General features: G+C 69.2%; 81 protein-coding genes and 13 pseudogenes. 43 read left to right on the top strand and 51 right to left on the bottom strand.

Going from position 1 to position 85,835, the window contains the following annotated elements:
• Window positions 1-645: 645 nt before the first annotated feature.
• Both C3492_RS37125 and C3492_RS37120 read right to left on the bottom strand, forming a co-directional pair.
• Window positions 646-1,944: a hypothetical protein gene (locus C3492_RS37125; RefSeq protein ID WP_308461179.1), complete on the bottom strand. Its 1,299-nt coding sequence runs from the start codon at window positions 1,942-1,944 to the stop codon at window positions 646-648.
• Window positions 1,945-3,079: 1,135 nt separating this feature from the next.
• Complete coding sequence (locus C3492_RS37120) at window positions 3,080-3,490, bottom strand: Imm10 family immunity protein (protein WP_103817008.1); 411 nt, start codon at window positions 3,488-3,490, stop codon at window positions 3,080-3,082.
• A gap of 218 nt (window positions 3,491-3,708) precedes the next feature.
• On the opposite strand from C3492_RS37120, the gene C3492_RS46350 reads away from it, so the two are divergent.
• Window positions 3,709-4,035: a DUF6233 domain-containing protein gene (locus tag C3492_RS46350; RefSeq protein ID WP_258056128.1), complete on the top strand. Its 327-nt coding sequence runs from the start codon at window positions 3,709-3,711 to the stop codon at window positions 4,033-4,035.
• Between the two features lie 290 nt (window positions 4,036-4,325).
• Here C3492_RS46350 and C3492_RS37110 read toward each other — a convergent pair whose 3' ends face one another.
• The 3 genes from C3492_RS37110 to C3492_RS37100 form a co-directional block, all read right to left on the bottom strand.
• Window positions 4,326-4,682: a nuclear transport factor 2 family protein gene (locus C3492_RS37110; RefSeq protein ID WP_103817007.1), complete on the bottom strand. Its 357-nt coding sequence runs from the start codon at window positions 4,680-4,682 to the stop codon at window positions 4,326-4,328.
• 250 nt (window positions 4,683-4,932) lie between these two features.
• Window positions 4,933-5,289 carry a hypothetical protein gene (locus C3492_RS37105; RefSeq protein ID WP_030658765.1) on the bottom strand — a complete coding sequence of 119 codons (357 nt, stop codon included), beginning with the start codon at window positions 5,287-5,289 and terminating at the stop codon, window positions 4,933-4,935.
• A 49-nt stretch (window positions 5,290-5,338) separates the two neighbouring features.
• Window positions 5,339-6,310 carry a hypothetical protein gene (locus C3492_RS37100; RefSeq protein WP_258056127.1) on the bottom strand — a complete coding sequence of 324 codons (972 nt, stop codon included), beginning with the start codon at window positions 6,308-6,310 and terminating at the stop codon, window positions 5,339-5,341.
• Between the two features lie 187 nt (window positions 6,311-6,497).
• Here C3492_RS37100 and C3492_RS37095 point away from each other — a divergent pair, with 187 nt between their 5' ends.
• The 3 genes from C3492_RS37095 (at window position 6,498) to C3492_RS44975 (ending at window position 10,800) form a co-directional block, all read left to right on the top strand.
• On the top strand, window positions 6,498-9,323 hold the full coding sequence (locus C3492_RS37095) for a BTAD domain-containing putative transcriptional regulator (RefSeq protein ID WP_103817019.1): 2,826 nt from the start codon (window positions 6,498-6,500) through the stop codon (window positions 9,321-9,323).
• Window positions 9,324-9,499: 176 nt separating this feature from the next.
• On the top strand, window positions 9,500-9,925 hold the full coding sequence (locus C3492_RS37090) for an RICIN domain-containing protein (RefSeq protein WP_103817005.1): 426 nt from the start codon (window positions 9,500-9,502) through the stop codon (window positions 9,923-9,925).
• A gap of 431 nt (window positions 9,926-10,356) precedes the next feature.
• Window positions 10,357-10,800 (top strand): hypothetical protein, encoded by a 444-nt coding sequence (locus C3492_RS44975; protein WP_181140745.1) that lies wholly within the window; start codon window positions 10,357-10,359, stop codon window positions 10,798-10,800.
• A gap of 203 nt (window positions 10,801-11,003) precedes the next feature.
• Here the strand turns inward: C3492_RS44975 and mobF are convergent.
• The 4 genes and pseudogenes from mobF to C3492_RS44970 all read right to left on the bottom strand — a co-directional run bounded on the left by mobF (window position 11,004) and on the right by C3492_RS44970 (window position 14,364).
• Window positions 11,004-11,800: pseudogene (gene mobF / locus C3492_RS37080) on the bottom strand (MobF family relaxase).
• 13 nt (window positions 11,801-11,813) lie between these two features.
• Window positions 11,814-11,996 (bottom strand): hypothetical protein, encoded by a 183-nt coding sequence (locus C3492_RS37070; protein ID WP_103817002.1) that lies wholly within the window; start codon window positions 11,994-11,996, stop codon window positions 11,814-11,816.
• Between the two features lie 402 nt (window positions 11,997-12,398).
• Window positions 12,399-13,391 carry a thioredoxin-disulfide reductase gene (gene trxB, locus C3492_RS37065; protein WP_103817001.1) on the bottom strand — a complete coding sequence of 331 codons (993 nt, stop codon included), beginning with the start codon at window positions 13,389-13,391 and terminating at the stop codon, window positions 12,399-12,401.
• A gap of 685 nt (window positions 13,392-14,076) precedes the next feature.
• Complete coding sequence (locus C3492_RS44970) at window positions 14,077-14,364, bottom strand: hypothetical protein (RefSeq protein ID WP_181140743.1); 288 nt, start codon at window positions 14,362-14,364, stop codon at window positions 14,077-14,079.
• Between the two features lie 846 nt (window positions 14,365-15,210).
• Here C3492_RS44970 and C3492_RS37055 point away from each other — a divergent pair.
• On the top strand, window positions 15,211-16,248 hold the full coding sequence (locus C3492_RS37055; RefSeq protein ID WP_103817000.1) for an MBL fold metallo-hydrolase: 1,038 nt from the start codon (window positions 15,211-15,213) through the stop codon (window positions 16,246-16,248).
• Between the two features lie 310 nt (window positions 16,249-16,558).
• On the opposite strand, the gene C3492_RS44965 is transcribed toward C3492_RS37055, so the two are convergent.
• Window positions 16,559-16,708 (bottom strand): hypothetical protein, encoded by a 150-nt coding sequence (locus tag C3492_RS44965; RefSeq protein WP_181140742.1) that lies wholly within the window; start codon window positions 16,706-16,708, stop codon window positions 16,559-16,561.
• Window positions 16,709-16,713: 5 nt separating this feature from the next.
• On the opposite strand from C3492_RS44965, the pseudogene C3492_RS47045 reads away from it, so the two are divergent.
• Both C3492_RS47045 and C3492_RS37045 read left to right on the top strand, forming a co-directional pair.
• Window positions 16,714-16,862 (top strand): annotated as a pseudogene (locus tag C3492_RS47045) (IS5/IS1182 family transposase); the annotation flags it as partial.
• A 183-nt stretch (window positions 16,863-17,045) separates the two neighbouring features.
• Window positions 17,046-18,491: an aldehyde dehydrogenase family protein gene (locus C3492_RS37045; protein WP_103816999.1), complete on the top strand. Its 1,446-nt coding sequence runs from the start codon at window positions 17,046-17,048 to the stop codon at window positions 18,489-18,491.
• 951 nt (window positions 18,492-19,442) lie between these two features.
• Here the strand turns inward: C3492_RS37045 and C3492_RS37040 are convergent.
• Complete coding sequence (locus C3492_RS37040) at window positions 19,443-20,192, bottom strand: glucose 1-dehydrogenase (protein ID WP_103816998.1); 750 nt, start codon at window positions 20,190-20,192, stop codon at window positions 19,443-19,445.
• A 327-nt stretch (window positions 20,193-20,519) separates the two neighbouring features.
• On the opposite strand from C3492_RS37040, the gene C3492_RS37035 reads away from it, so the two are divergent.
• Both C3492_RS37035 and C3492_RS37030 read left to right on the top strand, forming a co-directional pair.
• Window positions 20,520-21,119 carry a TetR/AcrR family transcriptional regulator gene (locus C3492_RS37035; RefSeq protein WP_181140741.1) on the top strand — a complete coding sequence of 200 codons (600 nt, stop codon included), beginning with the start codon at window positions 20,520-20,522 and terminating at the stop codon, window positions 21,117-21,119.
• 602 nt (window positions 21,120-21,721) lie between these two features.
• Window positions 21,722-22,165, top strand: a complete 444-nt coding sequence (locus tag C3492_RS37030) for a VOC family protein (protein ID WP_146075774.1) — start codon at window positions 21,722-21,724, stop codon at window positions 22,163-22,165.
• A gap of 169 nt (window positions 22,166-22,334) precedes the next feature.
• Here C3492_RS37030 and C3492_RS37025 read toward each other — a convergent pair whose 3' ends face one another.
• The gene (locus C3492_RS37025) at window positions 22,335-23,162 is read right to left on the bottom strand and encodes an alpha/beta fold hydrolase (RefSeq protein WP_103816995.1); all 828 of its coding nucleotides are present in this window, start codon (window positions 23,160-23,162) and stop codon (window positions 22,335-22,337) included.
• 301 nt (window positions 23,163-23,463) lie between these two features.
• Between C3492_RS37025 and C3492_RS37020 the strand changes: the two genes are divergently transcribed.
• From C3492_RS37020 to C3492_RS37000, 5 genes are all read left to right on the top strand, one after another.
• A complete protein-coding gene (locus C3492_RS37020; protein ID WP_258056126.1) occupies window positions 23,464-25,017 on the top strand; it encodes an FAD-dependent monooxygenase in 1,554 nt (517 codons plus the stop codon).
• 24 nt (window positions 25,018-25,041) lie between these two features.
• A complete protein-coding gene (locus tag C3492_RS37015; RefSeq protein WP_103816993.1) occupies window positions 25,042-25,575 on the top strand; it encodes a hypothetical protein in 534 nt (177 codons plus the stop codon).
• 123 nt (window positions 25,576-25,698) lie between these two features.
• Window positions 25,699-26,307 (top strand): hypothetical protein, encoded by a 609-nt coding sequence (locus C3492_RS37010; protein WP_146075773.1) that lies wholly within the window; start codon window positions 25,699-25,701, stop codon window positions 26,305-26,307.
• A 925-nt stretch (window positions 26,308-27,232) separates the two neighbouring features.
• Window positions 27,233-27,487, top strand: a complete 255-nt coding sequence (locus C3492_RS37005) for a hypothetical protein (RefSeq protein ID WP_103816991.1) — start codon at window positions 27,233-27,235, stop codon at window positions 27,485-27,487.
• Window positions 27,484-27,858 carry a PIN domain-containing protein gene (locus tag C3492_RS37000; RefSeq protein WP_181140740.1) on the top strand — a complete coding sequence of 125 codons (375 nt, stop codon included), beginning with the start codon at window positions 27,484-27,486 and terminating at the stop codon, window positions 27,856-27,858. The genes C3492_RS37005 and C3492_RS37000 overlap by 4 nt, the downstream gene beginning before the upstream one ends.
• On the opposite strand, the gene C3492_RS36995 is transcribed toward C3492_RS37000, so the two are convergent.
• A complete protein-coding gene (locus C3492_RS36995) occupies window positions 27,836-28,015 on the bottom strand; it encodes a hypothetical protein (protein ID WP_103816990.1) in 180 nt (59 codons plus the stop codon). The two genes, C3492_RS37000 and C3492_RS36995, sit on opposite strands and share 23 nt — an antisense overlap.
• A gap of 618 nt (window positions 28,016-28,633) precedes the next feature.
• Here C3492_RS36995 and C3492_RS46345 point away from each other — a divergent pair.
• A pseudogene (locus C3492_RS46345) lies at window positions 28,634-28,954 on the top strand (transposase); the annotation flags it as partial.
• Here the strand turns inward: C3492_RS46345 and C3492_RS36985 are convergent.
• The 7 genes and pseudogenes from C3492_RS36985 to C3492_RS36940 form a co-directional block, all read right to left on the bottom strand.
• Entirely contained in the window at window positions 28,949-29,452 is a 504-nt protein-coding gene (locus C3492_RS36985; protein WP_146075772.1) for a hypothetical protein, read from the bottom strand. The pseudogene C3492_RS46345 and the gene C3492_RS36985 overlap by 6 nt on opposite strands.
• 78 nt (window positions 29,453-29,530) lie before the next feature.
• A pseudogene (locus C3492_RS36980) lies at window positions 29,531-29,677 on the bottom strand (DUF952 domain-containing protein); the annotation flags it as partial.
• 10 nt (window positions 29,678-29,687) lie between these two features.
• Window positions 29,688-30,920, bottom strand: a complete 1,233-nt coding sequence (locus C3492_RS36975) for an RNA polymerase sigma factor (protein WP_103816988.1) — start codon at window positions 30,918-30,920, stop codon at window positions 29,688-29,690.
• A gap of 13 nt (window positions 30,921-30,933) precedes the next feature.
• Window positions 30,934-31,335 carry a YciI family protein gene (locus C3492_RS36970; protein ID WP_103816987.1) on the bottom strand — a complete coding sequence of 134 codons (402 nt, stop codon included), beginning with the start codon at window positions 31,333-31,335 and terminating at the stop codon, window positions 30,934-30,936.
• A gap of 915 nt (window positions 31,336-32,250) precedes the next feature.
• Complete coding sequence (locus tag C3492_RS36960) at window positions 32,251-32,454, bottom strand: cold-shock protein (protein WP_014670069.1); 204 nt, start codon at window positions 32,452-32,454, stop codon at window positions 32,251-32,253.
• An 845-nt stretch (window positions 32,455-33,299) separates the two neighbouring features.
• Window positions 33,300-34,015 (bottom strand): annotated as a pseudogene (locus tag C3492_RS36945) (HNH endonuclease family protein).
• A 605-nt stretch (window positions 34,016-34,620) separates the two neighbouring features.
• Window positions 34,621-34,809 carry a peptidylprolyl isomerase gene (locus C3492_RS36940; protein ID WP_308461177.1) on the bottom strand — a complete coding sequence of 63 codons (189 nt, stop codon included), beginning with the start codon at window positions 34,807-34,809 and terminating at the stop codon, window positions 34,621-34,623.
• A gap of 205 nt (window positions 34,810-35,014) precedes the next feature.
• Here C3492_RS36940 and C3492_RS36935 point away from each other — a divergent pair, with 205 nt between their 5' ends.
• The 3 genes and pseudogenes from C3492_RS36935 to C3492_RS36925 all read left to right on the top strand — a co-directional run bounded on the left by C3492_RS36935 (window position 35,015) and on the right by C3492_RS36925 (window position 36,584).
• The gene (locus tag C3492_RS36935; RefSeq protein ID WP_103816984.1) at window positions 35,015-35,392 is read left to right on the top strand and encodes a VOC family protein; all 378 of its coding nucleotides are present in this window, start codon (window positions 35,015-35,017) and stop codon (window positions 35,390-35,392) included.
• A gap of 201 nt (window positions 35,393-35,593) precedes the next feature.
• Window positions 35,594-36,039, top strand: a pseudogene (locus C3492_RS36930) (winged helix-turn-helix domain-containing protein).
• Complete coding sequence (locus tag C3492_RS36925; RefSeq protein ID WP_258056131.1) at window positions 36,036-36,584, top strand: transposase; 549 nt, start codon at window positions 36,036-36,038, stop codon at window positions 36,582-36,584. Before C3492_RS36930 ends, C3492_RS36925 begins: the two are co-directional and overlap by 4 nt.
• On the opposite strand, the gene C3492_RS44330 is transcribed toward C3492_RS36925, so the two are convergent.
• Window positions 36,564-36,779 (bottom strand): hypothetical protein, encoded by a 216-nt coding sequence (locus C3492_RS44330; protein WP_146075771.1) that lies wholly within the window; start codon window positions 36,777-36,779, stop codon window positions 36,564-36,566. The two genes, C3492_RS36925 and C3492_RS44330, sit on opposite strands and share 21 nt — an antisense overlap.
• A 190-nt stretch (window positions 36,780-36,969) precedes the next feature.
• Between C3492_RS44330 and C3492_RS36920 the strand changes: the two are divergent.
• Window positions 36,970-37,488 (top strand): annotated as a pseudogene (locus tag C3492_RS36920) (DUF6233 domain-containing protein).
• Between the two features lie 55 nt (window positions 37,489-37,543).
• Here the strand turns inward: C3492_RS36920 and C3492_RS36915 are convergent.
• From C3492_RS36915 to C3492_RS36910, 3 genes are all read right to left on the bottom strand, one after another.
• Entirely contained in the window at window positions 37,544-37,840 is a 297-nt protein-coding gene (locus C3492_RS36915) for a hypothetical protein (RefSeq protein ID WP_103816983.1), read from the bottom strand.
• Window positions 37,841-37,931: 91 nt separating this feature from the next.
• Window positions 37,932-38,099, bottom strand: coding sequence for a hypothetical protein (locus tag C3492_RS44955; RefSeq protein WP_181140739.1), 168 nt, complete (start codon window positions 38,097-38,099; stop codon window positions 37,932-37,934).
• Between the two features lie 33 nt (window positions 38,100-38,132).
• Entirely contained in the window at window positions 38,133-39,101 is a 969-nt protein-coding gene (locus C3492_RS36910) for a helix-turn-helix transcriptional regulator (RefSeq protein WP_103816982.1), read from the bottom strand.
• A 145-nt stretch (window positions 39,102-39,246) separates the two neighbouring features.
• On the opposite strand from C3492_RS36910, the gene C3492_RS36905 reads away from it, so the two are divergent.
• Window positions 39,247-40,263, top strand: coding sequence for an aldo/keto reductase (locus tag C3492_RS36905; protein WP_103816981.1), 1,017 nt, complete (start codon window positions 39,247-39,249; stop codon window positions 40,261-40,263).
• 425 nt (window positions 40,264-40,688) lie between these two features.
• Here C3492_RS36905 and C3492_RS36900 read toward each other — a convergent pair whose 3' ends face one another.
• The 6 genes from C3492_RS36900 to C3492_RS36885 all read right to left on the bottom strand — a co-directional run bounded on the left by C3492_RS36900 (window position 40,689) and on the right by C3492_RS36885 (window position 43,563).
• Window positions 40,689-40,931 carry a hypothetical protein gene (locus C3492_RS36900; RefSeq protein ID WP_146075770.1) on the bottom strand — a complete coding sequence of 81 codons (243 nt, stop codon included), beginning with the start codon at window positions 40,929-40,931 and terminating at the stop codon, window positions 40,689-40,691.
• Window positions 40,932-40,933: 2 nt separating this feature from the next.
• Window positions 40,934-41,302: a hypothetical protein gene (locus C3492_RS44325; RefSeq protein WP_146075769.1), complete on the bottom strand. Its 369-nt coding sequence runs from the start codon at window positions 41,300-41,302 to the stop codon at window positions 40,934-40,936.
• A 47-nt stretch (window positions 41,303-41,349) separates the two neighbouring features.
• The gene (locus tag C3492_RS36895) at window positions 41,350-41,607 is read right to left on the bottom strand and encodes an AAA family ATPase (RefSeq protein ID WP_374938416.1); all 258 of its coding nucleotides are present in this window, start codon (window positions 41,605-41,607) and stop codon (window positions 41,350-41,352) included.
• Window positions 41,604-41,732 carry a hypothetical protein gene (locus C3492_RS46335; protein ID WP_258056121.1) on the bottom strand — a complete coding sequence of 43 codons (129 nt, stop codon included), beginning with the start codon at window positions 41,730-41,732 and terminating at the stop codon, window positions 41,604-41,606. Before C3492_RS46335 ends, C3492_RS36895 begins: the two co-directional genes overlap by 4 nt.
• Window positions 41,733-41,824: 92 nt before the next feature.
• Window positions 41,825-42,724, bottom strand: a complete 900-nt coding sequence (locus C3492_RS36890; RefSeq protein WP_103816979.1) for an AraC family transcriptional regulator — start codon at window positions 42,722-42,724, stop codon at window positions 41,825-41,827.
• 80 nt (window positions 42,725-42,804) lie between these two features.
• Window positions 42,805-43,563 (bottom strand): SDR family NAD(P)-dependent oxidoreductase, encoded by a 759-nt coding sequence (locus C3492_RS36885; protein ID WP_103816978.1) that lies wholly within the window; start codon window positions 43,561-43,563, stop codon window positions 42,805-42,807.
• A gap of 171 nt (window positions 43,564-43,734) precedes the next feature.
• On the opposite strand from C3492_RS36885, the gene C3492_RS36880 reads away from it, so the two are divergent.
• From C3492_RS36880 to C3492_RS36845, 7 genes are all read left to right on the top strand, one after another.
• Window positions 43,735-44,001, top strand: a complete 267-nt coding sequence (locus C3492_RS36880; RefSeq protein WP_258056120.1) for a hypothetical protein — start codon at window positions 43,735-43,737, stop codon at window positions 43,999-44,001.
• A gap of 252 nt (window positions 44,002-44,253) precedes the next feature.
• Window positions 44,254-44,838 (top strand): hypothetical protein, encoded by a 585-nt coding sequence (locus C3492_RS36875; protein WP_103816977.1) that lies wholly within the window; start codon window positions 44,254-44,256, stop codon window positions 44,836-44,838.
• Window positions 44,839-44,926: 88 nt separating this feature from the next.
• Complete coding sequence (locus tag C3492_RS36870) at window positions 44,927-45,169, top strand: hypothetical protein (RefSeq protein ID WP_146075768.1); 243 nt, start codon at window positions 44,927-44,929, stop codon at window positions 45,167-45,169.
• Complete coding sequence (locus tag C3492_RS36865; RefSeq protein ID WP_181140737.1) at window positions 45,166-45,594, top strand: hypothetical protein; 429 nt, start codon at window positions 45,166-45,168, stop codon at window positions 45,592-45,594. The genes C3492_RS36870 and C3492_RS36865 overlap by 4 nt, the downstream gene beginning before the upstream one ends.
• A gap of 248 nt (window positions 45,595-45,842) precedes the next feature.
• Window positions 45,843-46,223, top strand: a complete 381-nt coding sequence (locus tag C3492_RS36860) for a GMC oxidoreductase (RefSeq protein ID WP_258056119.1) — start codon at window positions 45,843-45,845, stop codon at window positions 46,221-46,223.
• Between the two features lie 193 nt (window positions 46,224-46,416).
• On the top strand, window positions 46,417-46,791 hold the full coding sequence (locus C3492_RS46330) for a hypothetical protein (protein WP_258056118.1): 375 nt from the start codon (window positions 46,417-46,419) through the stop codon (window positions 46,789-46,791).
• 742 nt (window positions 46,792-47,533) lie between these two features.
• Window positions 47,534-48,871, top strand: coding sequence for an aspartate aminotransferase family protein (locus C3492_RS36845; protein WP_258056117.1), 1,338 nt, complete (start codon window positions 47,534-47,536; stop codon window positions 48,869-48,871).
• A 22-nt stretch (window positions 48,872-48,893) separates the two neighbouring features.
• Here the strand turns inward: C3492_RS36845 and C3492_RS36840 are convergent, their stop codons facing one another.
• From C3492_RS36840 to C3492_RS36830, 3 genes are all read right to left on the bottom strand, one after another.
• Window positions 48,894-49,568, bottom strand: coding sequence for a helix-turn-helix domain-containing protein (locus C3492_RS36840; protein ID WP_103816975.1), 675 nt, complete (start codon window positions 49,566-49,568; stop codon window positions 48,894-48,896).
• A gap of 212 nt (window positions 49,569-49,780) precedes the next feature.
• Window positions 49,781-51,358: a GMC family oxidoreductase gene (locus tag C3492_RS36835; RefSeq protein WP_103816974.1), complete on the bottom strand. Its 1,578-nt coding sequence runs from the start codon at window positions 51,356-51,358 to the stop codon at window positions 49,781-49,783.
• Window positions 51,359-51,608: 250 nt separating this feature from the next.
• On the bottom strand, window positions 51,609-52,505 hold the full coding sequence (locus tag C3492_RS36830; protein ID WP_103816973.1) for an oxidoreductase: 897 nt from the start codon (window positions 52,503-52,505) through the stop codon (window positions 51,609-51,611).
• Between the two features lie 61 nt (window positions 52,506-52,566).
• Between C3492_RS36830 and C3492_RS36825 the strand changes: the two genes are divergently transcribed.
• Window positions 52,567-53,157: a TetR/AcrR family transcriptional regulator gene (locus C3492_RS36825; protein WP_103816972.1), complete on the top strand. Its 591-nt coding sequence runs from the start codon at window positions 52,567-52,569 to the stop codon at window positions 53,155-53,157.
• Between the two features lie 855 nt (window positions 53,158-54,012).
• Here C3492_RS36825 and C3492_RS36815 read toward each other — a convergent pair.
• The gene (locus C3492_RS36815; RefSeq protein ID WP_103816971.1) at window positions 54,013-54,429 is read right to left on the bottom strand and encodes a DUF4259 domain-containing protein; all 417 of its coding nucleotides are present in this window, start codon (window positions 54,427-54,429) and stop codon (window positions 54,013-54,015) included.
• Between the two features lie 1,024 nt (window positions 54,430-55,453).
• Between C3492_RS36815 and C3492_RS36805 the strand changes: the two genes are divergently transcribed.
• Window positions 55,454-55,705: a cold-shock protein gene (locus tag C3492_RS36805; RefSeq protein WP_103816970.1), complete on the top strand. Its 252-nt coding sequence runs from the start codon at window positions 55,454-55,456 to the stop codon at window positions 55,703-55,705.
• Between the two features lie 136 nt (window positions 55,706-55,841).
• Window positions 55,842-56,174, top strand: coding sequence for a hypothetical protein (locus C3492_RS44320; RefSeq protein WP_146075767.1), 333 nt, complete (start codon window positions 55,842-55,844; stop codon window positions 56,172-56,174).
• A 188-nt stretch (window positions 56,175-56,362) separates the two neighbouring features.
• Here the strand turns inward: C3492_RS44320 and C3492_RS36800 are convergent, their stop codons facing one another.
• Window positions 56,363-57,040 carry a response regulator transcription factor gene (locus tag C3492_RS36800; RefSeq protein ID WP_103816969.1) on the bottom strand — a complete coding sequence of 226 codons (678 nt, stop codon included), beginning with the start codon at window positions 57,038-57,040 and terminating at the stop codon, window positions 56,363-56,365.
• Window positions 57,037-58,305, bottom strand: coding sequence for a sensor histidine kinase (locus tag C3492_RS36795; RefSeq protein ID WP_181140736.1), 1,269 nt, complete (start codon window positions 58,303-58,305; stop codon window positions 57,037-57,039). Before C3492_RS36795 ends, C3492_RS36800 begins: the two co-directional genes overlap by 4 nt.
• Window positions 58,306-58,633: 328 nt before the next feature.
• Here C3492_RS36795 and C3492_RS36790 point away from each other — a divergent pair, with 328 nt between their 5' ends.
• Window positions 58,634-60,868 carry an MMPL family transporter gene (locus tag C3492_RS36790; protein ID WP_103816967.1) on the top strand — a complete coding sequence of 745 codons (2,235 nt, stop codon included), beginning with the start codon at window positions 58,634-58,636 and terminating at the stop codon, window positions 60,866-60,868.
• 114 nt (window positions 60,869-60,982) lie between these two features.
• Here C3492_RS36790 and C3492_RS36785 read toward each other — a convergent pair.
• The 5 genes and pseudogenes from C3492_RS36785 to C3492_RS36765 form a co-directional block, all read right to left on the bottom strand.
• A pseudogene (locus tag C3492_RS36785) lies at window positions 60,983-61,288 on the bottom strand (transposase); the annotation flags it as partial.
• 357 nt (window positions 61,289-61,645) lie between these two features.
• Entirely contained in the window at window positions 61,646-62,371 is a 726-nt protein-coding gene (locus tag C3492_RS36780; protein WP_103816966.1) for a hypothetical protein, read from the bottom strand.
• Window positions 62,361-62,972, bottom strand: coding sequence for an RNA polymerase sigma factor (locus C3492_RS36775; RefSeq protein WP_258056114.1), 612 nt, complete (start codon window positions 62,970-62,972; stop codon window positions 62,361-62,363). Before C3492_RS36775 ends, C3492_RS36780 begins: the two co-directional genes overlap by 11 nt.
• Window positions 62,973-63,460: 488 nt before the next feature.
• Entirely contained in the window at window positions 63,461-64,192 is a 732-nt protein-coding gene (locus tag C3492_RS36770) for a hypothetical protein (RefSeq protein ID WP_258056113.1), read from the bottom strand.
• Window positions 64,193-64,206: 14 nt separating this feature from the next.
• Window positions 64,207-65,019: pseudogene (locus tag C3492_RS36765) on the bottom strand (IS5 family transposase); the annotation flags it as partial.
• A 741-nt stretch (window positions 65,020-65,760) separates the two neighbouring features.
• Between C3492_RS36765 and C3492_RS36750 the strand changes: the two are divergent.
• Complete coding sequence (locus C3492_RS36750) at window positions 65,761-66,075, top strand: hypothetical protein (protein ID WP_103816964.1); 315 nt, start codon at window positions 65,761-65,763, stop codon at window positions 66,073-66,075.
• Window positions 66,076-66,186: 111 nt separating this feature from the next.
• Here C3492_RS36750 and C3492_RS36745 read toward each other — a convergent pair whose 3' ends face one another.
• Window positions 66,187-66,414, bottom strand: coding sequence for a hypothetical protein (locus tag C3492_RS36745; RefSeq protein ID WP_103816963.1), 228 nt, complete (start codon window positions 66,412-66,414; stop codon window positions 66,187-66,189).
• A 221-nt stretch (window positions 66,415-66,635) separates the two neighbouring features.
• On the opposite strand from C3492_RS36745, the gene C3492_RS36740 reads away from it, so the two are divergent.
• The 3 genes from C3492_RS36740 (at window position 66,636) to C3492_RS36730 (ending at window position 69,550) form a co-directional block, all read left to right on the top strand.
• Complete coding sequence (locus C3492_RS36740) at window positions 66,636-67,835, top strand: helix-turn-helix domain-containing protein (protein WP_103816962.1); 1,200 nt, start codon at window positions 66,636-66,638, stop codon at window positions 67,833-67,835.
• A complete protein-coding gene (locus tag C3492_RS36735; protein ID WP_103816961.1) occupies window positions 67,832-68,545 on the top strand; it encodes an alpha/beta fold hydrolase in 714 nt (237 codons plus the stop codon). Before C3492_RS36740 ends, C3492_RS36735 begins: the two co-directional genes overlap by 4 nt.
• 174 nt (window positions 68,546-68,719) lie before the next feature.
• Complete coding sequence (locus tag C3492_RS36730) at window positions 68,720-69,550, top strand: alpha/beta fold hydrolase (RefSeq protein WP_103816960.1); 831 nt, start codon at window positions 68,720-68,722, stop codon at window positions 69,548-69,550.
• A 647-nt stretch (window positions 69,551-70,197) separates the two neighbouring features.
• Here the strand turns inward: C3492_RS36730 and C3492_RS36725 are convergent.
• Window positions 70,198-71,523: a hypothetical protein gene (locus tag C3492_RS36725; protein WP_258056112.1), complete on the bottom strand. Its 1,326-nt coding sequence runs from the start codon at window positions 71,521-71,523 to the stop codon at window positions 70,198-70,200.
• 626 nt (window positions 71,524-72,149) lie between these two features.
• Between C3492_RS36725 and C3492_RS46320 the strand changes: the two genes are divergently transcribed.
• Complete coding sequence (locus C3492_RS46320) at window positions 72,150-72,404, top strand: hypothetical protein (RefSeq protein ID WP_258056111.1); 255 nt, start codon at window positions 72,150-72,152, stop codon at window positions 72,402-72,404.
• Window positions 72,405-73,452: 1,048 nt separating this feature from the next.
• Here C3492_RS46320 and C3492_RS36715 read toward each other — a convergent pair.
• Together C3492_RS36715 and C3492_RS36710 are read right to left on the bottom strand one after the other, a co-directional pair.
• Window positions 73,453-73,970: pseudogene (locus C3492_RS36715) on the bottom strand (peptidylprolyl isomerase).
• 292 nt (window positions 73,971-74,262) lie between these two features.
• Window positions 74,263-74,550 (bottom strand): hypothetical protein, encoded by a 288-nt coding sequence (locus tag C3492_RS36710; protein WP_103816959.1) that lies wholly within the window; start codon window positions 74,548-74,550, stop codon window positions 74,263-74,265.
• 530 nt (window positions 74,551-75,080) lie between these two features.
• Between C3492_RS36710 and C3492_RS36705 the strand changes: the two genes are divergently transcribed.
• The gene (locus C3492_RS36705; RefSeq protein ID WP_103816958.1) at window positions 75,081-75,467 is read left to right on the top strand and encodes a hypothetical protein; all 387 of its coding nucleotides are present in this window, start codon (window positions 75,081-75,083) and stop codon (window positions 75,465-75,467) included.
• A gap of 547 nt (window positions 75,468-76,014) precedes the next feature.
• Complete coding sequence (locus C3492_RS36700) at window positions 76,015-76,452, top strand: hypothetical protein (RefSeq protein ID WP_103816957.1); 438 nt, start codon at window positions 76,015-76,017, stop codon at window positions 76,450-76,452.
• Between the two features lie 4 nt (window positions 76,453-76,456).
• Here C3492_RS36700 and C3492_RS45220 read toward each other — a convergent pair whose 3' ends face one another.
• Complete coding sequence (locus C3492_RS45220) at window positions 76,457-76,639, bottom strand: ATP-binding protein (RefSeq protein ID WP_308461176.1); 183 nt, start codon at window positions 76,637-76,639, stop codon at window positions 76,457-76,459.
• A gap of 159 nt (window positions 76,640-76,798) precedes the next feature.
• Here C3492_RS45220 and C3492_RS36690 point away from each other — a divergent pair.
• A pseudogene (locus C3492_RS36690) lies at window positions 76,799-77,241 on the top strand (ATP-binding protein).
• Between the two features lie 351 nt (window positions 77,242-77,592).
• On the opposite strand, the gene C3492_RS36685 reads toward C3492_RS36690, so the two are convergent.
• The gene (locus C3492_RS36685; protein ID WP_103816956.1) at window positions 77,593-77,829 is read right to left on the bottom strand and encodes a hypothetical protein; all 237 of its coding nucleotides are present in this window, start codon (window positions 77,827-77,829) and stop codon (window positions 77,593-77,595) included.
• 486 nt (window positions 77,830-78,315) lie between these two features.
• Between C3492_RS36685 and C3492_RS36675 the strand changes: the two genes are divergently transcribed.
• Window positions 78,316-79,914 (top strand): NAD(P)/FAD-dependent oxidoreductase, encoded by a 1,599-nt coding sequence (locus C3492_RS36675; RefSeq protein WP_103817009.1) that lies wholly within the window; start codon window positions 78,316-78,318, stop codon window positions 79,912-79,914.
• 206 nt (window positions 79,915-80,120) lie between these two features.
• Here the strand turns inward: C3492_RS36675 and C3492_RS36670 are convergent, their stop codons facing one another.
• Window positions 80,121-81,212 (bottom strand): D-isomer specific 2-hydroxyacid dehydrogenase family protein, encoded by a 1,092-nt coding sequence (locus C3492_RS36670; protein WP_258056129.1) that lies wholly within the window; start codon window positions 81,210-81,212, stop codon window positions 80,121-80,123.
• Window positions 81,213-81,373: 161 nt separating this feature from the next.
• On the opposite strand from C3492_RS36670, the pseudogene C3492_RS36665 reads away from it, so the two are divergent.
• A pseudogene (locus tag C3492_RS36665) lies at window positions 81,374-82,090 on the top strand (NADP-dependent oxidoreductase); the annotation flags it as partial.
• A gap of 910 nt (window positions 82,091-83,000) precedes the next feature.
• Here the strand turns inward: C3492_RS36665 and C3492_RS36660 are convergent.
• Complete coding sequence (locus C3492_RS36660; protein ID WP_103816954.1) at window positions 83,001-83,465, bottom strand: hypothetical protein; 465 nt, start codon at window positions 83,463-83,465, stop codon at window positions 83,001-83,003.
• Between the two features lie 60 nt (window positions 83,466-83,525).
• Between C3492_RS36660 and C3492_RS36655 the strand changes: the two genes are divergently transcribed.
• Window positions 83,526-83,903, top strand: a complete 378-nt coding sequence (locus tag C3492_RS36655) for an STAS domain-containing protein (RefSeq protein ID WP_103816953.1) — start codon at window positions 83,526-83,528, stop codon at window positions 83,901-83,903.
• Between the two features lie 38 nt (window positions 83,904-83,941).
• On the top strand, window positions 83,942-84,742 hold the full coding sequence (locus C3492_RS36650) for an aminoglycoside adenylyltransferase domain-containing protein (RefSeq protein ID WP_103816952.1): 801 nt from the start codon (window positions 83,942-83,944) through the stop codon (window positions 84,740-84,742).
• 241 nt (window positions 84,743-84,983) lie between these two features.
• Here C3492_RS36650 and C3492_RS36645 read toward each other — a convergent pair whose 3' ends face one another.
• Both C3492_RS36645 and C3492_RS36640 read right to left on the bottom strand, forming a co-directional pair.
• On the bottom strand, window positions 84,984-85,382 hold the full coding sequence (locus C3492_RS36645) for a hypothetical protein (RefSeq protein ID WP_103816951.1): 399 nt from the start codon (window positions 85,380-85,382) through the stop codon (window positions 84,984-84,986).
• A pseudogene (locus C3492_RS36640) lies at window positions 85,379-85,693 on the bottom strand (IS5/IS1182 family transposase); the annotation flags it as partial. The gene C3492_RS36645 and the pseudogene C3492_RS36640, both read right to left, overlap by 4 nt.
• Between the last annotated feature and the right edge of the window lie 142 nt (window positions 85,694-85,835).

Below are 85,835 nucleotides of genomic sequence, written 5' to 3'. Positions count from 1 at the left end.
GACGGCGGGCGGCGCAGGTGGTGGCCGCCGGACTTGTCGAGGGCGACCGGAAGGAAGCGTGACGGCGGCGCGGCGCGGGCGGCCGGACGGGACGGCGCGGCCGACGCGGGTGGGGCGGCGGGGCGTGGTCGCAGCACAGGGGACGACAGGCGGCCCGGCCTCCGGGACGGCCGGCAGGCGACGGGCGGCCGGAACGGCCGGGCACGGCCGGGGCGCCAGAACGCTGCGCAGCTCGGCGCAGGCCTCGGACGGCCAGGTGACCGGCGCGGCACGGTGGGCGGGACGGTGAACCGCCGACGGGCGGACGGAGGCCGGACGCGGACGGCCAGGGGCGCGGAGGCGCCACCACGGTCGGACGGCGCGAGGCGGCCTCCGGGCACGGTGCCGCACGACCGCAGAACGGCGGGGGCAGTGCGGGCGGCGGGCGGGGCGCCGCGGAGGCGCCGGGAGTACGGCGGCGGACCCGGGCGCAGGACGGCCGGGCGCAGACGGCGCAGCGCGGAATACGCTGGTAAGCGCCGAGGCAGCCGACGGGCACCGGCCGCTCAGCTGAGCCAAAGCACGATAGTTGTCACCAAGGCAGGCGGCTGTCACCAGGGCCACCGGCTGGCGAGTGCTGAGCGCAGTTCTGGACCGCGGTGCAGTTCAGCTGTCCACCCCGGCTTCCCACTTGAGCCGGCGCAGCATGTGGTCGCTGAAGAGGTGTCGGCTCCGGTCGAGCAGTTCACCCACCTCCGCGTCACCGCGCCGGCCGTCCGGGGACGGATGCCAGCGCTCCACTGATTGCGCGGCCCAGGTGCGCAGCTTCGCATCCGGGTCCTCGAACAGACCGACTGCCGCCCGTAGCGCCACGATGCCGCCGCGCGCGTCGAGCAGCCGGAACGCGCCGACGCGGACGTGCCGCGGCCGCTCGGAGCTGGTGCGCTCCAGTAGCCAGTCGGCGGGCAGTTCCCTGGCCGAGGGCAGCAGGGCGGTGGCGGTCTCGCGGACGACTCCCGGGGCAGGGTCGTCGAGGAGCGGCCGCAACTGCTTCGCATCCGCGCAGTCCAGCGCCCGCAGCCCTGCCACCGCTCGCGCCCGCACCCCGGCCGCCGGGTGCACGAGCAGCGGCCGCAGCAGCTCGGCGTCCGCGCGGTTCCCGCACTCGGCCAGCCCGATGACCGCACCGGGCGGCAACTCCGGGTCGTCTGGTGCCGTGCACCGCTCCCGGTACCAGGCCGCCGGGTCACCCCCCTGCTGTCGTATGACATACCGGGCACAGGCACGCACGAGCGCGGAACGGTCGCTGAGAAACGTTTCCGCCTGCTCTGACCGCCCGGCCCGTCTCAGCGCGGTGACGCCGGCCGAACGGACACGCGGGTTGCGTGCGGACAGCAGTAAAGGCAGCACACCCTCGTAGGCATCCTCGTCCCCCAAAGCCGTGAGCGCCGCTGTGGCACACAGGTCCTGGACCACGGTGTCCTGGTCCCAGGCGGCCGCGCGGGCCAGCTCAGCAGGACGGAGCAGTCGGCCCTCGGTGGCCAGCCGGTACGCAAACCGCCGGACGATGCGGTCGGGGTCAGCGAAGAGAACAGCGAGCCGCCCGCGCGATGCCTGGCGCAGGATCTGGCCTAGCACATCGACGCCGAAGGCACCTGTGTCACGGCGGCCGACACGGAGGATGAGCGGCGCGAGGTCGAGGGCCAAGTCCACGTTCAGGGCCTCGCGCAGCAACTGCCGGGCGTGCTCGCGTACTGGGGCGACCCAATCGGCGCAGCGGATCACGACCAACGGCAGCAGACCGGGGTACCGGATCGACTGGCGCAGCGCCTCCTGACGGATCCGCCCGTCACGGTGGCAGACGGCAAGTGCGAGCCGGGACTCGCCGAGCTGAGTCAGGTCGGCGGACAGTGGGCGGAGTGCTCCACCCCGGCAGGAACTGCGGGCGGTGCCAGGCCACCTCACGCACTCCTGCGTCCAGCGCAAGCCAGTCAGCGGGGTCGGCGACATCAAGCGTGCTGTGAAGCGGCGCGCCTCCCGCGAGCCGCATCGCTGCCGCTTCCCGTCCCCAATGTCCTCAACCATCCCCGCCCCTCCAACAGCCGTACCAGGTGATCGTAGGGACCGGGGCTCGCGCAAGGCGCGCGAAATAGGGCCCGTGAATGCCCAGGGCCGCCGCCCGGCACCCTGCCCACCAAAAACCGAACGCGGCGACACCGCCCCTGCTTCGCTTGCCACTGGTGACAGGTAGCACGCCGCCGCGGATGAGGCCGCCGCCCGGCCGAGCCTGTGGAGCTCGCGCGGCTGCGCGGCCGACTGCGGGCGGCGAAGGGGCGGCCCACCTTCCACTCCCTCGCACGCCCGAACGCCTCCCGGGGTGTACCCGTCTCGGCAAGCACCCTGCACCGCCCTGAACGGACGTCTTCCCACCCAATACACCACCCCCGCCTGCGCCCGGAACGCGGGTACCGGCGAGAAGAAGGCCGGGCGGGCGCGGGCCCCAGGGCTGCCGTACGCCCCAACCAGCCCGGAAGCTGGCGAGGTGCATACCCTGGCGCGGGATCACCACCGGGGCGGGACCGGCGCGGGCCAGCAAGAAGGTTCAGGCCGCTGCCGGCAGCTACGGGCCTGCGTCAGCTGGCCGCCTCACCCCGAACACCCCGGCACCAGACCTCGGACAAGACCCAGCTTGACCGAGACAACCGGACGGCCCCGCCGGGCAGCCGGGCCGGGACCGCGCACAGGGCGCACGACGAGCAGCAACTCGGCGCGGGCAGCCGGACGCAGGCCCAGCCCGGCGGGACGGGGCGCGCGGGCCGGCACAGCGCAGCGGTGACACTGCGGCCCGGGCGGGGCCGGGTGCGGGACGCGGGCACGACGACCGGGTGCGCGGCGTCGCCGCGCGGCGACAGGACGGCACGACGGCAGGCACGGGAAGTACGACGGCGGGCGCGGACGGCGGGGCGGCCGGGCCGGGCAACGGGCGGCCTCCGGGCACGGCACCGCACGGCCACCGGGCTGTCGACAGTCATGCAATTCCCCACGGATCGCGCCGTCGGCTCCACGTAATTCCCCACTCGAACTCGGTCCGATGACCGGCTCAGACGGCTACACGAACGGGCAAAGCGTCCGCACGTCCGTAGGCGAGCACCTGGGCGAGGACTTTACGGAACTGAACGACATCCTCGTCGGGTGCATCGATGACGGCCTCGACCTCGCTATCGCTCAACCGCAGGTTTTCCAGTGCGTCGGGGTCGAGCGAGACACGGAGGACCTTGCCCGTCAGAACGGCTTCGCGTACGCAGCCATAGGCGGTGCCCTGTCCGGCTGTGACCAGGCAGTGCGTGTCCATGCCCATGGCGACCTCCTGTTCATCTGGGTCGTCCTCGCCCGCCATGAACATCAAGATGAATCCGCTTCCGTCCGCTTCTTCAGCAAGAGCAGCTTCGGTGAAGTAGCCGTCAGGGTCGATCTCCGTTGTGGCAACACGAGCGGTGAATCGGTATGTCATGGCCGGGTTCTATCAGCGCGTTCGGCCGACGCAGGACACCGGGTCGGAGCATCGGCGCCCCTCCACTCAGCGACGGCCTCCGACGTGGACTGCGGGATCCCCCCAAAGAAGACCAGGTAGACCAGCCACAGCCGGGGCTGCTTGAGCGCGGCCACTTCGGCGCGCAGGGAGCTGTCGGCGCGGGCGGTGTCGGTGAGCAGCCGCTCTCGCGTCTGGACGTGCTGCGTTTCGCCCGGCGGGTCGTCGAGCAGCAGGCCGTCCGGCAGCTGGGGCTCATCGACCGCTGGATCGCCGAGGAGGAGCGGCGGGAGGCGGAGCGGCGCCAGGGTGAGCGGATGCGGCCGGCCCCTGCGGACTGGCTGATCCAGTACGGCCTCAAACGGGACAACGTCGACGCCGTCCACGTCGGCGGCTGCTGGGCCGCGAAGAAGAGCGGCCGCTGCCGGCCCGCCACGCGCGAGCAGGCCCTCGACGCGCTCCGGAACGGGGTGCCGCCCTGCGTGCACTGCCGACCCGACACAGCCCTCGGCCTCGGCATTGGCTGAGACGAGAGCGCCCCGGCCAGCGTGCTGGCCGGGGCTGAACCCGCAAAGGGGTGTGATCGTGAAGGGCGGTCGCCTACGCGGCGAAAGGCAATGCGAGGCTTCAGCCGAACGATCGTCCTCGCATGCAATAGATGAGGCCCGGGGACACTGTTCCCTTCACCATCACGCCCCGTTCAACCACACCTGCCCCGCGAACATTCCCGCGCGCCTACGAGTTCTCGGGACCTTCCCGGGTGCTGCACCGCTTCCGTCGCCGCCGAGCAATCGTCAAGAGTTGTGGATCAGCAGCGTCAGGGAGTGTTCCGGCGGTATGTCCACATCTCGGCCATCTGACCGTCGAGGAGCCGGATCAGCCAGATGAGATGGCTGTCGATCGTGCCTGGGCGACTTTCGTGGCCGACACCGCCGACCACTGACAGCAAATCGTCGGTGCCGAGGATCGTGTCGATGTGGAACCGGAGTCCTGGTCGGCTGGCGTGGGTCTGCGTGACGGCGCGTTGAACATCGGTGGGCCCGGTCACCTCTGGGTGTGCATGGTCGGTCCAGTCCGGGCTCAGCACTTCCGAAGCGATCGAGGTGTCGCCCGTGTTCCACATCTGGAAGTACCGCTGCACGACGTGGTGGGAGGGGGCCGCTTGCGCCTCCATCGTGTTCTCCTCTGCTCCTGGCGGGGACAGCCTGCGAGATGAACCGTAAGATCACGCCGCTCGCGTGTCTGTCTGTTCGGCCAGGACGCCGTTCCCTCGGCCCCCGTCCCCGCCGTGTGCTGCGGACCCCCAACGGGGTCCGCAGCACACACTCGTTGCCCGTTGCCGGGCCGCGGCAGGGACGGCCGGGCCCGGCGGCGGGCCTTCGACGGGCCCGCCGCCGGGATGCTTCCGCAAAGAGCCGCAGCGGTCAGTTGCCGGCGACCGGGTAGCCGTGCCAGGCGCCGTAGTAGTTGGTGCTGCTGGACGGGTTGTCCTCGACCATCCTCAGGTTGGTCAGCACCCCGCTGACGAACTCGGTGCCGCAGTACCCGTTCACCGGGCTGGACGTCTGGTAGGCGCTGGAGGCGGTGGTGTAGTAGCCGCCCCACACGGAGTGGTTGTCGTCCTCGCCGTCGCAGTAGTCGAACCACGTTCCGTCGTAGGCGTGGGTCGCCCAGTCGCTTCCCTGGTAGACGTCGCTCGCGCTGGCCGGCGCCGCCCACAGACCGACGGATGTCGCGGTGAGGGCCAGGGCGCCCAGCACAGTGGTGATCATGCGTCGCATGTCGATGTCCTCTCTCGTATCGCGGATCGTGCTGACGGTCGGCTCGCTCTCACCCGGATCCGTCCCGGTCGCCCTCCTGCGAGGACGCGGTGCCGGACGGCTGAGCGGCGAGCGCTTCGGCGACGTTGCGCGCCCGTACGTCCTTCAGGCGCTTCAGCCGGCCGAGTTCAGTGGTGTAACGGCTCATCAGCTCGCGCTGGTGGCGGGAGGTGACGTCCACCAGGGCGGGCAGGTAGCGCACCTCGTTCTGGCACCGGACGTCCGCCACGGCCACCGTGAGCTCTTTCTCGGTGGGAGTCCGGACCCGTTTCCAGCGGGGATCGTGCGCGGCGGCGTGCGGCGAGGCGTACGGGTGGCCGGCGCGGGTCATGCAGGCGCGCCACGCACCCAAGACCGTCGACAGCCGGGGATCCTCGGCGCTCGCGTCGGCCGCCTGTCGCCCCAGCCAGTCAGGAAGGTTGCGGTCCGCACGGGGAGCACCACGCAGGAGCCGCGCGGCCGCCTCGGCCCGGCATCCGTTCTGCGGAACGGCCTTGTCCCCGAACGTCCCCACCAGGCCGTAGAGCACCTTCTCCACATCGGCAGGGAGATCGGCGTGCTGGTCCAGCAGCGCACCCACCTGGGGGTTGTACGTGCTCCAGGGCGGTGCGTGGTACCCGTACCGCGCCGCCTGCCGCAGGTCCACCGTGCCCCATCGGGCCGCCTGCCGTGACAGGGCCATCCGCCGGCCGGTCTCCAGAGCGGTCTCGCCCGGCCCGTCCCAGCGCAGTCCGTAGCGGGCCAGGCAGGCCCGTTCCAGCGCCACCTGGGCGCGGTCGGACCGGGCCTGCTCTTCGGGGGAGGGCACGTAGGCGTCCAGCGGAAGGCTGTCGCGCGGTTGGTTCGCGGGCAGCGGAGCCAGGGACGGTCCCGTGCCGTCCGCCCCCGGCTCCGCGCTCCCCGCCCCCGGCTGTGTACTGCATCCCCCGGCACAGCACACGAGGAGTACGGCGGCTCCCACCGCCCGGCCGATACGTCGCATCGCGCTCCCCCTGTCCTCTCCGGACGGCCGTGGGCACCGGCGAGGCCGTACACCCGTCGGGCCACGCCGGCCCTTTCGTCGGTTCCACCCTGCGGGTCTGACTGGGGACGAACCTTGGGTAGACCTTGAATCGCCTGGTGAGTGCGGTCGCCAAGTGATGGACGTGAACGGCGAGAAGGGGGATCGGATGGTGGTGGAGTTCAGCCTGCTCGGCACGATCGAGGCGCGTCTGGACGGCCGTCCCGCGGACGTGGGGCACATGCGGCAGCGGTGCGTGCTGGCCGCTCTGCTCCTGGACGTCAACAAGGCGGTGTCGGTGGACGCGCTCGTCGACCGGGTGTGGGGCGACCGGCCGCCGCAGCGGGTCAGGGGAACGCTGTACGGGTACCTGTCCCGGCTGCGCCAGGCGCTGGCGCAGGCCCCGGAGGTGGTCATCGCCCGGCGCCCCGGGGGCTATGTGCTCGAAGCGAGCCCGCTGTCCGTGGATCTGCACCTGTTCCGGGACCTGGTCGCGCGTGCCCGGACGGCCGATGACACGCAGGCGGCGTCCCTGATGCGACAGGCGCTCGGACTGTGGCGGGGCGAACCGTTCGCCGCCGTGGACGTCCCGTGGTTCTGCGACCTGCGCCAGGCACTGGAGCGGGAGCGGTTCTCGGCGCGACTGCACTGCACCGACCTCCGATTACGCACCGGGCACCACGGTGAACTGCTGCCCGAGCTCAGCGCGCTCGCCGGTGAGCACCCACTGGACGAACGACTGGCCGGTCACCTCATGCTCGCCCTGTACCGAGCCGGGCGCGCCGCCGACGCCCTCTCCTGCTACGAGGACATCCGCCGGCGCCTGGCGCATGAGCTGGGGGCCGACCCGGGACCGCCTCTGCGCGGTCTTCACCAGCAGATCCTGGCCAACGACCCGGCGCTTGCGCTTCACGAGGCGGCTACGGAGCGGCTGTCGGCGGGCGCGGCGACGACGTCACCGGTACCCCGCCAACTACTCGCTCCGCCAGCGCACTTCGTCGGCCGCGACACGGAACTCGCCGTCCTGGACAAGTTGCTCGCGTCCCAGGCCGAGCCCCGCACCACCATGCCGCTGGCGGTGATCTGCGGCACCGGCGGGGTCGGCAAGACCTGGCTCGCGCTGCGCTGGGCCCACAGCCGGAACCAGCACTTTCCCGACGGGCAGCTCTTCGCGGATCTCCGTGGGTTCACGCCGTCGGGTGAACCGGCCGACCCGTTCATGGTGATCCGCGGATTCCTCGACACCCTCGGCGTCGACCCCGGGCGGATACCGGCCGCCGCCGACGCCCAGGCAGCCCTGTACCGCAGTCTCCTGGCCGACCGGCACATGCTCGTGGTCCTGGACAACTCCCGTGACACCCAGCAGATCCTGCCACTTTTGCCGGGCACGCCCACCTGCACGGTCGTGATCACCAGCCGCGACCAGCTCACCGGGCTGACCGTCTCCCACCAGGTCACCCATCTGACGGTCAACGGGTTCGACTCCACCACGGCACGCGAGCTTCTGGCGGGCCGGCTGGGCGCAGAACGAGTCGCTGCGGAACCCGACGCCGCCACCGCCCTGGTGGACCAGTGCGCCGGGCTGCCCCTCGCACTGAGCGTCCTGGCCGCGCGGATCACGACCAACCCGGTGTGCACCCTGACCGCCCTGACCGAGGAGCTGCGCGAGAGCAGCACCCGCCTCGACGCCCTGGGCACCGGTGAGAGCGCCACCGACGTGCGCACGGTCCTCGCCTCCTCCTACCGCGCCCTCGACCCGGAGACCGCCCGGGTGTTCCGCCAGCTCGTGCAGGCCCCCGGTACCGACCTCGCCCACCCCGCCGCCGGCAGCCTCACGGGCCTGTCCCCGGCCCGGACGCGCACGGCGCTGGACCGGCTCCGCGCCGCCCACCTCCTTCACGAGCACGTCCCCGGCCGATTCCACAGCCATGACCTGCTGCGCACCTACGCCCTCGAAGTCGCCGACTCCGTCGACGGCGCGGAGGGCCGGGCGGCCCGCGTCCGTCTCCTCGACCACTATCTGCACACCGCCTGGTCGGCCGACCGGCTGCTGCACCCGCACCGGGATCCCATCCGCCCGGCACCGGCCGTCGACGGCGTGCGTCCGCAGGACCTCACCACCCACGATGAGGCGATGTCGTGGTTCGCCCAGGAGCACACGGCGCTCGTCGCCGCCGTGCACCAGGCCGCGCGGCACGGCCACGACACCCACGCCTGGCAACTGGCCTGGGCCCTGACGACCTTCCTGACCCGGCGCGGACAGTGGAGCGACGTCGCGACCGTCCACACCACGGCGCTGGCGGCCGCGGCCCGGCTCGGTGACGCGGCCGCCCAGACCGAGTCCCACCGCGCACTGGCCTGGGAGCGCACCGAGGCCGGCGACCACGACGGGGCGCACAGCTGGCTGACCCGGGCTCTGGCCCTGGCCCGGGACAGCGATCAGGCGCTGTCCGAGGCCCACACCCACCTGGGCCTCGGCTGGCTCCACGAGCACACGGGAGACCGGCCGGCGGCGTTGCACCACGACCAACAGGCCGTCCGCCTGTTCACGCGACTCGGCCACCGGGCCGGACTGGCGCGCGCCCTGAACGCCGTGGCGTGGGACCACGTGCAGCAGGGCGACCACCGAGACGCCGTCACCCATTGCGAACAGGCCATGGCGATCCAGAGGGAACTCGGCGACCTGCGGGGCCAGTCCGACACCCTCGATACCCTCGGCACCGCCTACCAGCAACTCGGAGAGCACTCCCAGGCCCTCGCGTGCCACCGGCGCGGCCTGGAACTCCACCGGGCCCTGGGGCACCGCTTCAACGAAGCGGAAGCCCTGGTGCACCTGGGAGAGGTGCACCAGGCCATGGGCGACCGGAACGCCGCGAGACAGGCCCTGGAACAGGCCCTCGACGTCTACCGGGACATGGAGGTCCACCCGTCGCGTCTGGAGCAGACCCAGGCGCTGCTCGCCGCACTCGACACGGGCGGCGCCGGCACGCGGTGACCCGGGGCCGACTACGCGCCGGCGCGCCCGCCCTTGGGGCCGCCGAGGCGGATCCGCGGCTCCGGCGGGACTTCTTCCGGAGGGCTGGCGTACCTCGGTGACGTCAGGATCGCTGATGTTCCAGTCAGCTCGGGTCTGCCGCTCCAGAGGGCAGTCTGTGAGAGGAAGCGAGTCCAATGTCCGCTGTGTTCACTGCCGCGCTGATCGCCCGGCACAGTGAGAAGGCAGTGTCGGTCAACGGGGAGAAGAAGGACGACGGCACCGCTGTCATCCAGTGGCCGTTCCAGGGTGGCGACCACCAGAAGTGGAACCTGGAGGCGACGACCGGCGGCTACTACGTGGTGCGCGCCGTGCACAGCGGCAAGGCCCTGTGCGTGGAGGGCGAGAGCACCGCCAACGGTGGGAAGGTCATCCAGTGGGGCCATGTGACCGGTCCGCACCAGGAGTGGCGCCTGGTCCAGAAGGACAACGGCTACTTCGCCCTGCAGAACCGCCACAGTGGCCAGTACCTGTCCGTCAACGGCGAGTGCACCGACAGCGGCACCGCTCTCGTGCAGTGGCCCGGCGGCGACGGACATCATCAGCAGTTCCGCCTCGGCTGACCCGCGAACTGCTCCTCTCCCTGGCCTTTGTAACAGCACCCAGGGAGAGGAGGAGGCTCCGCAGGTCCCCGCGCGTCGTCTCACGAAAGTGATCCGGTCCCCGGTGGCGGATCCTTCCACCCGGGAAGAGCGCGTTGATCGTCCTGGCCGTGCTGCGTCACGACCAGCGCCTGGCCGACATAGCAGGCGGCAACAGTGTGTCCGAGCCGACCGTCCGCCGCTGGCGCGACGAGCTGATCGCCCAGGTCGTGGTCGGGCTCGTGGTCAGGCCGACCACGCTGGACAAGGGGGCCGGGTTTGGTCCTTGCAGACCTGATTCGTCCGTTTCGGTTCGGGAGGGAGAGTTCTCCGTCCTCTGTCCACAGGCCAGCCCGCCGACCATGCAGGAACGACGCCGTGAGTCGCACGGCGACCATCGTGAGGAGAGCGTGATGCCGTACCTGATCCCACCCCGTACACAGCTGACGCCCGAGCAGGTGGAGCGGGGATTCGACTACCTTCTGGCGCTGCAGACGGGCGGCGGCGCCTATGCCGCAGGGCGGACGGAAGCCACCCCGGAGCTGGCGTTCGTCCTGCTGCGGCTGGCCGAGGACATCATTTGGCCCGTCACGGCCGTGGACGGGGAGAGCGACCTGTGCGCGGACTCCTTCGCGCTGGACGAGGTCGGGTGCGTGCTGCTGTCCGCGCTGCGGGACTGGGTGCGGGACTCCCCCACCACGGCAGTGCTGGGCATCACCCGCAGCATCATCCGGTTCACGGCGGACGTCATCCCGGACCCCGACCATGTGGACACCGCCGACACCCTGGAGGCGATGCGCGACGAGCGCCTGGTGCTGGCGCACGCGGTGCACTCCGCACCCGATGCGCACCGCTGACCCCACCACCGCACCGGGTGGGAGCGCACCGGTGCGGTGGTGCGCCCATCCAGTGCGTACCGAGTCCATCCGGTGCGCCCCCACTCGGTGGGCGGTGTGCGCACCGGTGCGGCCGGCGCGCGGGTGTGGCGCACCGGGTGGACGCGGTGCGGTGGAGTGGACCCGGGTGGAGGTGGTGCGCTTCTCCTTGACCCGAGCTGAGGTCAAGGAGAAACAGGAAGCGGCCGCCGTCGTTCATCACGAACACGGTCGGGGTGATGTCTACGGCCGCCAGCGCTATGTCGACCACGGCGGTGACCCGGGGCCGGATCGCGGCAGCCGCGGCGCGGGCGTGCTTCGAGGAGGGAGTTGATGATGTCGACGGCCACCCCGGAGGTGAGGATCGCGCTCGCCTTCCACCACGCGCGCAGTCGCGCGAGCGGCTGGGTCTTCCGCTTGGGCGGGCGGGTCTTGCGAGCGGCGATCTGGTTCAGCTTGGCGCGGGCCCGCTCGGAGATGACGGGCAGGAACTTCGGCTCGCCGTCGTCATCGACGGCGGTGACGTACTCGTGCTCCAGCTCTGCCAGGCAGGCGGCGATCTGGTCGCCGCGCCGGGAGGTCCAGCGGATCAGCTCGTGCGGCACCCCGGCCATCTCCGTCACAGGCCGGCGCCCCGGGGTGACGGTGCGCGGCTCGGTCGCCAGCCCCAGAGTCTCGCAGACCTCAGCTGCCACGATCTCGTTGTAGAGCGCGGAGGCGGCGACGGTGTTCTCGTGCAGGGCCGTGGTGTGGATCGAGCCCCACTTCCCGTCCAGGCGCTGCCCCTTCACGGATAGAAGCAGATGGTCATGGAGCAAGGGTCTCCCGGAGCGTGCCTCGTAGTGGCGGAAGCGGGCGGCGACCAGCCCGCCGGGCGGCCGAACCCGGTAGATGCCGTCCTGCCGTACCGGATCACCGCCACCTCGTCCTCGATCCACTCCAGCACCCGCTCGATCGCGCGCTCGTGCGCGGCCTCGATCACCCGCCGGGTCTCCTCATCCCCCAGCGCCCACAACAGGTAGATCGTCGGCTGGGGCCCGGAAGACGAAGTCGACGCCGGTGACAGTGACCCTGCGGCCGAGGGCGCCGGCCTTGAACGCCTTCTTCGAGGACTCGCCCTTGGCGAGCAGGTCGGCCTCGATCCGGTCCGCGTACGGGTGGCGGCCCGACCTCCTCACCCGGCGTCAGCCCGAGCACGGCCAGGCCGCGGCCCATCCATCGCCCGGCCGGGACACCGGCTTGCTCCTGAGCCTCCCGCAGCGGCGTGCGTGCCGGGCGTTTGCCGTCGCCGACCACGGTCTCGCGCGAGTAGTAGCGGTACATCTGACCGGCCCGGATGACCCTGATATCTGCTGTCATGCAGACCACGTCACACGGCCCTGACCTGCCAGAAAAGGCCGATCAGCGATGCGTCCCGCCAGGCGGGAGCAGCGGCCCGACTTTCTTCTCAGGTGTCCGCCAGGCGGGGAGCGGCCCCGGGCCGGAAGCGAATGTCATCGCTCTCCGGGCGTCACCGGGCATTGGACATCCGGGGACTCTGAGCCAACCATTGTCATGAAACGGACGGTACGTCGACATCGCTAATGTACGAGTTCTGCGACGGCCATTGCTTCCACTCGAGCTTCCTCACAGCTCTGGCAGTCTTTGAGAGCGTCCAGATAGCGTTCCGCATCCAATGCGGCGCTGCAGCCAGACCCTGCTGCGGTTATTGCCTGACGGTACTGGTGGTCAACAACGTCGCCGCAGGCAAATACACCGTCTACGTTCGTACGCGACGAGCGTCCGTCCACCGCTATGTAACCGGCACTTGTAAGCGCTATTTTCCCCCTTACGAGTTCAGTCCGCGGTTCATGTCCGATTGCCACGAATATGCCGCTGGTGGGCCATTCTTCCTCTTCATGTCCGTCGGAGTCTCGCAACCTGACGGCGGTGACTTTATCCTCGCCCACGATGTCGACCACTTGCCGATTCCACAGCACTGTGATCTTTTCGTCGCGCTTTGCTCGATCTTGCATTATTTTGGATGCCCGAAAGGCGTCTCGCCGATGGATGACCGTGACAGAGTTGGCGAACCTCGTGAGGAAGGTCGCTTCTTCCAGGGCGGAGTCGCCACCGCCTACCACGACCACGTCTTTGCCCTTGAAGAAGAAGCCGTCGCAGGTAGCGCACCAGCTCACTCCTCTGCCGGAAAGACGTTTTTCGCTCGGCAGCCCAAGCTCCCGGTATCGTGAGCCAGTAGCAAGGATGACCGTGCGGGTGGCATACCGGGTGCCTGCCGTATCGAGCACAGTCTTCACATCGTCTTCAAGATGAACACTGGCGACATCGTCCGTGACGAATTCGGCCCCGAACCTGTCGGCCTGCTGCCGCATCTTGTCCATGAGGTCGGGGCCTATGACGCCTTCTGGGAAACCCGGGTAATTCTCGACGTCTGTCGTGTTCATCAGCGAACCACCGGCGGAGATGGAACCCTCGAACACGAGGGGGGCCAGGCCCGCCCGAGCAGCGTAGATCGCCGCGGTGTATCCGGAAGGACCGGACCCGATGATTACGACATCGCTGACTGCGACCATGTCAGAACCCTCTTCACCTGCGGTGTCGGCCGTTGTATGTCACGCCGAGAAGGAGCTGGTCAAATGTGGACAGCCTGCCGTTTGAGATGCACGTTCCATAGGTGATGGTCAGACGTATTCACGCATTTTGCTCGCGTCGCCTGTCAGGCCGCTTGGGGGGTCCTTGCGGTTTCGCGAGCCCCGGCAGCTCGGACGGCCCCTTCTTGCGACAGAGGCAGCCCCACGTACCGAATCCGCTGCCTCCATGGTGCCTGTCCTCACGCTAAGCCCGCGACCAAACGGTCGCACCTCAAGCCCTCAGCATCGAGGCGCAGCACATCTCGTGAGGCGCGACGACATCAGCTTGCGAGAGACGGTCCGAGAGGCGGACACCGCCGGGCAGCGAGGTCCGGCGCGGTGGGGCGCGCGGGCCCGCAGTGGGTAGGTCCTCTGCCGGGGCTGGCCGGCGATCCGTCCCGGCGGCCAGCGTCGCGGCGGAACCGGGCGGCACCCTGCCGATCGGCACGCCTCCGCCAGGGCATGCCCCTCCATCCAGAGCCGCCGGGCCATGGCGTTCCAGCAGCTGCCGAAGGAATGTGCCGTGGGCCGGTCCAGGGTGCCGGGCAAGCGTCAGCTGGTCACTCCGCGAACTCTCGCTACGAACCGACCGGCATTCCTCGTGGTCCGATGCCCGCGGTCTCGTACGTCAACGAGTTGTGGAGGCCGAAGCGTTCACGTGGGTCAGGGCTTCGGGCGCCTTCACGGCGCAGGACAGCGATGCCTGGGTCACGGCGCCGTTCTCGTGCTCGCGGGTCAGCTCGAACCATCGGCGGGCGTCCCCGGTGCCGCGGACCGTGGTGTGCGGGCCGACGGCGGCGTCCAGCAGGTCGAGCAGGTGCGGACCGAGGTCCAGCGGTGCGCCGTGCTCCAGACGCCAGCTGGTGGCGAACTCGCCGCTCAGGACAGCGCCGTGCAGGTACTGGGGAGCGGACATAGGAGACGTCGAGACGGCGGGCAGCCGTGAGGAAGGCGCGGGTGGCGGGGTGGTAGCGCTTGAAGAACCAGTTGCGCGATCACACCCGCCTCCGCGACTGCTGCCGCCACCCGCCGGGCCGCCGTGGGCGTCCAGGTCCGTGCCGAGCGGCTTCTCCAGCAGGAGCGCCTTGCGTTTCTTCGTGACGTAGGAGGGAGTTCGGCCTGCGTCACGAACGCCGCCGCCTCCCAGCGGTCGGGCAACTCCTCGCAACCGACGGCCGCTTGGCGCCAGATGGCGCGGCGGTCTCCCGCGCCGCATCCTGTCGACGCGCCCAGACGGCGGCGACCAGCCGGGGCTTCGGCCTGGCCGCCGACACGGGCGTGCATGACGCGCGCCAGGATGGACCCGAACGGCTCGCTGAAGCACTTCGGGCATCGGCAGGTCCCGGTCACTCATCGTCGAGGCTCGCTCCTTCCGAATGCGTGCCTGAGAGGCTGACGACGTCTGGGCATGCCGCGCAACCGACAGGCCGGGCCGGGTGATTGCCGTGGTCACGTGGGGTCCGACGTGTGCGCGCCGCCGACACCGGCTGACGATGTCAAAGCCAAGAGCCGCGGCAATCGGACGGCCCTCCACACGTGCACCGCTCGGGCTCCGTCCGCCGCCGACCATGAGGCCGACGCTGTTCTCCCACCTGGGCTGGGTGAGTCCATCGGTTCCCCTCTCGCCCGGTGTGAGCGCCCTGTCGGCTGCAGCCCCGGCGTCAAGCCGCTAGCGTGATGGGTACGTTTTGGTCATATTTGCTCGGATGTGCCCTCGGCGCGCGGTGAGTGGGCACCCGGGTTCATGAGAGGAGCACTCCTCATGAAGCGGAAGACAAAAACGTCTGGGGTGGCAGTGACCGTCGCGGTCGTCACGGCGTGCGCACTCAGTGCGTCGCCGGCGCTCGCTTCGGATGACGCCCACCCACTCGGTGCTTACGACATCATTGCGCCGCCCACGCTCGAACCGGGAAACCTCGGCGTGCTCAGTGCGCAAAACGAGCAGAAAAATCCCTACGATGTGATCAATGCCGCCGCCGCTCGGGACCCCATCACCGTCACCCGGCTGAGGGGAAATGTTAACCCGCTTCAGGGGTCGGGCGGCAATATAGGCGTGCTGCCGACGGGTGATCATGGTGCCTTTATGGTGGACGCCGGTGTGGCCGTCTCTCGCCAGAAGATGGAAAAGACCCTCAAGAAACTGGGGGTCTCCCACATCGGAGATCTGGTGAACACTCACTGGCACTTCGACCACACAGGCGGAAACAGCTGGGCTCACGAGTACGGGGCAAGAATAATTGCCACGCCGAACACTCTGCGCGACCTGAGCAGCACCATCCGGGTCGAGGAGTGGTCGCACACCTTCACACCTGTCCCACCCAGCGCTCGTCCGACTGTGACCGTCGCCTCGGAAAGGACGTTCAGCGCCGGTGACCAGCCGGTGCAGCTGCGCCCTTACAGCCCACCCGGTCACACGAACGGTGACCTCTCCGCATACTTCACCAAGGCGAACGTGCTCTTCACCGGTGACACCTACTGGAATGGCCTCTACCCGTTCATCGACTGGGAGACCGGAGGCAGCATTGACGGAATGATTCAGGATGCCAATCAGAACATCGCAATGGTGGGTGGGAACACAATCGTCGTGCCCGGGCACGGTCCCATCGGCAAACGCGCCGATCTGGTGCAGTACCGCCACATGCTTGTCTCCATTCGCAACCGCGTCGCCGATCTCAAGCACCAGGGCCTCACAGTCGAACAGACCGTTGCGGCCAAGCCCACCCAGCCCTTCGACGCGAAGTGGGGAAAGGGCCTCATAGGTCCGGACCTCTTCACAAAGCTCGTCTACCGCGGCGTGTAAGCCGAAGGACGGGCCGCGGTCCCCGTCGGCAGCGGCCCGTCCTTCGGTCATCTCGGCCTGCCGGCACGACAAGAGACGGGAGAGCCGCCAGGAGCGTTCACGCTTGCCGCGCAGGACAACAAGAACAAGAAGTCCTGTCCCGAGGGCCGTCATGGCAGCAGCCGCCCAGGCTGTGATGGTCGTGTACGACTCGCCCGTACTGGCCAGCTGAGCAGCTGCCTTGCCGGATACCTGCTCGGTCGCGGCCCGGTCGATGAGATCGGTCACCGCATCCGGGTGGGATACCGGGGCGACGTGGGAGGAGTTGCCCTCAACCGCGGTTTCTTCGGCAGCCCTTGTCGCCCAGGACGTATGAGGGCCGCACCCGGGGCCGGTCCGGACCCATCCTGGGCGCCCGGATCGCCTCCATCACGGTGATGAACTGGGTGCGGTCGTCGGTGTTGCTCGGCTCCACGATCATCCGACGCCCACCAGCATGCCGTCGGCGCCCGAAAAGGGGGCTCCGCAACCCGGCGCTCGGACGTTTCCGAGGCGGCCTGACTAGCAAGATTCACTTGGCCTGCGACGGCGCCGGCCGCCCGCTCCCCTTCACCGTCACGGGCGGTCGCCCGAACCTGCATCAGACCCGAGTTTCCGGTCGGGGGATAGGCGATCGCACTCAAGGCTACCTTCGGGCATGCGCGTGCATGCGATCGCTACACCACGTACAAGTCGTCCGTCACCTCGGCGGTCCTACGGTGTGACGGCTGGCGGATGAACGTCAGCGCACCTTCAGACGTAAAGGGCCGTGACCGGACATGATTTCCACCCGCGCTTTCTGGCTCGCCGGCCGTCCGGCCAGCGGTGAGACGACCTTGGCTGTTACCTCCCCCTGGACCGGTCAGCTCATCGGAGAGGTCAGTGTGCCCACCGATGAGCAGGTGGAGGAGGCGGTGGCGGCGGCGTATGCCGTTCGCGATGAGTTCGCGGCTACTCCCGCATATGTTCGTGCCGCCGCGCTCGACCACGTGAGCAAGCGCCTTACGGAGCGCAGCGAGGAGATCGCGCAGCTCATCTCTGCGGAGAACGGAAAGCCGATCAAGTGGGCTCGCGTAGAGGTCGGCCGTGCGGTGTCCGTGTTCCGGTTCGCCGCGGAGGAATCCCGCCGCTTCAATAGCGGTGAGGCTCAGCGGCTCGACACTGACGCCGGCGGCCAGGGCCGACTGGCGCTCACCCGCCGCTTCCCGAAAGGCGTTGTGCTGGGGATCACGCCGTTCAACTTCCCGCTGAACCAGTGTGCCCACAAAGTCGCCCCGGCTATCGCGGCCGGCGCCCCGATCATCCTGAAGCCGGCGCCCGATACTCCGCTCTCGGGTCTGATCATCGGTGACCTCCTTGCCGAGACCGAACTGCCGGCCGGTTCATGGAGCATCCTGCCGGTCGCCAATGACCGGATGCCGGGGCTGGTGCAGGACGAGCGCCTGCCCGTTATCTCGTTCACCGGCTCCGAGAGGGTCGGGTACGCCATCATGGACTCCGTTCCCAGAAAGCACTGCACGTTGGAGCTCGGCGGGAACGGTGCTGCCGTGGTGTTGGCCGACTTCACGAGCGACGAGGATCTTGACCGGGCCGCCGCGCGCATCGCTACGTTCTCCAACTACCAGGGCGGACAGTCCTGTATCTCTGTGCAGCGTGTGATAGCTGACGCCGCGGTGTACGACCGGCTGTTGCCGCGTATCGTCGCAGCCGTCGAATCTCAGGTCACCGGGGACCCGTCGGATGACAGAACTGATGTGGGTCCGCTGGTCAGTGAGGACGCAGCGTGCCGCGTCGAGTCATGGGTCGACGAAGCCGTCGGTTCCGGGGCCACGCTGTATACGGGCGGCAAGCGGGAGGGCGCTGCGTACGCGCCTACGGTCCTCGCGGATGTGCCAGCAGACACGACCTTGGCCTGCGAGGAGGTCTTCGGGCCAGTTCTCACGGTCCTCAAGGTGTCCGGTGAGGCCGAGGCATTCGCCGCTGTGAACGACTCCAAGTATGGCCTGCAGACGGGTGTGTTCACACGCGACCTGCAGGCTGCCTTCCGGGCACATCGGGCTCTGGAGGTCGGCGGAGTCGTTATCGGCGACGTGCCCTCCTATCGCGCCGACCAGATGCCCTACGGCGGGGTCAAGCAGTCCGGTGTCGGCCGCGAAGGAGTGAAGTTCGCCATGGCGGATTACACCTACGAGCGCGTGCTGGTCCTTACTGACCTGGCGATATAGCAGTTCGCTCACAGCCTCCTGCGAGGCGAACGCTCGCCGGGAACGACGGTGCGAGGGGGCGTACGAGTGCCGTGCAGTACGACAGGACTGTGGGTGGCTCCGCTGTGCGGCTCGTTCAACTCTGCGGACCGAGCAGCGCCAGTTCATCAGATGTCGTGCTGCATGCTCGGCGCCCGTGGCAGCGGAGGGCAGGCCGGCGTCCGGCTCGAAACCGCCGTCGCCGCCCCTTGTGCAGATGCGGTTGAGCAGTTCGGCATCCCGTGGTCCTCTCATCCGGGCCATGGACCGAAGGAGCCACAGTGGACCAAGTGATGGCACACGAGGTCGACAACCATGTCTCCCCAGCTGCTCGTTCAGCTTTCGCACGTGCCTCGTTCGGTGCGTTTCATCGTCAAGCCCCCTTGACGGGTGGTGCCCGCCGTCCTGGTGCTGTGACTGCTCGGGTTCGTCACGCTCTACTCGCGCGCGGGTGGCGGCCGCGGACGAGGTCAGCGGTGGTGATCTGACTCGCACGGACCAAAGGAGTGGGGCCCGGCCGTTCACGGCCGGGCCCCACTCATGTCGCTTACGCCGGTGCCGGCGCCCAGAAGCACGCGTCTTTCCTATGGCCGCAGCGACGGAGGAACTCGAGGTATTTCGTGCCGAGATGCCCTGCCGGAGAGGCCCCATGTCTTCTGGCGTTTCCGACGGCTGATGAACTCGGTGGCTGCTGCGGCACGCACGGTCGTCGGCGCCGCCGCTAGCCAAAACTGCCGGGCGACGGTGCTCTGCTGGTCATCTCTGTGTACGGCGTCCGACTCCACGCCCCCAGCTGATTCCGGGGGGGCGCCGTGTGCCCGCACACCGGCGGGGCTGCGCTCGCCCGAAGGGTCGGTGTGACTACCGGTGTGACCGCGACGCGGTCACACTCTTATCTTCGCTGGGACGGGCAAGCGCATCGTCTTGCGGCGCTCAGATCTGGTTGAGTCCGCCATCGACGAACAGCTCGGATCCGGTGACGAAGCTGCTCTCATTGCTGGCGAGGAACAGTGCGGCGGCTGCGGCCTCGTCCGGGTGCCCCATCCGGCCCAGCGGTATCTGGCTGGCGAAGGCGTCCCTCATCTTCGCGGCCTGGTCGGCGTCCGCGGCCAGGCCGGTGATGCCCGGGGTGACGATCGGGCCGGGCACCAGGGTGTTCACTCGGATTGCGCGGCCGCTGAGTTCGCTGGCCCATGTGCGGGAGAAGGAGCGGACCGCGGCCTTGGACGCGGCGTACACGCCGAAGGCGGCGCCACCTGAGGTGGCAGCAGTCGATCCGGTCAGGATCACCGAGGCGCCGTCGTTGAGCAGCGGAATTGCCTTCTGAACGGTGAAGAGCATGCCTCGCACGTTGATGTTGAAGGTGGCGTCGAAGTGCTCCTCGGTGACCTGCTCAAGCGCGGCGAACTCACCGCCCCCCGCGTTGGCGAACAGTACGTCGATGGACCGGCCCCGCTCGGCGACAGCCGCGTAGAGGCGGTCGATGTCCGCGAGATTCGCGACATCGCCACGGACGGCGGTGGCTTCCCCACCGATCTCGGCCAGCGCGGCGTCGAGAGCCTCCTGCCGACGGCCGGTGATGAACACGTGTGCGCCCTCACGCACGAATCGCTTGGCTGTGGCCAGTCCGATTCCGCTGTTGCCTCCGGTGACGACTGCCGTCTTCCCGTCAAGCTGTCCCATGATCGCTTATCCCTGTCCGGTGCAAACGCCAAAAGTCGTGCACCACGTGTCGCTGCAGTGTTACTGCCTGGAGCGGACAGCCCCGGGCCACTTATGGACTGTACGGTAAAGAACCCAGTTATGGACCGCTCGGGCAAAAACGTGACTGCATCCACACCGCCGAGCGGCGACGAACCGGCCGACGCCGGTCCGCCCGCCGGGACGCTAGGACGCCGGGGCGCCGGGGGGAGCCGGGCGCCACGCACCCCGCCACCACCCAGCCTGTCCCCCTGTGTGTCGCATGCAGCCGGGCGTCCACTATTTGGACCGATAGGTCAAGAAGGGCGTATGCTGTTGAACATGGGACGACCGCGGAATTTCGACGAGAACCAGGTTCTGGAGTCTGCGCGCGAGCAGTTCTGGAATCAGGGGTACGCGGCTACGTCACTGCAGGACCTGACGGACGCCACCGGACTGGGCAAGGGAAGCCTGTACGGGGCCTTCGGTGACAAGCGGCAGCTGTTCCTGCACGTGCTGGACGGCTACCGCGACGAACAGCTCAACGGCGTCCGGGCGATCCTGACCGGGCCCGGTACGGCCTTCGAACGCCTGACCCTGCTCATTGAGGGCGTGGCCAAGGGATTCACGGAGGACCCGCAGCGGCGCGGCTGCCTTCTGGTCAACAGCACGTCCGAGCTGCACAGCAATGATCCGGACGTCGTCTCCCGGGCCCGGAGCAGCTACCAAGCGGTCGAAGATCTTCTGATCGCGTGCGTGAAGGAAGCCCAGGACGAGGGGACGGTCGAACCGGGGGCGGGCGCCCAGGAGATCGGGCGGCTGCTCCTTGCCGTCATGCAAGGCATCGAGTTTCTTGCGAAGACCGGCATGGACGGCTCAGCTCTGCTGCAGATAAGCCAGGCCGCCCTCAAGCAGCTCTCCCGACACTGACCATCCTGCGGGCCGGCACCCTTCACAGGTGACGTGCCGACCGGCAGGGACCCGGGTGGGCCCGCTTGAGTCGGCTGCGAGCACGCGCATTACCTGCCTTCCGAGCAGCCCCACGACTGGCCCCGGGCGCCCGCCCCAGCGCGGTTGACGGCCTGTCCCTTTCACCATGCCTTGAGCAGGCACTCCGGCCGGGCGGCTGCGCCATCGACTGCGCCGCAACGCGGGCCGGACGACGCTCTGGCAGCCGACGGCGCCAGCCCATTGCGCACGGGCCCTGACGGCAAAGTCTCCAGGCTGCCCAGTCGGCGCGGGACCTCGTTCGCGCCTCACTTCCGCACGCCGACGGCGATTGGCGAACTGGTGCATTGATCCACTGACTTCGCAATACACCTGAAGAGGACATAAGTTCTTGACTGTACGGTCCATAAGGTCTACGTTTGGCCTACGACCTGCGGATTCGCTATTGCAAGTAGACGTCGGGTCGGCGGCAGACGGGCACAGACTGTCCCGCTGCACGGCACAGAGAAGCCGGGCGGAATGCGCGAGGGGTCTCGCGTGCTCCACCGCAAACGCCTGCACTCGCCCCACGAGAAGTGATCACCATGACCACCGCTGCCCAGCCGCCCTTCCCCTACAGCCTCCACAACGTGACGATTTCCGTCAGTGACCTCGACGCGTCGATCCAGTGGTGGAACCGGGTGTTCGGCCTCACACTGCTGGCGAGGTCCCGCTTCGACGCCATCGGAGCGGACGTCGCCTTCCTGGAGGGCCCCGGATTCCGGCTCGAGCTCCTCCAGCCCGCGGACGGTGTGCGGATCCCCGAACTGATGGCAGAGCCCCCCGCCCACATCCGCCCGATCGGCAACAAGGCCCTGGTCTTCCGCGTCGAGGACCTCGCCAGCGTGACCCGCACCTTCCGTGACCTGGGCGTGACGACCGTCTGGGAGCAGATGGACCTCGGCGACGGCAGCATCTCGACCGCGATCCGCGACAACGACGGAAACCTCATCAACGTCTTCCAGCAGGGCGCAAGCCCGATCGGCTGACACGGCGAACCGATCGCCCAGGCTGCCGAGCCAGTCTCAGGCGCTCCGGACATGGTCGCCCGGGACATCTTTGAACCGTGCTCCCAGGCGGTCAATTCACAGCGCCACTGGCTGGCAGTGTCCTGGGTTAACGGCAGCGCCGCCGTTGACCCAGGACCGGGGGACGGCGCTAACTACGCGCGAACTCAAGCAGGTCCCTGTCGAAGATCTCGGCGTACTTGGGCACCATCGCAAGGCCATGAGGCGCGCCCTCGTAGACCTTGTACTGCGCGTCCTTGACGATCTTGGATGATTTGGCGCCCGCGGAGACGATGGGCACGATCTGGTCGTCGTCGCCGTGCACGATCAGTGTCGGCACATCGACCTTCTTCAGGTCCTCGGTCGTGTCCGTCTCGGAGAACGCCTTGATGCAGTCGTAGGCGCCCTTGATGCCGACGGTCATGCTCCAGAGCCAGAATTCGTCACGCGTTCCCTGGGAGACGGTCGAGCCCTCACGGTTGGCACCGTAGAACGGGGCACTGAGGTCCTTGTAGTACTGCGAGCGGTCTGTGAGCACACCCTGGCGGATCTCGTCGAACACCTCGATCGGCAGGCCCTCGGGGTTGGCTTCCGTCTTCAGCATCAGCGGCGGGATCGCGCCGAGCAGGACCAGCTTGGCGACCCGTGCCGTGCCGTGCCGGCCGATGTAGCGGGTGACTTCGCCGCCGCCGGTGGAGTGCCCGACCAGAATGACGTCGTGCAGGTCTTCGGTTTCGATGACCGCGGCCAGGTCGTCGGCGTACGTGTCGAGGTTATTGCCGTCCCAGGGCTGACCGGAGCGGCCGCCGCCGCGCCGGTCGTGAGCGATGGCGCGGAATCCGTTGTCCACCATGAGTTTCATCTGGGGGTCCCAGGCGTCGGCGGTGAGCGGCCAGCCGTGGGAGAAGAGCACGGGCTGGCCCGAGCCCCAGTCCTTGTAGAAGATCTGCGTGCCGTCCTTGGCGGTGGCGAAGGGCATGGTTGCGCTCCTCTCGATGTCCGCTCGCGGGCCCCTTACGTCATGCCCTCCGGGGATGTGACGGGAAAGCGGCGCCGCATGAGGTCCACACTAATTGCGGGGCAGCGATTCAGCGCGTCTGGAACCACCGCTTCGGAACGAGTGGGACGGTCGTTGCCTGACAGGCGAGGAAGTGGTCTGTCTCGTACGGTGGTCCTGACATGCCGCGGGCACATCCACGGTCAGGAGAATGCACCGGTTACGCCACTCATCGAGTGAGCTCCCGGGCACAGTCACCCACCCGCCCTGAACATCACCACCGGTGGCGGACGGCAGCCAGGTGATCACGGTCGTTATTACTCGTTCTGTGACACGCGGAGGGCAGGACATGGGATCCGACGTTGAGGTGCTGGTCGTCGGTGCTGGTCCAGCGGGGTTGCTGCTCGCAGGTGACCTGGCCGAGGCCGGAGTGCGCTGCACCGTGGTGGAACGGCGAGAAGGGGAGTCTCAGCTGACACGCGCATTCGCCGTTCACGCCCGAACGATGGAGCAACTGGACGCCCGCGGCCTGGCCGACGACCTGCTTCTGACCGGCCTCCGCAACCCGATCTTGCAATTCCTGCGGATCGATCTGTCGCACCTGCCGACCCGTTACCCCCACGTGCTCGTGACGCCCCAGTACAACACCGAGCGACTGCTCCTGTCCCGCGCCCTGACACACGGCGTGAACATCATGCGGGCCCACGAAGTGACTGGCGTCCAGCAAGACCCGAGCGGTGTCGATGTCACCGTGAAGACACCAGCCGGCACTGAACACAGGCTGCGCGCAGACTACGTCGTCGGCGCAGACGGACGAAACAGCTGCGTGCGCCAGTCCCTCGGCCTCCCATTCCCCGGCCGCTCCGCCGTTCGCTCCATGATGCTCGCAGACGTCCGGATGGCTGATCCGCCGAAGAAGCCGCCCACCGTGGCAGCGACCGGAGACGCCTTCGCCATTGTCGTCCCGTTCGGCGACGGCTGGTTCAGGGTCATGGCCTGGAATCGCCACCACCCCATGCCCGACAACGCATCGGTCGATCTGGAAGAAATCAAAGACGTCGCCCGCCAGGCGCTCGGCAGCGACTTCGGCATGCACGACCCTCGCTGGCTCTCCAGATTCCACAGCGACGAACGCCAGTCACCCCGCTACCGAGTAGGCCGAGTATTCCTCGTCGGCGACGCCGCCCACGTCCATTCCCCGGCCGGGGGCATGGGCCTCAACACCAGCATCCAGGACTCCGCAAACCTGAGCTGGAAACTCGCAGCCGTTCAGCGTGGCCGCGCACCAGACACCCTGCTCGACAGCTATCAGAACGAACGGCACCCGGTGGGACGCCGGGTTCTGCGGATGAGCGGGGCACTGCTCCGCGGCGTCCTCACCACACCACGGGCATTGTGCGGCCTCCGTGACTTGTCAGCGCGTACGGTGCTGCAAACCCCACCAGTGGCCCGACGACTGGCCATGGCAATCTCGGGAATCGACATTTCCTACGCCGCCGCGGTCGGCGCGCATCCCCTAGTCGGGAAGCGGGCACCTGACGTCCCCCTCAGCGACGGACGCAGACTCTACGAAGCCCTCCGTAAGCGACGGTTCGTCCTTGTCACACCGTCCGACACGGAACGCTTCCCCTCACTGATCACAGAGTGGGCCGGCGAGGTGGAGATCGTATCCCCGAGGGGCACTACCAAAAAGAGTGTTCTGGTCAGACCAGACGCCTATATCGCATGGGCCATCTCGGACGAGTCACCTGAACATCGCATCGACGCGGCCCGCAAAGCATTGACCGAATGGTGCGGCACACAGGGCTCCAGCTCTGCAGCCCCTTCACCCGACTAGGGTCTGTCGTCAAATGATCTGCCGGTGTCGCGTACCCCGGCTGGGGAACTGGATGGCGCCGAGGTGGAAGCGAGGATCGAAACCGTCGCTCGTCAGCCGTTCTGGGTGACCGGTGCGGCGCCCATGATGGTGCTCACCTCGGCCACACTGCCGCAGGAGGAGCTTGAGGCTGTGGGGCGCGCTCTGCCCCACCGTCCGGTTTACGCCCTCAGCCCTTGCGATGTGCTTGTCCCTACTCCCGCGCCCCTGGCCCGGAGTTCCAGCATGCCGCTGACCTTCGCCGCCGGCCGCGCGCTGGCGCCGACACTTACCGAGGACGACCGGGTGCTGCTGGCTCTGGTGAACACGGCCCAGTCGGTCCGTGTCACGGTCGAGGTCGATCGGCAGCCGCTGCCTTCGTTGGTACCGCTACGCGGTGGGCGCTGGTCGGTGTACCCGGCGTACGGCGAGGGCGGCGCCATCGTCAGTGCGTCAGGGGCGGGCGTTGCCGAAGTGCAGTGGCCGCAAACGTGGACTCCCTTGGAGGCGGCCGCGCGTGAACACGGTCTGACGGTGTGAGAGTCCGTTCCTGGCCAGCATGCCGTCGCGCTGACCGAACTCGCCGGCGGTGCGCACGGGGTTCGCTGGCTGGCTCATCGTGGCCTGCTCTCACTGCTGTACTCCAGTGCGGCAATCACATCCATGAGCTGGTTCAAGGCGCGGGCGGATCGTCTGGCCAGGCAGGTAGCCGCAGCTCAGGAAGATCCCGACGCCGCGATGGCGCAGTTCTCCGAACTGCTCGCGGGCATCAACGTCAGCCATGATGCCGAGACCTCGGGCGCATTCGATCTCAGCTCCCTCAGCGCAGCGCTGGGCGGGAAACGCTCGGTCGCGGAAGCCTGGCTGCGGTGGGCACTGCGGCGGCGCCTCGTCCTGCGTGTCGTCCAGCTCGTTTGTGATCACTGCGGCTTTAGAGTCCTGCGCCCGGTGGAGCAGACCGGCAACGCCGGCTGTCCACGATGCGGCCGCACCATGGTGGACCCGTTCGCTCTGACGTCGCTGACGTTCCGATACCGTCTGGCCGAGCCCCTGCGACGGTCCATCGACGACGATTCCATCTACCACGCCTTGATCATGCGCTGGCTGACAGACAGCACCGTCATTCCCGCCGAGGTGAAACGGCACGGCCGCCAGCTGATCGCGGGCGAGGTGGGCAAGATCCGCTCGATCGCCGACGCGTTGCAGTCACCCACCGTGCTTCTTGGCGCGGGAGAACAGCAGCAACGACTGCCCTCAGGCCCTCGCGCATGACCGCGATGACGGCACCGCCCGCGTCATCACCAGCGAATACTGGCTGACCCCGATCCCCCGGCCCGCCATCGACGGCTCAGGCCGGCCCCGCTGGAACAGAGACAAACAACCGTCCCCCCGGCACCCTGCACGACCATGAAGAAGCCTTCTGTAGCCTCATCGAGGACGCCGGCGCCCGTGCCTTCGGCACACACGACCCCGTTCGCGACCTGTTCTGATGCGCGGTGCACCAGCGATTTCCGCTCCCTCAGGAAGACCATCTCCTTCGGGAGGTTCGGTCGGCGAAGGCCAGGCATCAGAGTGCGCGGGAGCAGCTGGCCGCCAGCTCAGAGCTCGTGTTCCATGACGGCGTTCTCCGGCACGTGAGCTGCTCGCCCCGCAGGTCGGCAAGCTGCCGCGATACTGACGGAGCCTGCCTTGCAGCGCTTGAAGCGGCACACGCTCGGGTCAGGCGCCGTGTCCGTGCCCACGGCCGGACGTTGGGCAGGGGCCGGGCACCCGAAAGCGGCCCGAACGCACCGGCCACCCGCAAGGACTGCGTGCCGATGCCCGAGAAGTCCGGGAAAGCCGCCGTTCCCTGGGAAACCCGAGCTGTGAAGGCTCCCTGCAGCGCCGAGCAGCCGAAGCGGCCGCGGCGGCTCCTGCCTGAGCTCGACGTTCCGCTCGGACGGCCGGGCCCGCCCCGGCACGGCTGGCGCGACTGGCACGGCCGGGACCGCGCGGTGCGGGCGGCCCGGGACGACGGGCGGGGACGGCACGCTCCGGACAGCGGACCGCCACAGCCCGGCGGACGGGCGTGGACGCACGGCACGGGCTGGCGGGCGGCGGGGCCGGGGCCGGGCAGCGCAGGCACGGCTGGACGGCAGCGGAGGGTGGCACGACGGTTCTCTGTCCCCGCGGTTCTACCGGCGGTAGAATGGATGGTATGAGCAAGCCGACGAGTATCAAGACCAGCGAGGAAGTGCGCGATCGGTTGCGTGTTCTCGCCGAGGAGCGCGGCACCACCATCACGCAGCTGCTGGAAGAGCTCGCCACACGCGAGCTCACGGAGAGCGAGCGGGAGCAGCGTGCTGCCGAGGCGGCTCGTGAGCTCGGCATTGAGTACACCGAGCAGGTTCAGCAGGTCGGCCGGGACGCCTGGGCGAAGATTCGCGCCCATCAGGGCGGCGCCGCCGCATGAACCTGACGGCCGTCTTGGACCACACGGCTCTGGCCGCTCTGTACCGCGCGGACCCTTTCTTCACGGGCCTCTACATCGAGGCCTCGCGCGGCACCGGCCGTGTCATCATCCCCTCACTCTCCGTGCTCGCTGCCGAACGGCAGGTTTCGGGCGCTGGCAAGCACGCAGCATCCCTGCGTTTCGCGGAGAACGTTCCGTTCTCCGCGGCGCACGCAGTGGATGCGATGGACTGGGCAAACGTGGACTGGCCAGTGGCCCACGCTGCTGCGATCGCCTGGCACGCGGTAAAGGCGGGGGAGCCGCTGACGGTCCTCTCGTTGGAACCTGAACTGTACGCGGGTACCGGCATCACTCCGCTGAACCCCACTTGATCCGCGCCTCCTCTACCAGGCAGTGGGACCTGCGCCCAGACTTCCCGGCCTCCGCCACCCAGCCGCGCCTGATCACCGCGCGGATCGTCACCACGGCGACCAGCACGGTCGGCACCGACGCGGCGCGCTCATCGCCCGCTCGTGCGCCGACGCCCACGAGACCCTCCTTCCGCCCGCCACCGCCGTATGGGAAGAACAGCCGATCGGACACTGGGCACGGAACAACCGGTAGGCCGCGCGGCTGGCGGACCGCAACGCACTACGGCAGGCGGCGGGCGGGACGGTGTCCAGCGTGGGAGAGCTGCTGGAGAGCCGGCGCGAGCGGCTGAACGCCGCCGACCCGGGACGGTGCCCGGCGTGGAACACCCGGATGGCAGCGCGCCCTGCGGCTGTGCCAAGCCCACCTGCGAGCCGGAGCAACCCTGCCCGACACGGTTGGCAAGGTCATCGTCCACAGCGAAGACCTCGGCGCCTGGACTACGGCGCAACGCGCCGTATGGGACCGGCTGATGCCCGCGCAGCAGTACCTACCGGGGACGCTCGGGCTGGAGCCCGCACCGGCCCTGGAAGCGGGGACGCGGCCACTGGGGAAGCGGGACCAGGCCCGCGCCGTCAACCTCGCAGACGCCCGGCAGTTCCACCACCGGGAGGGCACCCGCGGGTGCCGCGCGGTGTTCGACCGCACCGACCTCACGCCCCGCGAACGGCTCCTCGCCGCCTTCGACGTGCCCCCACCACCCCCCTGTGCCCCTACATCGGCGCCGCCGGTCGGAGCAGGCCGCGCAAGAAGCCCGACAGCCTCACCGCGGACAAGGCCTACAGCAACGGCCCGTGCCGCGAGTACCTACGACGTCGCGGCATCCGCCTGACGATCCCGGAGAAGGCGGACAGCAAGGCCGTCCGCCTGCGCGAAGGTTCACGAGGCGGACGGCCACCAGGCTTCGACGAAGACCGCTACAAGAAACGCAACACCGTCGAGCGGGCGATCAACAAGCGCAAACAGTCCCGGGCCGTGGCCACTCGCTACGACAAGCGCGGCTACGTCTTCCTCGGAACAGTCACTGTGGCAACCGCGATCATCTGGCTCCGCTCATGACCGACCGGACGCGCTCGGCTCAAGCGCAAGGGTCTGGCCAACCGCCGCGAGCAGTTCGAGCGGCAACTCCTTATCCCCCTGTCCAATGGCGAGCCCGAGCCAGCGACCGGTATCCCGGTGCGGCCACGCCTGCATGCTTCCAGTCAGCTGGCTCAGGCAGTTGATCGGCTCGGACACCGCCTCCCCCTCGTGGCCGGCCCGCAGATACGGCAACAGGTCAACGACGAGCGGCTCGCCCCAGCGCGCCGTAAGGGCTGCGATCAGGGCGTCCAGGTAGGCCCGCAGGTCTGCGTCAGCCTCGCGCGCTACCTGGCCGTCATCGTCATCCCAGAAATCCTGACTGGCCCGCAGGATGCGCACACGATACTCAGGGCCACCGCACCCGGTGTCGTCATGGAAGTTCGCCTCCGGGAAAGGCTGTGCGAGCAGCTCCTCGATCAAGGAAAGGTACTCCTCAAGGGCCGCACTCGAAAAAGATCCGGACGCAACGGTCGTCATGAGCGCAGGCTATGGGACTGCCCCGACAAGCAACCCCTGACCTTGCGCACCGAACCGTGATCGCCCGGACAGCTCCTAGCCGTCCAGGAAGGCCGCCACGCGCGGGAGCTGGGCGCGGGGGGAGCAGTGGACGAAGCCCTCCTCCTGGAGAGTGCGGCAACGCGTCGGCATCTCGCGGGCCGCGTCCCAGAGGGCGTGTTCGGTGATGTGCGTCAACTCGGGCATGAGCGACACGTTAAGTGATGTCGCCGAGGCGGGCCGCACGGGCCCGCAGGTAGCGCTGTTCTGGGAGGCTCAAGGTCTTGGCGGCGGCCGACTCGTAGGCGGCTCGGGCGGCCTCGGAGTCGCCGGCGCGTTCCAGGAGGTGGGCGCGGACCGAGTCCAGGCGATGGCCTGTGGTCAACTCCGATGTGAACGCGGCCAGTTCGGCCAGACCTGCCCTCGGTCCGTGAACCATGGCGATGGCCACGGCACGGTTGAGGCGTTCGACAGGGCTTGGGACAAGGTGGACGAGGACGTCGTAGAGACCGAGGATCTCGGACCAGTCGGTGCTGTCGGGCGAGTCCGCCTCGTCGTGGACGGCGGCGATCGCGGCCCTCAACTGGTACGGTCCGGGAAGGCGTTGGGACAGAGCCCAGGTCACCAGGGCCACGCCCTCCTCAATCGCCGCCTTGTCCCACAGCCCGCGGTCCTGCTCATCGAGGGGGACCAGTTCGCCGCCCGCCCCGGTCCGCGCGGCACGGCGGGCGTGGGTGAGGAGCATCAGGGCGAGCAGGCCGGTGACCTCACAGTCGCCAGGCAGCAGGCGGTGCACCGTACGGGCCAGCCGGATGGCCTCGCCCGCGAGTTCGGCCCGCTGGAGGGAGGCTCCGGAGGTGGCCGTGTAGCCCTCGTTGAAGATCAGATAGAGCGTGTGGAGGACGGTGGGCAGCCGCTCCTCCCAGTGATCGGGGCGGTCGAAACGGGTGCCCTTCACCCGCTGCTTGGCCCGGCTGATCCGCTGGGCCATCGTCGCCTCCGGCACCAGATGCGCGCGGGCGATCTCGGCCGTCGTCAGACCGCCGACGGCCCGCAGCGTCAGCGCGATCTGGGCGGGCGGGGGCAGATCCGGGTGGCAACAGAGGAAGAGCAGGGTCAGCGTGTCATCCTCGGAGGGCGCACGATCGGGCCCGGGCGGCGGCACGGTGAAGGCGTCGCGCGGTGTGAGCGCCGCCGCCTTCTCCTCACGCAGCCGCCGCGCCTGATCACTGCGCAGCGCGTCCGTGAGCCGCCGCGAGGCGACCTTGATCAACCAGCCCCGCGGATTGTCCGGAACCCCCGACTCGGGCCACTGCCCGGCCGCTGCCAGCAGCGCCTCCTGTACGGCGTCCTCGGCGGCGTCGAAGTGCCCGTACCGGCGTACGAGCGCGCCGAGGACCTGCGGCGCGTACAGGCGCAGCAGGTCCTCGACCTCGCTCGTACGTCTCAAACTTCTCCCCTGTTCACACCTGGCCGAGCGGCCGGATGACGACGGGGTACGTGTTCGCGCCCTCGGGAACGGGGCACTGGGTGACCCGCGCGGCGATCTCCGTGACCCGCTCCAGGCTCCCGCACTCCAGGAGCCAGTAACCGGCGATCACTTCCTTGGTCTCGCCGTACGGCCCGTCGGTGATCACGGGCTTGCCGTCCGCGCCAGCGCTGACGAGGCGGGTCCTGGCAGGCTCGGCCAGCCCCTGGGCATCGATGAACTCGCCTGTCTCGGCGAGGTCGTTGTTGATCGCCCCCATGTGCTGGAACATCGCCTGCATATCCTTGTCGCTCCAGGCGGGGAGGCCGGCGGTGGGCTTGCCCGCCTGGGCCTCGTAGTCCGCCTGCGTGCCCTGCACCATCACCAGGTACTTCATGAGTCCACTCCTTCGGCCCGGGCCGCCCCTGGTGGGCGACTCTCACAGGGGACGTCGGAGCCGGCCCGCGCTTCTCTACACGCTCGCGGAAGTTTTCTGTCTCCGCGAAGCCCTTCATCACGATGCTCCCCTCGCGTGGAAAACACGAGCCTGCCACGGGCGGTCACCTGCTGACTAGCGCTTCGCCGTACGGCGACCAGCTTGAAGACCGCGCGGTATGGCCATCATCGGGGGTGATCGTCCAAGGTGGGTTGATGAGCGACACGTACCCCTTCGAGATCACTGACGACATGCGCCAGGCCGCGGACACCGCCCGGCGGTAGGGCCTGCAGAAGGATCTGCGGACGCTCGCGGCTAGCATCCGGGCTGACGCGGAAGGCCGGTACGACAGCGTGGAGCCCGGATGGCGCGGAGTCGAGTGGACGCTGCGGTGGATCGAGAACACCGTCAGCCAGCTGACCGAGCGCAGGCCGTAGAAGAGCGGGCAGCGTCTGGTGGAAAGGACCCGTGTGACGTGGACGCTGCCGGAGCCGATGCTGAGCACGCCCGTAGCCACGCCGGATCTGCGGCCGGGCTGGGCGGGCGAGCCGAAGTGGGACGGGTTCCGGGCGGCCGTCTTGGCACGACGCGGGCCCGGCAGGCGCCGCCTGCGCTCTTGCGCCACAGCTCTCTGCCAGAGAGCGGATCGAGGACTACAAGCCGCCCTGGGTCGAATGCGGCGATGTAGACGGCGTCGCCAGCGACCCTGGGGGGCCGTACTGATGCGTCGGGCGACCTGAGTGTCAAACAACGGGTGTCCATTTGCCCGTCCCAGGCCAGCGCCCCGCCGCACCCCGTAGTCAGATGAACCGTCGTGCGACGGTAAGGGCCCGGCGTCCCGAAGCCGGGATGTCGGGCCCCCTTACCGGGGCGCGATCAGGCGGGGCGGATGTTCTCAGCCTGCGGGCCCTTCTGGCCCTGCGTGACGTCGAACTCGACCTTCTGGCCCTCCTGCAGCTCGCGGTAGCCCTGGCTGGCGATGTTGGAGTAGTGGGCGAAGACGTCGGGGCCGCCGCCCTCCTGCTCGATGAAGCCGAAGCCCTTCTCGCTGTTGAACCACTTCACTGTGCCCTTGGCCATGACTGTCTCCTTTGAGGGAAACCGGGCACGCACGCTGCGCGACCGGGAGGTGATCGCCCTGGTCCGGAGAGGCGCTGAACAGCAAGAACGCCCGTGAGGCGATCACGGGCGAACGGAACTTCGGAACCACGACTGCTGATCACAACGCTATAACGGCATGACGGAGGCCGCTAGCGAAAACGCGCCAGCATCCGGCCCGGAACGAAGGACTGGGCCCCCGTGAGGCTCGGCCGATGGTGATCAAGCAGCTTCGCGCCCTTCTTCTGCACAAGGCTGCGGCGAGGCAGGGCCTCTCCCCGCCGCCGACTGTTCTCCACCCACCGCCGCCGGCCGCTCATCATCCCCGTCATCATCGCCGCCTGAGCCGCGGCCCCGCAGCACGGTCCGCAGTTCCGGCGGCGGCCCCGCGAGCATCGAGGTCGGGCACGCCCGGACCGGATGGTGGCGAAGCCGCCGGGCTCGACGAGCGGATCGCCTCGCCGTGGGCGGCCGGCAGGTCCGCGAGGGAGTCGGTGTTGCGGGCGACGGCCCTGTCACGCTCCAGGGCCGCCTGCGCAAACTCGCGGCCGAAGCCGCGGGAGGAACCGGTGACATGGCGGCGGTGCACCCCGCTCAGATGTTGCACAAGATCGGACAGCGTCCACTCGGGGCAGGCCGGCACCTGCACGTCGTCCGAGCGGGTAGGGCACGGCCATCTCGAACGCTGCAGACGGTCCGAGCTGTGCGATCTGTTGCTCCCAGTCGCTCTTGGCGATGGTGATGTGCTCCGTGGCCTGGGCGAACCCCGGATATCCGGCCGCTTGCGGCAGGGTGGCGTTGAGGTCGACCGGTGTCCGGGCTGGTGTTCATGCGGGGCAGGTGCCCAGCATCTCGTCCAGCTTGTCCTTCTCCGGCTCCGTGATGTTGAGGGCGTACACGTATTTCACGTGGGTCCAGGCGCGTGCGTAGGTGCACCAGTAGGAGCGCAGCGGCGGCGCCCATTGGTCGGGGGACTGGTCGCCCTTTTGCCGGTTCGAGCTGGCGGATACGGCGATCAGCTGCGGGTTGGTGAGGTCGTTGGCGAACTGGCGGCGCTGGGCGGTGGTCCACTCATCGGCTCCGGAGCGCCATCCGTTGGCGAGGGGGACAACGTGGTCGATGTCGACCTCGGTGGACGGCCTGGTGGCGACCTTGCCGTCGTAAACGCTGTACCAGATGCCGGAGACGGCCCGGCACTGCTCGTCCTGACCACGTCCTGGCCGTCACGGGCGAGGACGACCTCGCGGGTGTCGCAAGTGCCGTACTGGGTGACCCAGTGCGGGAACTTCGACCGCGAGTACCCGGTCATCGGGTGCGGGGCTGCGACAGTGAGGTCGTCCAGTTCCTTGCGGACGACATCCGCCGGCGGCGGCTCAGGGAGCTCCCGCCGCACCGCGGCGGCGGTGGCCGGATGACGGGCGGCTGCCGGCGGTGCGGCGGCGGACGCTGCGAAGGGAGCGGAGAGGGACAGGGACAGCAGAGCGGTGGCGGTCAGACGCCACCATGAGCGCGCAGTGATCACAGAGCGAACGCTTACCGGCATCACCTGCCGACCGCGGGGATCACCGCTCTGGTGGGGTGTGTCCCAGCGCAGGGGTTGACGTGGCCCTGTGGCCCCGTCGTGTGGTGCTCGCCGCCTTTGGCGGGTACGGCAGCGTGCCTGACGCATGGCTTATTCCGGGCCGACGGCGCCGTGGCGGATGCGGACGCTCTCCCCAACCCTCGGTCGTGCGCGGTGTGCCAGGGTCGGGTTGTGGCTCAGGCGGTCGTCTCGACTCCTTGACCTCGTACGCACCCAGTGGGAGCGCCTGCGCACTCGAGGGGCGGAGCCGAGCGGCAGCGTGCCGCCTACCGCCACCGCTCCAGCCTGCCCGACGTCGTCGACCACGTCATCGCCGCCACTTGCCCCTCGCAGGTGCCCTGAACAGCGCCAGCGGACGTGCCCACGGGGCAGGCCCGGCCACCGTGAAGCCCGGAGGATGCGCTTCGTGGGCGCGGGCGTGAGCGCCCCGTGCCGGTGACCCGCCCGAGAAGGGGGCTGAGGAACCGGGCGGGCTGCACGGGAGCGACACCGATGTCCACGAGGACCGTGTCTGCCGAGCGAAGCCGCCTGGCGCGCTAGGGCGCCAAGCAGCACGGTGGCCTGGTCTACTTCCGGAAGACTTCGACCCGCTGCAGCTCGACGTCCGAGTTGGGGCGGTCCTGCGTGGCGGGAACGTCGGCGATCGCGTGGACGACATCCTGGCCGCTGACGACCTGGCCGAAGATGGTGTGCTTGCGGTTCGGGTGGGGGGCCGGTCCCTCGGTGATGTACCACTGGGAGCCGTTGGTATGCACCTGCCGACTGGCTCTGTACACGAGAGTGGGCTCTGGTCCACTTCTTGTGGAGTTGAGCTGCCTTGGGTGGCTGCGGGCAATGTGAGGTCCGACCTGCGACGCCTACGCCTGAGCGGACCACGTAGGTGGTCGGTTCTCACTCAGCCGTAGGCAGCCGTCTCTAGGGTGTGCATCAGGGAAGTCCACTGATCGTCCGGGAGGCGTCATGCCCTTGCAGATGAAGCTGAGCGCGATAACCCTCGACTGCCCGGATCCGCTGGCATTGGCAGCGTTCTATCAGCAGGCCACCGGTCTGGAACTCCATCCCAAGTCGAACGCTGACTTCGCCGGTCTCGACTGTGAGGACGAAGTCTTCATCGGTTTTCAACGGGTCGATGGCTACCGGGCTCCGCGCTGGCCTGAACAGATCGTTCCCCAGCAGCTTCACATGTGCTTCAAGGTCAAGCAGGGATTGGACCAGGTCGAAGCCCGGTTGCTGGAGCTGGGCGCGGGCAGACCGGATCACCAGCCTCATGGCGCCAAGGCGCGCGTTCTGACCGATCCGGCCGGGCACCCCTTTTGCATCGTCGAGGAGGCTGATTGAGGAGTTCACGATGGCTGTGGGCCCCACCCATGTATGCCTACGACGGATCGGGACTACTACCGCTCGGACTCGCAGAGTTGGTGACGCTCTGTCATGCAAGCAAGGCTCGCTCGGAGACTGGGCAGCTCGCTGATGGCGGTGGCCGCTTCCATCCATGCTGGCAGTTGGTCGAACGGCAGGCGGTTTCGCGAGCGGATCCGGCTGGAGGCCGCGGAGCGATTCGCTGCGGGTGCCTCCAACGTCGAGGTCGCCAAGGACTTACGGGTGAGTATGCGCTCGGTGCAGCGCTGGCGCCGGGCCTGGCAGGACGCGGGCACCCAGGGGCTGCGGTCTGCCGGGCCCGTGTCACGGCCCAAGCTGAGCGAGGCCCTGTTCATCGTGCTTGAGCAGGAGCTCGCTAGACGTGGACGCTGGCGCGGATCAAGACGCTGATCGGGCGCCGGTTCCACAAGAGCATGACGCTGTCGGCGATCGCGAAGATGCTGCACCGGCACGGCTTCAGCCACCAGGTCCCGGCCCGCCGAGCCATCGAGCGCGACGGGCAGCCCGTAGCGGGCTGGGTGAAGGAGACCTGGCCGCAGGTGGAAGGTCCGTGGCGGCGCTCGACGCCTGGCTGTGCTTCGAAGACGAAGCCGGCTTCTCCATGACGCCGCCCACCGCACGGACCTGCGCCCGGCGCGGACGCACACCCGTCATCCGGGTGAGGGGACGCTCCCAGCGCCGCTTCTCCGTCGCCGCTCCGGCCTGCTACAAACACGGTGAACGCTCACGGCTGATCTACCGGCCCAAGCGGCATGGCGATCACAAGCGCGGCGGCAGACGCATTTTCACCTGGACCGACTACCGCGACCTGCTCATCTCCGCGCACCAGCAGCTCGGCGCACCCTTTGTGCTCGTGTGGGACAACCTCAACGTCCACAAGGACCGCCAACTACGGCAGTTCATCGACACCCACGACTGGATCACCTGCTACTTCCTGCCGGCCTACGCACCAGACCTCAACCCCGTCGAGGGCATCTGGTCACTGCTGCGGCGCAGCAGCCAGGTCAACACCGCCTTCACCGACCCTGACCACCTCATGAGCGCCCTCCGACGTGGTCTCCGCCAGGTCCAGTACCGCAGCAACCTCATCGACGGCCGCCTCACCGAAACCGGACTCACATTGACGACATCACGGCAACAACGTCAGTAGCCACCGCGTTGTTCCCACGCCTGGTGAGTGCACGTGCCCGTTTCCGTTCAGGTTCTGGGCCGGGAGGCCGATCACGTCGAAGGTGTTTCCGACGAGACCCAACGGCGTGGGGTCCTGCCTGGGGGCGGCGAGCGCGAGGGTGGCAATGCCTGTGACGGCTGCGGCGCCGAGGGCGAGACTGAGGATCTTCGTCATGCTCAGGCAGCGAGGTCCGTGACCAAAAAGACACCCAACAACGCACCGCAACATCGCCGACGTTTGCCAACAAGCGTGCTGATTCGCCAACCGTGCTGCGTCGTCACAACGCCCTTCCGGTGGGGGCCTCGGGGGTCGGGCTGTCTACCGTGGGGCCGTGACCAAGCCTTCCGACGACGCGGCCCAGCCGGTGCCGGTGCGGGTCGTGTTGCCCGCGGATCCGGTGCTCGGTCATCTGGAGCAAGAGGTCGTCGCGCGGCTGTGGAGGCAGCAGCAGACCGAGACAGGTTAACTGTACCTGGTGGGGCCGCCGTCGTACCGGGACCTTGAGGACGCCGGGGTGGAGGCGGCGGAGTACCGGGTGTGGGTTCGGACTCCCGACCATGTGCGGCCGGTCGACGGCATCGACTACGACCAGGTCGCCACCGAGCGGTTGGAGCCGTCACCAAAGTCGGCGGTCCGAGAGGTGCTCGGGGAGCGCCGGCCTTCGGGGTGGGTGCTGGCGAAGGTGCGTGAGGGGCGGGGCCCGGCCCGGGGCGTGCTGCACGCGCCGGAATGCGAAGAGGCTTTGCAGGACGCGCCGCCGCTCGACGTGGAGCACGCGTTGAACGTCGCGGAGAACCCGGGGACGCGGCTGTGCACGCCGTGCGGGTGCGCTCAGGAGCTGACGCCGATGCTGAGCGGATTCGACCACATCACCGACTCCTGACCTGCCGTGGTCGGGGCGGCCGGTGCCGTGGTCGGGCCCATGGTCGGGCCTGTGGTCAGGGTGTGTCGCCGGAGTAGTAGAAGCGGCAGCTCACACCCGGGCCGGGCGTGCGGGGTTCGCCGAGGCGCGGGTCGTACAAGGCGCGGCCGCCGGGCCACCGTCCGAGTTCGGTGGACAGGGCGGCACCGTCGTCGACTTCCTCGGTCCGCCACCCGTGGATGTCCAGCAGCAGGCCGTCCAACGGCCCGCCGACCAGTTCGGCGTAGGTCCGGTGTGGGAGCGGGCCGGGGTTGGGGTCGTCGTGTTCCGCGCCGTAGACCCGGCCGTTCAGCAGCTGCTCATCGCCGTTCATCTGATCAGCTTTGCAGCCGCCACCGACAACGCGGGCTTGCCCAGCACCGCCTGGGCAAGCCCGCGTGGTCGATCGCTGCCGCTTACCCGGGTCAGGTACGGAAGCGGGAGAGCCAGCCGCCGGCCTTCTGCGCGGCGGCCTGTTCCTCTGCCTCCTGGCGCAGGCGCTCCTGCTCCTGGCGCTCGCGCCGCGTCCAGCGGCCCGACTGACCGCAGTTCGCGCCCTGCACCGGGGCGACGGCGGCCTTGGCACCCGCCAAGTGCTCCCCGTTGCACTGGCAGACTGACCGGGTTCACCGGCGCTCCGGTCCCCCACTTTGTGCCGGAGGTGCCGCCTGCAGTGGGGGTCGGCTGGCGGTTGGGACCCTCCCGCTGGGGCAGGACGCGGCCCCGGACGCCGCTGCGGCTGCAGCGCGGTTGGGTGCCGACGGCGCCCAGCGGGCCAGCAGCGCAAGGCGTTCGGCAGTGGGCGAGCCTGGCTCGGCCGTGGACATTCCGAGGGTCTGTTCGGGATCGTCGACGGGGGTGAACGCCTCGTAGCCCAGCACCAGGTCGCCGACGACGGGGTGGCGCAGGTGCTTGGTTCCGTGGGTGCGCTGGAAAACGTCGTGATCGGCCCACCAGCGACGGAAGTCTTCGTCCTGCAGCGAGAGCTCTTCGACCAGCTCGGCCAGGACGGGGTCGCGCGGATGACGTCCGGCGTACAGGCGCAGGGAGGCGACGATGCCGCGGGCAGCGTTCTCCCAGTCGACGTAGAGCGAGCGGAAGTAGTCGTCGAGGAATGTCAGGCGTGCCATGTTGCGGCTTCGGACGGGCAGGGCCTCGAAGTCCGAGTAGAGCGCGCGGGCGAGGTGATTGCCGGCGAGGATGTCCATGCGGCGGCCCAGCACCAGGGCAGGTACGTCGGTGATGCTGTCGAGCAGCAGGCGCAGACCCGGGCGGACGCGCTGCGGTTCCGGCGAGCGGGCTGGGTTGCGGGCCGGTTTGGCGATGCGGAACAGGTGGGCGCGCTCCAGGTCGTTCAGGCGCAGGGCTCGTGCGATCGACTCGAGTACTGTGGCTGAGACGTTCACGTGCCGGCCTCGTTCGAGGCGGACGTAGTAGTCGACGCTGACGTCCGCGAGCTGGGCGACCTCCTCGCGCCGCAGCCCCGGTACCCGGCGTGGGCCGGACGACGGGAGGACCCCGGCCGCGTCTGGGGTGATCTTGGCGCGGCGGGACCGCAGGAAATCGCGCAGCTCCGTGTTCGTCTCATCGACCATGTCTCCACACTAATCCGCCGCCCACAGTTGCCAGGGCCCCGAAAGGGGGTCTGCCAGACCCCCGGTTCGGGCGGGCCTGGCAGAGCGATGCAGTGGGTGTTTGGCTGATCGCCGATCGTCCAGCACAAGAGGGGCAACATCTGTCATGAAGCGGAGAATCCTCGGCGGCACAGGGCTGTCTGTGAGCGAGTACGCACTGGGTGCGATGATGTTCGGCGCCATGGGCAACACCGATCACGACGAGTCGGTCCGAATGATCCACACCGCGCTCGACGCCGGTATCAACCTCATCGACACCGCTGACGTGTACTCCGGCGGTGAATCGGAGGTGATCGTCGGAAAGGCGATCAAGGGCCGCCGGAACGATGTCGTGCTGGCCACCAAGTTCGGACTGCCGATGGGCGACGATCCCAACCGGCGTGGCGGCTCGTCACGCTGGATCCATCGCGCCGTGGAGGACAGCCTCCGCCGTCTGGACACCGACTACATCGATCTGTACCAGATGCACCGGCCCGACCCGGACACCGACATCGACGAGACCCTCGCCGCCCTCTCCGACCTGATTCGGGCGGGGAAGGTCCGCGCCATCGGCGGCTCGTTCTTCTCCCCCGACGAAATCGTGGAAGCACAGTGGGTGGCCGAGCGACGCGGACACCACAGGTTCCGCACCGAGCAGCCGCCGTACTCGATCCTCACCCGGGGCGTCGAGAACCGGGTGCTGCCCACCGCCCAGCGCTACGGCATGGGTGTGCTCACCTTCGGCCCGCTCAACTCCGGGTGGCTCTCCGGCCGCGCCGACCCCACCACCGGCCACCGCAACGCCGGACGCGGTGCACAGGTGTTCGACATGTCTCGGTCCGGTGTACGTGCCAAGGCAGAGGCCGTGCGGAAGCTCACCGCACTGGCCTCCGAGGCCGGCCTGCCCCTGCCCCACCTGGCCATCGCCTTCGTCCGCGCACACCCGGCCGTCACCGCCGTGCTGATCGGACCCCGCCGCCCTGAGCACCTAGCCGACCTTCTCGCCGGCGCCGACGTCGAACTCGGTGACGACCTCCTCGACCGCATCGACGACATCGTGCCGCCCGGCGTCGACCTCCACTCCGGAGACTTCTACATCAGCCCCACCCCGCCCATCACCGACAAACGCCTGCGGCGCCGCTGAGGCCTCCCCGGCCATACCGCCCGCGTTACGGCTGACCGCTAGCACCTGTCCATGTCATCACGTTCCGTAACGACGAGGCCTGCCGCCATCTCGGTGACGGGAAGACGTAGCCGCGCTTGTCGTAGCGATTGGTGACCGCTCGGTGCTGCTTGAACCGGGCGGTCGCCCGCTCGACGGTCTTGCGTAAGAGGTGGCGGCAGGGACGGGAAGAGCACGGTCAAGGGGACGTCGTGGAAGCTGCCTCGCATGGGTTGATCATCCGTTGCTGCTGCTCGCAGGACGACCCCTGCGGTAGATGTCTGGTGTGAGCCCACCGCGCGGCACGCCGCAGCTAAGCGCGCTCTGTGCCCGGGTGACTGGGTGGGCATCGGCGGCCATGAACATCGCGGCCCGGCTGGCGCTGAAGGTGCGCTCGAGCAGGCCGGTCAGCCGGCGGTGGTGGCACGCTCGGTGACATCTGCGTACTGGGCGGACAACTGCCCCGGTGTGGCGGCGGCGCGGCGGACGGTGGAGGCGTAGCCGAGGTCGCACCGTGCGGCCAGGTAATCGGCGGGCAGGCGGATCCGGCCACGGTGCTGGGTGTGGCGGACCAGCACGTCCCCGTCCGGGAGGATCTGCTGGACGGTCCAGGTGTCACCGCTCTTTATGAAGTCGCGTCCGCCGCTCACGGTCATTTCATCGCCGATTGAGACGGGTGACGATGATGTCGCCGACATGGGTGCGCTGCCCGGCGCGCCGGGGTGCGGCCTGGCGGGTGTCGACGGTGCCGGTCGCGGTGTGCCAGACCTGGGCGAGCCGGTTCAGGGCGGTCCACGGTCGTCGTGTCGGCGGCCGTCATCGGCGAGGTGATCCCCTTGCCCAGGTCCTTGGCCCAGGCGTTGAATACCGCGTCGTACATCGCTTCGTAGGTTCCGGCGACGATCCGGCCCTTGCCCCGGTACCGGTCGAAGACCGCCCGAGTCTCTGCGCCGTCCCGCAGGACCAGGGAGGCATCGGCTTCCCCGGGTACGCGGAAGCGGTGCAGCTGGTCGAGTTCCATCGCGTCGCCGACCCGGGCGATGGGCCGGCAGGCTGCCCCGCCCCGGCCTAGATGGCGGCGAGCTGGTGCGGGTCGCCGAGCAGGCGCACCACCGCCCCGGCGGCGGACGCGTCGGCGAGGACCCGGCCGAGCAGCAGGATGTTGGCCATACCCGCCTCGTCGATGAGGACGACGTGGCCGGGACGGTAGCCGGAAGTCCTCGTCCCCCGTCTTTCCGTCGGTGGCGCGGCCGCAATGGCGCAGCCAGGAGCCGCGTGCTGATGAGCCCGCACGATCGTGGAGTCAACCGAGACGGCCCAGCTCAGGTCCTCCTTCGCTCGCCCTGGGCCACCAGCGCGGTGAACACCCGCTCCCGGGTGCCGTCGACGGCCCACGTCCGCAGCCGGTTGTAGGCACCGCGCCAGTTGCCGTACCTCTGCGGAAGATGCACCCACTCGCGTTCCGGTCTGGACCTTTAGGCGATCGCGTCAAGTCGGCACGGCGCCTGGGCCGCCCGGCGGCGAGCCGCTCGACTGCCGACTCTCAGGGCAGGGCTGCGGCGGGTACGGGTGGCTTGGCCCGGAGACGGACCGCATCCTGGCTGGGTGGCGCGCCGAACATACGGCGGTACTCGCGGCTGAACTGTGAGGAGCTCGCGTAGCCGACGGTGTGGCCGACGCCGGTGACGTCGGAGGGGCGGCTGGCCAGGAGCAACCGGGCTTCCTGCAGGCGGATGCGCTTGTGGAACTGGATGGGGCTCATTCCCGTCACGGCGTGGAAGTTGCGGTGGAACGCGGACACGCTCATACCCGCTGTCTGTGCGAGGTCTTCGACCCGGAACGTCTCCGCGTAGTGCTCTCGGATCTGCCGGACCGTCCGGCTGATGTGGGCCAGTCCGCTGTCCGCCAGGCCGAGCTGCCGGATGGCGGGGCCTTGCTCGCCGCGCAGCAGATACCAGAGGATCTCCCGTTTGACCAGCGGGGCGAGGATCTTGCGGTCGGCGGGCCGGTCCAACAACCGCAGCAGCCGGACGATGGCATCCAGCAGTTCCGAGGGGGCCTGGCTGACCGCGATGCCGACGGGTGCGGTGGGTGCCGGGGCAGGCAGGTCGCGGGGGTCGGCGTCCAGGAGCAGCTGAGCGATGTCGGCGGGGTCGAGGGTCATACCGAAGCCGAGGGTGGGCTGCCCGGTGTCGATGACGTGGCCGGTGACGGGAAGATCGACCGAGCTGACGAGGTACTGACCGGGTCCGTATTCGTACAGGCGCTCGCCCAGGGCGAGGCGCTTGCCGCCCTGGGCGATCACCGCCAGCACGGTGCCGGACATGCCCGCGGCAGGAGCGCTGCGCTGGTCGAATCGGCACGCCTGAACACCATCGATCGCTGTCGTGAAATCGGGGCGCGCATGCCGGTTCAGCAGCTCGCGCATCTCGTCCAGAAGCATGCCTTCACCCTTGCACGGACCCGTCTCAGCCTGCTGTGTCGCAGCAGGATCGGGAAAGGGATGTCATCGCGGGCGCTTGGTCAGAGGTTCTGGCCGCCCGAGACCTCGATGTCCTGGCCGGTGATCCAGCGCCCCTCCTCGGAGACCAGCATGGCCACGACCATGCCGATGTCGTCGGGTTCGCCGATCCGGCCGAGAGCGAACGTCTTCGCCAGGTCCGGAATGATCTCGGGGTTCCTTGCGAAAGCGTCATCGGCGAAGCGGGTGCGGGTGGCGCCGGGGGCGACGGAGTTGACGCGGATGCCGCGAGCGCTGAACTCCTTGGCCATGTAGCGGGTGAGGACCACCATGGCGCCCTTGAGGGCCGCATAGACGGAGTAACCGGGCACGGTCACCTGGGGCAGAGTCGAATTGCTGGTCAGATTGACGATGGCACCGCCGTCGGCCAGCAGCGGCAGCAGGGTCTGGGTGAGGAAGAACGGCCCCTTGAACAGGCCGTCGGTGAGCTTGACGAACTCCTGCTCAGTGGCCTCCTCGATCATCGCCCTCCCGGCGAAACCCGCGTTGTTGACCAAGTGGTCGAAGGAGTTCCGCTGGAACGTCTCACGCAGGGCACCGGCCACCGCCTCACGGAAGGCGGGAAAGCCGGCCGTGTCGCCGATGTCCAGGCGCAGCGCCACGGCGGTGCCGCCCGACTGCTCGATCTCGCGGACGGTGTCCTGGACGCCCCGCTCGTTGGAGTTGTAGGTCAGGATGACGCCCGACCCGCGCCTGGCGATCTGGACGGCCGCGCTCTGGCCGATGCCGGAACTGGCGCCGGTGACGACGGCTACCTTCATCTGGTGTGCCTCCTGGGCATCCGGAGCCCTGAAGGCTCCGTACGGAATGTGACACCTCAAGCCAACCGCGCCGCCGTCCTGGCGAACAGAAAGATCCTCCCGACCTCTTGCCCAATCCTGCTGCCCTCCTGAGCAGCGCCGGTACGGGAGCGCGCCGAGCGGTTCGCCGCCGTGCTCGCCGAGTCCCTTGCCGGCCGCCGAATGCTGTGCGACCTGCTCAGCGCCCAGGCCGGCGTGCTGGAGCACAACGTGTCCCCGGAGGTAGCCGCCCGGTACAAGAGAGCGGCCATCGACAACGTGGCCGCGCTCGCCGCGCCGGCCCGGGCCAAGCTGCCCGAACTGGGCAACCAGGACTGGAAGCTGCCGGCGGCCACCTTGGTTGAAGCGCCACATCTACTGGTCTGGCAGCTTCGCCTGCTGCGTCGCAGCGAGGTGTGAGCACGTCGAAGACGATGCCGCTGTAGAAGGCTGTGTCGGCGACGCGCGGCCCAGCCCAGGGCCAATCCTTCCCCGATCCGAGGAGCGTTCCATTGGCTGGAACACCCGTTGAGCCGCTCGGCCGTACGGGCTTGTCTTGAGGAGGTCGTCCTAGGCGGGCTTGTCCCTCGTCAGGCGTCGTAGGCGGACTCCGACCAGCACGGTTGCGAACTGTGCCGACGAAAGGGCGACTGCAGTTACTGGAGGCACGCCATGTCCGACCTCTTCGTGCTCGACCTGTGGCGGCCGGTGCACCGCGCCCCTGGGAGGTTCATCCGCGCGGCCATGCGCTGGCACTTCGGCTCGGTCATCGGGTCGGCGTCCTGGTTGAAGCGAGCCCCCGCCCTTCCCTTTGACCCGCTGACCGACGTGAAGGGTGTTGAGGATCTCAGGCTGGTCCCGGACCACGTCGACGAGCTGCGGCAGGTGCCGGTGGGGGACCTGGCGCCTCGGAGACTTCGCGGCCACCGCATCGCCGGGGGCTGCGACAGCGGCGGTACCACGGGCGCTCCCGAACGGCTGCCCGCCTACGGCGAATGGCTGGAGCATGTCGTCTCGTGGATCGCCGGCGCCCTTGAGAGAGGGGGCGTTCTGGTGGAACAGGCCGCCGGCATACTGCGCACACAGCAGGTCGAGGTGCTGGTGGCCACCCCGCCACTACTGGAGCGGATGGTCTGCGACGACGCTCTGTTGGAACTGCTCCAGCGCCAGGTCAAAGGCGTGGTGTGGGGCGGTGCGCACCTGGACGCCGACAGCCGGGAGCTGTTGCGCAACGACATACTCGCTGGGACCCGTTGATGGGTATGTGCGGCAGCACCCTGATCCTCGGCACGGCCCCGGCGCCCCGTGTGTCTTCGACCCGCCCCCCCCAGACACCTCATTCCTCGTGGTCGATCACGAAACCGGCCGACCGGCCGACGAAATCCTGTGCCGCGGGGACCTCGCCTTGGTCTACGGCGGCCAGGGAATGATCGAGAAGTACCACAGCGACTTCGGAGTGCTGCCCCAGGGCCCTGGCCGCTCGACGATCCTGATCACCGCCGGCGTGTACTGGCACACCTATCTGGACACGGTCGTCAGCTCGCCAGATCACCAGAGGACGATTCGAGACCGGAAGGTGGACAAATGAGCAACGAGGCCGTGTGGGTAAGGGGCGTGACGGGCATCCAGCTGCACCACGTCACCAATCTTCAAGATGCCCGGCGATTCCTGGGCAATGCCATCATGGCGCTGAAGGCGGCGCACGTGAGAACCGGCGACGCCAGGTTCTCCGGCTTCGCCGAGCAGCTCAAGGGCATGCTCGCCCAAGCGGGCACCCTGGAGGGCGAGGCCCGGGCACGCATGCAGCAACTGCACGCCATGGACCCCGAGCGCTTCACACGCTGCCGGGAGGGCGAGGAGCCGTGGCCGGACGAGCTCCAGGCGGGTTTCGTCCCCCGCCACACCTGCCGCGACAAGTGCCTGTACCACGACCATGAGGTGCTGGACGGAATCCTGCAGTGCACCTGCGGCCGTCCCCCGTGCCGCGGCTGCGCGATCGCTGGCACTCCCTGAGCGTGCGCCCGTGCACGCCCGCCCGGGCGACACAGGCGATGCAGCGGCGAAACGACGACGGGCTCGATAGCGCACAAGGAGCCGAACCATCATGTGGGAAGAGGCATAGCAGTGCCGAAGCGATACGACTACGTGGTGGTGGGGGGCCGGGAGCGCCGGCTGTGTGATGGCCGGGCGGCTGTCGGAGGATCCGGACCGCAGTGTGCTGCTGATCGAGGCGGGCACCGCCCACTGCCCGGAGGAGAGCCGTGTCCCCGCCCGGCACGCTGGTGGCCGGACTCCACATGGCCAGGCAGATCGGAACGACGGCGCCGTTCGCCCGCTGGGGGGCCACGGAAGTGACGCCCTGTGTCGCCGAGGACGACGCCGACGGCTGGCGTGCGTACGTGCGTCGTAGCGCGAGTACCCAGTCCCATCCCGTCGGCAGCTGCCGCCTGGGCACGGACGAGACAGCGGCCGTCGACCTGGAACTCCGCGTTCGTGGAGTACGGGGCCTGCGCGTCGCGGACGTATCCGTGATCCCGGCCATCCCATCCATGAACCCCAACGCCACCGTCATCGCGATCGCCGAGCGCGCCGCGAGCCTCCTGGCCCGGAATACCTGGCGGGAGAACGCGGCCTTGGCGTAGTGACCGGCGACGGGAGAGCGGGTCGGTGCCGGGACGTTTCGATCGGCTCCGGCACGTTGCCCTCCGGATCGGCCGCCGTAGGCGTAACGCACGCCTCAGTGACGACGGGTGCAGGAGGTGATACGCGAGCAGCGGCGCACTCACCAGTCAGGCCGGCGAACACGGCGTCGGCGTCCGGGATGTGGAGAGCGAGGTGGGTGAAGGTCTGTACGGCGGTGTCAGCGAAGGAATCCGCGTGCTGGAGGCGCGGCTGGAACCGGGTCGTTCGACCAACTCCGCACGCAGGCCGGCCGCGTCACTCAGAACAGCGGTGCAGACGCCCGCCTCGGGCATCTCCGGGCGCTCTTCCACCTCGGTGAGTGCGAAAGCACTGCCGCACCGGATTTCTTGGAGAGAGGTCGGCTGCGGAGAGGCTGACGCGATGGGAACGTGCGGTGAGCACGGCGTCCTCACAAGCGTCGTCCACCGGGCCGTCATCATGGGTGATCTGCGCAATGCGTTGCTGCGCGCGGCTTCGAAGCTGGTCGGCGAGCGGGTCCCGCACAGGTTCAACCTTCGGCGCGGGTGAACCTGTGCGGCAGTGAGGGCTGCTGCGCCGCACAAGCACTTCGCCGACCTGGAGGCACTGCTGGCCGAGCTTGCGGCCAGGGGCCACCGCGAGCAACGGAATGCTTCTCGGCCGCTGGGGCGACAGCGACGCCTCAGCCGAACGACTGGGTCTTTTGTGGCGCGTACGTCCGTTCCGCGCCGCCGAGGAGCTCGCCTTGTTCGTACATCACCTTCTCCGCGGGCCTCGACAAGTCCAGGTTTTCCGAGGTGGCCTCGACCGGCGGCGAGGTGGTGGGCCCTCTTGCTGCCCGTGGCCCGTCGGCTGACGCCGGCCCCTGACGACGGCTCCGACCTACTGCTGCGCATCGTCGGCGCCGCGCACGGCCTTGCGGGTTCATTTCGCCAGGGGCTGTCCGGAGTGTGCGGTGGAGCCCTTGTCGCCACAGAGGAAAAGCGGCCCGCACGGCCCGGGACATCATCCGGCACCGCCGAACGTGAGCGCCGATCAAAAGACGCATACGCAGCACCCGCTGGCTTGTTCTGCTGGCCGGGACAGACCTTGAAGCATCCGGGTCAACGGACTTCCCTGAGAGAAGACGGCTCTTCGGCCGGTAGCTGCAGGGCATCCCGGCAAGCAGTACCGGCGCCCTTCGGCCGGCCGCTGAAGTCGTCATCGCTGGCGGCGGCCCGGCCCCTCTCGCAGTGCCGGATCCTGCCGCGGGCGCGTCAGCCACCCTCACCTTTCTCTCAGGAGCAACGTCATGCATTCTTATCCGTCCACCCTGCTGGAGCCCCACACGTCCCCTTCCCTGCGCACACAACCCCATGTCATCGTCCGAGGTGAGGGGATAACGGTGTGGGACAGCGACGGGCGCTCCTACCTCGACGGCACATCCGGGATGCTGTGCACCAATCTCGGATACAGCCGGCCCCGGCTGGTGCAGGCCGCCGAGCGGCAGATGGCCCGGCTTCCCTTCTTCGCGACCTTCGCTCACCGCACCAACGACGTCACGCTGGCCCTGGCCGAGGATCTCGCCCGGATGTCGCCCATCCCTATGGGCCGTACGCTCTTCGCGAATTCCGGCTCCGAGGCGAACGACAGCGCCTTCAAGCTGGCGTGGTACTACCACCGGTGCCTCGGCCGCCCCGGGAAGACCAAGATCATCTCTCAGGAAGGGGGCTACCACGGCACCACCACGGCCGCCGGGTCGGCGACCGGACTGGAGTCCATCCACAGCGGCTTCGGCCTCCCGCTGCCCTGCTTCGTCAAGGTCCCGTGCCCGGATCCCCTCGCGCCTCAGGCGGAGGGGACGACACAAGAGCAGTACGCGGACCATCTCATCGCCCGTCTGGAACAGCTCGTCGCAACCGAGGGCGCCGACACGATCGCCGCGTTCATCGCGGAACCGATCCTCGGCGCGGGCGGAATCATCATCCCCCCGCCCGGTTACTACGCCCGTGTACAGGAGGTTCTCGCCCGGTACGACATTCTCTTCATCGCCGACGAGGTCGTGACCGCATTCGGCCGCACAGGGTCCATGTTCGCCACCGCCGAGTTCGGGCTCAGGCCTGACCTGGTCACTCTGGCGAAGGGGCTCTCTTCCGCTTATGCACCGATCTCCGCGGTCATGGTGGGGCAGCGGGTCATGGACACCATCGCCGAAGGCTCGAAGGGCATCGGCGCCTTCGGTCACGGCTTCACCTACTCCGGGCATCCGGTGGCCGCGGCCGTCGCGCGCGAGGCCCTCGCCGTCCTCGTCGACGAGGACATTCCCGGTCACGTACGGGACACGGCACCCCGGCTCATGGATTGTCTCGACGTCTTTCGCGGTACGGAGGCCGTCCGTGACGTCAGGGGCTACGGTTTCCTCGCTGCGGTCACTTTCACTGCGGGCGTCGACGGCAGGAGGGAAGGCGACATGGGTGCGGCCGTCATGGCCAAGGCCGTCGACAACGGTCTTCTTCTCCGGGCCATCGGCGACACCGTCGCCTTCGCACCGCCGCTGATCACCACCGCCGAGGAGATCACGGTGATGGCGGACCTGTTCGAGAAGTCCTATCGCTCGGTTCTGGCCGAGCCACGTGGCGTGTCCCGGTAGCGCCGACGGCGAACGTCTGCCGTCAGTCCCCGAGGCGACGCATGTCTGAGAGGATCCTGGACGCGACCCTCTCCAGAGGACGCTTGAGGGACTCGACCTCCAGGTTGTCCGGCCGAACCAGGGTGACGACGCCGGTGCCACCGGACGGGAGGGAGACAGGCGCGGCGATGCAGTTGCACCCCGGGTGCACCTCCTGATATTCGGCGGCCAGCTGTCCGAAGCGGAGTGCGCGCCAGATCGCGGAGGCCGGGTGGACGGCGGCCAGTCGTTGTTCTGCAGGGGGCATCACGCGGCGGAAGTGCGGTCCGAACCAGCACCACAGGGTCTCCAAGGTGTCCCCGGACTGCCGGTGCAGTAACAGGGTCGCGCCGGTGGCCTGTGACAGGGCCTGCAGTCGCGGACGCGCAACGAGCGCCTCAGGCGAGGGCTGGTGCGCCGGCCGTGCGAGATCGCCGAATCCCGGCGCGAGTGCCCACTTGTGATCGCGACGCGTCACGATACCTTCCCGGGCCATCTGCTCCAGAAGCCTGTGAGCGGTGGTCTTCGGTATACCCACCACTGACGCCAGATCCGTCACGCCGACCGGCCGCTGCGCCTGGCTCAGGACACGTACGAGCGCGAACGTGTTGTGCACCACTCCAGCGGGCGTTGCTTCCTCGCTTGTCACCGCGGGAGCAGCGGTGGGGTCGTCGGTCATTTCTTCGCTCTTCCGACGGTTCCTGACTCTTCCGACGTCGGCCTGTTCGCAGGAGGCGGGTGCGGCCAAAGCACACCAACCCGGTTCTCCTCGGCGCCGACGTCGAGTCTTGACACACGTGAGAGGTTAATGGAATGCGCCCCGGCGGGCGAGGGGGGCTCTTTTGTGTTCTTTAGAACATTCCGAATCAATGCGGAATCAATGCGGGATCACTATCGAATGACCCGAAATGGCGGTCGCTGAGGGTGCGGGAGTCGACACTGACTGCCATATGGAGGGTTCCCCGACATGAGGTCGGCGGCCCGTTCGGCGATGGCGAGTACCGCGGCGTTCGTGTTGGCCGAAACGATGGACGGCATGACGGAGGCATCTGCCACACGCAGACCGTGGACACCGTGAACTCGCAGCTGGTCGTCTACGACGGCCTCTTCATCGCTTCCGATCCGACAGGTACCGGCGTAGTGGAAGTAGGTGGTGAGACTTTCATGCACATGCCGGCGCAGGGCTGATGCGTCACGCAGGCCGGGGCCGGGAAGCACCTCGGATCCCCGCCACGCGGAAAGAACACGCGCCTCACCGATCTCGCGGGCACGTTGCAGACCCAGTACCAGGGCCTCGACGTCGCGACGGTCCTTCAGGTAGTTCGGGTTCACCAGCGGTGCCACGCCAGGCTCACGACTGGCCAGGCGCACCCACCCCCGACTCCGCGGCGTCATGAGGCTCACGGCGATCGAGTAGCCCTCCGCAGGCCCGCGCAACGCGGGACTGTGATACGGGAGCGTTATGAACAAAGCCTGCAGATCGGGCCGGCCGGTCAGTTCACTGCGCAACAGGACACTGGCCTCGCCATGGTTGTTGTGGCTCACCGGGATCGGTGTCGCGGCGCTGTAGACAATGCTGGTCTGCGGATGGTCCTGGAAGTTGGCTCCCACTCCGGGAAGGTCCACCACCACGTCGACCCCCACGTCCCGCAGATGCTCCGAGGGCCCGATGCCTGACAGCATCAACAGATGTGGTGAACCGATCGCCCCCGCCGCCAGAACCACTTCGCCCGAGCAGTCGACCGTCACCTCTTCCCCGCCCTGGGAGTAGCACACCCCGACGCAACGGTCACCCACCATCCGAAGACGATGCACGAAGGCATCGGTGACGACGTCCAGGTTCGATCGGCACAGCACGGGCCGCAGATAGGCGTCCGCCGCGCTCTGCCGGTGTCCTGCGACGATGGTGAGATCGTGAAGACCCGCTCCCTCCTGCAGACCGCAGGCAGGATCGGTGGCACGCGCATGTCCGGTCTCGACGGCCGCTTCCACGCCTGCCACTGATACCGGATGGGGCCGGGACGCCGGCGCCACCCGCATCGGCCCGTGAATACCTCGCACGGACGGATCGCGCCCCTGAGTGCTTTCGCTGCGCCGGAAGAAGGGCAGCAAGTCCGCGAATGACCACCCCCGGGCGCCCGCCTGACCCCAGGCGTCGTAAGAGGAATGGTGCCCACGCAGGAAGACCATTCCGTTGATGCTGCTCGAACCGCCGATCCCCCGCCCCCGGGGCAGCGGATACGACACACCCGTGGCCGCCTGTGTCACAGACACATCGTTCCAATCCGCGGATGACCCCATCAACGACACCCATGCCCGCGGCGTCTGCACCGGTGCCTCGAACTCGGCGCTCCCCGCCTCGATCAGCAGCACTCGCACTGCCGCGTCTTGCGACAACCGAGCCGCGAGCACACTCCCGGCCGTCCCCGCGCCGACCACCACATAGTCATAACCAGTCACACGAGCCATGATGAAAGGACCCCTTTCTGAAACGGTCCTCTCGATGGAACCCCCCGGGCCCGTTCGTCCCCCAGGCCTGTGCCATTCAGCGGAACAGCCTCCCCGGTCCGCTTGGCCGGTCTCTGAGCGGCGCGGCGGCCCACGACCTTCCTGCGCTGACGGCCTGGCCGGTGTCCCGGCGCGGCACGAACAGCGCGTCCGTCTCTTGAGGCGGCGACGGGCGCACCGGGGGCAGGCGACGGGGTGCGCCTCCCGGTCGTCAGCCGAGAGGGAAGGACGTGGCCGTGAGCCGTTCGGAGAGGTCCCAGAGCTCGGCGGCCAGGCCGGTGTCCTGGGCGGTGGCGCTGCGGGAGACCAGGGTGGGCCGGCCGCGCTGTCCGCCCCGGCCGTCGGGGCCGACGTAGCTCGCTCCGGGCAGGTCCCGGACGGCCGCGAAGAGGATCGGCTGTGCCCCGTCGATCCCGCTCTGCATGACGAAGCGGCCGGCGATCGCCGCGACCGCCTTCATCGCCGGACCCAGATGCCGGTTCAGGCCGGTCGTGGCCGCCCCGGGGTGTGCGGCCAGGGCTCGTACGTCGGAACCCGCCGCGGTCAGCCGGCCTTGCAGTTCCAGGGTGAACAGCAGGTTGGCGAGCTTGGACTGGCCGTAGGCGGCCGAGGAGCGGTAGCGCCGGTGTTCCCAGTTGGGGTCGTTGAGGTCCAGGGCGGCGCTCTTGTGAGCGTTGGAGGCGATGGTGACCACCCGGTCGGTGATCCTGGGAAGCAGCAGGTTGGTGAGGGCGAAGTGGCCCAGGTGGTTGGTGCCGAAGTGGGTCTCGAATCCGTCCGCGGTCCGGCCGAGCGGCACGTTCGCGACACCGGCATTGTTGATCAGGATGTCGAAGGGATGGTCGACGGACGCCGCGAACGCGCGGACGGACGCGAGGTCGGCCAGGTCCAGTGGACGCAGTTCGGTCGAACCGGGCAGTTGCGATGCGACCGGGCGAGCACGGGTGACGTCTCGCACGGCCATGATCACGTGGGCCCCCGCCTGAGCGAACGCACGAGTCGTTTCCAGGCCGATACCACTGTTCGCGCCGGTGATGATCACCGTGCGTCCGTTCTGCGGCGGGATCTGGCCGACCGTCCAGGGGGCCGCGCTGAGGGAGCTGGTCATACCCCCAATGTATTCACTGGGTACATTGTAGTCAATGAACACATTGAGCTAGGGTGACCCCATGACCGAGGCCCGTCCCTACCACCACGGCAACTTGCGCAGCACCCTCCTCCAGGAAGCGGAAAGCGTTCTGGCAGAACGCGGCATCGAGGGCCTGTCCCTGCGCGAACTGGCACGTGCAGCAGGGGTGAGCAACAGTGCCCCCCGCCGGCACTTCGCCGACAAAACGGCGCTGCTGGACGCGCTCGCCGAAGAGGGTTACGAGCGGCTGGGGCGCAGACTCGACGAGGCCCTGGAGGCCGCCGAGGGCGACTTCACCCAACGGCTCGCCGTCTTCGCCCGGACCTACGTCGAGTTCGGCATCGAACACCGCGCGCTGCTGAGCCTGATGCACCGCCCGAAGACCGAACGCAACGCTCGCCTCCTGGCCGCCAACGACCGGGCATTCGCCGCGCCGTTGCGGCTGCTGGCGGAGGCCCGGGACCGGGGTGACATCGAACCGGACACCAGCGGCCGGGTCGACATGACTCTCCTGACACTCCTCCAGGGGCTGACCGTGCTCGCCTCCACGGGCATGCACGGCAACCTCCCCCTCGACGCGCTCGTCACCGGCTGCGTCGAGACACTGATGTCCGGTTTGCGCCCACGCTGATCCGGCCCGCACTGGCCTTCCTCACGGGACCACGCCGACAGGAGGCCAGGCACATGGCCTTCGCTCAGGAGATGGCCGTCGGGGCGCTCACGCGCCGCCGACGAAGCTCCGTGGTGATCGGGGCGGAGCCGACGTAGGACTACCGGACGCGACCGCATTGGACGGCGAGTTGGTCGTATGGGAGGCCAAGCGGCTGGCGTTCGAACGGCTGCAGGGCCGCTTGCGAGCCCATGGAGCCGGAGCAGCCCGGCCGGCCGGTGAGTGGTCAGCTGACTTCGTCGCCTTCGACCTGCTGCGTTTGGAAGGAACGGACATCACCCGGTAGGCCTACCGGTGCCGGCGTGCCGCCCTGGAGGGGATGTTCCAGGAGCGTGGGCTGGCGGCACCGTGGGCGCTGTGCCCGTCGACCACCGATGCGGACACGGTGCAAGTGGCTGACCGGGAGGGCCGTCGGGGGTAGAGGCTGTCGTGCACAAGCGGCTGGACCGCGTCTTTGAGCCGTCGGTGCCGGGTGGCGCGAGTCAGTCCGGGAGACGAGTGAGGCGATCGTCGGTGCGGTCACCGGCTCCCTGACCGCCCCCGCGGACCCTGCTGCTCGGGCGATACGACGACGAAGGCCGCTTCCAGTACGTCGGCCGCACCACGCCCCTCGCCCGCTTGGCAGGCGCGACGGTCGCCGGCCTGCTCGGGGCCGGGCTACGCGAGCATCCATGGACGGGATGGTCGTCGGGTGGGGCAGCCGGGAACAGCTGGACGTCACGTTGGTGGAACCGGAGCTGGTGGTGGAAGTCGGCGTCAACCGACAAACGCTGTCGCTTGAAGGGCTCCGGCACGACTTCCGTGAAGCGGTCATGATTAGTGATCAGAGGGTATTGCGAGTGTTTCGAGTATCTGTCGCACTTCCTGGCGCCACTGGTCGGCGTCGGCGCTGTCCACCCAGCCGGTTGTCACTTCTGATCCGTCCTGGAGAACCCGGTCCAGTGCGAGTATCGCCGACGCGCGAAGCCCAGCCGGAAGCTCGGGCAGTGGTTCCCTGGGGCCGTCATCGGGGTCAATCACAATGGGGCTGTCCGGCAGGGCGCTGGCGACAAGAGCGCCAGCGGCAACGGCTTCGACCCCGTCTCCGCCATCGACGCGCTCTCCCCAGTCGGTGACTCGCTGGAACGCCCGCTTTAGCACGTCGATGACCTGCTGGGAGGTGAGCCCCTCGAGTTCATCGACGAAGTCTGCGGCGAGGTCGCTGTCGAACGGGCCGGTCCCCCACGTTCCCATGCATGGCTCCTGATACGGCTGTCTCGGACGAAGTCATAGTTCCAGGAGCCACTGGGTTTCCCCCGGGCCCTCGGCCACCCCGACCTGGAGAGCTCGAAACCAGGTAGGCAGTAAGGCGTCGTACGGCACGGCCGCCGAACAAAGCGGGCGGCCAGCTCACAGACGAGGCGGTCCGGGTCCGGGACGTGGATGTCGTCGGCGCGGCTCTCTGCATCCGGGCCTTCGCCTCGGCCTCCGGGCTCGGCGCGCTGCCCAGGGCGGAGGCGAACTCGGCGCGTGGCCAGCTCGGCACGCTCGGCGTACTCGGCCCGGGTCGGGATGCCCTGCGCGAGGTCCTCGACCAGGGCCCGGATGGTCGTGCCGTGCTCGGTCGCCAGCAGGCTTGCCCCGCCCACGCGCGGAAGGCCGCCCTCGCGGGACGCCCCGTGTCCGGGTGCGCCTTCCGTACGCGGTCGGTACGCGAGAGGTGCTCGGTTGATACGAGCGATGTGCTGAGGAACGACCTTCGCGGCGTGCCGGCATCCTTCGGTGCGCCGCGTCCGGACCGGGGCCGTGACCAGGGCTGCGCACGACCGATGCGCCCAACGAAAGGTCGGTACGGTCGGGTGTGCGCGAACAGTCATGGATGTTGGGCTCACGCCGACCCACAGTGAGGCCGCATGTAGGCGCGGCCTCGTTGTTCGTCCGCCCGCACCGCGCATCCGATGGCGCTCTCGTACGGGAATGAAGTGGTGAGGGTCCGGGACGATGCGCCTGGGCGAGCGCTCGTGACCTGAGGGAAGAAGGGAATCGTGCGCTCCTGAGCCCCTGCACCAGGGTCTGGGGGCTCAGCCCTCCCCCTCAGTCCGGTACACCCATGGGCCCACCGACATCCGCACCGTCCGCCGCTCGGCACGGGCCCGCGGAGGCCGGGGACGCCGTGCCGGACTCCACTGGGACGCGCTTTGCTGTGCAGTGCCGAGCCAGGGCGATCACCTCTGGGACCGCGCGGTGCGGTTCCTGACAGCGACTGAGAGGCACCAGCATGGCCAGCGGAACCGTCAAGTGGTTCAACGCCGAAAAGGGCTTCGGCTTCATCGCCCAGGACGGCGGCGGACCGGACGTCTTCGCTCACTACTCCAACATCAACGCCTCCGGCTTCCGCGAGCTGCAGGAAGGCCAGGCAGTCACCTTCGACATCACCCAGGGCCAGAAGGGTCCGCAGGCGGAGAACATCACCCCGGCCCGAGTCTGGACGTCATCCGGGTCCGGGGAGAGTGTTCCCGGGTCCGGATGAGGCGGCGAACACACGGGCCGGCTGGCGTTTGAACGTCCGCAGCCACAACCGGCAGGCCCGCCTGCTGGGAGACGCCAAGTGGCTTCGGCACGTCCGACCTCCACCTCGCGCTACCGCCGTCGACACCCTAGGGATCGTGGCCGGCCCGAAGGCCTCTAGCAACGGAGGCTACGTTGAGCCGACGCTGACCGACCTGCGTACCGGACGCACCTACCATGAACTCCCTATCCACGACTTGACGGACGGTGCCGATACCTCGATCAGCCTGCCTGTCCCGGACGGGGACTGGATAGGAGGCTTCATCCGTGGTCACCACCTGACCATCGAAAACGGCTCCCTGCGTCAGAGCCTCGATCTGCGCCCCGACACTCAGTTCCCCGCCCTGTGCGCGGCCGCAGGGCGCGAATACATCGCAGGTGAACGTAAGTTACTTCCGAAGGTAACTCCGTCGAAGCCACCCTGCGCCTGACAGGCCCCGCAGGCATCATGTGCCCTACGGACGCCCCAACTACACGATTAACAACGGCCAACGGCTAACTGGCCGTTCTCTATCCGGCCGTGTGCTTGGGCTGGTTCGAACGGTGCCCTGCATTGAGCGCGAGCTGCTCCGTCCAAGTGCGGGCGATGCCCGCGAGTACGGGGGGAGTCCCGCGGGGTCTACTCCTCCCGTCGTGCCGTGACCAGGCCCGTTTCGTACGCGGCGATGACCGCCTGGGCCCGGTCGCGGACCCGCAGCTTGGCGAAGAGGGCGGTGATGTGGTTCTTCACGGTGGAAGTGCTCAGCCCGAGCCGGTCGGCTATCTCCGCGTTGTCCGAGCCGCCGGCGATCAGCCGCCACACATCCCGCTCACGGGGCGTGAGCCCCTCGGCGGCGGACGGCACGGCGGGCGCCGCCCGGCGGTCCGGGGCCGTGACGTGCGTGGAGATGAGCCGGGTCAGGAGCCTCGGGGCGAGGATCGCCTCGCCGTCGCGGACCACGCGCAGGGCGGCGACGAGGTCCTCGGGCGAGATGTCCTTCGGCAGGAAGCCACACGCCCCGGCTCTCAGGGCGCCCACGACGTGTTCGTCCATGTCGAAGGTGCTCAGGGCCAGGACCCGGCAGTCGGGCAGTTCGGCGGTGAGCCGCTCGGTGGCCGCGATGCCGTCGAGGACCGGCATGCGGATGTCCATGACGACGACGTCGGGCCGGTGCTCGTGGGCGAGGCGGACCGCCTCGGCACCGTCCGCGGCCTCGGCGACGACCCGGAAGCCGGGTTCGGGGGCCAGCATCAGGGCGAGGCCGCGGCGGACGAGCGGCTGGTCGTCGGCAATGAGGACCTTCACCGTCGCGCTCACGCGTACGCCTCCTGACGGTCGGCGGGCAGGGGCAGACGGGCGCGGACGGCGAACCCCCCGCCCTCCGGCCCGGCCCGCAGGGTGCCGCCGTGGAGGGCGATGCGTTCCCGCATGCCCATGAGCCCGTAGCCCGAGCCGCGTGCGGCGGGACGGCCGGGGCGCGGGCCGTCGTCGGTGACCGTGACCTCCACCTCGTGGACGGCGAAGGTGAGCCGCACGTCGACGTGCGCGCCGTCGCCCGCGTGCTTGCGGGCGTTGGTGAGGGCTTCCTGGACGATGCGGAAGACGGCGAGCGAGATGCCCGGCGGGAGTGACCGCGGGTCGCCGTCGGTGGTGAGGGTGGTGGGAAGGCCGGCGCGGCGGCTGTCCGCGACGATGCGGTCCAGGTCGCCGATTCCGGGCTGCGGCGCGGTCGTCTCGCCCTCGTCGTTCTCGTCGTCGGCCCGTAGAACATCGAGCAGGTGGCGCATCTCGCGCAGGGCGGTGCGGCCGGAGCCCTCCAGGGTGACGAGTGCCTCGCGGGCCGTCTCCGGGGACCGGTCGAGGTTGGCGCGGGCGCCTCCGGCGAGCAGCTGCATCGTGGTCAGGTGGTGGGCGACGATGTCGTGCAGTTCCCGGGCGATGCGGCGACGTTCGTCGGAGACGGCCCGCTCGGCGAGCAGCCGCCTTTGGGCTCGGGCGTTGCGCTGCCAGCGGCCGACCACGGCCGCGGCGCCGGCCACGAACAGCGCGGACACGGCGTTGGGGACGAAGTCCATCAGAGAGGGCGCAGGCAGTCCCGGGCGGACGAAGTGGAGGACTGCGACGCAGCAGGCGGCGGCCGCCGCGCCGACCGCGGCACTGTGGCGGCGTATGGCGGTGTAGAGGGCGACGACGGTGACGGCCCCGTAGTGCTGGCCCACGGAACTGGACCAGGTGAGCGCCACGTTCGCCGCGAGGGCGCACGCGAGGACGCACAGGGGCGCGCGGCGGCGCGCCAGCAGGAGCAGCGCGGCGGCGACCGTGATCAGGCATCCGGACAGCGGTACGTATCCCCGGTCCATCTGGCTGGTGACGGTGAAGCCCACGAGGTCGACGGCCGCGGCGCCGACGGCGACGAGTCCGTCGTGCTGGCTCCACAGCGCCGTCCTTCCGCGCCGGCTCCCCGTCCCGGCCCCGCCGGGGAGCCTCCCGGTCATGGCGTCCGGGAGCCCGGGGCGGGACGCGCCGGCGCCCGCCCCGTTCCATGCCCGGTCGGGGCGCGTTTCGTCCGCGCGCCGTCCCATCTCCGCCTCCCCTTGTGCGTCCCCGCTTTTGCTCGGGTCGCCGTTTGCGCCCCGATGACCTGCGGTTCGTCCGCCCAGTCTCCCATGGTGCCGGTGCGGCGGGGCCGTGGCGTCGGGACCGGGAGGGAGCCGTGGCTGGGAGCAGGCTCCCAGCCACCGGACGGTGCGGGCCCGTGCTCCCAGCGGGTTTTTCGTCCCCAGCTCCGAGGTGAGGGCCGCGCGTGGCTGATGTGCTGGAGACGTGCCGGAACGACCCGGCACAGCGGCCGCCCCGGACGGCAACGGTTCCGCGGCCCCTTCGCCCTTGGACCTTTTGGAGGACTCCCCCGTGATCCGTGCCCTGACCGGTTTCTCGACCCGCAGACCATGGCGGGTCATCGTCGTGTGGGCGGTGCTCGGCATCTTCGTGACGCTCATGGGCCAGGCGCTCGTCTTCCGCGTCACGCACACCGACAGCGCCGGTTTCCTTCCCGCGGAGTACGACGCGGCCGCGGCGCTGCGCGTCGCCCGGGAGGAGTTCGGCGCGGAGCCCGATGCCGACGCGGTGACGGTGCTGGTGGCACGGCGCGACGGCAAACCGCTGGAGGACGCGGACAAGAAGCGCGTGGAGGCCGTGGCGCGTGAACTGAGCGCCACGCGCCTGGAGATGCCGTGGACGGAGGAGCAGATACGGGGGCTCTCCGAGGACTACTCCCAGGTCCCCCGCGTAGCACTGGTGACGACCGCTCCCGACGGGTCGTTCGCGCTGCTCGGCGCACGGCTGCAGGGCAACTCCACCGACCCCGGCATGCAGTCCGTGTACCGGGTCTTCCACGACCGCACCGAGGAGGAGTTCGGCGAGGCGGGGCTGCGTACGGGGTTCACCGGGGGCCTGGCGGACGTGGTGGACCGCGCCGACGCGGAGGAGACCACGCAGATGATGGTCGGGCTGCTGGTGGTCGGGCTGATCGTTCTGGTCAACGTGTTGGTGTTCCGCAGTGTCATGGCCGCTTTCATCCCGTTGTTCGCGGTGTCCGTGGTGGGGGGTGCCGCCGTCGGCACGGTCGTGGGGGCGGCCCTCCTGACCGGTTTCGAACTCGACCCGGGCACCCCGGGCATGATCAGCACCGTGCTGATCGGCATCGGCGTCGACTACTTCCTCTTCCTGTTGTTCCGCTTCCGCGAGGAGCTGCGGCGGCGACCGGAGGAAGACCACCGTGTGGTGGCTGCGGACGTTTCCGGGCGGGTGGGCACGGCGGTGACCTCGGCGGCGCTGACGATCGTGGCGGCGTTCGCGACGCTCGGGGTGGCGACGTTCGGGCAGTTCCGGGTGCTCGGGCCGTCGGTGGCGGTGTCGGTGCTGGTGATGCTGGTGGCGAGTCTGACCCTGATGCCGGCGCTGCTGGCGGTGACCGGCCGGAAGATGTTCTGGCCCTCGCGGACCCTGTCGGAGACGGCCGGGCGGCGGCCCGGCTCTGCGGGACGTACCGGCGAGTTGGTGGCACGCCGCCCGGTGCTGGTGCTCGCTGCATCGGTGGCCCTCCTCGGCGCGCTGGCCGCAGGTGTGGCGGGCGTCCGCATGGACTTCGGAGCAGGCGGCACACCCCACGAGACGGCGGCCGCCGCGACGGCGCGGGAGATCGCCGGCGCCCTGCCGGCGGGGGTGTCCGACCCGACGACGGTGTACGTCACCGCCGACGACGGCCGGGTCCTGGATGCCGCGGAGCTGGTCGTCGTGCAGCGGGCGCTGTCGGAGGTGGCCGGAGTGGGCGAGGTGGCCGCCCCGGTGTTCGACGCAGACCGCACCGCCGCCCGGCTGGACGCCTACCTGACGGTGGACTCCCAGTCGCAGCGCGCCCGGGACCTCGTGGCGGGTCCGGTGCGCCAAGCCGTGCGGGGGGCGACGCCCGCCGGACTCACCGCACACGTGGGCGGCACGGCGGCCGTGTTCGCCGATGTGGCGACGGCGGTCGACCGCGACCTGCGGACCGTGTTCCCGCTGGCGGCGGCGCTGATCGCGCTGATCCTGGTGGTGCTGCTCCGCAGCCTGGCGGCGCCGGTGGTGCTGATGTTCGCGGTCGGGCTGTGCTTCGCGGCGACGTTCGGCGCGTCCGCACTGGTCTTCCAGCACCTCGGCGGCGAGGCGGGCGTGACCTTCGTCCTGCCGCTGGTGCTGTTCCTGTTCGTGGTGGCACTGGGCACCGACTACAACATCCTGATCAGCGACCGTCTGCGGGAGGAGATGGCCCACGGGGGGCCGGCCCGCGCCGCCGTGGCCCGCGCCGTACGGCACACGGCGCCGGCCATCGCCACGGCCGGTGTGGTCCTCGCGGCCTCATTCGGCAGCCTCGCGGTGAACGCGGATCCCGGTACCCGTCAGCTGGGCTTCGCCATGGCCCTGGGCATCCTCCTGTCCGCCTTCGTCGTGTCGCTCCTGCTGGTCCCGGCCGCGGCGGCACTGCTGGGCCGGGGAATGTGGTGGCCGGTGCGCGCGGGACGGGGCCGGCTGGCCGGCACGGACCGCACCGCCTCGGAGCCGCAGGGACGCCGGACGGAGGACCAGCAGGTGTCGGGACAGTCCTGACGGCGTCCCCCTCGGCGGCATGGCTCAGCGCTTCGCGCACTGACCGCGACACGGCCTCGGCCGGTCAGGACCGTCGCGAACACCAACGGGGCGCGGACGTGCAGGGCCGGCCTGCTGCTCCTTGTGGCTGGCGTGGTCGGTGCCGTCGAGGGTGAAGTAGCGCAGGGCGGTGAACTGGGCCTCGATGCGGTTCAGCCACGAGCTGTTGGTCGGCGTGTAGGCGAGTTCCACGTTGTTGGCTGCGGCCCAGTCGCCGACCCGGCTGTCCTTCTTCGTGGTCAGGTGCGGGGAGAAGTTGTCGAGCACGATCGCGATGCGGATCTTCGGCGGGTAGAGGCTGCGCAGGTAGCGGCAGAACTCCAGAAATCTCGTCCGGTTCTTCTTCGGTTTGATGTGGCCGTATAGCTCGTCCTTGGTCAACACGGGGACAGAGGCGCCCCTCGCCGGTCACGGACAGGCTGGTACCCGGCGCAGGAGGTCTGGACGGGCGTCGGCAAGCGCGAAGACCCGCCTCAGCCCGCTCTCCTCGGCATCCCGCTCGTGCACCGGGCGCGTATCTCACGTCGGCGCACCTGACCTCCGGCCGACGCCCGAAGCACACCTGGGCCCCGCGCCCTCCCCGGTGCGGGGCCCACGCGCTGCGCCAGGTGGAGCCAGACTGTGACGCGGTTGCTCCCCGGGCGCCGCCCGCCCGGCGGGTGCTGGCTACGGTCGGGACGACCTGGCGGAGCTGGACAAGAAGACGCTGGTAGCGGCGCTCGGTGACGACCTGTCACATCAGGGGGAGACGAGGTCTTCCAGTTGGTGCGCCAGATCCGGGCTTGGCTGTGGGATGGCCAGGCCGTCGAGCGTGTCGATGGCAAGGTCGTCGACGGCGTCCCTGACCGCTTCCTCTGGTACGGCCGCGACATCGTCGGGCAGGTCGAGGTGGACGGTAACGCCTCCGGGCCCGAGAGTGCTGTCGAAAACCTCGTGAGCGACGGGGGCGTACTGGAAGGGCTCCGCCTCCAGGACGGTGATCTGCTCCGCCCAGAACTTTGCGTCACGCCACTCCCCGCGGTGCAGGTGGAGGAGGTGCATGCATACCGCTCCGGTGGCCTGGCCGCCGTCGGCGGCGTACTGAAGCCAGAACTGCGCGCCCTCCTCGTAGTCGGCCAGGAGCAGGAGGCAGGCGAAGGCGAAGGCGCCGCCGGGGTCGCGGCAGGCGTCGAAGCGGGTGATGCGGCGGGCGGCTTCGTCGTCGTGGATGACGCCCTGGCACAGTGCGCGCAGGTCGTGCCCGGCCCGCTCGTGCAGCATCAGTGGCTGGTACGGGGTGCGCTGTCCCGGCACAGGGCCGGTCGGGGCCTTCATCCAGTGCAGTTCGCTGAGCTGGTCGGCGATGCGGCGGCGGGATGCCTCACGGTGGGCGCGGGTGTAGGTGCCTTCGCGGACGCGGGCTCGGTCGAGGGCTTCTTCCAGGGTGGGCGGCTGGTGGCGACGCTTCGGGGTCTCACTTCTCATCGTCGGTGTCCTCGCCGAACTGCAGTCCCAGGTCCGCGGACAGGCGGCACTTGGCGGCCCGGCGGGTGGAACGCACGGTCGCCTCGCGCACGCCCATGACCAGGGCGATCCGCTTGGTGGAGAAGCCCAGGGCGAACTGCAGGACCATCACATCAAACTGCCGCTCCGGCAGACGGGCTATTGCCGCATATAGACCCAAACTGTCTTCGAGTTCGGTCACTTGTACTTCGAATTCGGAGCGGAAGCTGTCCAGGATTGGGTCGCAGGCCGCCCGGATCGCGCGTTCGAAAGCCAGCGTCTCCTTGACCGCCGGGTCACGGCCCTGATCGGTGAGTTCGGTGGCGACGCGCTCCTTCAGCAGCCGCCAGGCGCACGCCTCGACGCTCTCGCGCACGGTGACCTGCCGCCAGACCACGGCCAGGAACACGAAGGTCTGGTCGACCAGGCGGTCGGCGGCGAGCTGGTCGCCCAGCTGTACGTAGGCGTACTCGAAGCACGCCTGGTGGTACCGCTCGTGGAAGTCCCAGGAGGCCGGCGGCATCAGGTCGCTGGGCTCGTACAGAGTCCGGTCCGCCCCGTCGTCGGGAGGCTGCCCGGTCATCGGCCGCCTCCGGCGTCGTCCAGACGGGCCGGCTCGGTACGGACGGACGGCTGGTTCTGGGCGAGGAGAGTCTCCGCACCGACGCGGACACCGGCGCCCAGTGGACGCCGTACACCGGCGCGCACATCAGGCGGGAAGGCCCGGGCGGCAGCGGCGGACGGCAGGCGGGTGAGGCGTTCGAGACGAGGATTAAGAGGGCATCTGATCTACGTACTTGGTAGCGGCCGCCCAGCGGCGGTTCCGACCCGCGGCCCCGCTCACCGGATGTGCAGGCCGTCCTGGCCGCCTGCTCGGGCAGTCGGCGCGCAGCTCTTGAAACGGAGGAATACCCCGCCGATGCCGGGCGCCTCTCACGTATGTGCCGTCGTCGACCGTTGTCCCCGACACGGCACAGCGGCTCAGACGCCAGGCTTGCCGGAGGGGGCGTACTGACCGTTTCAGAATGAGCTGGACGTGGGATGCGACATCACGCCTGCTCGTAAGAGCAGTCACAGGACTTCATCCCAGACGTCGCCGCCGTCAGCCCAGGTCCACAGCCATTTTCGTAGTGAGGCGGTCGCATGGCGAAGGCCGTCGTGCGGGCCTTCCCCGAAGGTGTAGCCGTCGGCGTCGTAGAGAAGCACCGGGTTGTCGACTGCGCTCAATGAGACATGCCATTCCATCGTGCAGCCGCCGTAGGTGAGAAAGAGCCACGATGGTGGCATGCCCTCTGACAGGTTGCGTTCGTGGACGCTGGCCGCGCACGGCCAGTCGCGCACGTGCCCTGGGGCCCGGTTGCCGTCGGTCAGGGAGGCAAGCCCGCTATCGGGTCCGAATCCTCCGTTGGCGACCTCGGTGTAGAGGCGCCGAAGCAGTTCGGGAAGACGGCGTCCGATTCTGTGCTCTGCCTTCTCGACGTCTGACAGGGAGATCGGAGGGAACAGTGGCCCACGAGTGGCGTCGGCGTAGTAGTCGGTCACCTCCTCGGTCTCGGCCTTGAGCTCAACCGTCCCGTCACTGCCACACGAAACTATGTCGTCTCGTATCCGCTCCAACCGGGACTTGCCATAACGCTCGATGATCCACGCGACAGGGACGTCCGCGCGGTCGAATCGCAGGCCCGGATCCCATGCGCGAGCCTGCAGAGCTTTGATCAACGCGTCGTCGTCCGCCTCTTGCCTGCTCTCCGGGCTGGGCTCATGGCGGAGTGGCGCAGGTACGCCGTGGGGAGAAGAAGTCACGCGTCAGGAGCCTACTGCTGCACGTCGACTGCCTTCAGAAGCCGTCGGAGGCAGATGATCCCGGAGGCGAGTTCGAGCATGCTTGATGGAGGTCGGCGCGTCGCTCGTAGCAGGTGCGGAGTCGTTTGAACTGGTGGAGCCTGCGCTCGGCCACCCACCGGACCTTGCCCAGTCCGGAGCCGTGGGCGACACCGCGTCGGGCGATCACGGGTTTGATGCCGCGCTTCCACAGCAGGCGGCGGTACTTGTCGAAGTCGTAGCCCCGGTCCGCGTACGGTCGCCGAGGCTTGCGGCGAGGGCGTCCCCGCAAACCCCGGATGGATGGGACCGCGTCCGACAAGGGCAGGAGCTGGGTGACATCGTGCCGGCTGCCGCCGGTGAGCGTGACGGCGAGCGGGGTTCCGTGACAGTCGACGATCAAGTGGTGCTTGGAGCCGGGGCAGGCCCGATCGACGGGCGATGGGGTGAGGTGATCCCCCTGAGATGTCTTTGAGGGCCCGGACGTGCGAACCGTCCACGGCACAGTCGTCCAGGTCCAGCAGGTCGGCGCGGCTCAGTTCGGTCAGCAGGTCGGAGTGCAGGCGTGACCAGACGCCGGGCTCCGTCCAGTCCCGCAGCCGGCGCCAGGCCGTCACCCCGGAGCAGCCCACAGTCTCCACGGGCACGTCACGCCAGGCGACACCGGCCCGCAGCACATACAGGACACCAGCGAATGCAATTCGGGCGGGAACACGCAACCGCCCCGGATGGCGGCGCCGCTCGGGAGCGGGCGGCAGCAGCGGAGCCACCCGCTCCCACAAGTCGTCAGGAACGAGATCAGCACGCACTCCGGACACCCTGGCAACCAAGATCACTAAGCGCAAGACCCGCAGCTCAACTCATTCTGAAACGATCAGTTAGGTCAGCTGGCCGCCTCGGCTGGCGCATCACCAGCAAGGACACGGTGCCAGACCGGCGGAAGCCGTCGGCGAGAAGTCCGGCCTTGTTGCGGCTGGTTGCAAACGGGATTGGTGGGTCGGTCAAGATTGCTCGAACGTCAAGGAGAGCGTGCGTCCCGGAGACCGCACCTCATTGATGTGACGTACATGAGGTGCGGTCTGCAGGACGTCATGTTGCGCGGCGGAGGGGGATGACGACGTTCTCGCCCATGCGCTTGGGGTCGAGCCGGTAGTACTTGATGTGGCCGATTCTCTCGGCTTCCTCGAGCCAGCCGGCTTCGATGACCTCTTTGCGGGTGCGGGCGCGGCGACCAAGCGGGCGTGGTCGCCAGGGAGCTGGCCGATGCGGTGTTTAGTGCGGGCTTTGGTGAGTCAGGCGCCGAGGTTGACGATGTCGCCATCGACGCGGATGGTCGCGCGGGCGGTGGGGGCGCGGCCTGTGCGGTGGAGGAAGAGTTCCAGGAGCTGGACGTCGAAGGTGCGACGGGGCGGCGGGCGAGGCCGAGGGGATCGGTGTCGGGGTGAGGCTGAGGGCGGTCATCAGCTGTTGCTGGCCGGGCGCGAGGGCCTGCCAGGTCGTGAGCTGAAGTCCCGCACGCACCCCGAGGGCTGCTGTCAGTGCCACCAGCGATGATCACCTGGACCGATGCTGACGGCACCCCGCGCGCCGCCGCCGTCGCCTACGACGAGGTCTGCGCCGGCCGGCGGCGGGACGAACTGCAGAAGGTCGGGGCCACCGACATCGAGAGAGTGGACGTGAAGCCCGGCGAGCTGCCGGCCCGCGCCCAGGGGCCCGGCGGCCCGGCAGGCGGTCAGAAGTTCCGGCAGCCGCTGCGACCCATTGAGACCGCCCAGTGCGAGGGGTGCCAGGGGCCGCCGACGGCACTACGGGCAACCCCCAAGATCGGCATGTGCGCGAAGTTGATAACCGAACGCAGCCGCTGACCGCGCGGCGGGGGGCGCCGGCCGTCGGCCGCGAGCCGGTGCGGCATCTCTCCACCATGCTGCGCCATGCCGACTCCCGCCCGGCCCGGACGTCCGCCGAAGCACCCCGGGTCAGAAGAGCCCGAGTTGACCGCGACCGGCTTTACCGGCCGAGGGCCGCCTTGGGGCGGTCAGGTAGGTGTCCGAGAGCGTCCCCCAGCGCTGAGGCCGCAGAATTTGGTTTCCGGGAACGGGCTTCACCATGCCGGTGAGGTGGCCGATGGTGCTTTCGACGAGCGTGGCGAGCGCGGTGGGCGTGATGGTGTCCGCGTCGAGGGTTTCGGTCCAGCCGTTCGGCATGCGACCGTCAGGGTCAGGTACAGCAGCATGTCGTTGGCGAGCCCGACGTCCGGGGTCGCGCTGGTCAGGAACGGCAGCTCTCCGACCTGCGCTTCGACTGAGGCCCCGCGGTCCCCCGTATCTCCGCCCCGTATCCCGGATCTAGTGCGTTCACTCGATGCGCCACCCCGTGCCCCGCTGGCACAGTGTCCGCAGCGCACACCGACTGAAGGACGGAGATCATGTCGGACGTATCGATGAAGGGGACGGGGAAGCAGCCCGCGGGCATCTTCTACACCACGGACGGGGTGCCCAGGGAGCGAAGACGGACCTACTGGCGCGACGCCGTGGCCCACACCTTCGGAGCCGTGGACGTCAAGCTCGCCGAGGAGGTGTTCTCCGGCACGATCCATGCGTCACCGACGGGCCGGACACGGGGCGTCACGGTGGACAGCGAAGCCCTGCAGACCGTGCGCACACCGCGCCTCATCGCGCAGTCCACAGGCGACGACCACGTGGTCGTGATGCTGCTGAGCAGCGGGCTCGCCCGGGTCGAGCAGGACGCGCGCGACGCGTATGTCGAGCCCGGGCAGCTCTTCGTCTACGACCGGGCGCGTCCCATGCGGCTGACCTTCCCCGACACCTTCCAGACGAAGGCCCTCGTCCTGCCCCGGCACCTCCTGAGTCTGAGGGAGTCGGATCTGCGCCGGATCACGGCATCTCCTCTCGACTCCACGACGCCCCTCGGCGCCCTGCTGTCCCCCTTCCTGTCCCGGCTCGTGGACACCGCGGGCGCGTATCCGCAGCGCGTCGGCGACCTGATCACCCGCAACGTCCTGGACCTGCTCACGGTGCTGGCCGACGAGCGACGCGGCGGTGACACCACGGGCACACCGAGCGCCGCCCGCGTGTTGCTGATGCGGGTCCAGGCGTACATCGACCGTCACCTGGCGGACCCAGACCTAACCCCGGAGGCCATCGCCCGGGCCAACCAGATCTCCCTGCGCTACCTGTACAAGCTCTTCCAGAGCGAGGGCACCACCGTCCGCCGGTGGATACAGGGCCGCCGGCTGGAGCAGTGCCGACGCGAGCTGGCCCGCCAGGACGCGGCGAGCCGGACCATCGCCGCGGTGGGCCGACGGTGGGGCTTCGTCAGCGCCGCCCACTTCAGCCGGGCGTTCCGGGCCGCCTACGGGATGTCCCCCGTCGAGTGGCGGTACTCCGCGGCACTCGAGCGTCGTACGCACACGTCGCCAACCGGGCGCCTGGATGTGCTGCTGACTGCGGCGATTCCGGCTACGGCCGATGACGCGACGGTCTCGCGCATGCCGCGCGAGCGCTCTGGGGTCAGGCGTCGTGCGCTCAGAGACAAGACGCCGCGATATGACTCCGTATTTTCGAGGGTCTCACCGCCCATCGCTCACCCGAGGACCTCGCCATGACCCGGCCCACCATCGTTCTCGTCCATGGAGCGTTCGCCGACGCCTCCTCCTACGCCCCCGTCACCTCCCGGTTGCTGAAGCGGGGCTTCAAGGTCGTCGCTCCGGGCGTGCCGAACCGCAGCCTGCTGGGCGACGCCGCATACGTGGCGTCCGTCGTGCGCAACGTCGACGGCCCGGTGGTCCTCGTCGGTCACTCCTACGGCGGTGCCGTGATCACCATGGCCGGGACCGAGGAGAACGTGAAGGCCCTGGTGTACCTCTCGGGGTACGCGCTGGAGGAGGGCGAGAGCCTCGGCGAACTCCAGGGCGGCTTCCCCGACTCGAAACTGGGCGCCGCCCTCGTCTACACGCCGTCGCCACTGGCGGACTACGACGAGAAGAACCCTGACGTCACCGTCGACGTGGACAAGTTCCCCGAGGTCGTGGCCGCCGACGTGGACCCGGACCTCGCCGCCGTGCTGGCCTCGTCGCAGCGTCCGCTGGCGGGTCTGGCGTTCGCCGAGAAGGCGACCGCCGCGGCCTGGAAGACGAAGCCCGCGTGGGCGGTCGTCTCCAGCTCCGACACCACCATCAATCCCGATGTGGAACGCTTCGGTTACCGCCGTGCCGGAATCGACTTCGTGGAGATCGACTCCTCGCACATGGTCATGCTCTCTCACCCCGACGAGGTCGTGGACATCATCCTGCAGGCAGTCGAAGCAACCAAGTGAGTTCCACCAGGTGAGCTCCACGCGGCTCGGGCGGCAGGCCGCCCGAGAGCCGTCCGAAGGCGAGAACTTCTCGCACAGGCCCGGCAGCCGGCCGACACACCCCGGCGCTCACCGGGACACGGGTCGACTGACGCTATTCACATCCGAACATCCGATCAAGCAGAGGAACCAGTAATGAGCACAGTCAGCACGCCGGACGGCACCGTCATCTTCTACAAGGACTGGGGCCCTCGGGACGCCCAGCCGATCGTCTTCCACCACGGCTGGCCGCTCAGCTCGGACGACTGGGACGCCCAGTTGCTGTTCTTCCTCTCCAAGGGGTACCGGGTCATCGCCCACGACCGCCGCGGGCACGGGCGATCCAGCCAGCCCTCGACCGGCCACGACATGGACACCTACGTCGCCGACGTCAACGTGCTGACCGACCACCTGGACCTGCAGGGAGCGGTGCACGTCGGGCACTCCACCGGCGGCGGCGAGGTCGCGCGCTATGTGGCGCAGGCCAAGCCCGGCCGGGTCTCCAAGGCGGTACTCGTCTCTGCCGTCCCCCCGGTCATGGTGAAGAAGGACAGCAACCCCGAAGGCACTCCGATCGAGGTCTTCGACGGATTCCGTGCCGCGCTCGCCGCCAACCGGGCCCAGTTCTTCATCGATGTCCCGGCCGGCCCCTTCTACGGCTTCAACCGGCCCGGGGCCCAGGTGTCCCAGGGACTCATCGACCGGTGGTGGTGGCAGGGCATGATGGGCGCGACGAACGCCCACTACGCATGCATCAAGGCGTTCTCGGAGACCGACTTCACCGAGGACCTGAAGAAGATCGACGTCCCCGTCCTCGTGATGCACGGGACGGACGACCAGGTCGTGCCGTACGCCGACTCGGCCCCGAAGTCCGTTGAGCTGCTCAAGGACGGCACGCTCAAGAGCTACGAGGGTTACCCCCACGGCATGCTGTCGACGCACCCTGAGGCGCTCAACGCCGACATCCTGGCCTTCGTGGAGGGTTAAGGCGCACCGCCCGCCTCTGCCGGGCGACAGCGAGAACCTGATAGCGACACACCATCCCCCGGCAACGCCCATGCGGCCCGTCAGTAGGTGTTTTTGATCCTTGGTCGTGCGGTGGGTACGGCTGGATGACCTGGGTTGTGGGGGTTGGCGGGACGGCTCGGCGGTACTGCCGGGAGTGCGGTGATCCGCTGCCGCAGACGATGGCGGCGGAGGCGGTGTTCTGCTCGGGTCGGTGCAGGTCACGGCAGTGGCGGAGGCTTCAGCAGACCCGCCAGCGGGTGGCTGCGATACAGCGGGGTGAGCAGGCGGATTGCCCGGTTTGCGGGCGGTCGTGGACGGTGGGGGTGGAGCGGTCGAGGGCGGCAGTGTACTGCTCGAACCGTTGCCGGGTGCGGGTCTGCCGCCAGCGGCGGGCATCACGGAACGGCGTTACGGAAAACGCCATAGCCGAACGCCTCGCGTGAATCTCCAACACCCCTGGTTTTGCAGGGTTGTTTGGAGCGATTGGCGAGCGCTTCGAGCGCCCCTGGCTCACGCCCTGCCCCGGCGTGTCGCGCGCGCGTCGCGGTGGATGGTGACCGGGGCCGGCGCCCCTTTGACCGGTCACGTCGTGGTGGCCGGGCCGGACCCGGGCGAGGCGGTGGTCTTCATGACCGACGCGCTGGCGAAGGAGGCCGCCCCGGCCTGACCTGGGCCGCTACTCGTCGACGCCGTCTCTCCCCCGGTGTCCGGCGGGAGGCGCAGCGTCCGACGTGTGTGGTCAGCCGCGGCGGCGGAACAGCCCGCGGAGCTTGCCCGTCTCCTGGTCGTCCTCCGGCTCCCGGCGGCGCGGCGGCCTGGAGACGGGCAGCTCCGGCGGCGGCTTCCTCGCGGGCGACATCATCGGCGTGGCAGGTGCCGCACACGGACACGTCCCCGGCCTTCCAGGCAGTCCGGCGCGCGGTGGTCTCCTCCCAGCGCTGGTCGGTGAACTTCTGCCCGCACCGCTTGCACACCGGCCGCCGCGCCTCCCGCTCAGCGGCACGGCGCCGCTTGTCCTCCACGTCGGCCTGCGCGTACTGGCGGCGGTAGAGGGCGTCGCCGTCGGGGTTGTCGAGCGCGTCGGCCAGGGTCTGTTCGTCCTCGCGCCCCAGGCGCCGCCACACCGCCGCATCCGCGCCGTGCTTCTTCAGCTGCTCCAGGGTGGTGACGACGACCGGCACGGCCTGGCTGCAGTCCTTCGCCGTGATCGCCTTTCGGTAGAGGGTCTGGTACCGGCGCGGAGCCCAGTAGCGGCTGCCGGCCTCCTCCAGCACGGCGACCGTGTTGGCGGCCTTCGCCTCGGTGGTGTCGGCGAACACGAACGCGAGTGGCACCAGGCCCTCCCGGTGGGTCGGCGGGTAGACCCGCCGCCACAGCCGTTTCTCGTGACCGACATCCTCGATCGCGTCCGGCTGGGAGCGGACCAGGTTCACGGTGTGCTTGTCCGCGTCCGGTGCCAGCAGCCGGCCCCACTCCCAATACCGGCGCAGCTTGGCGACCAGGTCGTCGGCGTCCTCGGCGCGGCGGTCGATCTCCAGCAGCATCACCGGCACCCCGGCCTCCCGCGCCCGCACCACCAGATCCGCCCGCTGGACGTACCCGTTGCCAAGCCGGTGAGGAATCTCGGTGGCGAAGCCGAGCCGGTACCCGATCCCCACGTGGTGGAGTTCGGCGGCCGTCGAGGTGACCGCCGCGGAGTGGTCGTCGTAGCTGGCGCCGAGCAGCTCCCCGGTAACCGGGTCGTACTTCTCCTCACGCAGCGCCGAGACCCGTATGCCCTTCGGCTCCAGCAGCTTCTTCGCCTCGCCGTGGCCTCGCTGGGTCAGCACCCACACCGGCCGCTGGTCCTCCCGGACCAGTTCGATCCTCACCAGGTGGTGGTCCTGAAGATCCAGGAGGGTGTCCCGCGTGAGCTTGTCGTGCCGGTTGTCCGGACGGATCAGCTTCCACAACTGATCGGGCGTCGCCCTCTGGAAGATCCCCAGCGCTTGCAGCAGCTCCCACCGCCGGGGCTCTGTCGAATTCTTCCTGTGAGCAGGATGCCTTTGGACATGAGGGTTGTCGGACCTGCGACGGCCCCCTGTCCGGTCCGGTCAAGGGGCTGCTCGGGCTCGTCTGCGGTGCTCGCCACAGGGTGCTCCCAGAAGGTGGGGCGGGCCCATCCCGCCGTTCACCTCATACAGGTGCGGTCTTCGGCTCTCGTGTGACGCCGGCCCTTGAAGAACCTCTCCGTCGTGACCGCATCGTGATCAACCTGAGGGGGGAGAGCTCTCCCCCGTCGGCGCCGGACTCTGTCCACAGGGCCACGATCCGAGCATCGGTTGTCGAGGCTGCCGCGATCAGCGGGGCGGCCCGTACGTTGAGGAGCCGGCATGCCCGACACCACGCCGCTCGCCCCGATGACCCCGCACGAGGCCATCAGTGCCTTCAGCTACCTGCGGGCCGTCCAGGCGGATGACGTCGACGCCGCCCGCGAGTTCGCCGGCGCCGAACCGCGGATGCCCGAGCCGCTCGTCGACGCCGCGACGCGGATCGTCGTCCCGGTCACCGCCCTGCCCGGCCTGGCCGCAGGCGAGCCGTGCGCGGACACCTTCGCCCTGGAGGCCCTCGGGCGCGTCTTCGTGACCTCGCCGAGGATCTGGCGCAGGCCGGACCGGACACGGCTGAGGGCATCGCCCGCGCCGTCATCGACTTCGCGAAGCAGTTCCTCACCGAGGACCACGAGGACATCGCCGACACCCTGCGCCAACTGGAGGCCGTCGGCGTGGGCCAGGCTCTCGATGCGCACCCCGCACCAGCCGGTGCGCACCCGGTGCGCCTCACTGCCGTGTAGGGCGCACCGAGTTGGGCGGCGGTGGCGGGCCTCGGCCCGCCACCGCCTGAAGGGCACCACGTGATCGACTACGGCACCGTTCCCTCAGCTCGTTGTCAGGGCAGCGGTGCCGTTGTCTGCGGACAGGCGCGGCCCAAAATGCATCTGTTCACCGTTGTACCGGCTCCTGGATCCGCTGAGGTACGGCAGACCTGGCTGGGGCGTTCTGGTCGGGGTCGGGAGGAAGGTCTTGGTCCGCGGAGCGTGCGGGGGAGGGTGTCGGAGACGTCCGGCTTGTTCGCGGCTGCTTCGATCAGCTCGGTGATCCGGTCGGCGAAGTCCGGTCCGGGCAGGGGGATGTCGGAGTAGGGTTCGCGCAGCCATCCCGCGGTGACCGCTGTGGAGACGTAGGCCATGAGTTCGGTGACCGCAGCGGGGACGGACGGTGTGTTTGGCGAAGTGGCGCAGGACGCGAAGAAGGGTGGTGGTGGAGGTACTGGTGACCGGGTGCGTGGCGGGGTGCCACCTGACTGTCGGCCGGCGCTCCTGATGCCCGCTGCGGGCGTTGGTCTCGGGCGGGGGCTTGAGGTCGTCGGTCTGTTCGTGCCACCACTGGGCAGTTCCTTGCTCCCCCTGGGCGAGGTGGTGCAGGTAGAGGCAGTAGGCCGCGGCAGGCTGGCCCGCGCCGACGGCGAACTGCCACCACATCCGGGCACCCGGTGGGAGCGCCTGCGCACTCGAGGGGCGGAGCCGAGCGGCAGCGTGCCGCCTACCGCCACCGCTCCAGCCTGCCCGACGTCGTCGACCACGTCATCGCCGCCACTTGCCCCTCGCAGGTGCCCTGAACAGCGCCAGCGGGCGTGCCCACGGGGCAGGCCCGGCCACGGTGAAGCCCGGAGAATGCGCTTCGGGGGCGCGGGCGTGAGCGCCCCGTGCAGGTGGTCCGCCCGAGAAGGGGGCTGATGAATCCGGCGGGCTGCACGGGAGCGACACCGATGTCCACGAGGACCGTGTCTGCCGAGCGAAGCCGCCTGGCGCGCTGGGGCGCCAAGCAGCACGGTGACCTGGTCTACTCCCGGAAGACTTCGACCCGCTGCAGCTCGACGTCCGAGTTGGGGCGGTCCTGCGTGGCGGGAACGTCGGCGATCGCGTGGACGACGTCCTGGCCGCTGACGACCTGGCCGAAGATGGTGTGCTTGCGGTTCAGGTGGGGGCCGGTCCCTCGGTGATGTACCACTGGGAGCCGTTGGTTGCGGGGCCGGAGTTGGCCATGGCCAGCACGCCGGCGCCGCTGTGGTGCAGTTCGGGGTGGAACTCGTCGGGGAACGTGTAGCCCGGGCCGCCTGTTCCCCAGCGTGAGGCCGTGTCCTTCGTGCGGGTGAGGGGGTCTCCGCCCTGGATCATGAAGCCGGGGATGACCCGGTGGAAGAGCGTGCCGTCGTACAGCGGCGTGCCCTTCATCGACTCACCCGAGACAGGATCGTTCCAGTCGATGGTGCCCGTCGCCAGGCCGACGAAGTTCTTGACCGTGCTGGGGGCCCGGTATTCCTCGAGGCGGACCACGATCTCGCCGAGAGAGGTGGTCATGCGGGCATGGAGCTGTCCGCTTCCAGGCACGTCGATGCTGGGGAACTCCACAGTCGCAGGTCCTTCCGGGTCAGGTGGGCAGCATGCCCACAGCGTGCGTGCCGGCGATACCCATGTGGTGCGGGCATCGCCGAGTTGAACGGTACCCGCAAGATCAACCAGGGGCGGTGCCCGTATGTCACCGACACCCAACCCCGCCTCACGCGACCTGGCGGGGCCGGCCCGGCAGCCGGGTTTCCAGGGCGGGCGGGCGCTGCCGGCCCCCGGCCGGCAGCGGCACAGTGGTCGCGGTTCAGGAGAAGACGACGGAGCGCAGGAGCAGGCGGTCGGATGCGCCTGCTCCTGGGGGCAGGGTGTAGTAGGTGTCGCCTTCGCAGTCGGCGTTGAGGAAGACGATGGCGGTGGCGTCCGTGCGGTTCTTGGGTGCCCGGCTGGTCGAGCCTGGTTCGGAGGCCGGTCCTTGCAGGTTGATGCACTGGCCGCTGGGAGGGTCGTTCAGGAAGCCGACGGCTTCGTAGCCGTCGGTGGTGGTGTAGGTGTAGCGGAACTGACCGGTTGCGGCAGAGGCTGAGCCGGGCACCGCCAGAAGCAAGGCGAAAGCACTGCAGGCAGCACCGAGGGCCGCCGTGAAGGAACGAGCAGATACTGGGATCTCTCCTCGTCGGATGCTCATGCGGTCAGTGCCAGCGATGCCCCCGAACGCAGCGAGATAGACGCTTTGTCCCCCGGACGGGGAAGCCGAATCGTTCCCCCTCGCTCAAGTGGCCAACAAGAAGCTGCTGACGGCCCGCCGCGCGGCTCCCGGTGGAAGGAGCAGACCGACGTCCCGCGCTGCTGTCGGCACTTACGTCATCTGAAGCCCAGTCAAGAGCTTCGCCGTGAGTCAGGTGCGTTCGCCTCTCACCTGTCCGCTCCCTCCTCGCGGTCGGCCTGAATCGGCATCCAGCAGTAGATGTCGAGTAACTGGCTACGAAGGTGTGGTCCATCGGATTCATGCGGGCGTGTCGCTTGCAGATGCCAACGGCATGGTGCTCGTCTCCGGCGCCGGTCAGCGTCTGCTTCGGCCTGTGTCTGCCGGAACACGGGTTCATGCGACCAAGGGGAGAAATCATGGCCAACGAGCTGCGCTACGGTGACCGGATCCACCTGCAGAACCTCTTCCAGGGCGACGGCGGGCTACCTCGACGTCAACGGCGGCGCCAGCGCCGGCCAGCAGAACAGCGGCGTCATTCACGACGTCTCCACGGCCTGGGGCCAGGACCGGGACAGCAACAGCAGCCGCTGGCAGATCTTCGACGTCACCGCCTCCCCCAGGACGGACTCGTCCGCATCAACGACACCGTCCAGCTGTGGAACACCTACGCCAACCGCGGCGGCTTTCTGGAGACCAACGGCTCCAGCTCCGCCGGCGGCGCCCGCTACGACGTCGACACCAACACCTACTCCAACCGCGGCAACACCAGCGTCACCTTCTGGACGATCCTGCCCGCCACCTGACCCAACGCGCACAGGACACGGCCACGCACACACGGCACGGCGGCACAGACATCCCACGTCGACCTGCCACAGCCGGTGTGGGCTCGGCCGTACCCGCAGCCCGGGTACCTGACACCGGCAGGCAGGGTGCGCCCGGCGCGCGCCCTGCCTTCCATGTCCGTGGCGGGGCAGCCGTCGCGCTCTACGCACCGGCCGTCCCGCAACCGGAAGGAAATGCCGAGCCGGGGGACAAGGCTTCCGCACCCGGCTCGGTGGTGCAGTTCGAGCTGGGCACGACACAGGGTGTAAACCGGCAACCTTGATGCTCAGGTCCGGACGCCGCAGGCTCGTTCGGCGTCGCAGGACGGGCGTCAGTCGACCAGAAGGCCGGCGCTGCCGGCTCGCCGTGCTGGCGGAGCAGGCCACCCCGGCCTGACCCGGCCGGCGTGTCAACGCTTCGCGAAAAGTGACCCTCTGGCGGTCTCCGAAAATCGACCCCTGGTTGTGTAAGGCTCCGGTCCAGGTCCGGAGACGTTGATCGTCAGCGGCGGATGCCAGAATCCGTGACATGCCAGACGCCGACTACTTCTCTGCCGCCGATGATGAGTCCGCCGTTGCGGTGATCGAGGCTGGCGGGCCGGTCCGTGCAGGGCTGGACGTGATCTTCCTCAAGGACATCGATCCGGTCGATGCCATCGCGCAGGTCGAAGCAGTGATGACCGGCTGCAGTTATGAAGAGGCAAGCCAGCGCCCGAGGGTGGGACAGCTGCTGTCCTCTGAGGACGTCGACAGCCCGTTCGTGCTGACCGTGTCGGACACGTTGTGCGATGTCCTGGTCTCCGCCTCAGGGGATGACCTTGCGGCCGCGGCCGCGGCTTGGTCTGCGGCCGGTGGGGTCCTCGGACTCGATGCGGCGACGGCAGCGGTGGTCGTGAAGGCCCTGGCTGGCCTGGCCAGGCGGGCTCGCGCTGCGGGCCTCCATCTTTATTGCTGGTGGACGCTGTGACGGCTCACTCCCGTCCGGCCCGGTCCTCGGCCAGCAGCTCGTGTCGGGCCCGGGTCCGGTAGGAGTCGCCGGTGAGCGTGAGGACCGCGGCGTGGTGGGCCAGGCGGTCGATCATCCCGGCCGCGACCACGTCGTCCGAGAAGGTCTCTCCCCAGCGCCCGAAGAGCAGGTTCGAGGTCACCGTCACGCAGCCCCGGCTCCGCCACCGCGCTGAGTGACTTACGCAACCGCGATGGGCGGGTTGTGTGTGGCCGGGTTTCGGGGGTAGCCGCACGCCTTGGCCGGTGTTGCTCAGGACGAGGGTGACGGTGTGAGGCCAGTAGTGCAGGAGAACGAGGATCAGCCGCTGGCCCGCCGTCCCCTGCTGTCCGCGGTCGCCCTGGAGCTGGAGGGCGGGGAGCGGATCGGTGAGGCCCGGGACGCGGCCCGCCGTTTCATGAGCGACGTGCAGGCCATACACGGGATCTCGGTGTCGGAACGTGCCATGAGCCTGGCGGAACTGGTGGCCAGTGAGCTGGTGACCAACGCGCACAAGTACGCGCCCGGCCCGTGCCTGCTGGATCTGGAGGTCAGCGACGGCGCCGTGGAGATCAGCGTCTGGGACAGCGATCCGGCCCTGCCGGTGCCCCAGGAAGCCGATCCCAACCGGGTCGGCAAACACGGCCTGGAGATCGTGATGGCCGTGTGCCGCAGCTTCGAGTCCGCCGCGAGCCGGTGGGCAAGCGCGTCAAAGCCACCATCGTGCTGGCCGACGATCCCGGCGGGCACCCGGCAGGCCGGCTGATGTAACCCGCCCGGTTACCCAGCTGGGTCCCAACCGGCGGTGCTCCAACCTCCGTGCGGTGATGCCGTGGTGCTACGGCACGGGCGCGGCGGCCCCAGCCGCAACCGGCTGAGCGGTGCCCCGGTCCCCGTCCGTGGCCGCGCCGCCCACCCCACCCGTCCCTTCTCCTTCACTCCGGCCAGGGACATGGGCGAAAGCGGCCGCAACACGACCGGCCCGCGTAGTGACCTGCGCGGACACCGGGACAGCCGTCCGGCCGCGCAACAGCAGGCGCAACCCCAGTCGCAACAGATGGCGCAACCGATAGGCGCACCCCTTGTCGCAACCTCGTGCTCCTGGTCGACCAAGGCGTCCGGTCAGGCGGCCTGGACGGCTCCCCGGGCGCGGGCCAGTTGCCGCAGCTCGGAGCGCGCCGCCGACACCGAGGGGATGGTCTCCCAGTAGGGGTGCCACCACAGCCGCACGGACAGGAGCAGCAGGCGGCGGCGCAGGGCGGTGGTGTCGCGCGGGCGGGATGCGGCGAGCGCCTGGTAGGTGGCGTTACAGGCGGCTTGCGTCTGCACCAGGTCGTCGGGGAAGTCGGTCACGTCCATACCGGCACTAGACTAGATCGTTTGTTTGAATTTTCTGGCATCTCGGGCGCGCCGCAGCCCTCCAACCAGCCGAGGTCGGGGCTGCGCGCCGTGCGAGTGCAGGCGTGGCCCGCCTCCTGGTGGGGCGGCGGCCGACTGGATGGCCGACGCGCTCGGCACGCCGAACGTGCTCGGCGAGAGGGCGAACGTGATGGCCTTCCTGATCCGGCGGTTCGTCGACAGCGGTCTACTGGTCGACGTGAGCACGAGCTGGACGAGACGCTGCACTACCCCGGACAGGTCGCGGAGATCTGCGCGCGAAAGGACCTGGCGGACCTGGTCGCCGCCGACAGCCCACTGGGTGGGCTGCTCCCTTTGGAGGTGCCCGGTTCCCGGGAGGAAGCTGGGTGGGAGGCACGGTCGCGTCCCCGCCCCTGGCCGGCCGAGGGGACCGACTCCCGCGGGACCTCCCGCGGCCACGGCCCACGTATCGAGGAGGCTGATGAGATGACAGGTACGGTCGACGCTATCGTCGTCGGTTCCGGTGTGAACGGCCTGGTCGCTGCCGCCGAGCTGGCCAAGGGCGGCTGGTCGGTTGTGCTGGTCGAAGGGAGCCGTCGGCTGGGCGGCTTCATCGCCACCGAGGAGCGGACCCTGCCCGGCTACCTGCACGACACCTACTCCTCGTGGCACCCGCTGTTCGTGTCCGGCCGGGCCTATGCCGCGCTCGGCGAGGACCTGCACCGCCACGGTCTGGAGTACCGCAACACCGATGGCCTCGTGACGGGCACCGTCACCGACGACGGCCGCGTGGTCCTCGCCCACCGCGACCCCGCGGCCACGGCGGAGACGTTCGGTCACGCGGAGGACCGGGCCGCCTACCTCGCCATGCTGCAGCGGTTCCTCGACAACATCGACGCCGTGGGCGGCATCCTGGGCGAAGAGCTGCGCTCGCCGCGCGTGCTCCGCCACATCGTGAGACTGCTGCGCCGCGAGCGCTTCAGCGGTACCGAGGCATGGCTGCGGGCCACCGTCATCAGCGGCCGCTCGTATTGCCGCAGCGCGTTCCGCGGCGACGAGCCGGATGCGCTGTGGGCGCCCTGGCTGCTGCACGCCGGGCTGTCCCCGGACCACGCCTCCGGCGGCCTGATGCTGCCTGCCCTCGCCGCCACGCTGCACGGTTTCGGCGTCCCTGTCGTGGCGGGCGGCGCCCACGTCTTCGTCCACGCCTTCGAGAGGCTGCTCGGCGAGCTGGGGGCGGACATCCGCACCGGGCAGCCGGTCGAGCGGCTCCTCCTCACGGACGGCAGGGTCACGGGCGTGGTCACCGACGGCGGGACCATCCGGGCCCGCCACGCCGTCCTGGCCTCCGTGACCCCGACCGCGCTGTACGGCCGGCTGCTGCCGCCGGATGCCCCGGTCCCGCCCGCTGTCCGCGACCGGGCCCGGCACTACCGCTACGGACGCTCCGCGATGCAGCTCCACGTCGCCCTCTCCGCCCCGCTCCGCTGGCACGACGAGCGCCTGGCCGGCGTACCCCTGCTCCACCTGAGCGACGGGTCGGCGAGCACCGCGATCGCGTGCGCGGAGGCCGAGGCGGGCCTGCTGCCGCGCAGGCCCACGGTGGTCGTCGGCCAGCAGTACGTCCTCGACCCGCCGCGCGTGCCGGAAGGCGCGGCCGCCCTGTGGATCCAGCTCCAGGAACTGCCGTACGAGCCGGTCGGCGACGCGGCCGGCGAGCTGGACGCGGCAGGACGCTGGACCAGGGAGCTGACCGAGGGATACGTCCGCCGGGTTCTCGAACGCATCGCCCGCCACGCGCCGGATCTGCCGGACAAGGTGCTCGCCTGGGACGCCGTCACACCGCCCGACCTGGCCGCGTACAACCCGAACGCGGTGGCCGGCGACCCCTACGGCGGCTCGGCCGAACTCGACCAGAACCTGCTGTGGCGCCCGGTGCCCGGCGCCTCCCGGCACGCCACGCCCGTGCCCGGCCTGTGGCACATCGGCGCCTCCACCCACCCCGGCCCCGGCCTCGGCGGCGGCTCGGGACACCTCGTGGCACAGCGGCTCCTCCGCGGCACGCGCCGCAGCAACCACCGCTGACCCAGCACCGGCGGATGAGGCGAGCACGCGGCCACCGCGTTGTCCTAACAAGACCCGGTTCGGCCGGTGCTCTGGGGAGCCCGCCACCGAGACGTCTCTCGTTTTTACAAGGAACACGGTCAGACCGGCGATGTATGCGCCACTTCCCGTCATGTTCACCACTGGGGCCCAGCCGAGGGCACGCCTTGGGGTCACCCAGCCTTGCATCAGAGGGGTCCGCCCCGTGTGAGGCCGTTGTCCTTCACGAAGCGCTCGAACTCCTCGATGAGGCGGAGCGATGAGGCCTGCATGGCGGCTCGGGTCATGCCCGCGACGTGCGGGGACAGGGTGCAGTGTGGATTGTCGGCGAGCACTGAGGAGAAGCGCGCTCCCTCGGATTCGAAGACGTCGACTGCGGCCCACCGGGGTCCGGAAGCGGGGTCCCGAAGCGCTCGGTCGAGGGCTTCCTCGCATACGACCCTCGCCCGCGCCGTGTTGATCAGGACCGCGTGCGGCCGCATCAGACGCAGCTCCGCCGCCCCGATAAGGCCTTCGGTCTCGGACGACGTCGGCACGTGCACCGAGACTACATCGCAGCCGACGAGCAGCTCTGCCAGGGACTCCACCCTGTGGCCCGGCCAGCCAGCCGCCCGCTCCCGGGTGAACCGCGGCGACCCGAAGACCCACACCTCGGCGCCGAACGCGCGTACCAGCTCTGCGGTGCGCCGAGCGATGGCCCCAGAACCCACCAACCCCACCCGCGCGCCGTCGAGGCTCCCGGCCGGCAGGTTCTCTACCGCAGAGCTCCACGAACCTGTGCGCAGGTCCCGGTCGCGTCGTGCGACTCCGCGCAGCGCGTCGAGCATGAGCGAGACGGTCAGTTCCGCCACGGCGGCCGCGTTCGCGCCCGGCGTCGTGCGAATCGCGACTCCCAGGTCCTGCGCGGCTGCGACATCAAATGTGTCGAATCCGGCAGCCGCCCGCCCCACCAGGACGAGGCGGCGCTGCAAGCCTTCTGCGGTTGCCCGCTCCAGCACGTTCCCGGTGAGCGGAATGCCTGCCCGGCACTTGAGCGCCTGGTAACCGTGACCTCCGTCCTCCAACTGGCGGACCAGTTCCTCCTCGGAGAAGCCGTTGAAGTCCACGATGTCCCAGTCCGCCTCAATCCGGGCGCGCAGCACGGGGTCGGTCACGCGTCGAAGGTTGACCGTCGGCAGCAGGCCCAGGTTCCCAAGGGCGGTGAGCTCCGTCAGGGCCTGCTCGCCCAAGGCTGGGTCCACGACGAGAACCCGACAGGGCGCGGGGCGGCCGGGCGTCATGCTCACACGCTCCTCCCCGCTGCCTCAGGCTCAGCGACCGTGGTGAAGGCCGGTACCCGAGATCGTCGCGTCCGAGCCCCTCGCTCTGAAAGTCACGCATCTGCCGTGCCGACGTGTTCGGGCCGACGACCGACCCCTTGACGAAAGCCATCTCCACCTGACTGGCCGGAGTGGTCACCGCCCTCGGCTACGGCACGACGGGGCTCTCGGTCGGGCAGCGGGTGTTCGGCATCGCCGACTGGCACCGCGACGGAACCCTCGCCCAGTACGTGGCGATCGAAGCACGCAACCTCGCACCGCTGCCCGGCGACGTCGACTTCACGGTAGTCGCGTCCCTGCCCATCTCCGGCCTGACCGCGTGGCAGGGGCTGTTCCAGCACGGCCGCCCCCAGGCCGGCCAGACCGTCCTCGCCCACGGCGCGGCCGGGGCGGTCGGCACGATGGTTACCCAGCTCGCACGGGAAGCGGGCGCCTACGTCATCGGCACCGGACGCGCAGCCGACCGCGAGAAGGCACTCGACTTCGGCGCGCACGAGTTCGTCGACCTCGAAAACGACACGCTGAAAGACGTCGGCAGCGTCGACCTGGTCTTCGACGTCATCGGCGGCGACGTGCAAGAGCAGTCCGCCGCCCTGATCAAGGCCGGAGGAACCCTGGGGTCCGTCGTCGGCCCGGCCGAAGCACGGCCCGCTGACGGCCTGGCCATCGACTTCGTCGTCGAAGCCGACCGCGCCCAGCTCGGTGAGATCGTGCAGCGGGTGCGCGACGGACGGCTGCGGACCAACATCGGTCACGTCGCCAGCCTCGACGACGCCATCGGCGCCCTCAACCCGACCACGCGACGCCGCGGCAAGACGATCATCCGCGTCCTGCCGTAGATGGCCGTGTCGGAGATCAGGACCATGTCCCGCCGGTCGGTCGGTGGCCGTCCCCTGCCGGCCACCGACCGGCGCCAAGGCCCCGAAACGACACACGCCAGGCACTCGAACCGACCCAGGAGTTGATCACCTTGGACGGACAGGAACTGCAGAAGATCGCGCGCGATCTCGTGGTGAGCGGTGGTTTCGGTTGCTCGGGGCTGGTTGGGCATGGCGGAAACCCGACGCGCGGGCGGGATCCTCCCAGGGTTCTTCGGGTAATGGGTGGAGGGACGGCGCCGTTGTTCTGGTGGCCGGCGGTGGCAGGACCCGTGAGGGGGACGAAAACGCTGATCAGACCGGAGGTCCCGGAGTACTGCCGTTGGATACCGATCGACGTCACACCCCTCTTCAGGAAACCGGTGTCATACCCCATGAGTACGGCGTCTGTGGCACCGATGATCTCGACGACAAGCCCTGGACATCGTCGCGGACCACGGTCTCCTCCCACTCGGAGTAGCTGAGCAGGCGCTGCATACCGTCCGGACTGAGCTGACCGACCTGCACGGCCGGCGTCCATCCGTTCTCCCTCTCCTCTCCGGCGGCACCAGCAGGCCGTCCATACAAAGCTCGAACACGGTTCGACGTGCAAAACGTCCCGCGAGCCGGACACGCAACACTGCTATGTACTCGGACACCGCCTAAGCCTCTGGCGGCGCCGCCCGATCCGCTTCGGCGGCGGGGAGTGCGTCACCTGTTGTGGCGGTGCTCCTGATCGTTGCGTGCGGTGACGGCCGAACCCGTTCCGGCACCGCGACCGAGCAGCGTGGTCTTCAGCACCGCCTTGAGTGCCTTGGGGGGCCGACCAGCATCCCGAGCCGCTGGACAAGTCCTACGTCGACCATGCCGACTACCCAGGGCTCAGGTCGCCTCAACGCGCCGACCGTCGGGCTTCGTCACTGGGGAACCGCGGCCGATAGCTGCGGGAGGCTGCGTGGACCTTGCGGAGGCCGAGGAACCCGAGGACGACCGCGGTCAGGATGGCCGTGGCGACAGCGACCAAGGTCCGCAGTGTGGCCCCGGCGCCGGCGGCCTCGCAGACCACCGCGGCCAGCACGCCGGTGACGACGGAGTTGATGACGCCGACGACAACAGGTGAGCCGGACAGCCAGTGCGTCACTCCGATATGGCGGCGGAAGCTGTAGGTCGTCCAGATCCCTGGCGGGTCGTCGTGGTGGCTCGCGATGAAGTACGGCTCAAGCTCCGGTGCGAGCTCGACGTATGCGTGCCGCAGCCGGTTCATGCCGACGATCAGCCAGGTGTCCTCCATGTCCGCCTCGATCAGTCGGAAGTACGTCCCGAACCCGACGAGCAGGACAACTGGCAGTACCAGCAACGCGAACGTCGTGAACGCGGACCGAACTGGGTCGCGTTGGCGTGTGCCAGGATCACCGGCATGTCTGAGCCAGAGACGACGAGCCCCGAACACGCTGGGCGGACCGGCCAGCTGTCGGTCGTGGCCACCGCCACCGACGGCATCCGCGTGCTGACCCTGGCCGGAGAGATCGACCACCACACCGGCGACACCCTCCGCCAAGCCCTGTACATCTCCCACACGCCCCGCCCCCGCGTCGTGGTCGACATGCGCCAGGTCACCTTCATGGACTCCAGCGGCATCAACATCTTCATCGCCGCCCACCAAGCCCTCAGCGAAGCCGGCGGCTGGTTGCGCCTGGCCGCCATCGGCGAATCCGTGATGCGCATCATCAGCCTCGTCGGCGTCGACGCCGTCATCGACTGCCGCGAGACCCTCCGCCAAGCCCTCACCAACTGACCGACCCCCGGCCCTCTCGAGTACTCCATACTGGCGGGATGGACGCCAAGACCGAGCTGTTTCATGCCGTTCCTGCCGAGGTGCGGCCCTACCTGACGGAGCTCGTACGCCGCACGCGCGCGGTGTGCGGCTCCCGGCTGACAGGAGTGGTCGCGGTCGGTTCCCTCGCGCTCGGCGACTACCGGCATGGCCGCAGTGACATCGACGTCACGGTCCTCGTAGAGGGCCCGCTTGAGGCCGCGACCCTGCGGGCACTGGCCGACGCTCTCGATCACCGGCGGCTGCCGTGCCCGGCGGCTGGGCTGGAACTGGTCGTCTACGCGGCGGACTTCGCCCGTGTCCCGTCCGGGCAGGCCGGCTACCTGCTGGATCTCAACACTGGCTCTCAGCTGCCGGGCCGGACCGCCTTCGACACGGCCGGGGGACCGTCGTTCTGGTACGTCATCGACCGCTCCGTGGCCCATCAGCACGGGATTACGCTCTACGGGCCGCCCGCATCGCAGGTGATCGCGGCGCCCCGGCCGACGGACCTGTACACCGCGATCCGGGCCTCGGTGCACGAGCACAGCGACGGTGAGGGGCATCTCGCCGACAACCGGGTCCTCAACGGCTGCCGCTCCGTGGTCTACTGCCGCACCGGACGCTGGGTCGCCAAACGCGACGCGGCCGGGCAAGTCGCCGCCGCGGAGGAGGACTTCCGTCCGCTGATCGAGGCCGCGGTCCGCAGCTTCGAACGGCCTCGCGCCGCCGCGCTGTCCCTGCCCGGTCCGCAGGTCCGGGCGTTTCTCGGCTGGGTGCGAGCCCTCGTCGACGAGAACGCCGCGGCGGTCGGCGCCTGACAGGGCATTGCCGCGGTGGACGACCAAGAGACCGCGGTATGCCTTGACCTCATGAGGCGCGCAGTTTCCCGCGTACTCTCCGGGCCGCTTCGGGGTGTGGATGCCCCAGCCTTCCCGTGCCATCTTCGAGCGTGCAGGGGTCTCGGAGTCCGGCACCGTCTCCCGGCAGCTCGAAGCTCATACGAGGTAGGGGAACCCCGAACGTGATGCTTGGGGCAGGGGGTGCTGGCCGCAGCGCCGGCTACTGCTTCCTGGCGAAGTTGCCGGTGTCGTTCTCGGTGAGGGTGGCGAGTTTGACCAGGCGTTTCAGCTTGGCGCGGGTGCCTTCGATGTTCTTGGGCAGCAGTTCGTGGCCGAGGATCTGGCAGACGTCGCGGGCTCGGAGGGGGCCGGTGGCCTCGTTGAAGACGGCGAGGATGCGGGGGTGGTCCGGGTGCTCGGGCAGCTCCGGCGCGGATACGGGGAGCCGGTCGGAAAGGCCGGTGACGGTCTTGCGGGTGATCGCGAGGTGCTCGATGTGTGTCTCAGCCTCTCGCAGCCGTGTCTGCAGGGTGTCGATCTGCGCGCGCAGGTCGTCGGCCAGGGCCCGGGCGGCGTCCTCCTGGAGGTCCAGTGCGTCCAGGAGGGGGCGGATGTTCATGCGCTCGCTGCCTCTTCGCGCCAGGTGAGGGCGTTCGCGCCGGTGAGCCGGCGGATCATGACGTGGGACATCGCCCAGTAGACGCGGGAGGCGGACGAGGCGGTGCGGTGCTCGTAGTCACGGACCAGGCGCCGGTGCAGTATCAGGATCCCGTAGGTCTGCTCGACCCTCCACCGCTTCGGATGCGGCAGGAATCGGCGGTGCCCGGGGTCGCGTTCGACGATCTCGACGTCGACGCCCAGGCCGGCGCCGTGTTCTACGACCTGATGTTTGAAGCCCTGGTCGACCAAGGCTTTGCGGACAGTGTCGCCGGTGTGCCCGGCTGGGGTACGGCTTCCGTTCACTCACCCCGCCAACCCCAGCAGACCCCGCACCACGGACCCGTGGGTTCCACCCACACCCCACACCATCAGGCGATCACAGAACGACCCAAAGACTCACGAACCGCCCTCT

The organism is Streptomyces sp. Ru62, assembly GCF_002920615.1.
Taxonomy (GTDB): Bacteria; Actinomycetota; Actinomycetes; order Streptomycetales; family Streptomycetaceae; genus Streptomyces.
This window is presented reverse-complemented; position numbering and strand designations above follow the sequence as displayed.

Coding starts and splice junctions, on each gene's coding strand:
- C3492_RS37010 (WP_146075773.1), top strand. CDS start 25,699: ATGAGCTGGTTCAAGGCGCGGGCGGATCGTCTGGCCAGGCAGGTAGCC.
- C3492_RS36705 (WP_103816958.1), top strand. CDS start 75,081: ATGGCCAACGAGCTGCGCTACGGTGACCGGATCCACCTGCAGAACCTC.
- C3492_RS37055 (WP_103817000.1), top strand. CDS start 15,211: ATGAAGCGGAAGACAAAAACGTCTGGGGTGGCAGTGACCGTCGCGGTC.
- C3492_RS36845 (WP_258056117.1), top strand. CDS start 47,534: ATGCATTCTTATCCGTCCACCCTGCTGGAGCCCCACACGTCCCCTTCC.
- C3492_RS36700 (WP_103816957.1), top strand. CDS start 76,015: ATGCCAGACGCCGACTACTTCTCTGCCGCCGATGATGAGTCCGCCGTT.
- C3492_RS36645 (WP_103816951.1), bottom strand. CDS start 85,382: ATGAACATCCGCCCCCTCCTGGACGCACTGGACCTCCAGGAGGACGCC.
- C3492_RS37000 (WP_181140740.1), top strand. CDS start 27,484: ATGAACCTGACGGCCGTCTTGGACCACACGGCTCTGGCCGCTCTGTAC.
- C3492_RS36910 (WP_103816982.1), bottom strand. CDS start 39,101: ATGGTCGATGAGACGAACACGGAGCTGCGCGATTTCCTGCGGTCCCGC.
- trxB (WP_103817001.1), bottom strand. CDS start 13,391: ATGGTCGCAGTCAGCGATGTCGTAATCATCGGGTCCGGTCCTTCCGGA.
- C3492_RS36905 (WP_103816981.1), top strand. CDS start 39,247: ATGAAGCGGAGAATCCTCGGCGGCACAGGGCTGTCTGTGAGCGAGTAC.
- C3492_RS44325 (WP_146075769.1), bottom strand. CDS start 41,302: ATGGAACTCGACCAGCTGCACCGCTTCCGCGTACCCGGGGAAGCCGAT.
- C3492_RS37105 (WP_030658765.1), bottom strand. CDS start 5,289: ATGCGACGCATGATCACCACTGTGCTGGGCGCCCTGGCCCTCACCGCG.
- C3492_RS36675 (WP_103817009.1), top strand. CDS start 78,316: ATGACAGGTACGGTCGACGCTATCGTCGTCGGTTCCGGTGTGAACGGC.
- C3492_RS36735 (WP_103816961.1), top strand. CDS start 67,832: ATGACCCGGCCCACCATCGTTCTCGTCCATGGAGCGTTCGCCGACGCC.
- C3492_RS36875 (WP_103816977.1), top strand. CDS start 44,254: ATGTCCGACCTCTTCGTGCTCGACCTGTGGCGGCCGGTGCACCGCGCC.
- C3492_RS37100 (WP_258056127.1), bottom strand. CDS start 6,310: ATGCGACGTATCGGCCGGGCGGTGGGAGCCGCCGTACTCCTCGTGTGC.
- C3492_RS36890 (WP_103816979.1), bottom strand. CDS start 42,724: ATGCTTCTGGACGAGATGCGCGAGCTGCTGAACCGGCATGCGCGCCCC.
- C3492_RS36985 (WP_146075772.1), bottom strand. CDS start 29,452: ATGACGACCGTTGCGTCCGGATCTTTTTCGAGTGCGGCCCTTGAGGAG.
- C3492_RS36775 (WP_258056114.1), bottom strand. CDS start 62,972: ATGACCGGGCAGCCTCCCGACGACGGGGCGGACCGGACTCTGTACGAG.
- C3492_RS36745 (WP_103816963.1), bottom strand. CDS start 66,414: ATGCCGAACGGCTGGACCGAAACCCTCGACGCGGACACCATCACGCCC.
- C3492_RS36830 (WP_103816973.1), bottom strand. CDS start 52,505: ATGACCAGCTCCCTCAGCGCGGCCCCCTGGACGGTCGGCCAGATCCCG.
- C3492_RS37045 (WP_103816999.1), top strand. CDS start 17,046: ATGATTTCCACCCGCGCTTTCTGGCTCGCCGGCCGTCCGGCCAGCGGT.
- C3492_RS36970 (WP_103816987.1), bottom strand. CDS start 31,335: ATGAAGTACCTGGTGATGGTGCAGGGCACGCAGGCGGACTACGAGGCC.
- C3492_RS36795 (WP_181140736.1), bottom strand. CDS start 58,305: ATGGGACGGCGCGCGGACGAAACGCGCCCCGACCGGGCATGGAACGGG.
- C3492_RS44965 (WP_181140742.1), bottom strand. CDS start 16,708: ATGATCGTGGAGCCGAGCAACACCGACGACCGCACCCAGTTCATCACC.
- C3492_RS44330 (WP_146075771.1), bottom strand. CDS start 36,779: ATGACGAAGATCCTCAGTCTCGCCCTCGGCGCCGCAGCCGTCACAGGC.
- C3492_RS36835 (WP_103816974.1), bottom strand. CDS start 51,358: ATGGCTCGTGTGACTGGTTATGACTATGTGGTGGTCGGCGCGGGGACG.
- C3492_RS37040 (WP_103816998.1), bottom strand. CDS start 20,192: ATGGGACAGCTTGACGGGAAGACGGCAGTCGTCACCGGAGGCAACAGC.
- C3492_RS36805 (WP_103816970.1), top strand. CDS start 55,454: ATGGCCAGCGGAACCGTCAAGTGGTTCAACGCCGAAAAGGGCTTCGGC.
- C3492_RS36650 (WP_103816952.1), top strand. CDS start 83,942: ATGGACGCCAAGACCGAGCTGTTTCATGCCGTTCCTGCCGAGGTGCGG.
- C3492_RS44970 (WP_181140743.1), bottom strand. CDS start 14,364: ATGTCCGCTCCCCAGTACCTGCACGGCGCTGTCCTGAGCGGCGAGTTC.
- C3492_RS36730 (WP_103816960.1), top strand. CDS start 68,720: ATGAGCACAGTCAGCACGCCGGACGGCACCGTCATCTTCTACAAGGAC.
- C3492_RS37035 (WP_181140741.1), top strand. CDS start 20,520: ATGCTGTTGAACATGGGACGACCGCGGAATTTCGACGAGAACCAGGTT.
- C3492_RS36780 (WP_103816966.1), bottom strand. CDS start 62,371: ATGAGAAGTGAGACCCCGAAGCGTCGCCACCAGCCGCCCACCCTGGAA.
- C3492_RS37095 (WP_103817019.1), top strand. CDS start 6,498: ATGGTGGTGGAGTTCAGCCTGCTCGGCACGATCGAGGCGCGTCTGGAC.
- C3492_RS37120 (WP_103817008.1), bottom strand. CDS start 3,490: ATGACATACCGATTCACCGCTCGTGTTGCCACAACGGAGATCGACCCT.
- C3492_RS36865 (WP_181140737.1), top strand. CDS start 45,166: ATGAGCAACGAGGCCGTGTGGGTAAGGGGCGTGACGGGCATCCAGCTG.
- C3492_RS36885 (WP_103816978.1), bottom strand. CDS start 43,563: ATGAAGGTAGCCGTCGTCACCGGCGCCAGTTCCGGCATCGGCCAGAGC.
- C3492_RS36750 (WP_103816964.1), top strand. CDS start 65,761: ATGATCACCTGGACCGATGCTGACGGCACCCCGCGCGCCGCCGCCGTC.
- C3492_RS36935 (WP_103816984.1), top strand. CDS start 35,015: ATGCCCTTGCAGATGAAGCTGAGCGCGATAACCCTCGACTGCCCGGAT.
- C3492_RS36840 (WP_103816975.1), bottom strand. CDS start 49,568: ATGACCGACGACCCCACCGCTGCTCCCGCGGTGACAAGCGAGGAAGCA.
- C3492_RS37090 (WP_103817005.1), top strand. CDS start 9,500: ATGTCCGCTGTGTTCACTGCCGCGCTGATCGCCCGGCACAGTGAGAAG.
- C3492_RS37110 (WP_103817007.1), bottom strand. CDS start 4,682: ATGGAGGCGCAAGCGGCCCCCTCCCACCACGTCGTGCAGCGGTACTTC.
- C3492_RS37030 (WP_146075774.1), top strand. CDS start 21,722: ATGACCACCGCTGCCCAGCCGCCCTTCCCCTACAGCCTCCACAACGTG.
- C3492_RS36685 (WP_103816956.1), bottom strand. CDS start 77,829: ATGGACGTGACCGACTTCCCCGACGACCTGGTGCAGACGCAAGCCGCC.
- C3492_RS36960 (WP_014670069.1), bottom strand. CDS start 32,454: ATGGCCAAGGGCACAGTGAAGTGGTTCAACAGCGAGAAGGGCTTCGGC.
- C3492_RS36925 (WP_258056131.1), top strand. CDS start 36,036: ATGACGCCGCCCACCGCACGGACCTGCGCCCGGCGCGGACGCACACCC.
- C3492_RS37005 (WP_103816991.1), top strand. CDS start 27,233: ATGAGCAAGCCGACGAGTATCAAGACCAGCGAGGAAGTGCGCGATCGG.
- C3492_RS36655 (WP_103816953.1), top strand. CDS start 83,526: ATGTCTGAGCCAGAGACGACGAGCCCCGAACACGCTGGGCGGACCGGC.
- C3492_RS36740 (WP_103816962.1), top strand. CDS start 66,636: ATGTCGGACGTATCGATGAAGGGGACGGGGAAGCAGCCCGCGGGCATC.
- C3492_RS36815 (WP_103816971.1), bottom strand. CDS start 54,429: ATGGGAACGTGGGGGACCGGCCCGTTCGACAGCGACCTCGCCGCAGAC.
- C3492_RS44975 (WP_181140745.1), top strand. CDS start 10,357: ATGCCGTACCTGATCCCACCCCGTACACAGCTGACGCCCGAGCAGGTG.
- C3492_RS36670 (WP_258056129.1), bottom strand. CDS start 81,212: ATGACGCCCGGCCGCCCCGCGCCCTGTCGGGTTCTCGTCGTGGACCCA.
- C3492_RS36825 (WP_103816972.1), top strand. CDS start 52,567: ATGACCGAGGCCCGTCCCTACCACCACGGCAACTTGCGCAGCACCCTC.
- C3492_RS36915 (WP_103816983.1), bottom strand. CDS start 37,840: ATGAACGGCGATGAGCAGCTGCTGAACGGCCGGGTCTACGGCGCGGAA.
- C3492_RS37025 (WP_103816995.1), bottom strand. CDS start 23,162: ATGCCCTTCGCCACCGCCAAGGACGGCACGCAGATCTTCTACAAGGAC.